This window comes from Kineococcus anabasis (assembly GCF_054590795.1).
In genome coordinates this window covers 57,672-171,239 of record NZ_BAAIHU010000009.1, presented here as the reverse complement: position 1 = coordinate 171,239, position 113,568 = coordinate 57,672, and the positions used below count along the sequence as shown (strand labels likewise).

The following is a 113,568-nucleotide window of genomic DNA, read 5'->3' as shown; positions in this document are numbered from 1 at the left end:
GTGTCCAGGAGTTCCGCGGTGGCCCGCACGCGCTCGATCTCGGTGACGGCGTGGCGCACCCGGGCGCGGGTGGTCTCCTCGGGCAGCTCCGCCAGGGCGCCGTCGAGGTCGGCGAACGCGATGGCGCGCATGTCGGGGACGCCGAGCAGCTCGCAGGCCCGGGCCAGGGAGGCGCGGCGGGCGCCGTACTCCCCGTCGGCGTGGGAGTGGGAGGCGCGGGTGTCGATGACGAGCAGCGCCAGGCCCGCCGCGGCCAGGTCCAGGGCGATGTGGCGCACGGAGCCGTCGCGGCAGTCCAGCAGGATCCCGGAGCCCTCGTGGCAGCGCAGGGAGGCGGCCTGGTCCATCCCGCCGGTGGGGGCACCGGCGACCTCGTTCTCCGCGCGCACGCACGCCTGCGCCAGCCGTGCCCGCAGCGGGTCGGAGGCCACCGGGTCGGAGGTGTCCAGCCCGGCCAGGTCGGCCAGGGCGACGGCCACCGCACACTCCAGCGCCGCCGAGGACGACAGGCCCGAGCCCAGCGGCACGTGCCCGTCGACGAAGGCGTCGAAACCCCCCGCGAGGACCTGCCCGGTACCCTCCGGCGGGTCCTGGGCCAGGGCCCAGGGGACCCCGGCGACGTAGGCGACCCAGCCGTCCGGGCTGCCCGGCCCGACCTCGCCCAGCGGCCCCTCCCAGACCTGGTCGGCCTGGGCGGAGGCGATGCGGACCACCCCGTCGGTGCGGGGGGTCAGGGCCACGTAGGTGCGGTGTGGCAGGGCCAGCGGCAGGGCCAGCCCACCGGTGTAGTCCACGTGCTCGCCGATCAGGTTCACCCGGCCCGGCGCCGACCACACCCCGGCCGGGTCGCCGCCGTACGCGGCGCGGAAACCCCCGGCGGCGGCCGCCGCGGCCTCGGCGCGCGCGGGCGCCTCCAGGAACGCCGGTCCCTGCGTCGCGCCCTCGCGCGCCGTCGGCCCGCCCACGTCAGCCCACCTCCCGCAGCCGGGCGGCGACGCGCTCCGGGGTCGTGTCGTTGATCCACGCGGCCATGGCCGACTCGGCCCCCGCGAGGTACTTCAGCTTCCCCGGCGCCCGCAGCACGGAGAACAGCTGCAGGTGCAGCCGGCCGAGGTCCCGGTCGGTGCGGCTGGGCGCCTGGTGCCAGCCCGCGATGTAGGGCAGCGGCTCGGGGCCGGGGAAGTACCGGTCCAGCCGGCCCAGCACGTCCAGGTAGATCCCGGCCAGGTCGTCGCGCTCGGCGCCGGTCAGGGCCGGCAGGTCCGGCACGTCGCGGTGCGGGGCGAGGTGGACCTCCACGGGCCAGCGGGAGGCGGCCGGCACGTACGCCGTCCAGTGCTCGCTGCTCACCACGACGCGGGTGCCGGCGCGGCGCTCGGCGTCCAGCACGTCGCGGAACAGGTTGCGCCCCGTGGCGTCGCGGTGCCTGCGGGCCATCTCCAGGGTCCGCGCCGCCCTGGGCGGCACGAACGGGAAACCGTAGATCTGCCCGTGCGGGTGGGGCAGGGTCACCCCGATCTCCTTGCCGCGGTTCTCGAAGACGAACACGTACTCCACCTCCTCCATCGCGCCCAGGGCCTGCGTGCGGTCCGCCCACGCCTCGATGACGGTGCGGGCGCGGTGCCGGGGGAGCGAGCCGAAGGAGCCGGTGTGCTCGGGGGAGAAGCAGATGACCTCGGTGCGCCCGGTCGCCGGGCGCACGGGCCACAGCTCCTCGCCGTCCACCAGGGAGGGCTCCCCGCCGATGCGGGTGGAGAAGGAGGGGAAGCGGTTCTCGAAGACCACCACGTCGTAGGAGGACTCGGCGATCTCGGTGGGGAAGCCGCCGGGCGCCGTGGGGGCCAGGGGGTCCTGGTCGGGCGGCGGCATGAAGGTGCGGTCGTTGCGGTGGGAGGCCATCGCGATCCACTCGCCGGTCAGCGGGTCGTAGCGGACCTGCGAGCCGCCGGCGACGACCTCCTCCGCCGGCGGCAGCGGGCGGGTGTCCACCGCCTCGCGGCGTGCGGCGCCGGACAGGTACGGCTCGGAGTCGTCGAAGTAGACGATCTCCCGCCCGTCCGCCATCCGCCGCGACGTCCGGCGCACCGGGTGGCTGCCGCCGAGCATCTCGCCCTCCGGCGGCCCACCGGCCGGGTGGGTGGTGTTCGTGCTCACGATCCGTCCTCCTCGTCGTGCGTGTCCTCGGGCGCCCCGGCCAGCAGCAGCCGGCCGGTGCGCTCCCTGGCGGCCTCGCGCGCGTCCCCCGGCAGCGCCGGGTCGCTCACGAGCACGTCCACCTCGTCCAGGGCGGCGATGGTGCTGAGGCCGACGACGCCCCACTTGGTGTGGTCGGCGACGACGACGACGGAGCCGGCCGACGCCATGAGCGCGCGGTCGGTCTCCCCCTCGACGAGGTTCGGGGTGGTCAGCCCGGCGTCGGCGTGCAGCCCGTGCACGCCGAGGAACAACCAGTCCACGTGCAGGGACTGCAGGCTGCGCACCGCCACCGGCCCGACGAGGGCGTCGGAGGGGGTGCGCATCCCGCCGGTGAGGATCACCGTGCGGTCGCGGCGCTCGGGGTCGTGCAGCACGTCCGCGACCCGCGGGGAGTTCGTCACGACCGTCAGGTCGCGGACCTCCAGCAGCGCGCGGGCGACCTCCACGGTGGTGGTGCCCGCGGACAGCGCCACGGAGGCCCCCGGGCTCACGAGGGAGGCGGCGGCCCGGCCGATGGCCTGTTTCTCCGCGGTCTGCAGGGCGGACTTCGCGGCGAAACCCGGTTCCTCGCTGCTGCGCCCCTCGGGGGTGGCGGCCCCGCCGTGGACGCGTGCGACGAGCCCGCGGCGGGAGAGCTGCCCGATGTCGCGCCGGATCGTCATGTCGGAGACGCCCAGGCGGTCGACGAGGTCGGAGACCCGCACGGCACCGTCGCGGCGCACGGCGTCGAGGATGAGGGCCTGGCGCTGGCGGGCGAGCACGGCGCTCACCGGCTGTTCGGCGGCGTGTCCTGCGCGCGGTCCTCGCGGACGACCGCGCAGCCGTACGGCCCGAGGGCGAGGCTGCCGCCGGTGTCCCGCCCGCCGACGAGGTCGTGCCCGGGGACCGCCACGACCTGCTCCTCGCCGGTGGGGTTCAGGACGAACAGCCACGAGCCGTCCGCCGAGCGGCGCCGCACCAGGTCGACGCCCGCGGGGGCGCCCTCCAGGACGGGGCGGACCCCGCCGGCGGCGAGGAGCCGCTCCAGCAGCGCGTCGGTGCCGGCGTCGTCCAGGTCGGTCGCGAGGTACCAGGCGGCACCGGGGCCGGTGGGGCGGCGGGTGAGCGCGGGGCTGCCGGCGGCCAGGCCCTCGGTGAACGAGGCCAGCACCTCCGTGCCGGGCTCGGCGCGGCCCAGCTCCGACCACACCGAGGCGGTGGAGCCGTCGTCGAGGACGGTGGTGGTGCCCGCGGGCAGCGGCGCGAACTCCTCCACGCGCACGCCGAGCAGGTCCCGGAAGGCGCCCGGGTACCCGCCGAGGCGGACCCTGCCGTCGGGGTCGAGCACGCCGGAGAACCAGGTGACGAGGACCTGCGCGCCGGCCCCGGCCGCGGCGGCGACGGCCCGCGCGGTGTCGTCGGAGACCAGGTGCAGGGTGGGGACCAGGACGACCCGGTAGCCGGCCAGCCGCTCGGCGAGGGTGCCGTCGTCGGCCCCGACGGTGAGGACGTCGGCCGTGACGTGGCGGGCGCGCAGGCGGCGGTGCAGGGACAGCGCCAGGTCGAGGTAGCGCACCTCCTCGCTGGGGGTGGGGCCGTCCAGGGGCTCCACGGCCCACCAGGACTCGTAACCCACCAGGATCGCGACGTCGGCCTCCACCCGGGAGCCGCGGACCTCCGCGATGCGCTGCAGGGCACCGCCGAGCTGCACGGTCTCCCGCCAGATCTTCGTGTCGGTCCCGGCGTGCGGCAGGAGCGCGGAGTGCCACTTCTCGGCCCCGCCGGCGGAGGCCCGCCACTGGAAGAAGCACGCCCCGTCCGAGCCGCGGGCGACGTGGGAGAGGGAGTCCAGCACGAGCTGGCCGGGCAGCTTGGGGATGTTCACGGGCTGCCAGTTGACCGCCGAGGTGGAGTGCTCCATCAGCAGCCACGGCTCCCCGCCGGCGAGGCCGCGCGTCCAGTCGGCGGAGAACGCCAGCTCCGCGCGCGGGTCGGTCGTGGGGTTCGGCGGCCGCTGCAGCAGGTAGTGGTCGGTGGAGACGACGTCCTGCTCGCGCGCCCAGCGGCCGTAGTCCATGTCCCGGGTGTGCGTGGCCACCATGAAGTTCGTGGTGACGGGGACGTCGGGGGTGGTGCGGCGCAGCACGTCCTTCTCCGCGACGTGCTGGGCGAGCAGCGCGTCGGAGGAGAACCGGTCGAAGTCCAGCAGCTGGGTGGGGTTGGGGAAGGTCGTGCTGGTGGCGGGCGCCTGCACCTGCTCGAAGGAGGTGTACCCCTGGGACCAGAAGCGGGTGGACCAGGCCTCGTTGAGCGCCTCGACGCTGCCGTAGCGGGCGTGCAGCCAGCGGCGGAAGGCGGCGGCGGAGACCGGGCAGTAGCAGCGGGAGTTGTGGCAGCCGATCTCGTTGTTGACGTGCCACAGGCGCAGCGCGGGGTGCTCGCCGTAGCGCTCGGCCATCCGCTCGACGAGCGCGACGGAGTGCTCCCGGTAGACGGGGGAGCTGGGGCAGTAGGACTGCCGGCTGCCGAACGTGGCGCGCCGGCCCTGGGAGTCGACGGGCAGGACCTCGGGCCAGCGCTCGCTCATCCACGGGGGCGGGGAGGCGGTGGCCGTGGCCAGGCACACGCCGATGCCCTCGGCGTGCAGGCCGTCGAGGACGCGGTCGAGCCAGCCGGCCTCGAAGCGGCCGGGCTCGGGCTCCAGCAGCGCCCAGGAGAAGATCCCGACGCTGACGAGGGTGACGCCGGCCTCGCGCATGAGGCGGCGGTCCTCCGCCCAGACCTCCTCGGGCCACTGCTCCGGGTTGTAGTCGCCCCCGAAGGCCAGGGCCGGGCCGTTCCAGTTCCGCACGGGGCGAGCATGACGGCAGCCCTGCTCAGAAGTCAACAACACCGAACACGAAGCGGCGACACGCACTGAGCGTTTGTGCGCGGTTGCTTGACAGTGCTGGTGATCCGGATGACGCTGCCACCCGTTCAGCGCAGTCCGCGGACGTTCCGCCGCAGCCGGTGGGCGGTCCGTGGCCGGAGCCCGACGAAGGAGTCGCGATGTCCCGCCCCAGCACCGAGGCCGAGCACCTGGCCCGGCTCCTGCCCGCCTCGGTCGCGGCCACCCGCCCGAGCACGTCCCTGCCGCGCCGCTCCCTGCTGCGCGGCGGCCTCCTCGCCGCCGGCGCCCTCGGTGTGCCCGGCCTGCTCGCCGCCTGCGGCGACGCCGGCAGCGGCTCGGGCTCCGCACCCGTCACCCTCGGCTCCAACGCCTCCGACGAGGTGCCGAAGAAGGTCATGGCCGCGCTGGTGGCCGACGCGAAGGCGAAGCAGGGCGTCGACGTCAGGATCAACACCATCGAGCACGAGACGTTCCAGAACAACATCAACAACTACCTGCAGGGCAGCCCCGACGACGTCTTCACCTGGTTCGCCGGCTTCCGCATGCGCTTCTTCGCCGAGAAGGGCCTCGCCGGCGACCTCAGCGACGTCTGGGCCGACCTCAGCGGCTACGGCGACGCCTTCGAGGAGGCCGCCACCGGCTCCGACGGCAAGCAGTACATCGTCCCCACCAGCTACGGCCCCTGGGCGGTGTTCTACCGGAAGTCCCTCTGGGCCGAGCGCGGCTACCAGCCGCCGGCGACGCTGGAGGAGCTGAAGACCCTCGGCGCGCAGATGCAGCGCGACGGGATCGTCCCGATCGCCTTCGCCGACAAGGACGGCTGGCCGGCGATGGGCACCTTCGACCAGCTGGACATGCGCATCAACGGCTACGACTTCCACATCGGCCTCATGGCCGGGGAGGAGGCGTGGAACTCCCCGCAGGTCAAGGCGGTGTTCGAGACCTGGCGCGAGCTGCTGCCCCTGCACCAGGAGGCCGCCAACGGCCGGGAGTGGCAGGAGGCGGCCACCGCCGTCGTCAACCGCGAGGCCGGGATGATGCTCATCGGCTCCTTCATCGGCGAGCAGTGGCCCGACGCCGAGCAGGACGACCTCGACTTCTTCAACTTCCCCGAGGTGGACCCCGCCGTCGGCGCCGACGCCGTCGAGGCCCCCATCGACGGGTTCATGCTCTCCAAGCGCCCGCGCAACGAGGAGGGCGCCCGGAAGCTGCTCGCCTACCTCGGCACCGGGGACGCCGGGACGGTCATGTCGAAGGCGAACCCCTCCCTGATCGCCGCGAACACGGGGACCGACACCGGCGGCTACACCGCCCTGCAGAAGAAGTGCGTGGAGTACGTCAGCAGCGCGGGCTCGATCTCGCAGTTCATGGACCGCGACACCCGGCCGGACTTCGCCTCCACCGTCATGATCCCCGCGATCCAGGACTTCATCGACGACCCGGCCGACATCGACGGGCTGCTGAACTCCATCGAGAGCCAGAAGAAGAGCATCTTCGGCTCCTGACCGGCCGAGCGAGGAGACGGGTGTGAGCGACAACCTCCCCGGGAGGGCCGCCGTCCGCGCGGACCCCGCCCCGCGGGCCGCCGGCCGGGCCGTCCCCGGCAGGCCGGTGCGGCGGCTCAGCGGCTCCGACCGCGTCGTGGTCGCCTTCATGGTGGGGGTGCCCGCGCTCGTCGTCGTCGGGCTGGTCTGGCTGCCGGCGATCGCGTCGGTGCTGCTGTCCTTCACCCGCTGGGACGGCATCGGCGGCCTGGGCAGCATCGAGTTCCACGGGCTGCAGAACTACGTGGACATCTTCACCAACTACCCGCCGTTCTGGCCGGCGGTGCGGCACAACGCCGCCTGGCTGGCCGCCCTCTTCCTCGTGGGCACCCCCCTCGGCATCCTCTTCGCCGTCCTCGTCGACCGGGAGCTGCGGGGCAGCCGCTTCTACCAGACCGCCCTCTACGTACCCGTCGTGCTCTCCCTGGCCCTCGTCGGGTTCGTCTGGCAGCTGCTGTACTCCCGCGACCAGGGCCTGATCAACGCCGTCCTGGGCACCCGCATCGACTTCTTCGGCGACCGGGACTGGAACCTGTGGGCCGCGATCGTCGCGACGGGGTGGACGCACGTCGGCTACATCATGGTGCTGTACCTGGCGGGCCTGAAGGGCGTCGACCCGTCCCTGAAGGAGGCGGCGCAGGTGGACGGCGCCGGTGCGGTGCAGACGTTCTTCCGCGTCGTCCTGCCCGTGATGCGCCCCGTCAACGTCATCGTCCTCGTCGTGACCGTCATCAACTCGCTGCGCGCCTTCGACATCGTCTGGGTCATCAACCGGGGCACGAACGGCCTGGAGCTGATCGCCGCGCTCGTCACGCAGAACATCCTCGGCGAGGCCAGCCGCATCGGCTTCGGCTCCGCCCTGGCGACGATCATGCTGGTCGTCTCGATGGTGTTCATCACCGTCTACCTGCGCATCGTCTTCCGGGAGGAGCGTTGACCCCGACCACCGCCGCGGCGCCCGCAGCCGTCACCCCCGCGCGCACCGCCCGGCCCGCCCGGGGCCGCGACCGCCTCGTCGTGGTCTTCCTGCTGCTGGCGTCCCTGGCCTGGCTCTTCCCGCTGGCGTGGGCCTTGTACAACTCCTTCCGCGACTACTCCTTCACCCAGGCCAACGGCTACGTGTCGTTCGGGGGCTTCACGCTCGCCAACTTCGCGGACGCCTGGCAGGGCAGCGGGCTGGGGCGCTACTTCCTCAACTCGGTGATCATCACCGTGCCGGCGGTGCTGCTCACCCTGCTGCTGTCCTCCGCCGTGGCGTTCGTCCTGGCGCGGTTCCGCTTCCGGTACGACGTCGCGCTGCTGGGCCTGTTCACCGCCGCCAACCTCCTGCCGCCGCAGGCGCTGCTCATCCCGCTCTACCGGTTCTTCCTCGCCGTCGAGGTGCCGTACTGGTTCAGCTACTCGGGGTCCCTGCTGGACACCTACTACGCGGTCATCGCCGTCAACGTCGCCTTCCAGACGGGCTTCTGCACCTTCGTGCTCAGCAACTACATGCGGACCCTGCCGTACGAGCTGTACGAGGCGGCGCAGGTCGACGGCGTGAGCATCTGGCGGCAGTACTGGCAGGTCACGATGCCCCTGTGCCGCCCAGCCCTCGCGGCGCTGGCGGTCCTGGAGGTCACGTGGATCTACAACGAGTTCTTCTGGGCGACCGTCCTGCTGCAGTCGGGGGACAAGTTCCCCATCACCAGCGCCCTGAACAACCTCCGCGGCCAGTACTTCACGGACTACAACCTGCTCTCGGCCGGGTCGGTCCTCATCGCGCTGCCGACGGTCCTGGTGTTCTTCGCCCTGCAGCGGCACTTCGTCTCCGGCCTGGCGCTGGGGGCGACGAAGGGATGAGCACCGGGCCCTGGTACGAGGAGCACTTCCCCGTGCGGGGTGTGCTGCCCGCGCGGGCGTGGCTGCGCTCGGACGCCCCGCGGCTGGACCTCTCGGGCCGCTGGCGCTTCCGCCTCTCGCCGCGCGCGGACGTCCCGCCCGACTTCACCGACCCGGCGTTCGACGACGGCTCGTGGGACACCCTCGCGGTGCCGGGGCACTGGCAACTGCAGGGGGAGGGCCGCTACGGCGCGCCCGCCTACACGAACGTGACCTACCCGTTCCCCGTCGACCCCCCGCACGTGCCCGACGAGAACCCCACCGGTGACCACCGCCGGACGTTCCGCGTCCCGGCGGGCTTCGCCGGTGCGGGCGGGCGCGCGGTGCTGCGCTTCGAGGGGGTGGACTCCGCGTTCGCCGTGTGGCTGAACGGTCTGGAGCTGGGCCGGTCCGTGGGCAGCCGCCTGCCCGTGGAGCTCGACGCCACCGGCGCGCTGCGCGAGGGGGACAACGTGCTGGCGGTGCGGGTGCACCAGTGGTCCTCCGGCAGCTACCTGGAGGACCAGGACATGTGGTGGCTGTCCGGGATCTTCCGCGAGGTCACCCTCCTGGCCCGGCCCGCGGGCGGCGTGGAGGACGTGTTCGTCCACGCCGGCTACGACGCGGCCTCGGGCGGTGGCCTGCTCCGGGTGGAGGCGCTCACCCGCGACGGGGCACGGGCGCGTCTGCTCGTGCCGGAGCTCGGGATCGACGCCGGGTGCGGTGGGGACGTGGCGCTCGAGGTGGTGGAGCCGTGGTCGGCGGAGGTGCCGCGCCTGTACGACGCCGAGGTCGTCACGACCACCGAGCGGGTCCGGCTGCGGATCGGCTTCCGCACGGTCGCCGTCGTGGACGGGGTGTTCACCGTCAACGGCGTCCCGGTGCGGCTGCGCGGGGTGAACCGGCACGAGTTCTCCCCCGACCGCGGGCGGGCGGTGACGGAGGAGGAGGTGCTCGCCGACGTGCTGCTGATGAAGCGGCACAACGTCAACGCCGTCCGCACCAGCCACTACCCGCCGCACCCGCGCTTCCCGGAGCTGTGCGACGAGCACGGCCTGTGGGTCGTCGACGAGTGCGACCTGGAGACCCACGGCTTCTGGCTGGTGGACTGGCGGGGCAACCCCTCGGACGACCCCCGCTGGGCGGAGGCGATGCTCGACCGGATGCGCCGCACCGTCGAGCGCGACAAGAACTCCCCGTCGGTTGTGATGTGGTCGCTGGGCAACGAGAGCGGCCGGGGCCGCAACCTGGAGGCGATGGCCGCCTGGACGCGCGGGCGGGACTCCTCGCGCCTCGTGCACTACGAGCACGACCGGGACAGCCCCTCCGTCGACGTCTACAGCCGCATGTACGCCTCGCACGCCGAGGTCGCGGCGATCGCCACCCGCACCGAGGAGCCGCTGGCGGACCCGGTGCTGGACGCGCGGCGGCGCGCCATGCCGTTCGTGCAGTGCGAGTACGCCCACGCCATGGGCAACGGACCCGGCGGCCTGGTGGAGTACCAGGAGCTGTTCGAGTCCTCCGACCGCTGCGCGGGCGGGTTCGTGTGGGAGTGGATCGACCACGGCCTGCGGCAGCGGGACGCGCAGGGCCGCGAGCGCTGGGCGTACGGCGGCGACTTCGGCGAGGAGGTCCACGACGGCAACTTCGTCGCCGACGGCCTGCTGTTCCCCGACCGCACCCCCTCACCCGGCCTGCTGGACCTCGCCGCCGTCATCGCCCCGGTCCGGTTCGTGCCCGACCCGGGCGACCCCGCGCGGCTGACCCTGCTCAACCGCCACGACGTGCGCGACCTGTCCCACCTGCGGCTGCTGTGGACGGTGGAGGACGAGGGGTCCGTCGTGGCGGAGGGCGAGCTGCCCGTGCCGCCGGTGGGCCCGCGCTCGGCCGCGGTGCTCGACGTGCCCGCCGAGGTCCGCCACGCGGCGCCGCCGGAGCCGTTCGTGGAGCGGTGGCTGACCGTGCGGGCGGTCCTGCGGGAGGACACCCCCTGGGCACCCGCCGGGCACGTCGTCGCCGCCGGGCAGCTGCGGCTGCCCGGCGGGGAGGGCACCGTCTCCCTCGCCGGCGGCCCGCCCCTCGTGCGGCGCGGCCCGGACCTGCTGCTCGGGCCGGGCACCTTCGACGCGCGCACCGGCGACCTGCTCGACCTCGGGGGCGTGGCCGTCGGCGCACCCCGGCTGGACGTGTGGCGGGCGCCGACCGACAACGACGCCGGCCACCACGGCGAGCCGGTGGCCGCCGCCTGGCGGGCGTTCGGGCTGCACCGGCTGCGACACCGCACCCTCGCCGTGGAGCAGCGCGACTCCCGTCTCCTCGTGCGCTCCCGGGTGGCCCCCGCCGGGACGGACGCCGGGTTCGACGTCACCTGGGGGTGGTCCTCCCTCGGCGCCCGCTCCCTGGCGCTGCACCTCGCGGTGGACCCGTACGGCGACGTGCCCGCGCTGCTGCCCCTCGTGGGGCTGCGCCTGAGCCTGCCGCGGGAGCTGTCGCACGTCCGCTGGTTCGGCCGGGGCCCGGGGGAGTGCTACCCCGACACCGGCGCCGCCACCCTCGTCGGCCGCTTCCGCTCCGACGTCGACGCGATGCAGACGCCCTACGTCCTGCCGCAGGAGAACGGCCGCCGCGCCGACGTGCGCTCCGCGGAGATCACCGACGCCACCGGCCGCGGCGTGCGCGTCGAGGCGCACCCGGGCGTGCGCGCGGCCGGCGGCGGCTTCGGTCTGACCGTGCGCCGCTGGACCTCCGAGGCCCTCGACGCCGCCCGGCACACCGCGGAGCTCGCCGACTCGGGGGCCGTCCGGGTGACGCTGGACGCCGGGCAGCACGGCATCGGCTCCGGCTCCTGCGGGCCGGCGACCCTGCCGCAGCACCACCTGCGGGCTGCACCGGTGCGCCTGTCGCTGGTCCTGCGGCCCGTGCACGGTGGTGGAGAGGTGCGGTGAGCACCCCCGGCACGGCTGGCAGGATGGGCGCCATGCCCGAGCACGCCCCCTCCGCAGCCTCCGCCGGTGCAGACCTCCGCCGGCCCCGCATCCTCTCGGGCATGCAGCCCACGTCGGACTCGCTGCACCTGGGCAACTACCTGGGGGCGCTGACCCAGTGGGTGGCGCTGCAGGACGAGCACGAGGCGCTGTACTGCGTGGTGGACCTGCACGCGCTGACCGTCTCGCCGGAGCCTGCGGCGCTGCGCGAGCGCATCCGGCGCACCGCCGCGCAGTACCTCGCCGCGGGCGTGGACCCGGAGCGCTCCACCCTCTTCGTGCAGAGCCACGTGCCCGAGCACGCGGAGCTGGCGTGGCTGCTGGGCTGCCTCACCGGCTACGGCGAGGCCAGCCGGATGACGCAGTTCAAGGACAAGTCCGCCAGGCAGGGCGCCGAGGGCACCACCGTGGGCCTGTTCACCTACCCGGTGCTCATGGCGGCCGACATCCTGCTCTACCAGGCGGCGCGCGTGCCCGTGGGGGAGGACCAGCGCCAGCACCTGGAGCTGACCCGCGACCTGGCGCAGCGGTTCAACTCCCGCTACGGCCGCACCTTCACGGTGCCCGAGCCGCACATCCTGAAGGAGACCGCGAAGATCTACGACCTGCAGGACCCGACGGCGAAGATGAGCAAGACGTCCTCCTCGCCGGCGGGCATCGTGGAGCTGCTCGAGGACCCGAAGGTCACCGCGAAGAAGATCCGCTCGGCCGTCACCGACACCGGCCGGGAGGTCCGCTACGACCCGGTGGACAAGCCGGGCGTGTCCAACCTCCTCGCGATCCACGCCGCCCTGTCCGGCTGCGGCGTGCCGGAGCTGGAGGCGGACTTCGCCGGCCGCGGCTACGGGGACCTGAAGAAGGAGCTCGCCGAGGTCGTCACGAACGCCCTGGGGCCCGTGCGCGAGCGCACCCTGGAGCTGCTGGCGGACCCGGCCACCCTCGACGAGCTGCTGGCCGAGGGGGCCCGCCGCGCCCGCGCCATCGCCTCCGAGACGCTGGCGCTCGCCTACGACCGCGTGGGCCTGCTGGCGGCCGGGAGGTGAGCGCGGCCGGTCCGTCCAGCGGCGCGGCCGCCGGCACCATCGGGATCGCCGTGCCCGTGCCGCCGCCCTACGACGCGGAGCTGACCCGCTGGCGCAGCGAGTTCGGCGACCCCCTCGCCGACCGCATCCCCCCGCACGTGACGCTGCTGCCGCCGACGCTGCTGCGGCACGAGGACCTCGCCGCGGTGCGCACGCACCTGCGGGCGGTGGCGGAGGCGGGCGCGCCCTTCCCGATGCACCTGCGCGGCACGGCGACGTTCCGGCCGGTGTCCCCGGTGGTGTTCGTGCAGCTCGCGCGGGGCATCTCGGAGTGCGAGCTGCTGGAGGCCGCCGTGCGCGGCGGCCCGCTGCAGCGGGAGCTGGTCTTCCCGTACCACCCGCACGTGACCGTCGCGCACGACGTGGACGACGGGGCGCTGGACCGGGCGGAGCAGACCCTGCGGAACTGGGAGGCCAGCTTCACCGTCACGGGCTTCTGCCTGTACGAGCACGGCGACGACGGCATCTGGCGGGTGCGCGAGGAGTTCAGGTTCCCCGTCGCGCTGCGCGGGTAGTCGTCCCACAGCCACAGCCACCGCGCACGCGGACGGCAGGGCACCCGGAGAGGTGGAGGCGATGACGTCCGCGAAGGAGCAGGCCGCGGCGGCCGTGGAGACGGTGAAGGCGTCGCACCCCGTGCGCGCCTACAACCGCTACTCCGAGGTCCGCGGCAACGTGCTCGCCGGGGGCATCGCGTACTTCGCGTTCTTCTCCCTCTTCCCCGCCCTCGCGGTGGGCCTGAGCTTCCTCGGCTCCACGCTGCGCGGGCAGCCGCAGCTGGTCGAGGGCATCGTCGAGGGGGTCAACTCCTACCTGCCGGGGCTGCTGCACCCGGGCACCTCCTCCGGCGTGGACCAACCCGGCATCTACGTCGACGACTGGCTGCGGCGCGACGTGCTGGGCGTCGTCGCCAGCGTCGGCCTGGTCACCCTGCTGATCACCGGCCTGGGCTGGATGGACGCCCTGCGGCAGAGCGTGCGCGCCGTCTTCGGCGACGACGCCGGCGGCGGCAACGTCGTGGTGCTCAAGCTCTACGACATCGCCGTGTTCCTGGTGATCGGGCTGGGCCTGCTGGTCTCCGTGCTCTCCGTCGTGGCCAGCACGGCCGCCGCCGACTTCGTCCTGGGCCTGCTCGGGGTGGAGGGCTCCCCGGTGGGCCGGGCGCTGCTGCGCGGGCTGGGGATCTTCGTGCCCCTCGTGGTGGACACCGCCCTGTTCCTGGCGGTGTTCCGGCTGATGCCCGGTGCGGACGTGCCGCTGCGGGACCTCTTCTCCGGGGCCGTCATCGGCGGGGTGGGCCTGGGGATCCTCAAGCAGATCGGCACCCAGGTCGCCTCCCGCAGCGCGGACAACCCGTTCCTGCAGGCGGCGGCCAGCCTGGTCGTGATCCTGGTCCTGATGAACCTCATCGGCCGGCTCACCCTCTTCGCCGCGGCGTGGGCGGCCACCAACGCCGAGGAGCACGGCACCCTCCACGCCCCCCAGGAGCAGCAGGCCCGCACCTTCCACGGGGCGCACCGCGCCCCGCCGCCCGCGCGCCCGCACGACCACACCACCCTGGCGGCGGGCCTGCTGCTCGGCGCGGTCGGCACCAGCGCGGTGCTCGGGGCGCGCCGGGCCGCGGGCCTGGCGGCGGGGGCGCTGGTCTCGGTGCTGCGCCGGCGGCGGTGAGGACGCTCCTCGCCGCCGCGCTGGGCGTGCTCGCGGCGGCGGCGGCCGCGGTGGTGCTCTTCGCCGGGGCCGACCTGGGTTTCGCGGACAACGGCGACGGGCAGCGCTTCACCTGCCGGCTCGGCATCGAGCCGACCCGCTCCCTCCAGCACGTCTCGGCGTGGTTCGAGCACCGGCCGGCGTCGGCGCAGGTCCGCGACTGGTGCGCGCTGCCCGGCACGCAGGCCCCGTCGTCGTGGGCGCTGCTGCTGCGCCCCGTCGTGGCGGCGGCCACGGCCCTGACCGGCGGGTACGACCTGCGCTGGACGGGGGTGCTGGTGTGCCTGCTCACCGGCGCCCTGTCCGCGACGGCCGTCCTGGCGTGGCGGGCGCGGGCGGTGACCGCGGTGCTGCTGACCGTGCCGCTGGTGCTGGTGGCGTGCGACACGACGTTCCTGGCGTACGCCTCCGCGCCCTACGCCGACGCGGGGGCCTTCCTGGCGCTGACGGCGTTCGTGGTGCTGCTGCTGCGGGCGGCGGGGCGCGGGGCCGCGCGCGGGCGGGACCTGCTGGCCCTGGGCGGTGCGGGGGTGGTGCTGGTGTCGGTGAAGGCGCAGGTGGTGACCCTGGTCGCGGTGGTGGTGGCGGTCCTGCTGGTGGAGGCGTGGCGGGCCCGGCGGGTGCCCGCGCGCGGGCGGGTCGCGGCCGGCTCCGCGGCGGCCGTGGCGGTGGTGGCGGCGGCGGGTGCGGTGCTGGCGGGGCAGGGCGGGGACTACTGGCGCACCAACCAGTACAACCTGCTGTTCGCGACGGTCCTGCACGACTCCCCGGACCCGGCGGGGACGCTGCGGGAGCTGGGGCTGGACCCGGCCCTGGCGCCCTTCGCGGGCACCCAGGTCTGGGACCCGGTCAACGCGCTCACCGCTGCCGGTTACCCCAGCGCGCACGCGGGGTTCGGCCGCGCGGACCTGCTGGCGCACTACGCGCGGCACCCGTCCCTGGCCCTGCCCCTGCTGGCGGAGGCCGCCGAGCAGCTCGCCGACCCACACGTGACGCGGCAGGCGGACACGGTGGTCCCCGAGGAGGAGCGGGCCGGGGCCCCGGCGCCGGGGCGGGGTCGCGCCGTGCACGGCGACGGTGCGGGGGCCGCGGTGCTGTCCGTGGTGGGCCCGGCGGGCTGGCCGGGGTTCGCCCTGCTGTGGGTGCTGGGCGCGGCGGCGGGGACGTGGCTGTGGCTGCGGGCGCGGGCGGCGCCGCTGCGGCAGTGGGGGGCGGCGCTCGCGGTGTGCGCGGCGTCCGGGGCGGTGCTCGCGGCGACCGCGGTGCTGGGCGACGGGTACGCCGACATCCGCAAGCACCTCGTGCACGCCGCGTACGCCACCGCGCTGGAGCTGGCGCTGCTGGCCGGCGGGGCGGTCGTGGCGGCGCTGCACCTGCGCGCGCGGAGGTCGCGGCCGCTCGCCGTCAGCGGAGCAGTTCCACCCGGCACGTGACACCGGGGGCCCCGGCGAGGCGGGCGTCGGCGGTGAGCAGCGGGACGTCCAGCGCCTCGGCGAGGGCGACGTAGGCCGCGTCGTACGCGGTGACGGTGTGGCGCAGTTCCCAGCAACGGGGCAGCAGCGCCCGGTGGCCGGCGCGGCGCAGGGGGATCTCCAGGAGGTCCAGCAGGGCGAGGTCGGCGCGCCGGGCGTCCAGCGCGCCGGAGGCGGTGCGCCGGCGCAGGACCGAGACGACCTCCAGGTCGATCAGTTCCGGCGCGGTGAGGACCTCACCGCGCAGGCGCGAGCGGGCCGTGTCCCCGTCGTCCCCGTCGTCGACCAGTGCGGGCGCCAGGACGCTGGCATCAACGACGATCACGGTCGTCGCGCACCGCCTCGGTCGACGCGGAGAAGGACAGCGTCCCACCGGCGCGGCCTCCGGCGCGGTCGAGCACCTCGTCCAGGGAGGGTGTGCTCGCCTCCTCGATGAGCTTGGCGAGCAGGTACTCCTGCAGCGAGCGGTGGGACATCGCCGCCCGCCGGCGCAGGACGGCGTGGACCTCGGCGGGTACGTCCTTGATCTGCACACTCGGCATGGCGCCATTCTGGCGCCAGTGGCGCCAGGCTGCAAGGAGCCGGCCACCGTGCCCGCCCACGCCCGGCCCCGCGCGGGGCCGGGCGTGGGCGGGCGCCGGCGCTGGGGGAGGATGGGCCCGTGGTGCTCACCCGCCGGACCAGTGGCTTCCTGATCGCCGTCGGCCTGTGGACGTGGTTCATCTGGCCGAACTTCCTGCGCAACATCTGGCGCGACGAGAGGTCCTTCGCGGACGGCGCCCCGCAGGCCTTCCTGCTCGTGCACCTCGTGCTCGTCGTCGTCAGCCTCGCCGTCGGCACCGCCATCGGGGTGCTCGGCGTACGCGGCTGGCGCCGGGCCCCGCGGACCTGAGGCGCCGGGCCCGGGCAGCCGAGGCACCGGGACGCGCGAGGGGCCCGGGGGCACGTGCCCCCGGGCCCCTCGTGGCGCCGGTGTCAGAGCTTGCGCGCGATGAGCGCCTGCTTGACCTCGCTGATCGCCTTGGTGATCTGGATGCCGCGCGGGCACGCCTCGGAGCAGTTGAAGATCGTGCGGCAGCGCCACACGCCCTCGCGGTCGTTGAGGATCTCCAGGCGCAGGTCCGAGCCCGCGTCCCGGCTGTCGAAGATGAACCGGTGCGCGTTGACGATCGCCGCCGGGCCGAAGTACTGCCCGTCCGTCCAGAACACCGGGCACGACGACGTGCACGCCGCGCACAGGATGCACTTGGTGGTGTCGTCGAAGCGCTCGCGGTCCGGCTGGGACTGCACCCGCTCGCGGGTCGGCTCGGCGCCGGAGGTGATGAGGAACGGCATGACCTCCCGGTAGGCCGCGAAGAACGGCTCCATGTCCACCACGAGGTCCTTCTCGATGGGCAGGCCCTTGATGGGCTCCACCACCACCGGCTTGGACACGTCGAGGTCCTTCAGGAGCGTCTTGCACGCCAGCCGGTTGCGGCCGTTGATGCGCACCGCGTCGGAGCCGCACACGCCGTGGGCGCAGGAGCGGCGGAACGTCAGCGAACCGTCGATCTCACCCTTGATCTTGTGCAGGGCGTCGAGCACGCGGTCCGTGCCGTACATGGTGACCGTGTAGTCCTCCCAGTGCGGCTCGGTGTCCTGCTCCGGGTTGTACCGGCGCAGCCGCATGGTGACGTCGAAGGACGGGATGCCGCCGTGCCCGTCGGTGCCGCGCTCCTCGCGCGGCTTCGCACCACCGGGGCCCGCGTGGGCGGCGTCGGCCGACTTCGCGGGGCCGGCCGCGGCGTTCGTCTCGAGCGGGCCCTCCTCCGTGGTGGAGCGGGCCTCGGGTTCGCGGTCGGGTGCCATCAGTACTTGCGCTCCATCGGCTGGTAACGGGTCTGCACGACCGGCTTGAAGTCCAGGCGGTTCACGAGCCCGCCGTCCGCGCCCTGCTCGCGGTAGATCATCGTGTGCCGCATGAAGTTCACGTCGTCGCGGTGCGGGTGGTCCTCGCGGAAGTGCCCGCCGCGGGACTCCTTGCGCTCCAGCGCGCCGAGGCAGATGACCTCCGCCAGGTCCAGCAGGAAGCCCAGCTCCACCGCCTCCAGCAGGTCGGTGTTGTACCGCTTCCCCTTGTCCTGCACGACCACGCGGGAGTAGCGCTCCTTGAGGCGGTCGATGTCGCTGAGGGCCTGCTTCAGGGTGGTCTCGGTGCGGAACACCTGGGCGTTGGCGTCCATCGTGTCCTGCAGCGCCTGCCGGATCGCCGCCGGGCGCTCGCCCGTCGCGCGGTTGCGCATCCCCTCCAGCAGCGCCACCGTCTCCGTCGCCGGCGCCTCGGGCAGCGCCACCCAGTCGGCGCGGACGGCGTACTCGGCGGCGGCGATGCCCGCCCGCTTGCCGAAGACGTTGATGTCCAGCAGGGAGTTCGTGCCCAGGCGGTTCGAGCCGTGCACGGAGACGCACGCCACCTCGCCGGCCGCGTACAGGCCCGGCACGACGGTCGTGTTGTCGCTGAGCACCTCGGCGTTGACGTTCGTCGGCACCCCGCCCATCGCGTAGTGCGCGGTGGGGTAGACGGGCACCGGCTCGGTGTACGGCTCCACCCCCAGGTAGGTGCGGGCGAACTCCGTGATGTCGGGGAGCTTGGCGTCGATGTGGGCCGGCTCCAGGTGCGTCAGGTCCAGCAGCACGTAGTCCTTGTTCGGGCCGGCGCCGCGCCCCTCCCGCACCTCGTTGGCCATCGAGCGGGCCACGATGTCGCGCGGCGCGAGGTCCTTGATGGTGGGGGCGTAGCGCTCCATGAACCGCTCGCCCTGGGCGTTGCGCAGGATGCCGCCCTCACCGCGCGCGGCCTCCGACAGCAGGATCCCCAGGCCCGCCAGGCCCGTCGGGTGGAACTGGAAGAACTCCATGTCCTCCAGCGGCAGCCCGCGGCGGTAGGCGATGGCCATGCCGTCGCCGGTGAGGGTGTGCGCGTTGGAGGTGGTCTTGTAGACCTTCCCGGCCCCGCCGGTGGCGAACACCACGGCCTTGGCCTGGAAGACGTGGATCTCCCCGGTGGCCAGCTCGTACGCCACGACCCCCGAGACCCGCTTGCCCGCGGGGACGCCCGCCACGGGGCCGCCGTCCACGCCGCTCTCCTGCGAGCCGCCCTCCGGGCGCTCCTCCATGCCCTCGATCTCCGCGCCGGTCCGCGCGTCGGCCGCGTCGACGAGCAGCAGGTCCAGGACGTAGAACTCGTTGAAGAACTCCACCTGGTGCTTCACGCACTGCTGGTAGAGGGTCTGCAGGATCATGTGGCCGGTGCGGTCCGCAGCGAAGCAGGAGCGGCGCACCGCGGCCTCGCCGTGGTTGCGGGTGTGCCCGCCGAAGCGTCGCTGGTCGATGCGGCCCTCGGGCGTGCGGTTGAACGGCAGGCCCATCTTCTCCAGGTCCAGGACCGCGTCGATGGCCTCCTTGCACATCACCTCCGCGGCGTCCTGGTCGACGAGGTAGTCGCCGCCCTTGACGGTGTCGAAGGTGTGCCACTCCCAGTTGTCCTCCTCCACGTTGGCCAGGGCGGCGCACATGCCGCCCTGTGCCGCACCGGTGTGGGAGCGCGTGGGGTACAGCTTCGTCAGGACGGCGGTGCGGGCGCGCTGGCCCGCCTCCAGGGCGGCCCGCATGCCCGCGCCGCCGGCGCCGACGATGACGACGTCGTACTTGTGCGTCTGCATGGGCTGGTGCCTCTCTCGGGACGGGTCAGCTACCGCTGCGGCAGACCGCCAGCGTGGACGCCGGGTCGGTGCAGGGGTCGAACGTGAAGATGACCAGGGTGCCGAGGACCAGCACGAGCGTCGTGGCCGTGTAGAGGCCCATCTTCAGCCAGAAGCGGGTGGCGTCCCGCTCGGCGTAGTCGTTGATGATGGTGCGCACGCCGTTGGTGCCGTGCAGCTGCGCCAGCCACAGCATGATGAGGTCCCAGGTCTGCCAGAACGGGCTGGACCACTTGCCGGCGACGAAGCCCCAGTCGATCTGGTTGATGCCCTGCCCGGCCACCATGTTGACCCACAGGTGGCCGAAGACCATGACGAGCAGCAGCACGCCGGACATGCGCATGAACAGCCAGCCGTACAGCTCCCAGTTCGTCCGGGTGGCCTTGCTGCGGCGGTAGGGGGAGCGCGGCGCCTCCAGGGCGGGGGCGTAGCCGCCGGTGCCCGAGGTGTCGGTCGGAGAGCTCATGGGGACCTCAGTGGCCGAAGACGAAGGTGAGGTGGCGGATCGAGAAGGGGACCATCAGCACGGTGAAGAGCACCATGACGCCCCAGAAGAGCTGGCGCTGGTAGCGGGTGCCCTTGGACCAGAAGTCGACGAGCACCAGGCGGATCCCGTTGAGCGCGTGGAACACCACGGCACCCACGAGGCCGAGCTCGCCGACGCCCATCACGGGGTTCTTGTACTGCCCGATGACCGCGTCGTACGCCTCCGGGGAGATGCGCACCGTGGCGGTGTCCAGGACGTGCACGAAAAGGAAGAAGAAGATCGCCACGCCGCTGATGCGGTGCGCGACCCAGGACCACATCCCCTCCCGCCCCCGGTACAGGGTACCGACGGGCTTCTTCGGGCCGCCCTGCTTCTTCGGGCCACCCTGCGCGGTGGGTGTGAGACTGGTGGCCACCGGTGTCCTCCCTCGAGGTTCGTGGGCGCCTGACCGCGGTGGGGAACCCGCACGGGAACGGCAGCGTCCTGTGAATATCGTAGGCACCGGGGTGCCCGCGGTCCCCCCGAGAGGGGCCGTCGCCGCGGACTGTGACGAAGGACTCACCCGTTACCACGGATCCGGCCGTCCCGCCCAGGAAAGGCTTTCCTGCCCGGACGGGCGTGCCGCGGGGCCGTGCCGCGGGAGGCCCGCGAGCCGGTAGGTTCCGCCCATGGCGAGCGACGCACCGTCCTCCGGCCCCTCCGCGGCCGACCCCTCCGCGCCCGGCCTGCCCGTCCCCGACGACTCCGCCCCGGTGGTGCCCCAGTGGGGGGACTCGGAGCTGGAGGACGCCACCATCGACCTGAGCGACTTCTACGCCGTGGTCCCCGCGGGCGGGGCGGGCACGCGCCTGTGGCCGCTGTCGCGGCGGGACCGCCCGAAGTTCCTCCTCGACCTCACCGGCCGCGGCCGCACGCTGCTGCAGGCCACGTGGGACCGCCTGCAGCCGCTGGCCGGCGCCGAGCGCACCCTCGTCGTCACCGGCCGCACCCACGCCGGGCCCGTCGCCGAGCAGCTCCCGGAGCTGCCGGAGCGCAACATCCTGCGCGAGCCCAGCCCCCGCGACTCCGCCGCGGCCATCGGCCTGGCCGCCGCCGTGCTGGTGCGCCGCGACCCCGACGCCGTCCTGGGCTCCTTCGCCGCCGACCACGTCATCTCCGGGCGCGACGACTTCGAGTCCTCCGTGGAGCAGGCCGTCGTCACCGCCCGCCGCGGCTTCGTCGTCACCATCGGCATCGCCCCCTCCCACCCCGCCACCGGCTTCGGCTACATCCGCCTGGGCAAGCGGCTGCGCCTGCAGGGGGCGCCCAACGCCCGCCGGGTCGTGCAGTTCAAGGAGAAGCCCGACGCCCGCACCGCCGCGGCCTACCTGTCCACCGGCGACTACCGCTGGAACGGCGGCATGTTCGTGGCGCGGGCCGACGTCCTGCTGGAGCTGCTCGCCGAGCACACCCCCCAGCTGCACGCCGGGCTGCAGGAGATCGCCGAGGCGTGGGACACCCCGCAGCGCGACGCCGTCCTCGCCGAGCGCTGGGGCGCCCTGCCGGCCCTCGCCATCGACCACGCCGTCGCCGAGCCGGCGGCCGCCGCGGGCCGCGTGGCCGTGGTGCCCGCGACGTTCGGCTGGGACGACGTCGGGGACTACGCCTCCCTGGCCGACCTGCTGCCCGCCGACGTGGACCGCCCCCGCGTCCTGGGCGATGCCGACCTCGTCCTCACCGAGGGCGTCACCGGCGGCCTCGTGGTGCCGGCGTCCGGGCGCGTCGTGGCCATCCTCGGCCTCGACGACGTCGTCGTGGTGGACACCCCCGACGCCCTCATGGTGACCACCAGGGCCCGTTCGCAGGAGGTGAAACGCCTGGTGGAGCGCGCTCGCGAGGCCGAGCGCGGGGACGTGCTCTAGCGTCGACGTACTGTGAGTGACCTGGCAGCGCTGCTGGCGCCCCATCTCGACGGGCCGGGCGGGATCGTCGCCCTGCGCCGGAGCCTGCACGCGCACCCCGAGCGCAGCCGCGACGAGCACCGCACGACCACGCTGCTGGCCGACGCGATGGCCTCGGCGGGGCTGCGGGTGCGGCGGCTGCCCGGGACCGGCCTGCTCGCCGACGTCGGCGAGGGCGAGCCGCGGGTGGGCCTGCGCGCCGACCTCGACGCCCTGCCGCTGCAGGAGACGACCGGCCTGCCGTACGCCTCGGCGCTGCCGGGGGTGGCGCACGCCTGCGGCCACGACATCCACACCGCGTGCGTCGCCGGCGCCGGGCTGGTCCTGGCGGACCTGGCGCGCGCCGGGCGGCTGCCGCACCCGGTGCGGCTGGTCTTCCAGCCGGCCGAGGAGGTCATGCCGGGCGGCGCGATCGACGTCCTGGAGACCGGGGCGGTGGACGGGCTCAGCGCCCTGTACGGCCTGCACTGCGACCCGGGCGTCGACGTGGGCAGGGTGGGGCTGAAGGCCGGGCCGATCACCTCCGCGTCGGACACCGTGCGGGTCCGCCTCAGCGGCACCGGCGGGCACACCTCCCGCCCGCACCTGGCCGGCGACCTCGTCTTCGCCCTCGGCCAGGTCGTCACCCAGCTGCCCGCCGTGCTCTCCCGCCGGGTGGACCCCCGCTCCGGGCTGAACCTCACCTGGGGTGCGGTGCGGGCCGGGGAGGCGCCCAACGCGGTGCCCAGCGAGGGGTGGGCGACGGGGACGCTGCGCTGCATGGAGTCCGACGCGTGGCGGCACGCCGGCGAGCTCGTGGAGGGCGTCGTGGACGACCTCGTGCGGCCCTACGCGGTGCAGGCGGAGGTGACGCTCGTGCGGGGTGTGCCGCCCGTCGACAACGACCCCGCGGCCGCGGCGGTCCTGGACGCCGCCGCGCGCGGGGAGCTGGGTCCCGCCGCCGTGGAGACGACCCGGCAGTCCCTCGGCGGGGAGGACTTCGCCTGGTACCTGCAGCGGATGCGCGGGGCGATGGCCCGGCTCGGCACCCGCACCCCCGGCGGCCCGACGTACGACCTGCACCGCGGCGACTACGCGCCGGACGAGGCGTGCATCCCGGTCGGGGTGCGGCTGCTGGTGGCGACGGCCCTGCACCCCGACGCCGAACTGGGGGGCCGTCCACTGGTCGATCTGCCCACCGGCGGCGCGTGAAGCGCATTGCGGGGAGGTAACGACTGCCCGGTGGCCGGGCAGTCTGCGCCGCAACGCCCGGGGCGCCTCCTACAGTGAGGAGCCCGGGCGCCGGCCCGGAGGTCTGGAGGTTCCCACCGTGTCCACGAAGATCGCGCGCGCCGCCGCCCTGGGTGCGGCCGCCCTGCTGCTGGCCTCCTGCGGGGAGCGTCCCACCGAGGGGGGCTCGGCGCCCTCCGCGAGCGGGAGCGCGTCCGGCGGGACCGAGGCGTTCAAGGCCTGCATGGTCCTCGACACCGGGGGCGTCGACGACCGCTCGTTCAACCAGTCCTCGTGGGCGGGCATGGAGGCGGCGAAGGCGCAGAACCCCGCCGTGGAGATCTCCTACGTGCCCTCCGCCGACGACACGCAGTACACCCCGAACCTGCAGGCGCAGGTGCAGCAGGGCTGCGACACCATCATCGGCGTCGGCGGCCTGATGGCCGACAGCGTCAAGGAGGTCGCCACGGCCAACCCCGAGCAGTCGTTCGCCGAGATCGACTCCTCCTCGGAGCTGGAGAACGTCTACGGCATCCAGTACAACACCGCCGAGGCGGCGTTCCTCGGCGGCTACCTCGCCGCGGGGATGACCACGACGGGCGTCGTCGGCACCTGGGGCGGCCTGCCCATCCCGCCGGTCACCATCTTCATGGACGGCTTCTGGGAGGGCGTGCAGCACCACAACGCCCAGAAGGGCACGAACGTGAAGGTCCTGGGCTGGGACGAGAAGAACCCCAAGGGCGGCACGTTCGCCAACAGCTTCACCGACCAGGCCGCGGGCCGCTCCATCACCGAGACGCTCGTGGGCCAGGGCGCCGACATCGTCATGCCGGTGGCCGGGCAGGCGGGCCTGGGCGCCGGTGCCGCCGCCGAGGCCTCCGGCGGGAAGCTGAACCTCCTCTGGGTGGACACCGACGGCTGCGTCAGCGCCGAGCAGTACTGCCAGTTCTTCCTCTCCTCGGTCACGAAGAACCTCACCGGCTCGGTGGAGGAGTACGTCCTGGCCGCCGCCGACGGCGAGGCCCCCACCGGGTCCTACGTGGGCACCCTGGAGAACGAGGGCGTCGGGCTGGCACCCTTCAACCAGTTCGAGTCCAAGGTCCCCGACGCCCTGAAGCAGGAGCTGGAGACGGTGCGCAAGGGCATCGTCGACGGGACCATCGAGATCACCTCCCCGAGCGCGGTCGAGGGCTGACGCCCGGCGCGGGACGGGGCGACAGCGAGGGGACGGGCCGCACGTGGAGCTGGAGCTCAGGGGCATCACCAGGCGCTTCGGGCCCCTCGTCGCCAACGACGGGATCGACCTGACCGTGCGGGAGGGGGAGATCCACGCCCTCCTCGGGGAGAACGGTGCCGGCAAGAGCACGCTGATGAACGTGCTCTACGGCCTGCTGCAGCCGGACGAGGGCGAGATCCTCGTCGACGGCCGGGCGGTGCGGTTCTCCTCCCCGGCCGACGCGATGGCCGCGGGCATCGGCATGGTGCACCAGCACTTCATGCTGGTGCCGACGTTCACCGCGACGGAGAACATCGTGCTCGGCGCGGAGCTGACGCGCGGCGGCGGCCTGCTGGACCGCCGCCGCGCCCGGCAGCGCGTGGTGGAGACGTCGGAGCGGTTCGGCCTGTCGGTCCCGCCCGACGCCCTCGTCGCCGACCTCGCCGTCGGCGTGCAGCAGCGCGTGGAGATCGTCAAGGCGCTGCTGCGGGAGGCGAGGGTCCTCGTCCTGGACGAGCCCACCGCGGTGCTCACCCCCGCCGAGACCGACGACCTCATGCGCGTCATGCGCTCCCTGGCCGAGGCGGGCACCTCCATCGTGTTCATCACCCACAAGCTGCGCGAGGTGCGCGCGGTCGCCGACCGCATCACCGTCATCCGCCGCGGCCGCGTCGTGGGCCAGGCCGAGCCCAGCGCCTCCCCGGAGGAGCTGGCCGCGCTCATGGTGGGCCGCGACGTGCGCCTCGTCGTCGACAAGGCCCCCGCCGCACCGGGGCGGCCGGTGCTGGAGCTGTCGGGCGTGCGGGTCACCGACCCGGCCGGCGCGGTGCTCCTCGATGACGTGAGCCTGCAGGTGCGGGCGGGGGAGGTCCTCGCCGTGGCCGGGGTCGACGGCAACGGGCAGACGGAGCTGACCCGCTGCATCGTGGGCCTGCAGCCCGTGGCCGCCGGGTCGGTGCGCGTGGGCGGGCAGGACGTCACGGGCCTGTCGGTGCGCGAGGTGCTCGACCGCGGCGTCGGGTACGTGCCGGAGGACCGCCTGCACGACGGCCTGGTGGGTTCCTTCACCGTCGCCGAGAACCTCGTGCTGGACCTCGTGGACACCCCGGCCTTCGTCGCCGGGCCCGCGGTGGACCGGGCAGCCGTGGACCGCAACGCCGCCGAGCGCATCGCGGAGTTCGACATCCGCACCCCCGGCCCCGGCGCGGCCGTCGCCACGCTCTCCGGCGGCAACCAGCAGAAGGTCGTGCTGGCCCGGGAGATGTCCCGGCCCCTGGAGCTGCTCGTCGTCGCCCAGCCCACCCGCGGGGTCGACGTCGGCAGCCAGGAGTTCGTGCACCAGCGCATCGTCGCCGAGCGCGACCGCGGCGCCGCGGTCCTGCTCGTGTCCACCGAGCTCGACGAGGTGCGGGCCCTGGCGGACCGCATCGTCGTCATGTACCGCGGCCGCATCGCCGGGGAGGTCGGCCCCGACGCCGGCCCGGAGCAGCTCGGGCTGCTCATGGCCGGTGCGCAGCCGCAGGGAGGAACCGCGTGAGCACCGCCGCCCCACCGAGCCCGGCCCCCGCGCCGGGCACCGCCGCTGACGCCCGGCCGCGCCGGGCGCGCGGCGGGGAGCTGCTGGTCACCGCCTGCGCCGTCGTCGGCGCGCTCGTGGTGGGGGCGGTGCTGATCGCCGTCGGTGACGCGCGCACCCGCGCCGCGGCCGGCTACTTCCTCGCCTACCCGTGGGACACCTTCACCGAGGCCGGCTGGGCGGTGGGCGAGGCCTACGCCGCGCTGCTGGAGGGGGCGGTGTACAGCCCCGACCTGTCCGGCGGGGCGGCGCTGGGGCCGGTCTCGGAGACCCTCGTCAACGCCACCCCGCTGATCCTGGCCGGGCTCGGCGTCGCGCTGGCCTTCCGCGTCGGGCTGTTCAACATCGGCGCGCAGGGGCAGGTGGTCCTCGGGGCCATCGCCGCCGCGTGGGTGGGGTTCGCCCTCGACCTGCCCGTCGTGCTGCACCTGCTGGTGGCCCTGGCCGGCGGTGTGCTGGGCGGCACCGCCTGGGGTGCGCTCGTCGGCTGGCTCAAGGCGCGCACCGGCGCCCACGAGGTCATCACGACGATCATGCTGAACTACGTCGCGCTGAACCTGCTGAACTTCCTGCTCACCGTCCGCGGGTTCCAGCGCCCGCCCTACGGGCAGGCCATCTCCGAGGTCGTCGCACCCGCCGCCCGGCTGCCGCTGCTGCTGGGCAGCCCCCTGCGCGTGCACCTGGGGCTGCTGCTGGCGCTGCTGGCCGCGGTGGCCGTGCACTGGCTGTTCCGCAGCTCCCGGCTGGGTTTCCGCATGCGGGCCGTGGGGGCCAACCCCGACGCCGCGCGCACCGCGGGGATGTCGGTGGGGCGGCTGCAGATCACCGCGATGGCCCTGTCGGGCGGGCTGGCCGGGCTGGCCGGCGCCTCGCAGGTGCTGGGCGTGACCGGCAGCGTGACCGGCAGCATCGCCGGCAGCATCGGTTTCGACGCCATCACCGTGGCGCTGCTGGGCCGCAACAACCCCTACGGCGTCGTCGCCGCCGGGCTGCTGTTCGGGGGCCTGCGGGCGGGGGGCGTGCAGATGCAGTCCGCCACCGGTGTCCCCGTCGACCTCGTCGGGGTCCTGCAGGCGCTCATCGTGCTGTTCATCGCCGCCCCCGCCCTCGTGCGGGCGGTGTTCCGGCTGCGCACCGGGGCCGGCGGCGTCGGCGGCGAGCTGGCCGGGGGGTGGACGCGGTGAGCGCCCCCACCACCCCGGCGCGCCCGGAGGCCGTCGTCGTCCACGAGCGCGTCGAGCGCGTCACGAGCCCCCGCCGGCGCGCGGTGACCGGCGCCCTGCTCGTCCTGGTCGGTGCGGTCTGCGTCCTGGGCTGGGGTCTGGGCTCGGGGACCGGCGACGCCACCTTCCGCTTCGGCGGCGGCTCGGCGCTGCAGCTGCCCGACCTGACGCTGCCCGGCACGCTCACGCCCGTCGTGCTCGGCGCCGTGGTCGTCCTGCTGGGCCTGTACCAGATCGCCCGCGGGTTCCGGCCGCGGCGCAGCCCGCTGCTCGTGGCCCTCGCCGTGTCCTGCTTCGTGGTGTCGTTCCTGTGCTGGGCGATGAGCGGTGCGGACGCCGCCTCCATCGACGTGGTGCGGCTGCTGCGGCAGTCGGTGTTCCTGGCCACCCCGCTGGTCCTGGGCGCGCTCGCGGGCGTGCTGGGGGAGCGCAGCGGCGTGGTGAACGTGGCCATCGAGGGGCAGCTGCTCACCGGTGCGTTCACCGCGGCGCTCGTCGGCACCCTGGCGGGCAGCCTCGGCGCCGGCACGGTGGGCGCGGTCCTGGCGGGGGCGCTGGTGGGCTGGCTGCTCGCGGTGTTCGCCCTGCGCTACCGCGTCAACCAGGTGATCCTCGGCGTCGTCCTCAACGCCGCCGCCCTGGGGTTCACGGGCTGGGCGTACAAGGCGCTCATGCAGTCCGACACGCAGCGGTTCAACTCCCCGGGCGTGCTCTCCACGGTGCCGGTGCCGCTGCTGTCCGAGATCCCCGTCCTCGGGCCCCTGCTGTTCGACGCCAACGTCCTCGTCTACGTGATGTACGCCCTCATCGTCGCGCTGCAGCTGGTGCTGTTCCGCACCCGCTGGGGCCTGCGCACCCGCGCGGTGGGGGAGCACCCGAAGGCCGCCGCCACCGTCGGGGTGCCGGTGCTGCGGGTGCGCTACGTCAACGTCGTGGTCGCCGGGGGCGTGGCCGGGCTCGGCGGGGCGTTCCTGTCCATCGGGACCATCGGCCCGTTCACCGAGAACATGTCCGCCGGCAAGGGGTTCATCGCGCTGGCCGCGGTCATCTTCGGCCGCTGGAGCCCGCGCGGCGCCGTCGCGGCGTCGCTGCTGTTCGGGTTCTTCGCCGCGCTGCAGACCCTCGTCGGCGTCCTGCCGTACGGCTCGGCGGTGCCCGCCAGCTTCCTGTCGATGCTTCCGTACCTGGCCACGGTCCTGGCCGTCGCCGGGTTCGTCGGCCGCGTCCGCCCACCCGCCGCCAGCGGGGAGCCGTACCCGTGACGGCCCCCGACCTCGACGTCCTGCGCGCCGCCGCCCGCGCGGCCCTGGAGCACGCGTACGTGCCCTACTCGAACTTCCCCGTGGGCGCCGCGGCGCTCGTGGACGACGGCCGCGTCGTCTCCGGCTGCAACGTGGAGAACGCCTCCTACGGCGTGACGCTGTGCGCGGAGTGCACCCTCGTCGGCGCGCTGCGGATGAGCGGCGGCGGGCGGCTGGTCGCGTTCGCGTGCGTCGACGGCGCGGGCAACGTCCTCATGCCGTGCGGGCGCTGCCGGCAGCTGCTGTACGAGTTCGGCGGGCCGGAGCTGCTGGTGGACACCCCGCGCGGCGTCCTGCCCATGAGCGAGGTGCTGCCGGACGCGTTCGGCCCCCACGACCTGACCGACCCCACGAGGAGGACCCCCTGATGAGCACCCCGGTGAGCGGGCGGTTCGCCGCGGTCGACGTCATCCGCACCAAGCGGGACGGCGGGGAGCTCACGGACGCCCAGATCGACTGGGTGCTCGACGCCTACACCCGCGGGGAGGTCGCCGAGGAGCAGATGTCCGCCCTCGCCATGGCGGTCCTGCTGCGGGGCATGGGCCGGCGCGAGGTGTCCCGCTGGACGGCCGCGATGATCGCCTCCGGCTCCCGCCTGGACTTCTCCGACCTGCCGCGCCCCGCGGTGGACAAGCACTCCACCGGCGGGGTGGGGGACAAGACCACCCTGCCGCTGGCCCCGCTGGTCGCCGCGTGCGGGGCCGCTGTCCCGCAGCTGTCCGGCCGCGGCCTCGGGCACACCGGCGGAACCCTGGACAAGATGGAGGCGATCCCGGGCTGGCGCGCGGACCTGTCCCTGGAGGAGGTGCGGGCGCAGCTGCGGGACGTGGGCGCCGTGATCTGCGCGGCGACCGCCGACCTGGCCCCCGCCGACCGCAAGCTCTACGCGCTGCGCGACGTGACCGGGACGGTGGAGTCGGTCCCCCTCATCGCCAGCTCCATCATGAGCAAGAAGATCGCCGAGGGGACCCGGGCCCTCGTGCTGGACGTCAAGACCGGCTCGGGCGCGTTCATGAGCGACCCGGCCCTGGCGCGGGAGCTGGCCGGGACGATGGTGGCGCTCGGCACCGACGCGGGCGTGGAGACGCGGGCGCTGGTGACCGACATGTCCACGCCGCTGGGGCGCACCGCGGGCAACGCCCTGGAGGTCCGCGAGTCCGTCGAGGTGCTCGCCGGTGGCGGCCCCGCCGACCTGGTGGAGCTGACGGTGCTGCTGGCCCGGGAGATGCTCGACGCGGTCGGGCTAGACGCCGTGGACCCCGCCGACGCGCTGCGCGACGGGCGGGCGATGGACGTGTGGCGGCGCATGGTCGCCGCCCAGGGCGGGGACCCCGGCGCGCCCCTGCCCACCGCCCGGCACACCTCCACCGTGACCGCGGAGGCGGACGGGGTGCTGGAGGTGGTGGACGCCCTCGCCGTGGGGCACGCCGCGTGGCGCCTCGGTGCGGGCCGGGCGCGGCGCGGGGAGGCCGTGCAGGCGGGGGCGGGGGTGGAGCTGCACGCGGTGCGCGGCGAGCGGGTGCGCGCCGGGCAGCCGCTGCTCACCCTGCACACCGACACCCCCGACCGCTTCGCCTGGGCGCTGGAGGCGCTGGACGGCGGGCTGCGCATCGGGAGCTCTGCGGATGCGGTTCCGCTGGTCCGGGAGAGAATCACCGCTTGAGCGTGCTGTAATCGGTTCCTCACCCAGCGCTGTAGGCCGTGGAGGTGAAGACGCCACCGGGCGCTCCTCCACCGACCCCGGGCTGCCGAGGAGACCTGCATGCGACGAGGAGCGAGGACGGCCGGGTGGCCGGCGCTCGGCTTCGCCACGCGCATGATGCTGACGCTCGGCCTCGTGCTGGCCGGGGTCGGGAGCCTGCAGTACGCCCTCGTCGCCCACACCCTCACCGACCACGCCGCCGAGCAGCTCGTCGCCACCCACTCCGCCGACGCCAAGGTGCTGCGCGGCGTCCACGACGCCCCCGGCAACGGGATGCTGGAGGTGGAGGCACCGCTGGACCACCTCGCCACCCGTCCCGGGGTGCAGCGCGTCGCCCTCCTCGACGGCGACGCCACCGTGCTGGCCGTCGGGCGCGGGGACTTCGGCACCGACCCCGCCGAGGCCGGAGCCCACCCCTCCCTCGGCTCCCTCGACGAGCGCCGCGTCGTGGGCCGCGCCGTCGCCGGGGCCGACGCCACGCACCTGCGCCGCGTCGCCGCCAGCGGCCTGGCCGACGTCACCGAGGACGGCGAGGTGACCGTCGTGCGGGTCCCCATCGCCCTCGACGGGCGGGTGGGGGTCCTGGAGGTCCTGCGCACCGGGGAGGAGCTGCGCAGCGAGGTGCTCGCCCTGCGCCGGGTGCTGCTGCTGACGCTCGCCGCCGGGATGCTCCTGGCCCTGCCCGCGTTCTACCTCCTGGGCGGCCGCCGCCTCAGCACCCGTCACGGCGAGGCGCTCCAGACGGCCACGACCGACGCGCTGACGGGCCTGCACAACCACCGCGCCTTCCACGAGGACCTGCGCCGCAGGCTGCCCGCCGCGCAGCAGCGCGGGTTCCCGCTCACCCTCGCCCTCGTCGACCTCGACGGGTTCAAGCAGGTCAACGACACCCACGGGCACCGGCGCGGCGACCGCGTCCTGCAGGCCGTCGGGGCCGTCCTGGCCGAGGTGGTGCGCGAGGCGCCACGCGGTGCGCGGGCCTACCGGGTCGGCGGCGACGAGTTCGCGCTGCTGCTGCCCGGGGCGGACGCGGACACCGCTGCCGCGCTCGCCGAGCGGGTCCGCGCCGGCGTGGAGCGGGACGTGGCGGAGGTGACCACCAGCATCGGGCTCGCTGCACCCACCGGTGCCGCCACCGGTCCCGAGGCGCTCCTCGAGCAGGCCGACGCGGCCCTGTACGCCTCCAAGCGCGGCGGCCGCAACCGCGTGAGCGACGCCGCCGACGTGCCCGGCCGGACGCCGCCCCCCGCGGGGCGGTTGCCCCAGCAGGCGGGGGAGCAGGTACCCGGGGAACCCGCCGGGCCGCAGCGGGCCGAGCGCCGCGGCACCCCGCGCCAGCCCGTGCGCTCCTCGCGTCCCTGAGCCCGCCCCGGCCGCGTCGGCAGGCCGGACGGGTACCGCGTCCGGCCACTCGCAGGCCTCCTCCGGCTACGGGCCGTCGCCGGAGGCGCTCTAGGCTCAGGGCATGGCTCTTCCCCTCCCCGACGCAGGGACCTCCCCGACCGCCCCGGACGCGGGGGTCTCCACCCTCGAGGCCGTCCGGGCGCTGCCCAAGGTCTCCCTCCACGACCACCTCGACGGCGGACTGCGGCCGGCGACGATCGTGGAGATCGCCTCGGCCGTCGGGCACACGCTGCCCACGACGGACCCGGAGGAGCTGCGCGAGTGGTTCCGCACGGCCGCCGACTCCGGCTCCCTGGAGCTGTACCTGGAGACGTTCGCGCACACCACCGCCGTCATGCAGGACGCGGAGTCGCTGGCGCGGGTGGCGGAGGAGACCGTGCTGGACCTCGCCGCGGACGGCGTGGTGTACGGCGAGCTGCGCTACGCGCCCGAGCAGCACCTGAACCGGGGCCTGGGCCTCGACGAGGTCGTGCTGGCGGTGGAGGAGGGTTTCCGCCGCGGGGAGCGCCTCGCCGCCGAGCAGGGGCACCGCATCCGCGTCGGCACCCTCGTCACGGCCATGCGGCACGCCGAGCGCGGCCTGGAGATCGCCGAGCTCGCGCTGCGCCACCGCGACGCCGGGGTGGTGGGTTTCGACATCGCCGGGGCCGAGGCGGGTTTCCCCCCCACGCGCCAGCGCGACGCGTTCGACCTGCTGCACGCCGCGCACCTCCCCGTCACCATCCACGCCGGGGAGGCCGCCGGGGTGGAGAGCATCCGCGAGGCCGTGCACCCCTGTGGGGCGCAGCGCATCGGGCACGGCGTGCGCATCGTGGAGGACATCGAGGTGGAGCCCGGTGCGGGGGCCGCCGGGGCGCGGCTGGGCCGCACCGCCGCGTGGGTCCGGGACCGGCGCATCCCGCTGGAGCTGTGCCCCACGAGCAACGTGCAGACCGGCGCCGCGACGTCCGTCGCCGAGCACCCCGTGACGCTGCTCAAGGACCTGCGCTTCCGCGTCACCGTGAACCCCGACAACCGGCTGGTGTCCGGCACGACGCTCAGCCGGGAGTTCGCGCTGCTGGTGGACGAGGCCGGCTGGACCCTCGACGACGTGCAGTGGGCGACGGTGAACGCGGCGCGGGCGGCGTTCCTGCCCTACGACGAGCGCGCGGCGCTGCTCCGCGACGTCGTCGACCCGGGGTTCGCCGCCGCCCGGGGCCGCTCGCCCCGCCACGCGGTGGGCTGAGCCGCTCCCTCGCCCGCCCTTCTCCGGGTTCGGGCGGGTTCCCGCTCACCCTCGCCCGCCCTTCTCCGGGTTCGGGTGGGTGTGGGGCCGTCCTCGCTCGCCCTTCTCCGGGTTCGGGTGGGTGTGGGGCCGTCCTCGCTCGCCCTTCTCCGGGTTCGGGCGGGGGAGAGCGCTCCTCGTGCGCCCGAACCCGGAGATGGGCGGGGGGAGCGCGGGCGCAGGGCGCCGTTCAGGTGTGGGCGTCGCGGAACGCGCCGGCCGCGGCGAGCAGGTCCGCGACGACCCCGGGCGGGTCCAGGACCCGCACCGCGCCGCCGAAGGCGAGGAGCGCCCTCGCCGCCCCCGCCGCCCGGAACGGCGCCGAGAACTGCCGCCACCCCTCCTGCCCGCAGGTCTCCTCCTGCGCGCTCCCGGACAGCTGGGAGGCCACCACCCGCAGCACGGCCTCGGCGTGCTCGGCAGTGACCCGGAACCGCACGGGGACCACCGGCCCCCAGAGGCGCTCCACCCCGGCCTGCAGCTGCGCCCACACCGACTCCAGGTCCAGCTCCGGCGGGCACCGGGCGGGTTCGGCCGTGGCGGTGACGTCCCGCACCCGGGAGACGCGGAACATCCGCGGCTCGCCGTCGCAGGCGCCGACGAGGTACCAGGTCCCGTTCTTGGACACCAGGCCGTAGGGGTCGACGAGCCTGCGCCGGGCGGGTGGGCCGCTGCCGTGCTCGTAGCGCAGCACGAGGCGCCGCTGCTCCCACAGGGCGTCCTGCAGCGCCCCGAGGAACGGGGTGGGCTCGGGCGGGCGGTTCCAGGCGGCGGCGTCGACGAGGACGCGCTCGCGGTGCCGGGCGAGGTCGTCGCGGGCGGCGGCGGGTGCGGCGGCGAGCAGTTTGCGCAGGGCCGACTCGAACGGTGCCGCGGCGGGGTCCCCGGCGCCGCGGCCGGTCACGGAGAACAGCGCCCGCGCCTCGGCCTCCGTCAGGCCCGTCACGTCGGTGCGCCAGCCGGGCAGCAGGACGATCCCGCCGTAGCGGCCGCGCTCGGCGTAGACGGGCACACCCGAGGCCGACAGCGCCTCCACGTCGCGCAGCACCGTGCGGACGGAGACCTCCAGGCGGCGCGCCAGGTCCGGCGCGGGCAGTTTCCCGTGGGTCTGCAGCAGCAGGAGCAGCGACATCAGCCGGTCGGCGCGCACGCGGTGAGCATCCCAGTCATACCTGACAGGAGGTGACGTGGTGGGGCGGTTGGATCGTCCCACCCGACCGAGGAGGAACCATGACCGTCCCCACCGTCCCCACCACCGCGTCCGTGCCCGCGCGGTCCTCCCTGCCCGACCCCCGGCCCCTGCTGGCGCGGGCCTCGGACGAGGTCGAGCGGTTCCTGGCGGCGGTGCGCGCCGAGGACCTGGACCTGCCCACCCCGTGCGCCGGGTACGACGTGCGCGGACTGCTCGCCCACCTCGTCGCCGTGCAGGGGCGCCTGGCGCACGTGGCGCGCGGCGGGCACTTCGCCGACACCCCGCTGCAGGTCGGGGGCGTCGCCGACGACGGCTGGGCGGGTGCCTGGACCGCGGCCCGGGCCGGGGCCGAGGACGCCTGGGCCGACGACGCGGTGCTGACCCGCGTGCTGCGGCTGCCGTGGGGTGCGCACCCGGGTGCGGCCGCCGGGCTGGCCTACGTGCAGGAGCTCACCACCCACGCCGGGGACCTCGCCGCCGCCCTCGGCCGCACCGGTGAGCTGGACGACCACCTCGCCGCCGGCGTGCTGGAGGGGGCGCGGCGCTTCCTGCCCGCCGAGCCGCGCGGGGGGCAGGTCCCCTTCGGTCCCGTCGTCGACGTGCCGGACACCGCGCCGGCGTGGGCGCGCCTGGCCGGCTGGACCGGGCGCACCCCCGCCGTGTGAACCCCGCCGTGCGCAACCCGCCGGGTGGACCCCGCCGGGTGGACCCCGCCGGGTGGACCCCGCCGTGCGGACCCCGCGCAGGGGCGGGCCGCCGGCTCAGCCGCGCACCGGGGCCGGCGCCACCCCGGTGCCGGTGAGCCGGGCGGACAGCTCCCACAGGAGCGCCGCGCTCCCGGGGTCGCTGGCGGCGGCGCTGCGCCCGACGAGGGCGGGGTGGCCGCGGCCCTCCTGGAAACCGTCGGGACCGACGTAGCTCGCGCCGGGCAGGTCCTGCACCGCGGCGAACAGGGTGGGGCGCGCCCCCGCCTCGGCGCTCTGCGCCAGGAGCCGGTTGCCGATCGCGCCCACCAGCGTCACCAGGCGCCGGCCGGACCCCTGCTGCAGGTTGGTGGCGGCCCAGCCGGGGTGCGCGGCGAGCGCGCGCACGGGTGAGCCCGCCGCGGCCAGGCGCCGCTGCAGCTCCAGCACGAAGAGCAGGTTGGCCAGCTTGGACTGCCCGTAGGCCCGCCACGGGTTGTAGGGCCGCCGCTCCCAGTTCGGGTCGTCGAGGTCGATGCTCCCGATGCGGTGCGCCCCGGAGGAGACCACGACGACGCGGTCGGTGACGTGCGGCAGCAGCAGGTTCACCAGCGCGAAGTGCCCGAGGTGGTTGGTGCCGAACTGCAGCTCGAAGCCGTCCGCGGTCCGGCCCTGCGGCACCGCCATGATCCCGGCGTTGGCGACGAGGAGGTCGAGGGGGCCGTTCCACGCGGCGGCGAACTCCCGGACGGAGGTCAGGTCGGCGAGGTCGAGGCGGCGCACCTCCACGTCCCCCCGCATGCCGCGGGCGGCCTCGGCGCCCCGTGCGGGGTCGCGCACGGCGAGGACGACGCGGGCGCCGGCGCGGGCGAGCTCGGCGGCGGTGACGCGGCCGAGGCCGCTGTTGGCGCCGGTGACGACGGCGGTGCGCCCGTCGAGGCGGGGGAGGTCGGCTGCGGTCCAGCGGGGAGGGGTCATGCCCCGAATGTAGACAGCGCCAACAACGTAGTCAACGCCAACATCGGCGTAGTCTCGGCCCGTGCCCACCCCCGCCCGCCGCAGCTACCACCACGGCGACCTGCGCTCCGCCCTCCTGGTGCGCGCCGAGGAGGTGGTGCGGGCCCGCGGCAGCGCCGCCCTGTCGCTGCGCGAGCTGGCCCGCGACCTCGGCGTCAGCCACGCCGCGCCGAGCCGGCACTTCCCCGACCGCGACGCCCTCCTCGACGCCCTGGCCGTCCACGGGTTCCAGCGGCTCGGCGCCACGATGGCCGCGGCCGCGGCCCCACCCGCCCCCTTCACCGAGCGCCTCGTCGCCGTCGGGCAGGCCTACCTCGACTTCTCCGTGCACGACGCGGAGCTGCTCGGCCTCATGTTCACCGCCAAGCACGCCCGCGGCGCCACCCCCGCGCTGTGGGAGGCCGCCGGGCGGGCGCTGCGGGTCGTCGAGGACGTCGTCGCGGACGGGCGCACCGCCGGCGTCGTCGCACCCGGGGAGGAGGAGCTCGCCACCGCGGCCGTCCTGTCCACCGTGCACGGCATCGCCTCCCTGGCGGCCAGCGGCATGCTGCCCGGGGCGCGGGCCCACGACGTGCTCGCCAGCAGCCTCGGGCTGCTCGCGGGAGGGCTCGGCGCGCGTGTGCCGGCTCCGCCCCCCGCCCGCTGACGCACCGCGCAGGGCCCGGCGGTCCGCGCGGCGGGCGCCGTCAGAGGTGCACGATCCCGCTGCGGCGCAAGGGGAACAGCCAGGCCGGGTCGGGTGGCGGGCCCTCCGCGGGCCCGGGCGGCGGTTCCGCCGCGGGAGGCAGCAGCGGCCGCTCGGCGCGCGCCGCGGCGGTGCGCAGCGCACGCAGCTCCTCCTCGTCGAGCCCACCACCGCCCCGGGCGTCCACCAGGTCCACGCCGCCGCCGAGCTCGGCCAGCACCGTCCGCCGCTCACCGGCCGGGACCAGCGTCAGCACGTCCCCGGGCAGGCCGCCGGCCGCCGCGGCCTCCACGAGCCGGGCCGCGACCCCGGCCGCCCCCGCCGCGGGCAGCAGCACGCACGCGCCGCCCAGCACGAGGACCGGGGCCGCCACGGACACCGCCCCCAGCAGCACGTGACCGGCGGGCGCCAGCGCGAGGACCACGCCGGGGCCGCGCTCGACCCGCAGGCCGGGCGGCGCTCCCGCGGGCAGCAGGTCGAGCTTGTCCACCCAGCCCGCCCACCACACCAGGCGGTCCACGGCCGCCTCCACCTCCGCGAGGGCCCCCGACAGCGACAGCCCGCCGCGCCGCAGCTCCGAGACGAGCAGGCCGCGGTGGGTTTCCAGGTCCGCGGCCGCCCGCGCCAGGCGGCGCCCGCGGGTCGTGGGCGGCACCTGCGACCACTCCGCGGCGGCCTCCGCGGCGGCCACGAGCAGCTCCGCGGTGCCGCTGCCGGCGTCCCCGCCCGGCGCCGGGCCGGACGGCACCGCCCGCAGCACCCGGCTGCGTTCGCGTCCCCGCTCCGCCGCCCGGTCAGGCACGGAAGACCCCCAGCCGCGCCAGGACGTCCCCGAGGGCGGCACCGGCCGCTCCCGGGGCGCCGTCCACGCCGCCCGCCCCGTCCACGCCGCCCGTGCCGCCCGTGCCGCCCGTGCCGTCCACGCACGTCACCGACCGCACCCCGTCGATCCGGGCCAGCAGCGCCGCCGCCGCCGCCCCGCCGCCCCACAGCCGGACCTCGACCGCGGCGTCGGCCGCATAGCGGGCCAGGTCGGCCGCCACGGCCTCGACCGTAGCGGCCGGGCGCAGCCCCACCACCGGGCCGGGCGGAGGTGCCACGGGCCGCCGGCTCAGGAGGCGCTGCACCCCCGGCGGGCACCACCAGCCTCCCGCGGGCAGGGACGCCGGGGGCGGCACGCCGACCGCGGCGACGGCCGCCGCGGCCAGCTCGGGGCCGGGCAGCGGCCCGACGTCCGTCGCCTCCTCGAGGGGGTCGCCCATGCGCAGCCCGTCCGCGGCGGTCTCCAGCCGGGCCACGAGGTCCTCCACGACGGCGGGCGGTGCGAGCACGAGCGAGCCGGCGCGGCGGTGCAGGGCACCGAAGCCGTTGCGCGCCACGGCCGCGGCCAGCACGTCCACGTCCACCGCCCCGCCGCCCACCGCCCCACCCAGGACCACGTCCACGCCGAGGACGTCCGGCTCCGCGCTGAGCGCGACGCCCGCCTCCGCCAGTTCCACGCGCAGCGCGTGCAGCGCGGCCCGGGTGCCCCACGCGGCGACCGCGCCGGAGCCGGCCCACAGGGCGCGGTCGGTGGCCGGGCGGGCCCCCGGCAGCACCGTGAGCAGCCCCGCCGGCAGACCCGCGCGCCCGGTCGTCTCCGCGAGCAGGTGCGCCAGGGGGGCCGCGGCGGGACGGGGCCGCACGACCACCGCGTTGCCGCAGGCGAGGGCGGTGACGACCGCCACGGCCAGGGCGGAGGGGGTGGCCCGCCAGTCCGCGACGACGGTGACGACCCCGACGGGGGAGCGCCCGGCCGGTGCCCACGCCAGCTTGTCCGCCCACCCCGCCGCCCCGAACGCCAGGTCCGGCACCGCTCCCGCGTCGGCCTGCGCCGCGCGCAGCGGGCGCCCGCTCGTCACCGAGCAGGCCAGCGCCATCGGGTGGACCGCCTCCTCCAGCGCGTCCGCCAGCGGCAGCAGGTGCCTGACCCGGTCGGCGCCACCCGCCCACGCCCAGCCGTCCGTGCGGGCCCGCGCCGCGGCGGCCAGCGCCCGGCGGGCGTCCTCGGGGGAGCTCTCGGCCACCTCGCTCAGCGCCGCACCGGTGGCGGGGGCCAGCAGCGGTGTGGCGGGGACGCCGGTGTCGGCGGCGCCCCCGGGCAGGACGGGGGAGTAGCGGGGCAGCAGCCCGGCGCTCGCGGCGGAGGAGGCGGGGGACACCTCCCCGCCCGCTGCCGAGCGTGCCGACGCCCTCACGGGGCGCAGTCTACGGTCGGCCCCTCCCGGGAACGGCCCCGAGCGGGGGAACTGACAGGGTGGGCCCGTGCCAGCGCACCACCACCCAGACGGGTCCGCGACCCCCCACGCCCACGTGCCCGCTCCCGTGCAGAGCCCCGCTGTGGACGGCGACGACCGGGCGTTCGCCTGGTACGCCGGGGACCACCACATCCACACGACGTTCTCCCGCGACGCGATGTACACCATCGACGACCAGGTGCGCCGGGGCACGGCGTGCGGGCTGGACTGGATGGTCATCACCGACCACGGCGGCCCCGACCACCAGAAGCTGTCCGTCGTGCGGCAGGCCCCGGAGATCGCCGCCGCCCGCGAGCGCTACCCCACGCTCGTGTTCCACGGGCTGGAGTGGAACATCCCCGGCGCCGAGCACGCCACCGTCATCGTCCCCCCGCACGAGCGCACCGTGCAGTTCCTCCAGGAGTTCGAGGGCCGCTGGGACGGGGACGTCCTGGCCGCCGCGTCGAACCCCGCGGGCCCGCGCCTGATCCAGCACTCCGTGGAGGGCACCGACCTCGCACGCCGGCTCGGGCTGGACGCGCTGGCGTGGATGGTGGCGGAACTGGGGCGCGGCACGGTCGACGAGGCCCTCGTGCTGGGCAACCACCCCATGCGCACCGGCCGCGTGGACCCCTCCCGGGTGCGGGAGTGGCGCGACGCCGCGCCCGGGGTCTTCGTCGGCTGGGAGGGCGCCCCGGGGCACCAGGCCGCCGCGCTGCCCGAGCCGTGGAGCCGGGCGCGCGGGCGCGGGCAGTACGACGAGTTCCCCGGCCGGCTGTCCTTCCCCGGCTACGACGAGGCCCAGTACCGCACCTGGGGCGGTTTCGACGCGGCCACCGCGCGGGTCGGCGGGCTGTGGGACAGCCTGCTCGCCGAGGGCCTGCCGTGGTGGGTGACGGCGAACTCCGACAACCACTTCGACCACATGGACACCCTCGCCGTCGGGGAGCCCTCCCGTGCGCACTACGCCGAGCACGGTCACCGCGGGGCGCCCGTCGACACCGGCCGGCCGCAGCACGGCTACGTGGACTTCGCGCCGGGCTTCTACAGCCGCACCTACGTCGGCGCCGACACCCGCGACTACCGGGCGGTGATGGCGGGGCTGCGCGCCGGCCGCGCGTTCGTCGTCCACGGCGGCCTGCTGCGCGCGGTGGAGGCGCGGCTGCGGCCCGGTTCCGGCCCGGGCGCCGCGGGCCCGGGGGTGACGTTCGGCGGGCGGCTGCGCGTCGCGCGCGGCGACGACGTGACCGTGGAGGTCCTGCTGGACCCGGCCACCGAACCCAACGGCTCGGGGGAGGTGCCGTCCGTGGCGCGCCTGGACGTCATCGTGGGGACCGTCACCGGCCGCGTCGCCGACGCCGACCGCGACCTGTTCGAGGCGCCCGGGACCCGCGTCGTGGAGAGCTTCGAGGTGCCCGCCCGGGCCCGCGGCAGGCAGCGGTTCGAGCTCACCCTGCGCTCCGTGAGCGACCCGCTGTACGTGCGGTTCCGCGCGAGCGACGGCAACCGCTGCCGCGACGACGGGCACCCCCTCGTCGACCGGGTGGGCGAGGGCGACCCGTGGCAGGACCTGTGGTGCTACACGAATCCCGTCTTCGTCGACGTGGGGTGAGTCGGATCGCCGCCGGGTGACACGGACCGGCCGCCATGGGGCCGGGCGGGGCCCGGTGTGGTGGTGTCCCGGAGGCTCCGGGCCGACGTCACCTGACCTTGACGAACTTCGAGTCCGCACCGAACGGCGTGCCCCGACGGGTGGTCGGGGTCCCGAGCTCCACGACCCCCCGGTAGTGGCGGACGTGGTGGCTCGGGAAGTTCCAGCTCGCGAGCCGGAAGGAGTTCTGCAGGATCGGTGTGCCATCCCGGTCCTGCCCCAGTCCTGCGGACAGGAACGTCGCGTCCGCCCGGAACAGGAGGTCCTCGAAGCGTCGGTTGAACGGGGCTGCGTCGAACTGCTGGAGGAGAACAGCGCCGTTGGAGTGCCGCAGGTAGTACCCGGGGTAGAAGAGCGATTCCAGGCTGACGCCGGTGCCGGCCAGGCCTGGCACCACGCGGAAGCTGGCCGTGTAGGCGCCAGGACTCCGCCCGATCCGGGCCTGCTCCTTCCGGTAGGCGTACAGGCGGTACCCCGAGAAGTTGGACGCCTTGACCTGGATCGACTCCGCGGCCGTGTCCCAGTTGCAGTCAGCCGGGAGGCGGCCCCACACGGGCTTGTTGGTCCTCCAGGACTCGGCACCCCAGTCCGGCCCCGTGATGCGTCCCGTGTGGTCCACGGCATGACACACCAACTGCTTGCGGATCGACTCCAGCTGCGGTTGGCCGAGGCCGTGATCACCGGCGCAAGCGGTGATCTGGGGCCATCCGCTCCGGTCGTCGTAGAACCACCTCCCGCGTCTCGTGGGGGTGACCATGTAGTCCAGCCTCTGGCCGAACCCGCGGACGCGCACCTTGTCGATCCAGTTGCTGTCTCCGCAGTCGAAGGTCCTGTCGTACCAGGTCGCGGTCCAGGAGGCGGAGGGTGCGAGGGTGGCCGACGACGGCCCCACGTCCTGTGCCGAGGCCGTGCTGCCGCCGAGGTGCGACGCGGCGAGCGCGACGACGAGCACGCTGCCGAGATCGGTGAGACGCCGACGTACGTTCATGTGCATGCCTGCTCTCCGGGTGTGCCGCGCACTCCGTCGCGGTTGCGGTCCGTCGCCGGGTTCGTCCCCGCAGCCGGCGGGCTGCCGGCGGCGTTCAGCCGACGCGGGTCCCGAGGGACGGATGTCGTGGTCGCGGCTGTGCGGGGCTCCTGCCCACCTGTTCTACGTGTCACCGCGTGCTGTTCCCAAGGGGGCTGCGTACTACTACGTAGTTCTGGTGGAACGCCGCCTCGGCGTGCCCGTGTGTGCTAAGAGGTAGTCGTGTTGTCCGAGGCGCGATGGCAACTGGTGCACCGGTTGGGCATGGAGCTCCTCGAGGACGTCGACCGGGGAGAACAGGACGTGGTGGGGCTCGCCGCGCTGCGCCGGCTGGTACCCGGAGAGCTGGTCGCCGCGGTGGAGGTCGACCTGCGGGCGCGGGACTTCCGCGTGCTCGAGGTGCCGGACATGCTCGTGCCGTTCGCCCGGCGCACCGGGCAGGAGTCCCTGTTCATGACCAGTCCAGCACTTCCCCACCTGCTGGAGCACCGTGTGCTGGGAGCCAGCCGGGTGGAAGACCTCTGCGCTCCGGACACGTGGGCGGAGAACCCGATGCGCCGTCACCTGCTCCAGCCCCACGGGGTGCCGCACGCACTGCTGACCGCCCGTCTGGAGGCGGACGGGATCGTGCGCGGCTGGGGGGTCAACCGCAGCCGCCCGTTCAGCGACGAGGAGCGTGCCGCCCTGGACGCCTTCGAGCCGTTCCTGCGCCGCGCCGCGGTGGGGCGCGCCCGGGCGCAGCTCATCGCCGACCTCGACCACGCGGTCGCCGCGGGAGCGGGTCTGGTGGTCTTCCGCGGCGACCAGGCAGCACACGTCAATGCGACCGCCCGCGGTCTGCTGGAGCAGCACGGCGTCCGGCTGGAGGCCGTGCTGCGCTCCTGCCGCGCGCACCTGCACGGGGGGGATCGCACCATCGCCCTCCGCACCGGTCGCGGGGTCCTCCGCCTGCGGTGGTGCCCCGCGCGGCCCGGCGCCCGTGCCGTCGTGGTCAGCGAGGCTCCAGCCGCTCCCGAGGGAGCCCTCTCCCGTCGTCAGCACGCCGTGCTCTGCTACCTCGCCCACGGCATGACCGCTGCGGCCATCGCGCACCAGCTGGGTCTGAGCGCGCGGACCGTCGAGAAGCACCTGGAGAACCTGTACCGCCGGCTCGGTGCGACCGACCGGCTGGACGCCGTGCTCAAGGGGCACGCCCGGGGGTTGCTACCGGTCGCCCACGACTGTGCGCGGCTCGTCGGGGACACCTGACGTCCGTGCGCGGCCGGCCGTGCGCCGGTGTGTCCAGCGCCACGCGCGGAGGTGGAGGCCTCCGCCCGCGCCCGGTGTTGAACAGAAGGTGACGCTCGCCGCGCCGTCCACCCCGCCCGCCCCCGCCGCCCGCCCCGTCCTGTGGACCCCGAAGCGGGTCCTCGTCACCGCCTCCGCCGCCGCCGAGCCCCACGGCCGCGTGATCCTCGACCGCCTCGCCGCCGCCGGGGTGCAGGACGTCACGCTGCTGCCCTCGGACCGGCTGCCCTCCTCGCGCGGGGCCGACGAGCGCGCCACCTACGCCCTGGCGAAGTCCACCCTGGCCGTGGTCACCAGCCCGGCCTCCAAGCGGGCGCCGTCCCCGATCCCGCCGAGCGCGGACTTCTCCTTCCCCCTCGCGGAGGGCTGCCCGGGGCACTGCCAGTACTGCTACCTGGCCGGTTCCCTGTCCGGCCCGCCGATCACCCGGGTGTACGCGGACCTGCCGCGCATCCTCGCCGGGCTCGACGCGGTCGTCGGCACGGGCACCGTCACCACCGGCACCGCGGCGCGCGGCCACGAGGGCACCACGTTCGAGGCGTCCTGCTACACCGACCCCCTCGCCGTGGAGCACCTCACCGGCTCCCTCGCCGCGACCGTCACCCACTTCGGCACCCACGACTTCGGGGGTCCGGTGCAGCTGCGGCTGACGACGAAGTACGACGACGTCGCCCCGCTGCTCGACCTGCCGCACGGCGGGCGCACCCGCATCCGCGCCTCCGTCAACGTGCCCGCCGTCGAGCGCTTCGAGGGCGGCACGGCGCGGGTGCCGGCGCGGCTGGCGGCGCTGGGCAGGCTGGCCCGCGCCGGGTACCCGGTGGGGCTGACCATCGCGCCGATCATGCCGGTGGAGGACTGGCGCGGGCAGTACGCGGCGCTGCTGGAGAACGCGGCCGCGGAGCTGGCCGGGGCGCCGGGCCTGGACCTGACGGTGGAGTGCATCACCCACCGCTTCACGCCGAGGTCCAAGGACGTGCAGCTCGGCTGGTACCCGCGCACCAAGCTGGACCTGGACGAGGAGACCCGCGCCCGCAAGCGCGGGAAGTTCGGCGCCGTGAAGTACGTCTACGACGCCGGGACGATGCGCGAGCTGCGCACCTGGTTCGCCGGTGCCCTGGAGCGGCTGCTGCCTGCCGCCCGCCCGCTGTACTGGACGTGACGGGGCGCCCAGGTCCTCAGCCCAGGCCCGTGGCCGCCGCGATGTCGTGGCGCAGCGCCGCCAGGGCCTCCGCCGCCGCGGCCCGCGCCCCCGGCAGGTCCCCGGCCACCGGCACGACGACCTCGCAGTAGCACTTCAGCTTCGGCTCGGTCCCGCTGGGCCGCACCACGACCCGCGCCCCCGCCGCCGTGCGGAAGCGCAGCCCGTCCGTGGGCGGCAGCCCGTCCACGCCACCGGCGAGGTCCTCCACCGCGGTCACGGCCGCGCCGGCCAGCTGCGCGGGCGGTGCGGCCCGCAGCCGGTGCATCGCCTCCGGGATGAGCGAGAGGTCCCCGACCCGCTGGGAGACGGCGCCGGTGGCGTGCACCCCGTGGCGGACCGCGAGCTCGTCGAGCACGTCGGGCAGCGTGCGGCCCCCGCGGCGCAGCGCCTCCACCGCGCGGGCCACCAGCACGGCGGTGGAGATGCCGTCCTTGTCGCGCACCACGTGCGGCGCGACGCAGTACCCGAGCGCCTCCTCGTAGCCGAACTCCAGCCCCGGCACGCGGGCGATCCACTTGAACCCCGTGAGGGCGGGGGAGAACGCCAGGCCGTGGTGCGCGGCGATCCGCTCCAGCAGCTGGGAGGAGACGATCGAGCAGGCCAGCACCGCGCCCGCGGGCAGGCCCTCGTCCGACAGCAGCCCCGGCTGCGCCAGGCACTCCGCCAGCACCCAGCCCAGCTCGTCGCCGGTGAGGACGCGCCAGCCACCGGCCGCGGGCACCGCGACGCAGCAGCGGTCGGCGTCGGGGTCCACGGCGACGACGAGGTCCGCGCCGCGCTCCGCCGCCAGGGCCAGCGCCCGGTCCAGCGCGCCGGGCTCCTCGGGGTTGGGAAAGGCGACGGTCGGGAAGTCGGGGTCCGGCTCGGCCTGCTCGGCGACGACGTCCACGGCAGGGAAGCCGTTGCGGTGCAGCGCCTCCAGCAGCACCCGGCCGCCGACGCCGTGCAGCGGGGTCACCACCAGCCGCAGCGGGGAGGCCTGCGCGCCGGGGGAGCCCACCGCGGCGGCGACCTGGTCGAGGTAGCGCTCCACGACGTCGCCGCCGAGCACCGTCCAGCCCGACGCGGCCCGCGGCAGCCGCGCCAGCGGACCGACCGCCGCGATGGCGGCCGCGATCTGCGCGTCGGCGGGCGGCACGATCTGCACGCCCCGGCCCTCCTCGGGGGCGGCGCGCCCACCCAGGTACACCTTGTAGCCGTTGTCCTGCGGGGGGTTGTGGCTGGCCGTCACCATCACCCCGGCGTCGGCGCCCAGGTCGCGCACGCAGAACGCCAGCACCGGCGTCGGCAGCGGCCCCGGCAGCAGCAGCACCTCGCACCCGGCGGCCGTCAGCACCGCCGCGGAGTCCGCGGCGAAGTCGGCCGAGCCGTGCCGGGCGTCGTACCCGACGACGACGCGGGGGGTGTCCCCGCCGAGCGCGCCGCGCAGCCACGCGCCGAGCCCGGCCGCTGCGCGCTGGACGACGGCGCGGTTCATCCGGTGCGGGCCCGCGCCCAGCGCGCCGCGCAGGCCGGCGGTGCCGAACTCCAGCGGGCCGGAGAAGCGCCCGGCCAGGTCGGCCAGCGCGCCCGCGTCACCCGCCTCCACCCGGTCCAGCAGAGCGTCCAGCTCGGCGCGGGTGACCGGGTCGGGGTCGTCGTCCCGCCAGGCGCGCACCTCCGCCAGGAGGGCCCCCTCCGGGGGTGCGCCGTCGTCGCCGCCTGCTGCACCGCTCACCCGGCCGACCCTAGTGCTCCGGTCCGCGGGTCGGGTCCGGACCGGCCGGTGGGCGGTGCTCAGGCGGCCGCGACCGCGGACGGCGTCGTCCCCGCCGAGTGCTGGGCGTCCGGGGTCTCGCGCCGGAAGCGTCCTGCCCGCCGCGCCAGCAGGAGCGCGGCCACCCCCACCCCGCCGCACACGAGGAGCGCCACCAGGGAGGCCTCGGGACCGAACGCCCCGCCCGTCAGCACCACGGGGGCGGCCGGGTCGGCGGTGGCGCTCAGGAGGGACGCACCCGTGTCCCCGCCGGAGACGGCGGCGCCGAAGACGTAGCCCTGCGCGAAGTTCCAGCCGGTGTGGACGCCGATCGGCACCCAGAGGCGCCCCGTCAGCGCGTAGAGGGCGCCCAGCATGATCCCCGCCTCCAGGGCGATGCACAGCGCGGCGAACAGCGTGGCCTCCGGGTTCACGAGGTGCCCGGCCCCGAACACCACCGAGGAGACGGCGAGGGCCACCCAGGGGCCGAACGCCCGCCACAGCAGACGCAGCAGGATGGCGCGGGCGAGCAGTTCCTCGATCACCCCCGCCTGCACCGCGGACCCCAGCGCGTCCCACGCCGGCGCCCACCCGGTCGTGCGGAGCTCGTACAGGCCGGTTCCCGCCAGCACGGCCATGACGACGGCCATCATCCCCACGCCCAGCACCAGACCGGACAGGATCCCGGGCAGCGCGGGGCGCGGGGCCAGTTCGCGGGGCCAGCGGGCCTCCACCAGCCGTGCGAGGACGGCGTAGGCACCGAGCGCCAGCGCCGCACCGGCGCACCGCACCAGGAACACGGAGGCGTCGTCGTCCGGCAGGGCGTTCCCCAGGGCGTCCATCGCGGGGCCGAACGCCAGGGGGAGCGCGAAGAAGAACGCCACCAGCCACGCGACGGTGCGCAGCCGGCGGAAGCGGCCCGGGCGCAGGATGCGGCGGTCGCCCAGTTCGAGGGGCACGCCCCAGCGGTCGGTCACGGTGGTTCCTCCGGTCGACGGTCCCGATCTGCCGGCCACCACCCCGCGGAGCGGAGACCACGCGGCGGGGGTCCCGCCGCGGCGCTCGCACCCTAGTGCTCCGGTGCGGCGGCTCGTGATCTTTTCAGGCCGGGCCGGCGCCGCTCAGCCCAGGACCCGGACCATCCGCAGCTCGCGGGCGGTGGGGTCCAGCGGGTACGGCGTGCTGTCGCCGGTCTCCACGAACCCGCGCCGCCGGTAGTACGCCCGCGCGCGCCCGTTGTGCTCGTGCACCTGCAGGAACAGCTCCGGCGCGCCGCGCCCGCGGGCCCACGCCTCGATGCCGTCGAGGAGGAGGTCGGCGACCCCGCCGCCGCGGCAGCGGGGGGAGACGTACACGCCCACCAGCAGCGGGCTCTCCCCGGGCGCGGCGAGGGCCGCCATCGTGCCGGCCCAGCGGCCCGTGGCGGTCTCGACGGCGGCCAGGCCGACGCTGTCGGGGTCGCTGCCCCGGCGGGCCCGCGCCCGCCACGCCCCGTCCGGCAGCGCCAGGGCCTCGGCCAGCGTCTCCAGGTACGCCAGGGGCGTGTCGGCGAGCATCTCCAGCCGGATGCCGCGCACCTGCTCCCAGTGCTCCTCGCCGATCCGCACGAGGTGGTGGGCGGGGTGCTGGGCGCGGTGGTGCTCAGGGCGGTCGCCGAGGGGGGCCACGCACCGGATCGTAGGCGCCCGGGTGACCGCGCGGTGTCCGGCGGGGGATGCCCCGGTGTCCGGCGGCGCGTCCACCGAAAAGACGAGGCGCTGTGTCGGAGGTCACCCCTAGCGTTGATCGCATGGCGGCGACGGATGCGGTGGTTGCACGGGGGTTGGCGAAACGGTACGGGGAGGTCGAGGCCCTGGCCGGTGTGGACCTGGCGGTGCCCGAGGGCACCGTGCTCTCCCTGCTCGGTCCCAACGGGGCGGGCAAGACGACGACGGTCCGGATCCTGACGACGCTGCTGGTCCCCGACGCGGGCAGCGCGACGGTCGCGGGTGTGGACGTGCTCGGGGACCCGCGGGAGGTGCGCCGCCGCATCGGGCTGTCGGGCCAGTACGCGGCGGTCGACGAGAACCTCACCGGGTTCGAGAACCTGGACATGGTGGGGCGGCTCTACCACCTGGGCCGCCGGCGCAGCCGCGAGCGGGCGCGGGAGCTGCTGGAGCTGTTCCGGCTCACGGACGCCGCGGACCGCCCGGCCAAGACGTACTCCGGCGGCATGCGCCGCCGGCTGGACCTGGCGGGTGCGCTGGTGGCCGACCCGCAGGTGCTGTTCCTGGACGAGCCGACGACGGGCCTGGACCCGCGCAGCCGCCTGGACATGTGGGACCTGCTCTCGGAGATGGTGCGCGGCGGGGCGACCCTCCTGCTCACCACGCAGTACCTGGAGGAGGCCGAGCGCCTCGCGGACTCCATCGTCGTCATCGACCACGGCCGGGTCATCGCGCGCGGCACCGCCGACGAGCTGAAGCAGCAGGTCGGCGGGGAGCGCATCGAGGTCGTCGTGCAGGACGACGCCGAGATCGAGACGGCGCGGGCGACCCTGCAGGCGCTCGCGGTGGGGGAGGTCGCTCTGGAGCGGCAGGCGCGGCGGCTGACCTCACCCGTGACGGGTGGCGCGGCGGTGCTCATCGAGTCGCTGCGCCGGCTCGACGCCGCCGGGGTGCACGTCCTCGACGCGGGCCTGCGCCGCCCGACGATGGACGACGTGTTCCTCACCCTCACCGGCCGCCCGGCCGAGGACGACCCCGGCGAGGAGGTGGGGGGCCCGCCCTCCCCGCGGCGCGGGCGCAAGGACGAGACCCGCACCGGCAACGTGGAGGTGACCAGGTGAACGCCGTCCTCGGCGCGCTGGCGGACGGCTCGGTCGTCGCCAAGCGCAACGTCATCCACATCAAGCGGGTCCCGGACCTGCTGATCGGCACGCTCATCTCGCCGATCATGTTCATCCTGCTGTTCGCCTACGTGTTCGGCAGCGCGATCCCCTCGCCCGAGGGCGTGAACTACCGCGAGTGGCTGGTGCCGGGCATCTTCGCCCAGACCGTCATCTTCGGCGGCACCATCACCGGCATGGGGCTGGCCACGGACATGCAGAAGGGCATCATCGACCGGTTCCGGTCCCTGCCCATGGCGCAGTCGGCGGTCCTCACCGGCCGGACGAGCAGCGACGTCATCATCAACATCCTCACCGTCGCGATCATGGCGGCCACCGGCCTCGCCGTGGGCTGGCGCATCCGCAGCGGCTTCCTGGAGGCGGTGGGGGGTTTCGCCCTCCTGCTGCTCGCCGCCTACGCGGTCTCCTGGGTCATGGCGTACGTGGGGCTGCTGGTCCGCACGCCGGAGGCGTTCCAGTCGCTGACGTTCCTCACGGTCTTCCCCGTGACGTTCATCGCGAACACGTTCGTCCCGACGGACAACTTCCCCCCGGTGCTCAAGGTGATCGCCGACTGGAACCCCGTCTCCTCGCTGGTGCTGGCGGCGCGCGAGCTGTTCGGCAACGTCGCCCCGCCCGGGCTGGCGAAGCCGCCGGAGGTGTGGGCCCTGCAGAACCCGGTGCTGTACACGCTGATCTGGATCGCGGCGATCCTCGTGGTGTTCGTGCCGGTCGCCACCTGGCAGTACAAGCGGGCCACGTCCCGCTGAACCCGCACGAAGGACGTGGGACGGCCCGGCACGCGCTGCGCGTGCCGGGCCGTCCCGCGCCGCGCGCGGTGGGTCTACCGTGGGACGGAGCCCTCCCGAGGAGGTCCCCGTGCGCCGTTCCAGGGCACCTGCCGCAGCGGCGGCCATGCCCCTGGCCCTGCTCCTGGCCCACTTCGGCGGTCCCCCCGCGACGGCCGCCGCGGGCGGCCCGGTGGTGACCTGCGGGGCGAGGGTCACCACCGACGTCCGCCTCGCCGCCGACCTGGTCTGCCCGGTGCGGGGGATCGTGCTGGCCGCGGACGGCATCGACGTCAACCTCAACGGCCACGCGATCCTCGGTCCGTCCACCGGCCGCAGCGCGTGGCCGGGTGTGCAGGTGGAGGCCGAGGACGTGACCGTCCGCAACGGGCGCATCTCGGGCTTCCGGTACGGGGTGCTCGCCGGGTACGACCCGTACGACGACGTCGGCGCGCCGGGCAGCGCGACCGTGCGCGGGGTGCGGCTCGACGGGCACGGCGAGGCCGGTCTGGCCGCCTGGGGTGGTGGGGCGCTCACCGTGCGGGACGCGTTGGTCGAGCGCAACGGCGTCGGTGCGCGCGTGCACGACGGCGGGGTCCTCTCGGTGCACCGCTCCACGGTGCTGCGCAACGAGTTCGTGGGCGTCCTCGCCAACGGGGCGGGGGCGGGCGAGCTGGTCGTGACCGACACGACGGTCCACGGGCCCCGCGGCGGCGAGGGCATCTCCTGCGCGCAGATCCCGGCCAGGCTCGAGGGGGTGCGGGTCCTGCGGCACCGGGTCGGGGTGCGCCTGTGGCACGGCTGCGACGGCTCGGTGCTGCGGAACTCCTCCCTCGTCTGGAACGCCGTCCACCTGGAGCTGGCCGATCCCGGCGCCGTGACGCTGGAGTGCCTGCGGTTCAGCCGCTCCGGTCAGGTCCCGGACGTGCCGATCGCCCCCTGCGGACCGTGACGCCGCTGCTCCGGCCCCGCCCGGGCGGGGCGTGCGCGACCCGTGTGACCGGCCCCTGCGACCGGCCCCGCCGACCGACACCCGGGGCGGTCGGTCAGAGCAGCGGGACCAGCCCCGCCAGCAGGGCCGCGCAGCGCGGCGCGGCCTCCCGGCCGGCGGCCAGCACCTCCGCGTGCGACAGCGGTTCGGTCTGCACCCCGGCGGCGAGGTTGGTCACCAGCGACAGGCCCAGCACCTCCATCCCCGCGTGCCGGGCGGCGATCGCCTCCAGCGCGGTGGACATCCCCACCAGCGTCCCGCCGATCACCCCGGCCATCCGCACCTCGGCGGGCGTCTCGTAGTGCGGGCCGGGGAACTGCACGTACACGCCCTCGGGGAGGGACGGCTCCACCGTGCGCGCCAGCTCCCGCAGCCGCGCCGAGTACAGGTCGGTGAGGTCCACGAACGTCGGCCCCTCCAGCGGCGAGCGGCCCGTGAGGTTGACGTGGTCGCGGATGACGACCGCCGAACCGGGGGGCACCGCCGGGTCCAGGCCCCCGCAGCCGTTGGTGAGGACGACGGTGCGGCACCCGGCCGCGGCGGCCGTGCGCACGCCGTGCGCCACCGCCCGCACCCCGTGCCCCTCGTACAGGTGGGTGCGCGCGCCCACCACCAGCGCGCGCAGCGGTTCCGCGCCCGGGCGGTGCACCGCCAGCGAGCGCAGCGTCCCGACGTGGCCGCTGACCACCGGGCGGGAGAACCCCGGCACCTGCTCGGCGGGGACCTCCGCGACGACCTCGCCGATCGCGTCGGCCGCCGCCGCCCAGCCGGAACCCAGCACCAGGGCCACGTCGTGGGCCGCCACACCGGTCAGCTCCGCCAGGCGGGCCGCGGCCCGCGCCGCGAGCTCCTGCGGGCCGGCGGGGTCCTGCCCGGCGGGGTCCTGCCCGGCGGGGTCCTGCCCGGCGGGGGCCGGGGCCTCGGGTGTGCGGGCGGCGTCGTCTCTCACCCCGCGGAGCCTAGTGAGGTGCGGTGGGGGTGCACGTCCCCTCCCGCCGCCGGCCGGAGGGTGCGGACCGGTGCCGGTGGTCGGGCAGCCGCTCCGGTGTCGGACGTGGTCGAGGACAGCGCCCCCGCGTGCTGCACCGGCTACCGGGGCGGTGCGGCAGGAGCCCGGGGACCCGGTCGTCGCCGGGGGCCCGGATACGCTCCGCCGCGTGCACCGCAGCCGGGTCTCCACGCTCCTCATCGACGCCCCCGCGGCCGAGGCACCCGCCGCCGCCGCGTTCTGGTCGGCCGCCGTGGGGGTGCCGGCGCGGCCGGTCCCGCAGGAGGAGCAGTTCACCTCGCTGCCCGGCGCGGTGCCCGGCCTCGTCGTGGCCGTGCAGGCCGTGGACGACGCGCCGCGCTACCACCTGGACGTGGAGACCGACGACGTGGACGCCGAGACGGAGCGGCTCCTCGGCCTCGGCGCGGTGGAGGTCGGCCGCTGGCTGGAGTGCCGCACCCTGCGCGCCCCCGGCGGTCACCTGCTGTGCGTGATCCCCGTGCACAGCGACCCCGGGGAGTTCGCCCGGCACGCCCGGGTGTGGGACTGAGCCGGCCGGTGCAGGGCCGGCCGGTGCAGGGCGTCGGGGGAGCGCGCCGGGGGAGGGCGGGACCTCAGGCGTCGTTGGAGCGGCACGCCCGCCGGCGCAGGCCCTCCACGTAGTCGCTCGGCGCGCCCCCGGCCTCGGCGGCGTCGGCGATCATCCCGAGGTAGCGGGCCGTGGGCAGGCCGCCCTCGTAGTCGTCGAGGACGTAGAGGAACGCCAGCACCTCGCCGTCCAGGGTGTGCACCCGCACCCGCACCTTGCGGAACAGCCCGATGCCCACGCCCTCCCACTCGTCCAGGCGGTCCTCGTCGCCGTCGGTGATGTCGTACAGGGCGACGTACACCTGCTCGGCGGGGTCCTCCACCACCGTCGCCAGGGGGCCCTCCCAGCCGCGGTCCTCGCCGGCGAAGGTCAGCCGCCACCCGGTCAGCCAGCCGCTGCCGCGCCGCGGGGAGTGCGGGGCCCGCAGCGCCATCTGGTCCGGGTGGAGGTTGCTTCCGTAGGCGGCGTAGACGGGCACGAGCCGCAAGCGTAGTGACCGCGGGGCCGGCCGGTGCCCGCGCGCCCCCCGTCCGGCCCTGCGCGTGTCCGGCCCCGCGCACGGCGGCACCCGCGGGCCTGCCACCGTCGGACCGGCCTGCGACGATGGGCGCCGTGACGAGCACCGTGCAGACCAAGCGCCCCCGCGTCGGCATCCTCGGTGGCGGCCCCGGCGGCTACGAGTCCGCCCTGGTCGCCGCCCAGCTCGGCGCCGACGTGACCATCGTGGAGGACGAGGGCATGGGCGGCTCCGCCGTCCTCACCGACGTCGTCCCCAGCAAGACCCTCATCGCCACCGCCGAGGCGATGACCGCCGTGGACGGCGCCACCGAGCTCGGCGTCCGCTTCCCCGGCGGCCCCGGCCCCGACACCGAGGCCGCCGGCAGCGTCAGCGTGGACCTCGGCCGGGTCAACGAGCGGGTCAAGGCCCTCGCGCTCGCCCAGTCCGCCGACATCCGCACCCGCCTGGAGAAGGAGGGCGTGCGGATCCTCTCCGGCCGCGGCCGCCTCGACGGTCCCGAGGCGCTGCAGGTGACCTCCGGGGACGACGCCGGGGCGCGCGTGGAGGCCGACACGATCCTCCTGGCCGTCGGCTCCAGCCCCCGCACGCTGCCCGCCGCGCGGCCCGACGGCGAGCGCATCCTCACCTGGAAGCAGCTCTACGACATCGACACCCTGCCCGAGCGGATGATCGTCGTCGGCTCCGGTGTCACCGGCGCGGAGTTCGCGAACGCCTACAACGCCCTGGGCGCGGACGTCGTCCTCGTCTCCAGCCGCGACCGCGTCCTGCCGGGGGAGGACGCCGACGCCGCGGAGGTCCTCGAGGACGTCTTCCGCCGCCGCGGGATGACGGTGATGTCCCGCTCCCGCGCGGAGTCCGCCGTGCGCAACGGCGACACCGTCACCGTCACCCTCTCCGACGGGCGCACCGTGGAGGGCTCGCACTGCCTCATCGCGGTGGGCGCCATCCCCAACACCGCCGACATCGGCCTGGCCGAGGCGGGCGTGGACGTCACCGACTCCGGGCACATCCCCGTCGACCGCGTCTCGCGCACCTCCAAGCGCGGGGTGTACGCCGCGGGGGACTGCACGGGCGTCTTCCCGCTGGCCTCCGTCGCGGCGATGCAGGGCCGGATCGCGATGTGGCACTCCCTGGGCGACGCGGTGAGCCCGCTGGCGCTGCGCTCGGTGTCCTCGAACATCTTCACCTCCCCGGAGATCGCCACCGTCGGCTGGACGCAGGGGCAGATCGACTCCGGCGAGGCGCAGGGGGACATCGTGAAGCTGCCGCTGTCCACCAACGCGCGCGCCAAGATGCTGGGCATCCGCGACGGCTTCGTGAAGCTGTTCTGCCGCACCGGTTCCGGCACCGTCATCGGCGGGGTGATCGTCGCCCCCCGCGCCAGCGAGCTGATCTTCCCGCTGACCATCGCGGTGGAGAAGCGGCTCAACGTCGACGACGTCGCCCACGCCTTCACCGTGTACCCGTCGCTGTCCGGCTCCCTGGCCGAGGCGGCGCGCCAGCTGCACGTCTCCCGCTGAGCGGGCCGGGTTGACCACCGGGCAGCTGCTGCTGGTCCTCGACCTGGCCGGGGTGTTCGCGTTCGCCCTCGACGGTGCCCTGACCGCCATGCGCGCCGCGCACCTGGACCTGCTGGGCGTGGTGGCCCTCGGGATGGTGACGGCGCTGGGCGGGGGCGTGCTGCGCGACGTCCTGCTCGGGGAGCTGCCGCCCGGCAGCTTCGAGGACTGGCGGTACCTGTTCACCGCCACCTGCGGTGCGCTGGCCGCGTTCTACGGGCACCGCCTCTGGACGCGGCTGCACCGCCCGATCCTGCTGTCCGACACGGCCGGGCTGTCGCTGTTCTGCGTCACCGGGGCCGGTGTCGCGCTGGAGGCGGGCGCCGGCCCGGGGGTGGCGGTCCTGCTCGGCGCGGTCACCGGGGTGGGCGGCGGCACCTTCCGCGACGTGCTCGTCGGGCGCGTCCCCGCCGTCCTCACCGGTGGCCTGTACGCGATCCCGGCGCTGCTCGGCGCCGGGATCGTCGTGGCCGGGGCGCAGCTCGGCCACCCCGGCGGGGTCGTCGCCCTCGCCGGGGCGCTGGCCTGCGCGGCGCTGCGCCTGGCCGGGGTCCGCTACGGCTGGCACGCACCGCGCGCCGGCCTGGAGCCGGGGAGCCTGGACGCCCACCCGGAGGACTGAGCCCGGGGGCCAGCTGTGGAGAACCGTGCCCGAGGACCGGGCCGCGGACCGGGCCACCCGCAGGTGGCCCGGCCCCGTCGGCGGCGTCCTCAGTCGACGATGTCGCAGACCACCGCGTTGTTCGTGACGGTCGCCCCCACCGTCGCGGTGAGGTTCTGCACCGTCCCCGCCCGGTGCGCCAGCAGCGGCTGCTCCATCTTCATCGCCTCCAGCACGACCACCAGGTCCCCGGCGGCCACGGTGTCCCCGTCCGCCACCGCGACCTTCACGATCGTGCCCTGCATCGGCGCCGTGAGGGAGTTCCCGCTGACCGCGGCGGCACCGGTCTTCTTGCGGGGCCGGCGCACCGCGCGGGCCACCGCCGCGCCCGCCTCGCGGATCTGGTCCCCGGCGCCGGTGAGGCTGGCCGGCAGCGACACCTCCAGCCGCTTGCCGCCGACCTCCACCACGACCGTCTCCCACGCCGCGGTGGCGTGCGCGCCACCGGTGTCGGAACCACCCCGCCACGGGGTCAGGCCGTTCTCGAAGTCGTTCTCGATCCAGCGGGTGTGCACCGAGAACGGCACCTCCGCGGCCTGCGCGGGGTCCACCTCCGGGTCGTACGCGGGGTTGAACGCCGGGTGCACCACGACCGCCCGGTGGAAGGGCAGGGCCGTCGGCATGCCGTCCACCCGGAACTCCGCCAGCGCCCGCCGCGCCCGCTGCAGGGCCTGCTGGCGGTCCGCGCCCGTCACGACGAGCTTGGCCAGCAGGGAGTCGAACGCGCCGCTGACCACGGAGCCGCGGCGCACCCCCGCGTCCACCCGGACACCCGGGCCCGCCGGCAGCGTCCACTTGGAGATGCGCCCCGGGGCGGGCAGGAAACCGTTGCCCGGGTCCTCGCCGTTGATGCGGAACTCGATGGAGTGCCCGCGCGTGGGCGGGTCGTCGTAGCCCAGCGGTTCACCGGTGGCGATGCGGAACTGCTCCCGCACCAGGTCGACCCCCGTGACCTCCTCGGTGACGGGGTGCTCCACCTGCAGGCGGGTGTTGACCTCCAGGAAGTTCACGGAGCCGTCCGCCGCGACGAGGAACTCGCACGTGCCCGCCCCGACGTAGCCGGCCTCGCGCAGGATCGCCTTGGACGCGGAGTACAGCTGCTCCACCTGCGCGTCGCTGAGGAACGGCGCCGGTGCCTCCTCCACGAGCTTCTGGTGGCGGCGCTGCAGGGTGCAGTCGCGGGTGGAGAGCACCACCACGCCGCCGTGCGCGTCGGCCAGGCACTGCGTCTCCACGTGCCGGGGGGTGTCGAGGTAGCGCTCCACGAAGCACTCGCCCCGGCCGAAGGCGGCGATCGCCTCCCGCACCGCCGACTCGTACTGCTCGCGGATCTCCTCGCGCTCGCGGACCACCTTCAGGCCGCGGCCGCCGCCGCCGAACGCCGCCTTGACCGCGATGGGCAGGCCGTGGGCGTCGGCGAACGCCTCCACCTCCTCCGGGCCCGTCACCGGGTCCGGGGTGCCCGCCACGAGCGGCGCACCCGCCCGCTGCGCCAGGTGGCGGGCGGACACCTTGTCGCCGAGGGCGTCGATCGCCGCGGGCGGCGGGCCGATCCACGTCAGCCCCGCGGCGATCACCGCGCGGGCGAAGGCGGAGTTCTCCGCGAGGAACCCGTAGCCGGGGTGCACCGCGTCCGCGCCGGCGCGGGCGGCCACGTCCAGCACCTTGGCGATGTCGAGGTACGACTCCGCCGCCGTCGCACCGCCGAGGGCGTACGCCTCGTCCGCCGCGAGCACGTGCACCGCGTCCCGGTCCGGGTCGGCGTACACGGCCACCGAGGCGATGCCGGCGTCGGTGCAGGCGCGGGCGATGCGGACCGCGATCTCACCCCGGTTGGCGATGAGGACCTTGGAGACGGGACCGGTCACGGCCCGCGTCTCGGCGCTGGGGGCGGTCATGCGGTCTCCACTGTGCTGGTCACTCCGGGAAGGGTGCGGGCGGGACGTCCGGCGGGGCCGCGACGTCGCAGCGGTCGGCGGGGTCCGGGTGAGGATACTGCCGGGGGTGGCGGGGCGCTCACGACGCGGAGCCGGGCGCGGCGCCCGCGCCGGTCGCGGGGCCCGGCGCGGCCTCGTCGTCCCACTCCACCGACCACAGGCTCGGCCACGCCACCGACGCCTCCGCCAGCAGCTCCCGCAGCAGCGGCAGGGAAACCCCCACCACGGCGTGCGGGTCGCCCTCGACCCCCCGCACGAACGGGCCGCCGAGGCCGTCCAGGGTGAAGGCCCCCGCCACCCCCAGCGGCTCGCCCGTCGCGACGTAGGCGTCGATCTCCGCGTCCGTGACGTCCGCGAAGTGCACCGTCACCGACGCCACCGCGCCCAGCGTCGCGCCCGTGGAGCCCTCCTCGCGGGCGTCCACCAGCCAGTGGCCCGTGTGCAGGACGCCGCTGCGCCCGCGCATGGCCCGCCAGCGCCGGCGTGCCTCCGCCGCGTCCGCGGGCTTGCCGTGGACCTCCCCGTCCAGCTCCAGCACCGAGTCGCAGCCCAGCACCAGCCCGTCCAGCGGCACCTCCTCGCGCCCCGCGACGTCCTCCGCCTTCGCCTTGGCCAGCACCAGCGCCACGTCCTCGGCCTCGCTGATGCCGTAGCGCGCCAGCACCGCCGGCTCGTCGACACCGGAGACGATCACGGTGGGCTCGACGCCCGCGGCGCGCAGGGTGGCGAGACGGGCGGGGGACGCTGAGGCGAGGACCAGGGTCGGCACGCCCGCCAGTCTCGCAGGGTCGGCGGTGCGGCCCGTCCGCCCGCTCAGGGCAGCAGGGCCGAGCGCAGCACGTCCAGGCCCACCGAGCCCACGTCCAGCGCCCGGCGGTGGAACGCCACCGGGTCGAACGCGGCGCCCTCGCGGGCGCGGACCTCCTCCCGCAGCGACGTCCACAGCCGCTCCCCGATCTTGTACGAGGGGGCCTGCCCCGGCCAGCCCAGGTAGCGGTGCAGCTCGAAGCGCAGCGTCGCCTCGTCGATCGCCGCGACCGAGCGCAGGTACCGCCACGCCCCGGCGTAGTCCCACGCGCCGCCGCCGGCCTCCGCCGGGGCGGGCAGGCCGCAGTGCACACCGATGTCCAGGACGACCCGGCCCGCCCGCAGGAGCTGCGCGTCGAGCATGCCGAGCACCTCGCCGGGCCCGTGCAGGTGGCCGAGGTCGTGCATGAGCCGCTCCGCGTACAGCGCCCAGCCCTCGCCGTGGCCCGACACCCAGCAGCCGTGCCGCCGCCACCGGTTCAGCAGGTCGCCGCGCACCGCGACCTGCCCGATCTGCAGGTGGTGCCCCGGCACGCCCTCGTGGTGGATGGTCGTGGCCTCCCGCCACGTCGTGAACGACGTCACCCCCTGCGGCACCGCCCACCACATGCGGCCCGGGCGGGTGAGGTCCTCGCTGGGCCCGGTGTAGTAGATGCCGCCGCTGGAGGTGGGCGCGATGCGGCACTCCAGGCGGCGCACCGGCTCGGGGATGTCGAAGTGGCTGCCGGCCAGCGCTGCGACGGTGGCGTCGGAGCGCTCCTGCATCCAGTCGCGGAACGCCTCCGTGCCCTCGATGCGCAGCGACGGGTCCGCGTCCAGCGCCGCCACGGCCTCCGCCACGTCCGGCGAGCCGGTGATCTCCACCGCGGTGCGGCGCATCTCCTCCCGCAGCCGCGCGACCTCCTCCTGCCCCCACGCGTACGTCTCCGCGAGGTCCACCTCGGCGCCCAGGAACCACCGCGACCACAGCGCGTAGCGCTCCGGCCCGACGGCGTCCGCGGCGGGCGCCACGGGCAGCAGGTCCTCGCGCAGCACGCGGGCCAGCTCCCCGTACGCCCCGGCGGCCGCCGCGGCGGCCGAGCGCACCCGCCCGGCGAGGGTCTCCGGCACCGCCGGTGCGGCCGAGGCGGCGAACACGTCGAAGAACCCGCCCGGGGCGGCGTACGAGGCGGCCTCGGCCGCGCAGTCCACCACCTGCCGGCGGGCCGCGACCCTCCCGGTCGCCGCGGCCGAGCGCAGGCCCGCCACGTAGCCCTCCAGCGCGGCGGGCACCTCGGCCAGGCGCCCCGCGACCTGCTCCCAGTCCTGCGGCGTCGCCGTGGGCAGCAGGTCGAAGACCATCCGCAGCGACTGCACCGGGCTGGCGATGACGTCGAGGCGGCCGGTGAGCTCCCCGGCCGCGTACAGCTCCAGCTCCAGGCCCAGGCGCTCCGAGAGCGCCGCGGCCGTGACCCGGTCCACGTCGTCGGCGGGCGCGGTGCGCGCCAGCCGGGCCAGGGTGGCGCGCGCCAGGTCCGCCGCGGCCGCCGCCCCGGCGGGGGAGTGGTCCCCCAGGCCGGGCCCGGCGTCCGGGACGCCCAGCGACAGCGCGGTGAGCGGGTCCAGCCGCAGGGCCGCCTCGAGGTGGGCGTCGGCGACCTCGTCGACCGCGGTGCGGGGGCGGTGCTGCTCGCTCATCCCGGTCAGCGTATGCCGCGCGTCAGATCCACCCGAGGTCGCGGGCGCGCGCCGCGGCCTCGTGGCGGTTGGCGGCCTGCAGCTTCTGCGTCGCGGACGAGAGGTAGTTGCGCACCGTCCCCGGGGACAGGGCCGCGCGGGCGGCGATGTCCTCCACGCTCGTGCCGTCCGCCGCCAGCTCCAGCACGTCCGCCTCCCGGGGCGTCAGCGGCGAGTCGCCCGCACCGATGGCCTCCGCCGCCAGCTGCGGGTCCACGTACCGCCCGCCGGAGTGGACCGTGCGGACCACGTCGGCGAGGACGTGCGCGGACACCGTCTTGGGCAGGAACCCCCGCACCCCCGTGGACAGGGCGCGCTTGAGGTGCCCGGGGCGGCCGTGCCCGGTCACCACGAGGCAGGCGCACGAGGGCAGCTCCGCGCGCAGCCGCGCCGCGACCTCGATGCCGTCCAGGCCCGGCATCTGCAGGTCCAGCACCGCCACGTCGGGGGTGTGCGCCCGCGCCATCGCCAGGGCCTCGTGCCCGCTCGCGGCCTGCGCGACGACCTCCAGGTCGTCCTCCAGGCCCAGCAGCGTCGCCAGGGCCCCGCGGATGAGGTTCTCGTCGTCGGCGAGCAGCAGGCGGATCACGGGTGCGCATCCTGCCGTGCCGCCCCGGCGCCGCCCTCCGCCGGTGCCCGCTCCGGTCCCGGCCCGGTCCCCGGCAGCGGCACGGTGGCCGTCAGCGCGAAGCCGTCCGGGCGGCGCCCGGCGTGCAGGGACCCGCCGGCCTGCGCGAGGCGCTCGCGCAGGCCCGCCAGCCCCGAGCCGGCCGCCCGCCCCGCCGCGCCGCCCGCGCGGGGGACGCCGTCGTCCTCCACCCGCAGCACCGCGGCCCGCCCGCCGCCCGGGTCCCGGTGGACCTGCACGCCGATGCGGCAGGTGCGCGCCTCGCTGTGGCGCACCACGTTCGTGACGCCCTCGCGCACCGCCCACGCCAGCGCCTCCTGCACCCCGGGCGGCAGGTCCGGGCCGGGCACGACCTCGCAGCGCACCCCCGCCGAGGCCAGCAGGGACCGCGCCCCGGCCAGCTCCGCGGCCAGGTCCGTGCGACGGGAGCCGCGCACCACCGCCCGCACCTCCGCCAGGGTGGCGTGGGCCTGCTGCTGCAGCCGCTCGGCGTGCTCGGCCACCTCCGGCCTGCCCCGCCGGGCCAGCTGCGCCACCAGCTCCCCCTGCACCGCGATCGCCGACAGGTCCCGGCCCACCACGTCGTGCAGGTCGCGGGCGAAGCGCAACCGCTCCTCCGCCACCGCCAGGCGCGCCCGGTCGCGCTGCGCGGCGTCGAGGTCCCGCACGACGTCCAGCAGCCACAGCGAGAGCACCACCGCCAGGGCGAGGAAGCCGAACCAGCCCGCCCCGCCGACGGCCACCCGCACCAGGGCCGCGCCCTGGGCGCCGTGCGCGGCGGCCACCGCCACCCCGCCGCCCGAGGCCACGAGCAGCCCCGCCAGCAGCGGGACCCGGGCGCGCAGCCCCCGCACGCCCCGCCCGCCCGGCCGCAGCGCCGCCAGCGCCGCCAGCGGGAACGCGCACAGCAGGTGGGCCAGGACCGTCACCGGCTCCCACCCCGCCGCCCCCCCGGGCACCGCCGCGGCCAGCACCACCAGGGCCACGAGCACCCCCGCCACCAGCACCAGCGGGGCGCGCCCGGCGGCGCCCGCGACGGCGGTGCCGGCGCGCAGCACCAGCACCCCGGCGACCGCCGCCGCCGTCAGCGCCGACAGCAGCACCGTCAGCGCCGCCGGTCCCACCCCGGTGGCGGGCGCCAGCAGCACCGCGGTGAGGGGGGCGTGCGCCGCGAACGGGTACAGGCCGTAGCGGGTGTAGAGGTCCACCCGCTCGACCTGGCTGCGCTGCGCCCACCACGCCCGCGGGGAGCGCCACCACGACGGTGCCCTCCCGTCAGCCGCCGGGGCGGGTGCGGTCGCGGGGCCGGGGTCGGGTGCCACGGCGTCAGCCTGCCAGCGCCTCAGTCCCGCGGGCCCCACCGCCACCGGCGGCGCGCCACCGCGGCGAACAGGAGCGTCCACGCCGCGAGCAGCAGGACGTCGGCCACCTCGGGGGGCAGCGGCAGCGCCGTGGCGGGCAGGTCCAGCGGGGCGCTGCTGGTGCGGGCCAGCAGGTCCGCCAGGGACGCGAACGGCAGCAGCAGCGCCACCGTGCGCAGCCCCTCCCCGGCACCGGGGGCGAGGAGCACCTGCCCGGCGACGGAGGCCACCAGCACCAGCGGCAGCGCCGTCCAGTTCGCGGCCTCGGTGCTCGGGGTGGCGGTGGCCACGGCGAGGGCCGCGGCGAGCAGCCCGGCGGTGGCCAGCACGACGCCCAGGACGGGCAGCACCCCGGTGGGGGCGACGCCGCCGAGCACCCCGTACAGCAGGCACACCAGGGCCGCGCCCAGCAGGCCGGCGACCACGAGCGGGGCGAGCACCCCGGCGAGCACCCCGGCGCCGGTCAGCTCCGAGGTGCGCAGCCGCGCGAAGACGCGGGACTCCCGGCGCCCGACGGCCACGGTCAGCGCCGGGTAGTGCACGGTGAGCGCGAGCAGCATGAGCATCGCGGTGCCCAGCAGCTGGGTCCACACCTGCGGTCCCGCGCCGCGCTGGGCCAGCGCCAGGCCCACCGCGACGGCGGGGCCGAGCAGCAGCGTGAGCAGGGTGGTGCGCTGGCGCAGCAGCACAGCGGCCTCGAAGCGGGCCAGGGCGGCGGTGCGGGCCAGCGGGGAGCGGGTGCGGCGCAGCCGCGCGGGCGCGGGGGACGTGGTGGTGGGGGACGTGGTGGTGGGGGACGTGGTGGTCGGGCTCGGGGTGGTCGGGCTCGGGGTGGTCACCAGGACTCCTCGGGGTGCTCGGCGGGGCGGGTGCTCGGCCCGCCGGCGCGGACGGCGTGGAAGACCTCCTCCAGGGAGGCCGGGGTGGCGCGCAGGTCCTCCAGCCGGACCCCGGCCGCCCGCGCCGCGGTGAGCAGGCGCAGCAGGTCCTCCGGCAGGTCGCGGCTGGTCACGTGCAGGGCGGTGCGCGCCCCGGCGGCCCGGCGCACCGCGGTGGCGGTGGCACCGGGCAGCCCGTCGAGCAGCGCCGCGACCGGTGCGTCCGGCGGCACGTCCGCGCGGATGCTCGCGGGGCGCGCCGCGAGCACCTCCGGCAGGGTCCCGGCGACGGCGACCCGCCCCTCGTGCATGATCGCCACCCGGTCGGCGAGGGCCTCGGCCTCCTCCAGGTGGTGGGTGGTCAGCACCACCGTGGTGCCTGCCTCGTGCAGGCCGCGCACCAGGTCCCACAGGGTGCGCCGCGACTCCGGGTCCAGGCCGGTGGTGGGCTCGTCCAGCACCACGAGCTCCGGGGCGCCCCACAGGGCCAGCGCCAGGTCGAGGCGGCGGCGCTCACCGCCGGAGAGGCGCTGCACGGCCACGTCGGCGCGGTGGGCCAGGCCCACCCGCTCCAGCGCCGCGTCCACGTCGTCGACGCGGCTGGACAGCGCAGCCCACAGCGCCACGGTCGAGCGGGGGGTGGACTCGGGCAGGAACCCCGGGTCCTGGAGCATCGTGCCGCAGGAGCGGCGCAGCAGGGCGGTCCCGCGCCCGGGGTCCTCCCCGAGGACGGACAGGGTGCCGCCGGTGCGCCGCCGCAGGCCGAGCAGCACCTCCAGCGTGGTGGTCTTGCCCGCGCCGTTGGTGCCGAGCAGCGCGAACACCTCGCCGGGGCGGATGTCGAGGTCGACGGAGTCGACGGCCCGGAACGTGCCGTGCGCGACGGTCAGCCCGCGCGCCGAGACGACGGGGCCGGGAGCCGGGAGGACCGCCGGGGCCGGCGGGCCGGGGTGCGTCGTGGTCATGCCCCCACGCTCCCGCCCGTCCGGGGCGCCGGGCAGTGCCCCGCGTCACCGCTTCCGGTGGGAAGCGCACGGCCGGGCACATGACGGATGTCACGTGCCCGGCCGCGGTGCGGGTCGCCGCCGGGGTGGCCCGGGTCAGGGCTGCTCGGCGGGGGCGTCCTGGGTGCCGGAGCCGCGCAGGGTGCCGGCGTGCGCGCGCGCGTCCGGGTCGCGCCGCGACTTCGCCAGGCTCGCCACGGTGGTGATGGTGAGGATGACCGCGATGACCCCCAGGGACAGCGGGGTGGGGATCTCCGGCACGGCGTCCGAGAGCGTGTGCCCCCAGTGCAGGACGAGCTTGACGCCGATGAACGCCAGCACCACCGCCAGGCCCGTGGAGAGGTAGACGAGCCGGTCGAGCAGGCCCTGCACGAGGAAGTACAGCGCCCGCAGGCCCAGCAGGGCGAAGGCGTTGGCGGTGAAGACGATGAACGCCTCCTGGGTGACGCCGAACACCGCGGGGATGGAGTCCAGCGCGAACAGCAGGTCCGTGCCGCCGATGGCGATGAGCACCACGAACAGCGGGGTGACGACCCTGCGGCCGTCGATGCGGGTGGTCAGGCGCCCGCCGTGGTACTCGGTGGTGGTGGGGAAGACGCGGCGGGTGGCGCGCACCAGCACGTTGTCCCCGATGTCGGGGTCCTCGTCGCGGTGCCGGTAGAGCTGCACCGCGGTCCAGATCAGCAGCAGCCCGAACAGCAGGAACATGACGGAGAACATGTTCAGCAGGGCCGCGCCGACGGCGATGAAGATCGCCCGCATGACGAGGGCGAGCACGATGCCGAACGTGAGCACCTTCTGCTGGTGCTCGGCCGGCACGGCGAACGTCGTCATGATGATGACGAAGACGAACAGGTTGTCGACGGACAGGCTCTTCTCGACCAGGTACCCGGCGAAGTACTCGGTGCCGTAGTCCCAGCCCGCGATCGAGCCGAGCACGACGCCGAAGGCGATCGCCACGCCGATGTAGAAGACCGACCAGGCGGTGGCCTCCTTGAAACCCACCGCGTGCGGGCGCAGCGCACCCACCGCCAGGTCCAGCGCCAGCAGCGCCAGGATCAGGCCGATCGTCGCGGCCCATGCCGCGGTGGTGACCTCCACGCAACTCCTCCTCGGTCGACGTCCTCGTGCGCCGGTGGGCGGCCGGGACCCCTCCAGGCTCCCGGCCGCCNGGTGGACGGTTCCTGCCGTCCTCCCGCCCCGCTCCCCGGTGCGCCCGCGCGGTGCGCGTCGGGTCAGGCGGGGACCTTCGCCGCCGCCTCGGCCAGCTGCGGCACGAACCGGTCGAGGAACCACGGCACGTTGAGCACGCTGGGGGAGGAGGTGGCCGTGATGAACGTCTTGTCCTCCAGCCAGACCACCGCGCCGGACCTCACCGCGGGGATGGTGGAGTACACCGGGTCGGCCGTGAACTGCTCCAGCGGCAGGACGTCCGCGTAGCCGACGAGGACGTCGGAGTCGACGTCGTGGACGCGCTCCTTGCTGACCTCGGCGTAGAAGGTCGTGGCGCCCTCGGCGAGCTTCGCGACGCCCGGCGCGACCTCCATGCCGAGGTCGACGAGCAGGTCGACGCGGGAGTCGCCGGGCAGGTAGGTGCCCAGGTTGCCGGGGGTGGCGTACGTGTACGTGAACGTCTTGCCCTTCAGGGCGGGGTGCGCCGCGCCCGCGTCGGCGAGGGCCTTCTCGGTGTCGGCGACGAGCTCGGCGGCCTCCGCCTCCTTGCCGACCGCCTTGCCGACGATCGTGGCCTGGTCCTGCCACGTCGTCTTCCACGCCGCCTCGGGGTAGGCGACGGTGGGCGCGATGGCCGCCAGCTTCGTGTAGTCGTCGGCGGTGATGCCGGACTGCACCGCCACGATGAGGTCGGGCCGGGAGGCGGCGATCGTCTCGAAGGGCACCTCGCCGGAGTCGGCGCTGGGGTGCAGCTGGGTCCTGGCGGGGTCGTAGTGGCCCTTCCACCAGGGGTAGGTGCCGTCGGCCTCGGCGCCGTAGTCGCCCTTGGGCACGGCGACGGGGTCCACGCCCAGCGCCCACAGCACGTCCGCCGAGCCCCAGCCGATGACGACGACCCGCTCGGGCTGCTCGGGGATCTCGGTGGTGCCCAGGGCGTGCTCGATGCTGACCGGGAAAGCGCCCGCGGAGGACGTGGGGCTCCCGGTACCGGGCGCACCGGCGGGGGAGGTGCTGGAGGTGTCCCCGCCGCAGGCGGCCAGGGCGAGGGACAGGGTGCCGGCGGCGGCGAGCGCGAGGGCGCGGCGGCGGTCGAGCAGGGGCACTGTTGCTCCGGAGGTCGCGGACTTCCGTCCATGGGTCAGGTACGGCTCACCTAACCACATCGTGGATAGGACTGCCTAACCTCACCCGCACGGACGTCACCCGCGCGGCCCCACCGGGCGGACCGGCTCAGCGGGGCAGGCTGCTGCGCCGCCACCCGTCGATGCCCGGGTACGGCGAGCGCAGCAGCTGGTGCGCCCGGTCCGTCCACGCCGACGTCACCAGCGGCAGCGGCCGCGGCCCCGAGCGCGCGCGGGTCCGCACGATCGCCCCCACCACCGCCGTCAGCGCCGCCAGCTCCTCCTCGTCCAGGTGCCCGCGCACCACCCGCAGCGCGCTCTCGGCGACCGCCCCGTCGCGGACCGTCCCGCTCTCCAGCGGTGCCCGGCGCCGGTCCGGCCCCGGGAACGGCACCTGCCGCACCCGCCGCTCCACCGACCCCGCGCGGGTCGCCCGCGCGCTCACAGCGGGATGTTCCCGTGCTTCTTCGCCGGCAGGCTCGCGCGCTTGGTGGACAGCGCACGCAGCGCCCGCACCACGTGCCCGCGGGTCGCGCTCGGCTCCACGACCGCGTCCACGTACCCGCGCTCGGCCGCCACGTAGGGGTTCGCCAGGGTCTCCTCGTACTCGTCGACGAGGTCCGCGCGCACCTCCTCGGAGTCCTCCCCGGCCTCGGCGAGGGTCTTGCGGTGCAGGATGTTCACCGCGCCCTGCGCCCCCATCACCGCGATCTGCGCGGTCGGCCACGCCAGGCACACGTCGGCGCCCATCTCCTTGGAGCCCATGACGATGTACGCGCCGCCGTACGCCTTGCGCGTGATCACCGTCACCAGCGGCACCGTCGCCTCGGCGTAGGCGTACAGCAGCTTCGCCCCGCGGCGGATGATGCCGTTCCACTCCTGCTCCGTGCCCGGCAGGAACCCCGGCACGTCCACGAACGTCAGGACCGGCACGTTGAACGCGTCGCACATCCGCACGAAGCGCGCCGCCTTCTCGCTGGCGTCGATGTCCAGGGTCCCGGCGAGCTGCTGCGGCTGGTTGGCCACCACCCCGACGCTGCGCCCCTCGACCCGCCCGAAGCCCACGATCACATTGGGCGCGAACAGCTCCCCGAGCTCGAGGAACTCCCCGTCGTCGAGGACGTGCGCGAGGACCCGGTGCATGTCGTACGGCTGGTTCGCGGAGTCGGGCACCAGGGTGTCCAGCTCCAGGTCCTCCGGCAGGGGCTCCAGGGACACCTCCACGCCCGGCAGGACCGGCGGGTCGGTGAGGTTGTTGCTCGGCAGGTAGGACAGCAGCTCCCGCACGTAGGCGATGGCGTCCTCCTCGTCCACCGCGAGGTGCTGCGCCGCGCCGCTGCGGGAGTTGTGGGTCCGCCCGCCGCCCAGCTCCTCGAAGCCGACGTCCTCGCCCGTCACCGTCTTGATGACATCGGGGCCGGTGACGAACATGTGCGAGGTGCCGTCCACCATGACGGTCACGTCGGTGAGGGCGGGGGAGTACACCGCGCCGCCCGCGCAGGGGCCCATCACCAGGGAGATCTGCGGCACCACGCCCGAGGCCGCGACGTTGCGGCGGAAGATCGAGGCGTACTGCACCAGGGACACCACGCCCTCCTGGATGCGCGCGCCGCCGGAGTCGTTGATGCCGACCACGGGGCAGCCCACCCGCAGGGCGAAGTCCTGCACCTTGATGATCTTCTGGCCGTGGACCTCGCCGAGGGAGCCGCCCAGCACCGTGAAGTCCTGCGCGTACACCGCGACCGTGCGCCCGTCGACCGTGCCGTAGCCGGTCACCACGCCGTCGCCGTAGGGGCGGGAGCGGTCCATGCCGAACGCCGTGGAGCGGTGCCGGGTGAGGGCGTCCAGCTCCACGAACGAGCCCTCGTCCAGGAGCAGGTCGATGCGCTCGCGGGCGGTCAGCTTGCCCTTGGCGTGCTGGCGCTCCACGGCCCGCTCGCTGCCCGCGTGCACCGCCTCGTCGGTGCGCCGGCGCAGCTCGGCCAGCTTGCCCGCGGTCGTGCGCAGGTCCGCGGCCCGGCCGCCGCCACCCGGGCCGCGGCCGCCCCCGCCACGGGGTCCGGGGCCGTCGTCGCTGCCGGCCGCGGCGAGGCTGCTGGTCACGGGGGTGCTCGTCACAGGGGCGAACTGTAGTCCGGCACCCGGCGGGGGCGACCCGTCCCGCGCGCCGCGCTGGGCCGCACGGGGCGGGCGGGGCGCGGCGCGTAGCGTGGGGGAGGTGATGCAGAGCGACGCCACCGGGGACCCGGCCCACGACGGCGCGGCGGCCCCCTCCGCCTGGAGCGACCTGTCCCGGCCCCCGCTGAGCGAGCGGGCGCTGCGCCGGGTCCTGTGCGGTGAGGGCGGCTGGCGCACCGTGGACGTCGTGGCGCAGACCGGCTCCACCAACGCCGACCTGCTCGCGCGCGCCCGCGACGGCGAGGCCGCCGGTGCGGTGCTGGTCGCCGAGCACCAGAGCGCCGGGCGCGGCCGGCTCGGGCGCGGCTGGCTCGCCCCGCCCCGCTCCGCCCTCACGGTGTCCGTGCTGCTGCGCCCGCGGGTGCCCGCGGAGCGCTGGTCGTGGCTGCCGCTGCTGGCGGGCCGCGCGCTCGTCGACGCCCTCGTGGAGGTGGCGGGCCTGCAGGCGACGCTGAAGTGGCCCAACGACGTGCTCGTGCCCGTGCGGGGCCGCGGGCAGGGCGCGGCCACGGTGGAGTCGAAGGTGTGCGGGGTGCTCGCGGAGGCCGCCGGGCCGGAGGCCGTGGTGCTGGGTGTGGGCCTCAACGTCTCGCAGGCGCAGGACGAGCTGCCCCCGCCGCCGTCGCCGCAGTCCCCGCCGCCGACGTCGCTGCTGCTGGCCGGGGCGGCCACCCCGGACCGGGACACCGTGCTGCGCGCCTACCTGCGCGCGCTGCGCCGCCGGCTGGACGCCTGGGAGGAGGCCGGGGGCGACCCGGTGGCCTGCGGCCTGGCCGCCGCGTACCGCGAGGCGTGCGTCACGATCGGCGCGCAGGTGCGCGTGGAGCTGCCGGACGGGCGCGTCCTCGCGGGACGCGCCGAGGAGGTCGACGAGGCCGGGCGCCTGGTCGTGGCGCACGACGGGCCGGCGCAGGACGGGCCGGTGGGGGGCTCAGCCGGTGGAAGGGCTGCCCGCACCGCGCTGTCCGCGGGCGACGTCGTGCACGTCCGCGCCGCCGGCTGAGGGCACCCTCCCCGCGGCCCGTGCCTCGGCCCCCGCGGGGACCCCGGCAGGGGTTCCCGCGGCGGTCCGGGCAGGGGGCTCCGTCGCGTCCGCGTCGGGGCGGACGAAGACGAACGTGCGGTACGCGTAGAAGCGGAACGCCGTCCCGAGCACCAGGCCCACCACGTTGGCCGAGACGTTCTGCGCCAGGGGCGAGCGCAGCCCGAGCACGTACACGGTGAAACCGAGGCAGGCCAGGGCGATCAGCAGGCCGCAGACGTTCATGACGCCGAACAGCACCAGCTCGCGCAGCTTGCCGGGCTGGTTGCGGTGGCGGAAGGTCCAGTACCGGTTGCCCACCCAGGAGAACAGCGTGGCCACCGCCACCGACAGGACCTTCGCGGTGAGCGGCTTGTGGGCCAGGACGCCCTCGCCGCCGGGCCCGGCGAGGATCAGCAGGTTGAACACGCCCGTGTCGACGACGAATGCCAGCGCCCCGACGACGCCGAACTTGGCGACCTCGCGCGCGAGGACGTCCACGGTGCCGCGGATCCTGGCGACGAGACCGCTCGGGCCGGGAGAGCTGTCGATCGCCTGCATCACGGGGGAGGTGCTCCTGCTCGTCGGCGTCCGCGGGTTCCCGCAGTGTGCCTCACGAACCCGGCCGGACGGGGGAGGTGCCCCCGTCCGCACCCCGCTCAGCTCTTGCCGGAGCGCTCCGCGTCCGTCCCGGCGCCGAGTCGCGTCTCCATGTGCATGGCACCGAGGATGCCCGCGACGACGAGCGTGACGCAGGCGATGAGCGTGAACATGGTTCTCCTCTTGGCCGGCCGGCTCCGGCCCTCGACGTCCGCCGGGGCCCCGCCCGGCGGGCCAAGCTTGCCCCCGGGAATCGGTATCGGCACCCCGGGACACGCCGCCTGCACCAGGGGTTCCACGTTCCGTTACCGAACCGGGACCGGAGGGGCCGCCCCCGTCGAGGCCCTAGGCTCGTCCCCCGTGACGAGGAAGGTGCCGGACCCCGCCCCCTACGACGCCCCCGGGGGTTTCCCCGTCGTCGGGGTCGTCGGCGGCGGCCAGCTCGCCCGCATGATGCAGCCCCCGGCCGTGGCGCTCGGCGTGCGCCTGCGGGTCCTGACCGAGTCCCCCGGCGCCAGCGCCGCGCAGGTCGTGGCCTCCGCGCCCGTCGGGGCGGCCGACGACCTCGACGCCCTGCGCGCCTTCGCCGCCGGCTGCGACGTCGTCACGTTCGACCACGAGCACGTCCCCACCGGGCACCTGCGCGCCCTGCTGGAGGCCGGCGCCCGCGTCGAGCCCGGCCCGGACGCCCTCGTGCACGCCCAGGACAAGACCGTCATGCGCGAGCGGCTCACCGCCCTGGGGGTTCCCTGCCCGCGCTGGCGCCGGGTCGCCGACGTGGCGGAGCTGACCCGCTTCGGGGAGGAGACCGGCTGGCCGGTGGTCCTGAAGACCCCCCGCGGCGGCTACGACGGCAAGGGCGTCCTCGTCCTCGACGGCCCCGGCGACGCGCGGCTGGCGGACGCGGAGCGCTGGTGGGAGCGCGGCCCGCTGCTGGCCGAGGAGCACGTGGCCTTCACCCGCGAGCTGGCCGTGCTCGTGGCGCGCAGCCCCTCCGGGCAGGCGGCGGCGTGGCCGGTGGTGCAGACCGTGCAGGTGGGCGGCGTCTGCCGCGAGGTGATCGCCCCGGCGCCCGGCCTGGACCCCCAGCTCGCCGCCGAGGCCACCCGCACCGCGCTCGCCGTCGCCGAGGGGCTCGGCGTCACCGGCGTCCTGGCGGTGGAGGTGTTCGAGGTGGAGCGCGACGGGCGGCCGGCGTTCCTGGTCAACGAGCTGGCCATGCGCCCGCACAACTCCGGGCACTGGACCATCGACGGGTCGGTCACCAGCCAGTTCGAGCAGCACCTGCGGGCCGTGCTGGACCTGCCGCTGGGCGAGACGCGCCCGCGTGCGCCGTGGACGGTCATGGTGAACGTGCTGGGCCGCCCGGACCCCGAGCCGCGGCACCTGGACCTGTTCCGCTCCTACCTGCACGTCATGGCCCACGACCCCGGGGTGAAGGTCCACCTGTACGGCAAGGAGCAGCGCCCGGGGCGCAAGCTCGGCCACGTCAACGTCAGCGGCGACGACCTCGACGCCGTGCTCGAGCGCGCGCGGCACGCCGCCGCCTTCATCGCAGGGGAGATCGACGAATGAGCGCAGCACCCGTCGTCGGCGTCGTCATGGGCTCCGACTCCGACTGGCCCGTGATGGAGGAGGCGGCGAAGGCGCTGGCCGAGTTCGGCGTGCCGCACGAGGTGGACGTGGTCTCCGCCCACCGCATGCCGCACGAGATGGTGGCCTGGGGGACGGGTGCGGCGGAGCGGGGCCTGCGCGTGGTCGTCGCGGGGGCCGGCGGTGCCGCGCACCTGCCCGGGATGCTCGCCAGCGTCACGCCGCTGCCGGTCATCGGGGTGCCGGTGCCGCTGCGGCACCTGGACGGGATGGACTCGCTGCTGTCGATCGTGCAGATGCCCGCCGGGGTCCCGGTGGCCACGGTGTCGGTGGGCGGCGCGCGCAACGCCGGGCTGCTCGCGGTGCGCATCCTCGCCGCCGGCGAGGGCGAGGAGGCCGCGCGGCTGCGCGAGCGGATGGCGGGTTTCCAGGAGGAGCTGCGCGACGGGGCCCGGGCCAAGGGCGAGCGGCTGCGCGCCCGCCTGCGCGGGGGCGTCGGCTTCGGCGGCTGAGCACCACCTGCGGCCCGCTCCCCGGCGTGTGCCGGGGAGCGGGCGGGATCAGCCCGCGAGGCCGCGCAGCGCCGCGGTGTCGTCGCGCTCGAGGGCGTCGAACATGCTGATCGCCTTCGCGCTGTCCCACTTCACGGCGGTGCCCGCGGGGGTCCGCAGGGCGGGGTTCTCGATCGGCACGGTCATGGAGACGCCGTCGGTGCCGGAGGCGCTGCGCATGCCGCGCGCGAACGTGAGCAGCGTCAACGGCGAGGCGCCCTCGTCGAGCGTGAGGGCGGAGCCGCCGGCCGAGGCGAGGGGCAGGGAGCGCGCGGGGTTGGCCAGCGTCACGGGGCTGGACCCCTTCGACATGATCGCCGCGAGCAGCTCCCGCTGCCGCTGGACCCGGCCGAGGTCGCCGAGCGGGTCGGAGTAGCGGTACCGCGCGAAGCCCAGGGCGGTGGGGCCGTCCATCGTCTGGCAGCCCGGCGCGAGGTCCAGGCCGGCGCGCTCGTCCTTGAGGGGCGCGGGCACGCACATGTCCACCCCGCCGACGGCGTCCACGACGGCGGAGAAACCCCCGAAGCCGGTCTCGACGTAGTGGTCGACGTGCAGCCCGGACACCGACTCCACGGTCTGCACGAGCAGCTGCGGGCCGCCGATGGAGAACGCCGCGTTGATCTTGTTGCGGCCGTGGCCGGGGATGGGCACGTAGCTGTCGCGGGGGATGCTGACGATCGCCGCGGGGCCGGACGCCGGCACGTGCAGCAGCATGATCGTGTCGGTGCGCTGGCCCTCGTCGTTCCCGGTGGACAGCTCGGCGCGCTCCGCCTCGTCCAGCCCGGCGCGGGAGTCGCTGCCGACGACGAGGAACGTGGTGCCGGGGGTGTCCGCGGGCGAGGTGGCCGGCAGCGCCTCGATCTTCTGCACCCTCGACCAGGCGGTGAAGCCGAGCACTGCCGGGTAGCCCACGAGCACGGCGACGAGCAGCAGCGCGACCAGGCCCCACGGCGGCCGGCGCCGGCGGCGGACGGTGGTGTGCGGCCGGCCCGGCGGGCCCGCGGGACGGGACTGCACGGGGCGCGGGCCCTGCTGCGGGCGGCCCTGGGCGGGCTGCGGGCCGGCGGTCCGCGGCGGCTGCGGCGCGGCGGGGCGCTGCCGCCCCGCGGGCTGCGGTGCGGCGCCCGGCCCGGTGCGCGGCAGGCGCTGCGTGCGCTCGGGACCACCGGGGGTGCGGGGCAGGCGGCGCGTGGAGCCGTCGTCCGGGAGGCCGACCCCCGGCGCCGCCTCCGGCGGGCGCGGGGCGGCCGGGCGGGCGGCGGGCGGCGTCCTGGGGATCAGGCGCGTCGGCTGCTCGTCGCGGTAGGGGGGTTCCGCTGGCACCCGTCCACAGTAGGCGTGCCGGGCTCCGCGGGCGTGCAACCGCGGCGCACGTGGCGCGCACGGTGCGTGGACACCTCGTGGAGAGGCGCCCGCCTCAGCCGCGGGGGCGGCCCAGCGCGCGGTACGTCCACCCGGCGGCGCGCCAGCGGACCGGGTCCAGGGCGTTGCGGCCGTCGAGGATCCGGCGGTTGCGCACGATCCGGGACAGGGCCTGCGGGTCCAGGTCGCGGTACTGCTGCCACTCCGTCAGCAGCAGCACCACGTCGGCGCCGGTGGCGGCCTCCTCGGCGGTCTCGGCGTACGTGATGTCGGGGTAGGCCTTGCGGGCGTTGTCCAGCGCCTTGGGGTCGGTCAGCACGACCTCCCCGCCCTGCAGGCGGATCTGGGCGGCGACGTTGAGGGCGGGGGAGTCGCGGATGTCGTCGGAGTCGGGCTTGAACGCCGCACCCAGCACCGCCACCCGCTTGCCGATGAGGGAGCCGTCGCACACCTCCCGCGCCAGGTCGACCATCCGGATGCGCCGGCGCATGTTGATGGAGTCGACCTCGCGCAGGAAGGTCAGCGTCTGGTCGGCGCCCAGCTCCCCCGCGCGGGCCATGAAGGCGCGGATGTCCTTGGGCAGGCAGCCACCGCCGAAGCCGAGGCCGGCGTTGAGGAACTTGCGCCCGATGCGGTCGTCGTGGCCGATGGCGTCGGCCAGGGCGGTGACGTCGGCGTTGACGGTCTCGCACAGCTCCGCCATGGCGTTGATGAAGGAGATCTTGGTGGCCAGGAACGAGTTCGCGGCCACCTTGACCAGCTCAGCGGTGGCGTAGTCGGTGACCACCAGGGGCGTGCCGCGGCCCAGGGGCACGGCGTACACCTCGTCCAGCAGCGCCTTGGCCGCCTCCCCGGCCCCGCCCTCGGGCAAGCCGTAGACGAACCTGTCGGGGGTCAGGGTGTCGGCCACCGCGTGCCCCTCGCGCAGGAACTCCGGGTTCCACGCCAGGAAGGCGCCGGGCTGCTTCTCGTGCAGCGCAGCGGCCAGCCGCGCGGCCGTGCCGACCGGCACCGTGGACTTGCCGACGACCAGCTCGCCCGGGCCCACGTGCGGCAGCAGGGCCGTCAGCGCGGCGTCGACGAAGCGCAGGTCGGCGGCGAACTCGCCCTTGCGCTGGGGGGTGCCCACGCAGACGAAGTGCACCTGCGAGCCCGCGGCCTCGGCGATGTCGGTGGTGAAGCGCAGCCGCCCGGAGGCCGTCGCGTGCTCCAGGACCTCCGGCAGCCCGGGCTCGAAGAACGGCGCCCGCGCGGCCTGCAGGGCCGCGACCTTCTCGACGTCGACGTCGACGCCGACCACGTCGTGGCCGAGTTCGGCCATGCACGCGGCGTGCACCGCGCCGAGGTACCCGCAGCCGATCACCGTCATACGCATGGGCGCACAGTAGTGGGCCTGTCGCGCTGTGCGTCATCCCCTGGTCCGGGAGAGTGGCCCGGAGGGGTCCGGCGGCCGGGTCGGCCCCCGGTCGGCGCATCGGCGACACTGAGGGCGCAAGAACCGTCACAGGCTCCCGCCGGTCGTGGGAGAAGACGCCCAGGAGAGGTCCCCATGCGCGCCCAGCCCCGTCTCGCCGCCCTCGCCGCCCTCACGACGACGGCCTGCCTCGCCGCGACGGTCGCCGGTGCGGCACCGGCCTCCGCCGCACCGCAGGTGCAGCGCGTCTTCGGCGAGAACCGCATCCAGACCGCCGTCAACGCCTCCGTCACCACCTTCGCCGACGGTGCCGCGGCCAACGTCGTCCTCGCCCGCTCCGAGGACTTCGCCGACTCCCTCGCGGCCGGCCCGCTGGCCTCGGACCGCGGCGGCCCCCTCCTGCTCACCCCGCGCGCCTCCCTCGCGCCCGCGGTCGCCACCGAGATCCGCCGCGCCCTCACCCCCGGCGGGACGGTGTACCTGGTCGGCGGCGCCGGCGCGCTGTCGCCGGAGACCGAGACGGCGGTGCGCAACCTCGGCGTGAAGGTCCAGCGGGTGCAGGGCGCCAACCGGTACGCCACGGCCGTCGAGGTGGCCCGCCTGATGCCCGGAGCGGACAACGTCGCCGTCGTGACGGGCCTGAACTACCCCGACGGGCTGTCCGCCGGTGCCCTCATGGGGGTGCAGGACAACTCCTCCGGCGAGACGGTCGGCGTCGTCCTGCTCAGCCAGGGCGCCACGATGCCGGCGGTGACGCGCGACTACATCGTCCAGCGCAACTTCGTCGAGACCGGCTACGTCGTCGCCGTCGGCGGTGACGCCGTGCGCGCCTCCCGCGAGTTCGAGCGCTCGTTCCTGCCGGTCGCCGGCACCGACCGCTACGACACCTCGGCGCGGGTGGCGCGCCAGTTCCTCTCCGGCGGCGCGTTCTTCGAGGACGCCGGCACCTCCGTCGGCATCGCCACCGGCGAGAACTGGCCCGACGCCCTCGCCGGGTCGGCCGTCATGGGCTTCACCGCCGGGCCCCTGCTGCTGACCCGCCGCGCCGCGCTGCCCGCCGTCACCGTCGAGGCCCTGCGCGCCCTGCGGGAGGACGCCGCCCGCAACAGCTCCGCCGTCGAGACGGCCCTCGTCTTCGGCGGCACCGGTGCCGTCTCCGCCGACCAGGACGGGGCCATCGCCGCCGCCCTCGGCTGAGCGGCCCCGCGCGCGGGGCTCCTCAGGCCGCGGGGCCCCCGCCGTCCGGCGGTCCCTGCGGGGCCCGGCCCCCCGGGGCGAGCGGGGGCTGCGCCGGGGCGTCCCCCGGGCGCGGCACCCCCGCCTCGTCGAGGGCGATCTGCCGGGTCAGCTGCGCCAGGCGGGCCTCCAGCGCCCGCGAGCGCCGGTAGGAGGAGGCCATGAACCCCAGCAGCGCCACCACCGTGCCGTACAGGACGAGGTCGGTGCCGCGGCCCACGCCCAGCCAGGAGGCGACCCGCGTGACCAGGCCGGGCACCAGGACGCTGGTGACCGCCAGCAGCACCAGCCCCAGCAGCAGCAGGCGCCGCACGGCCTGGTGGCGGGCGTCGGCGGTGCTGCGCACCAGCACCGCCCCGACGGCGACGAGGGCGGCGATCAGCAGGACCTGGATGAGCAGCACGGTGTCTCCCGCCCTTCAGCCGAGGATCGTCTCGACGAGGATGTTCACGCTGTTGAGCAGGGACTGCCCCTTCGCGCGGGAGTAGTCGGTGTAGACGATCTCCACGGGGTGCTCCACCCAGCGCAGCCGGGAGCGCCCCACCTGCGCGACGATCTCGGAGGCGTGCGCCATCCGGTGGTGGGTGATGCGCAGCGACGCCGCGGCGGTGCGCGACAGCGCCCGCAGCCCGTTGTGCGCGTCGGTCAGCCGCACCCCCGTCGTGGCGTTGGTGTAGAGCACCGCGCCGCGCAGCACGACGCGGCGCAGGCCGTCCAGCCGGGTGCGGTCGTCGAGGAAGCGGGAGCCGAAGACGACGTCGGCCTCGCCGCGGCGCAGGCGCTCCACCATCGCCGCGGCGTCGTCGACCCGGTGCTGCCCGTCGGCGTCGAACGTGACGACGTGGCGGGTGGTGGGGAAGCTCAGCGCGTAGTCGATGCCCGTCTGCAGCGCCGCGCCCTGCCCGAGGTTGACGCAGTGGCGCACCACGGCCGCCCCGGCCGCCCGCGCCGCCGCGGCCGAGCCGTCGGTGCTGCCGTCGTCGACGCACACGACGTGGGGGAAGACGGTGCGCAGCTCCCGCACCACGTCCCCCACCGCGGTGGCCTCCTGGTACAGGGGAACCACGACCCACGTCTCGCCCGCGGGGTCGCCGCGCCGGCCCCCGGGCCGGGCGGGTGCCTCCGGTGCGCTGCTGAGCTGGTCCATGCCGCCGTTCCGTCCGTGCCGGCCCCGGCCCGACCGGCGGGGGCGTCCCCATCATGGCGCCAGCCCGGGGCCCGGTCGCGCACCCCGGCGCCGCGCGTGCCGACGGGGGGACCCGGTGCGGGCCGCTCCTAGACTCCACCGCATGACGACACCTCCAGGGCCCGCCGCGGCGGTGGTGGCCGGACCCCGGGTCGAGCCCACCGCGGACGTCGACGCGAGCAGCACCCTGGGGGAGGGCACCCGCGTGTGGCACCTGGCCCAGGTGCGCGAGCGGGCCGTGGTCGGTGCGCAGTGCACCGTCGGGCGCGGCGCGTACATCGGTGCCGGTGTCGTCGTCGGGGACCGCTGCAAGATCCAGAACTACGCGCTCGTGTACGAGCCCGCGCGGCTGGAGGCCGGTGTCTTCGTCGGCCCGGCCGCGGTCCTGACGAACGACCGGCTGCCGCGGGCGGTGACCCCCGACTCGCAGCTCAAGTCCGCCGACGACTGGGACCCCGTGGGGGTGGTCCTGCGGTACGGCGCCTCCGTCGGTGCCCGTGCGGTGTGCGTGGCGCCCGTGGAGGTCGGCGCGTGGGCCGTGGTGGCGGCGGGGGCCGTCGTGACGCGCGACGTGCCCGCCCACGCCCTCGTCGCGGGCGTGCCCGCCCGGTGGGTGGCGTGGGTCGGGCGCACCGGCGCGCGGCTGCTGCCCGAGGGCACCGGACCCGGCGGCGCGGGCCGCTGGCGCTGCCCCGACACGGGGCTGCGCTACGCCGAGCGCGACGGCGCCCTGGCGGAGGTGGGCGCGTGAGCACCGCCGGGCAGGGCCACGGGGGCCACCTGCGCCCCGCGCACCGGGCCATCCCCGTCGCCGCGCCGCAGATCGGCGCGGAGGAGCAGGCCGCCGTCGTGGAGGTCCTCGCCTCCGGGCACCTCGTGCAGGGCCCGCAGGTCGCGGCCTTCGAGGAGGAGTTCTGCGCCGAGGCCGTCCCCGGCCGGCGGGGCGTGGCCGTCAACTCCGGCACCTCCGCGCTGCACGTGGCGCTGCTGGCCCTCGGCGTCGGCGCGGGGGACGAGGTCGTCGTGCCCTCCTTCACGTTCGCCGCCACCGCCAACGCCGTCCGCCTCGTGGGGGCGGTGCCCGTCTTCGCCGACATCGACCCCGTCACGTTCTGCCTGGACCCCGCGGCCGTGGAGGCCGTCGTCGGCCCCCGCACCCGGGCCGTGGTGCCGGTGCACCTGTTCGGCCACCCCGCGGACATGACGCGGCTGCGGGAGACCGCCCGCCGGCACGGGCTGCTGGTGCTGGAGGACGCCGCGCAGGCGCACCTGGCCACCTGGCACGGGGAGGCGGCCGGCGCGATGGGCGACGCCGCGGCGTTCTCCTTCTACCCGACGAAGAACATGACCTCCGGCGAGGGCGGCATGGTGACCACCGCCGACGCGGGCGTGGAGCGGATGGCGCGGCTGCTGCGCAACCAGGGCATGGAGCAGCGCTACCGCAACGAGGTCGTGGGCCTGAACGTGCGGATGAGCGACCTGCACGCCGCGATCGGGCGCGTGCAGCTGCGGCACCTGCGCGAGCGCACCGCCACCCGCCGGGCCAACGCCGCCGCCCTGACCGCAGCCCTGGCCGGTGCGCGGGAGCGCGGCGTGGTGCTGCCGGCCACCGCCCCCGGCGCCGGGCACGTGTGGCACCAGTACACGGTGCGGGTGCCCGGCCACGACCGGGACGCCTTCGTGGAGGCGCTGGCCCGCCGCGGGGTGGGCGCCGCCGCGTACTACCCCGTGCCCGTGCACCGCCTGCCCGCGTTCGCCGACGGCGGTGGCCGCGTGCCCGAGCCCCTGCCGCACACGGAGGCCGCCGTGGCCGAGGTCCTCTCGCTGCCCGTGCACCCGGCGCTGCTGGAGGGCGACGTGGAGACCGTCGCGGAGGCCGTGACGGCCGTGGCGGGGCGCTCGTGAGCGGGCGCGTGCTGCGCGCGGGCCTGGTGGGCCTGGGCGCGATGGGCCGCCACCACGCGCGGGTGCTGCGCTCCCTGGAGGGCGTGGAGCTCGTCGTGGTCGCGGACGTGGGCGGCGACCCGCACCGCGCCGCGCCGGGCGTGCGCCTCGTGCGGGACGTCGCGGAGCTGCTGGCGGCCGGGGTGGACCTCGCGGTCGTGGCGGTGCCCACGGCCCTGCACGAGCCGGTGGCCGTGCCGCTGGTGGAGGCCGGGGTGCACGTGCTGGTGGAGAAACCCCTCGCCCAGGACCCGGACACCGCGCGCCGCATCGCCTCGGCGGTGGAGGCCGCGGGCGTGGTGGGCGCGGTCGGGCACATCGAGCGCTGCAACCCGGCCCTGCAGCAGCTGCGCCGGCGCACCGCCGCGGGGGAGCTGGGCCGCATCCACCAGGTGCAGACCCGGCGGCAGGGGCCGTTCCCGGCGCGCATCGGGGACGTGGGGGTCGTGAAGGACCTCGGCACCCACGACATCGACTCCACCGCCTGGATCACCGGCAGCCCGTTCGCGGCGGTCTCGGCGCGCACCGCGCACCGCACGGGCCGCCCGCACGAGGACCTCGCGGTCGTGGTGGGGTCGCTGGCGGACGGCACCATCACCAACCACGTCGTGAACTGGCTCTCGCCGGTGAAGGAGCGCGTGACGGTCGTGACGGGGGAGGCGGGGGCGTTCGTGGCGGACACGCTGACGGCGGACCTGACGCTGTACGCCAACGGGTCGGTGCCGGTCTCGTGGGAGGCGCTGGCGGGTTTCCGGGGCGTCTCGGAGGGCGACGTGACGCGGTTCGCGTTCCCGAAACCGGAGCCGCTGCGCACGGAGCTGGAGGGTTTCCGCGACGCGGTGCTGGCCGCGACCGGCGCCGCGGGGGCCGTCGAGGCGCCCGCGTGCCTGGTGACGATGGCGGAGGGGCTGCGCGTGGTGGAGGTCGCCGACGCGGTGCTGCGCTCGGCGGCCGGCGGGCGCACCGTGGACCTGCCCGCCGCGCCGTGACCGCAGCCGTGCCCGCAGCCGTGCCCGGTGCCGCTGCCGGACCGGAGCCGCGGGTCCTGCACGTCAACGACTGCGCCTCCACCACGGTGCAGCTCGTCGCGGAGGCCCACCGCCGCGACCTGCCGTGGGAGTACCTGCCGCTGGCCGGGCGGGGCCGCCGGTGGACGGGGCTGCGCGGGCGCGCCGCGCAGGTGGGGGCCGGTGCGCGCTGGGCGGCGCGGCTCGGGGCGGGCGCGGCCCGGGCGGACCTGCTGCACGTGCACTACGCGAGCGTGGTGCGGCACACGGCGTGGACGCGGCGGCGGTACGTGCTGCACGTGCACGGCACGGACGTGCGCAGCCAGCAGTACGAGCCGCGCTGGACGGCGCCGGTGCGCGCGGCGCTGCGCGGGGCGGTGGCCGTGTACTTCTCCACCCCGGACCTCGCCGGGCACGTGCTGCCGCACCGGCCCGGGGCCCGCTACCTGCCCGTGCCGCTGGACCTGACGGCGATCCCCCCCTGGCGGCCGCAGGCGCGCGAGCGGCCCCGGGTGCTCTTCACCTCCCGGTGGGAGCCGGTGAAGGGCGGCGCGGAGCAGCTGGCGCTGGCGCGGGCTCTGCGCGCGGCGCTGCCGGCGGAGGTGGAGCTCGCGGGGCTCGACTGGGGGCCGGGCGCGGGGGAGGCCGCGGCGGCGGGTGTGCGGTTGCTGCCGCGCACGGACCGGGCGGGTTTCCTGCGGCTGCTGGCGTCGGCGACGCTCGCGGTGGGGCAGAGCAGCGGGATGCTCGCGGCGAGCGAGCTGGAGGCCGTGGGCACGGGGGTCCCGCTCGCCGCCGCGCTGCGCCCCGACTGGTACCCGGCGTCCGCGCCGGACGGGAACCCCGCGGTGCTGGCGGGGACGGCGGGGTGGGAGCCGTCCCCGGCGGCGCGGGTGGAGGCGGTCGTGGAGGCGGTGCGCGACGCCCTGGCGGACCCGCCGGCGGCCTCCGCCCGGCTGGCGGGCCCGGGGTGGCTGGCGCGCAGCCACGACGTGCGCGCGGCGGTGGAGCGGCTGCGGGCGGACTACCGGGAACTGCGCGCCTGAACTCCCGCGCGCCGGGTTGCCTCCCGGTGCCGCCTCCTCCACGATCGCCCCACCACCGCGGCGGACACCGGGCAGCGATGCCCGGGGAGGAGGCACCGTGCTCGCACAGGCACCAGGCCAGGGCGGAGCGGTCCTGCGGCTGGACACGGCGTTCGTGGACTACCTGATCATCGCCGTCTTCTTCGCGTTCGTGCTGGGCATCGGCTACCTGGCCAAGCGCCAGGTGTCCACGAGCCTGGACTTCTTCCTGTCGGGGCGCTCGCTGCCGGCGTGGGTGACGGGCCTGGCGTTCATCTCCGCCAACCTCGGCGCCATCGAGATCGTCGGCATGTCCGCCAACGGCGCCCAGTACGGCATGCCGACCATGCACTACTTCTGGGTCGGCGCCGTCCCGGCGATGCTGTTCCTCGGCGTCGTGATGATGCCGTTCTACTACGGCTCGGGCGTGCGCAGCGTCCCGGAGTTCATGCTCCGGCGGTTCGGGCCGGCCGCCCACCTCGTCAACGCCGTCAGCTTCGCCCTGGCGCAGGTCCTCATCGCCGGGGTGAACCTGTTCCTCCTGGGCAGCGTGGTGGAGGTCCTGCTGGGCTGGCCCCTGTGGGTGGCGGTCATCGCGGCCGCGGTGGTCGTCCTGACGTACACGTTCGCGGGGGGCCTGTCGGCGGCCATCTACAACGAGGTGCTGCAGTTCTTCGTCATCGTCGCCGCGCTGCTGCCGCTGACGCTCATCGGGCTGCACCGCGTCGGGGGCTGGGACGGCCTCGCCGCGCGGGTGGCGGCCTCCCCCGGGGGCGCGGAGCAGCTGTCGGCGTGGCCGGGCAACGCCCTGTCCGGGTTCACCTCCGACTTCCTCTCCGTGCTGGGCATCGTCCTCGGCCTGGGGTTCGTGCTGTCCTTCGGGTACTGGACGACGAACTTCGTCGAGGTGCAGCGGGCGATGGCCACCAAGGACATGTCCGCCGCCCGGCGCACCCCGATCATCGGCTCGTTCCCGAAGCTGTTCGTCCCGTTCATCGTGGTCATCCCGGGCATGGTCGCGGCCGTGGAGGTCCGGGAGCTGGTGGACTTCAAGGCCGGTCAGGGCGGCGGCGTGGACTACAACGACGCGCTGCTGCTGCTCATGCGGGACATGCTGCCCAACGGGCTGCTGGGCCTGGCGCTGACCGGGCTGCTGGCGGCGTTCATGGCGGGCATGGCCGCCAACGTCAGCTCCCTGAACACCGTCGTCAGCTACGACCTGTGGCAGCAGTATGTCCGCAGGGGCCGCCCCGACGGGTACTACCTGCGCGTCGGGCGGGTCGTGACGGTCCTCGGCACCATCGGGGCCATCGGCACGGCGTTCTTCGCCGCGAGCTACGAGAACCTCATGACGTACCTGCAGCAGCTGTTCTCGTTCTTCAACGCGCCGCTGTTCGCGACGTTCATCCTGGGGATGTTCTGGAAGCGCATGACCCCCACGGCCGGCTGGGTGGGCCTGGTCGCGGGGACCCTGACGGCGTTCACGGTGTTCCTGCTGCAGGAGACGGGGGTGCTCTCGCTGCCCGGCCAGGGCGCGGCGTTCCTCGGGGCGTTCCTGGCCTTCGTGGTGGACATCGTCCTGAGCGTGCTGGTCAGCCTGGTCACCCGGCCGAAACCGGAGTCGGAGCTGCGCGGGCTGGTCTGGTCCCTCACCCCGAAGGCCGAGCGCAGCGAGGAGGCCACCGGGGAGAACGCCGTGTGGTACCGCCGCCCCGGCCTGCTGGCGGGCATCTCGCTGGCCATCGTCGTCGCCCTGAACGTCGCCTACGGCTGAGGTGGGAGAACCCGTGAGCCCCGAGACGAACCCCGGCACCGGTGCGGGGGGCCGCGCCCACAAGGCCGGCGCCCTCGACATCCGCTCCGTCATCGCCGCCCTGCTCGGCGTCTACGGCGTCATCCTCACCGTGATGGGCCTGGTGGCCACGGAACCCGCGGACCTGGCCAAGGCCGACGGGGTGAACGCGAACCTGTGGACGGGCCTGGGGCTGCTGGTGGCGTCGGCGGTGTTCGCGCTGTGGGTGAAGCTGCGCCCGATCGTCGTGGAGGAGCCGCCCGCGGGCGGGCGGCCCGCGGGCGGCCCCGGGCACTGAGGGGCGGGTGTCAGCGCGCGCCGGGCACCGGCTGCGCGGGCCTGGTGCGGGGCAGCAGGTCCAGCACCTCGTCCCAGGAGGCCACCACGGCCCCGGCCCCGGCGCCCAGGAGCGCCTCGTGGCGGGCGGCGCGCTCGTCGGGCCGCAGGAACTGCAGGTTCCCCACGACCGGGACGCCGGCGGCGACGGCGGAGGTCACCCCGGCGACGGAGTCCTCCACGGCCAGCGACTCCTCCGCCTCCACGCCCAGCGCGGCCAGGGCGTGCCGGTAGACGGCCGGGTCGGGTTTGCCGCGGGGGACGGGCAGGGAGTCCTCGGCGCTGAAGCGCCGCGCGGCGGGGAAGAACCCCGCCATGCCGGTCACCTCGAAGCAGGCGGCGAGGCGGGCGTCGGCGCTGGAGCTGACGGCGGCGACCTCGTAGGCGGCCGCCACGGCCGTCAGCGGGCCCAGGACGGCCGGGTCGGGGCGCAGGACCTCGCGCAGGTGCGCGGTGACGGCGCGGCGCTCCTCACGCACCCAGTGCTCCAGGGCCGCGGCGTCCAGGGCGGGCGCGCCGGGCGCCCGGCCCGTCGTCGCCGCGGAGCCCGCCCCCGGCACGTCGGGGGCGACGGGGACGCCGTGTGCGCTGGCCAGGGCCACGGCGGTGGCACGGAAGTTCATGCCCGTCGCGGCCCGCCGCAGCTCCCCGGGCGTGTAGCGGTGCGCCACCCCGTGCGCGGCGAGGAACCGGTTGGTGACCTCGGTGGCCGCCTCGAACGCGGGGATCTCGGAGCCGAAGAGGTTGTCGTCGGCGTCGCAGAGGACCACGCGGAGCCGCTCGAGGCCGACGGGGGCGGGCCGCTCGCCGCGCCGGGTACCGGGAACGCTCATGCGGTGGATCCTCGCAGGGCGCCGGGGCCCTGCACCGAGCCGGTCGCCGTGCAGGCGCGGGCCGCGGCCGAGGGCCCCGTGTCGAGGGCGTGCAGGGCGCTGCGCACCGCCTCGACCAGGCGGGGGTCGTCCACCGCGTCGCCGAAGAGGTCCCGCACGGCGAGCAGGGGCCGCGGGTCGTGGCCGCAGGTGCGGGCCAGCGGCTGCAGCAGCGGCGCCACCGGGTCGTCCACCGCCACGGGCCGCCCGCACAGGTCCTGCCCGCGCAGGGTCCGCACCCACGCCGCCACGGCCAGGGCGAGGTGCCCGCACGCCGAGCCCTCCTGCACGGCCAGGCGCAGGGACGGCAGCACGAACGCGGCGATCTTCTCCGAGCCGCGCCGGCGCAGCCGGGCCAGCCTGTCGGCGAGGGCCGCGCTGGAGAGGCGCTGCACCAGGACACCGCGGTAGGCGGCCAGGTCGATCCCGGGCACCGGCCCCAGCACGGCCGCGGCCTCCGCCAGGTAGCCCTCGGTGTACCGCCGCAGCACCGGATCGGCCAGCACCTCCGCACCCGTCGTCAGCCCCGCGAGCCCGCCGAGGTGCCCCAGCGCGCTGTGGGCGCCGTTGAGCAGGCGCGTCTTCATCAGCTCGTAGGGCCGCACGTCGCGCACGAAGCGGACCCCGACGTCCTCCAGCGGGGGGCGCTCGCCGCCGAAGCGGTCCTCCACGAACCACTGGCTGAAGGGCTCGGTGACCACGGGACAGCGGTCGTCGACCCCGTGCTCGCGGGCCAGCAGCTCCCGGTGCTCCGGGGCGGCCTGCGGGGTGATGCGGTCGACCATGCCCGCGGGGAAGGCGACGTGCCCGGCGATCCAGTCCGCCAGGGAGGCGTCGCGCAGCCGGGCCGCGGCCAGCACCGCCTCGCGGGTGACCGCGCCGTTGCCGGGCAGGTTGTCGCAGGACAGCACGGTGAAGGGCCTGGTGCCGGCGTCGCGGCGCCGGGCCAGGGCCGCGACGAGGTAGTCCATCGCGGTGCGCGGCGGGCCGGGGCTGCCCCGGAAGGTGCCGTCGCGGGCGGTGCCGTCCCCGGCGGTGTCGGCGGTGGCGTAGGCGGCGCCCGTGATGGTGAGGGTGACCAGCCGGGTGCCGGGGTCGGCGAGCGCGTCCAGCACGCCGGCGGGGTCGTCGGGGGCGAAGAGCCGCCGCACGAGGGAGCCGACGACGCGGACGCGGTCGCCGCGCTGCCCCCGGGTGAGCACCGAGTACAGGCCGTCCTGCGAGTCCAGGGCGTCCAGCACGGCCCGCGAGTGCAGGCCGACCCCGACGACGCCCCAGCCGGTCTCGCCGCGCCGGGCCAGGTCGTCGAGGTAGACGGCCTGGTGGGCGCGGTGGAAGCCGCCGACCCCGATGTGCACGACGGAGGGGCGCAGGGCCGCCCGGTCGTAGCGGGGGACGTCGATGCCGTGCGCCAGGGACGGGAGGGTCGCCTCGCGCAGCGGCAGGGGTGTGCTGGACGGGCTCACGGGCGGCTCCTCCGCGCGGGTGCGCGCTCGGCTGCTGGGTGGGCTGCGTGCTCCGCCGTCCACCCAGGGCCGTGGTCCCGACCCGATCTGGACCACCACTCTCGCACGGCCCGCGCAGGACGGCGCTGCGTGGGGCGCCCCCCCCGTCAGCCCCGGCCCGCCCGCCCCCGCCCGCGCCCGGCGGTCAGGGCGGTGAGCAGCGGCGCCACCCGGTAGTGCACGGGGGTGGTCAGGGCGATCTCCGTGGTGGTCCGCACGACACCGGGCACCGCGAGCACCTCCTGCACCAGGGCCTGCAGCTCGGAGTTGCCGGGGCAGGCCACCCGCACCACCAGGTCGCTGGGGCCCGTGGTGATGCAGACCTCCAGCACCTCGGGGAAGCGGGCCAGGGCGTCGATGATCCCCTGCAGCCCGCCCTGGGCGAGCTGCAGGTGCAGGAAGGCGGTGACGGGCAGCCCGAGGGCGGGCAGGTCCACCCGCACGTCGTAGCCCTTGAGGACGCCGTCCTGCGCCAGCCGGGCCAGCCGGGCGCTGACGGTGTTGCGCGCCACGCCGACGCGGGCCGCGAGGTCGCTGATGCCGCGGCGCGGGTCCTCCGACAGTGCCGCGAGCAGTTCCGCGTCGAGCCGGTCGATGCTGCTCACGGTGGTCACCTCGTGTCGGTCGGACGGGGTCCGGCTGGGCAGAGTGCGCAGTTCTCGCGCTCCATGTTGACGCCTCCGAGCACCCGGTCGCACGCTGACGGCTCCGGGTGGCGATGGCGGACCCGGAGGAGGAGGTCCGGCGTGACCGAGCACCTGATCGAGCGGACGGCGCCTCAGGGGATCGAGGCGCCGCCGGGAGGCGTGCGCGCCCCCGGCCCCGCACCCCTGCTGGACCCGCGCGAGCGCTACCGCCCCGGCGCCCGCCCCGTGCTGCTGACCGGTGTGCAGGCCGTCGCGCGCCTGCTCGCCGAGCAGCACGTCCGCGACACCCGCGCCGGCCTGCGCACCGCGACCCTCGTCTCCGGCTACCAGGGCAGCCCGCTGGCCGGGCTGGACCGCACCCTGGCGGCCGTGCCCGCCCTGCGCACCGAGCACGGCGTCCACCTCGTCCCCGCCGTCAACGAGGAGCTGGGCGCCACGGCGGTGTGGGGCAGCCAGACGGAGCTGCCGGGCGGCTTCCGCGACCACGACGGGGTGGTGGGCCTCTGGTACGGCAAGGGCCCCGGTGTCGACCGCTCCGGCGACGTGCTGCGCCACGCCAACCTCTACGGGGCGCACCCGCGCGGCGGGGTGCTGGCCCTGGCCGGGGACGACCCGGCGTCGAAGTCCTCGACGGTGCCGTGCGTCAGCGAGCGCACCCTCGCCGCCTACGGCCTGCCGGTGCTGTACCCGCGCGACGCCGAGGAGCTCGTCGTGCTCGGCCTGCACGGCATCGCCCTGTCCCGGGCCTCGGGCTGCTGGGTCGGGCTGAAGATCGTCTCCGACGTCGCCGACGGGCTGTTCACCGTGGACCGCGACTTCGCCGCCGTGCGCACGCACGTGCCGGAGCTGGAGTGGGAGGGCCGCCCGTGGACCTACGCGCAGCGGCGCATGGGGGTGCCCACGGACAGCCTGCTGGCGGAGGCCGACCTGCTCGGGCCGCGCTGGGCCGCGGTGGAGGCGTACGCGGCGGCGAACCCGCTGGACGAGGTGACCCTCGACCCGCCCGCCGCGGTGCTGGGCCTCGTCGCGCCCGGCGCGCAGTACGACGTGCTGCGGCAGGCGCTGGCCTCCCTCGGCCTCGACGACGCCGCCCTGTCCCGCGCGGGCGTGCGGCTGATGCGGGTGGGGATGCCGTACCCGCTGGGCCGCTCCGTGCTCACCCGCCTGGCGCGCGGGGTGGAGCGGGTGGTGGTGGTGGAGGAGAAGACCGCCTTCGTCGAGACGCAGGTGCGGGACCTGCTCTACGGCACCCCGGGCGCGCCCGCGGTCCTCGGCAAGCGCGACGCGGCCGGGCGCCCGCTGGTGCCGGCCGGGGGGACCCTGACCGCCGACCTCCTCACCGCGCCGCTGCGCCGGGTCCTGGCGGGGCTGGTGGAGCTGCCCCGGGAGCGGGTGGCGCTGGCGCTGACGCCCGTGGGGGCCCCGCGCACCCCGTACTTCTGCTCCGGCTGCCCGCACAACCGCTCCACGGTCCTGCCCGAGGGCTCCCTCGGCGCCGGGGGCATCGGCTGCCACACGATGGTGACGATCTCCCCGCGGGAGACCTCGCGGGTGACGGGCCTGACGCAGATGGGCGGCGAGGGCGCGCAGTGGATCGGGCAGGCACCGTTCACGGACGTGCCGCACGTCTTCCAGAACATGGGCGACGGCACGTTCTTCCACTCCGGGCAGCTCGCGGTGCAGGCGTGCGTGGCGGCCGGGGTGGACGTCACCTTCAAGATCCTGCACAACCAGGTCGTCGCCATGACCGGCGCGCAGGACGCGCAGGGCGCCCTGGACGTGCCGGCGCTGACCCGCAAGCTCGCCGCGGAAGGCGTGGTGCGCACCGTGGTGTGCGCGGACGACCCGTCCCGCTACGGCCGCCGCGCCCGGTTCGCGCCGGGCACCCTCGTCTGGCCGCGCGAGCGCCTCGACGAGGCGCAGCGGCTGCTGCGCGAGGTGCCGGGCGTGACGGTCCTCGTCTACGACCAGATGTGCGCGGCGGAGGCGCGGCGGCTGCGCAAGCGCGGGCAGCTGCCCGAGCGCACGACGCGCGTCGTCATCGACGAGGCGGTGTGCGAGGGCTGCGGGGACTGCGGCCGCAAGAGCAACTGCCTGTCGGTGCAGCCGGTGGAGACGCCGCTCGGCCGCAAGACGCGCATCGACCAGTCCTCGTGCAACACGGACTACTCCTGCCTGGAGGGGGACTGCCCCTCGTTCGTGACGGTCCGGCTGGAACCCGGGCGGGCGGCGGAGCGCTCCCCGGCCGCCGGCCGGGCGCCCGCGGTCCCCGACCCGGAACCCGTCGCGCTGCAGGGGGAGCACGACGTGTTCCTCGCGGGGGTGGGTGGCACGGGCATCGTGACGGTGAACGCGCTGCTGGCCACGGCAGCCCTGCGCGACGGGCTGCGCAGCGCCGGGCTGGACCAGACGGGGCTCTCGCAGAAGGCCGGCCCCGTCACCTCCCACCTGCGCTTCACCCCGCAGGGCTCCGGCGCGGGCGGCAACCGCGTCACCGCCGGCTCCGCGCACGCGGTCCTGGCCTTCGACCTGCTCGTCGCGGCGGACCCGCGCAACCTCGCCGTCGCCGGGCCGGGCACCGTCGTGGTGGCCTCCACGAGCCGCACCCCTACCGGCGGGATGGTCTACGACCCCTCGGTGCGCCACCCCGGGGAGGAGGAGCTGCTCGGCCGGCTGCGCGGGGTCACGGCCGGGGTGGTCGAGCTGGACGCCCAGGCGGCGGCGCAGGCGCTGTTCGGGAGCACCGTCGCGGCGAACCTGCTCGTGGTGGGCGCCGCGTTCCAGGCGGGGGCGCTGCCGCTGCGGGCGGGGAGCATCGAGGAGGCGGTGCGCGCCAACGGGGTCGCCGTCAAGGACAACCTCGCGGCGTTCCGCTGGGGCCGGGTGGCCGTGGCCGACCCGGCGGCGTTCGCGGCGGCGACCCGTCCCGCGGGCGCGCGCCGCCCGGCGCCCGACGGCAGCCGGTTCCTGGCCGGTTCGCCGCTGGCGGGGCGGACCCGGGAGCTGGTGGGCGTGCGGGCCGGTGCGATGGCGGCGTGGGGCGGCGAGGCGCGGGCACGGCGCTACGTGGAGCTGGTGGAGCTGGCCTGGGCGGCGCAGCGCCGGGCGGTGCCGGGCGGCGAGGCGGGGACCCGGTCCGGTGAGGCGGAGACCCGGTCCGGTGAGGCGGAGACCCGGTTCAGCGAGGCGGTGGCGGGGGCCGTGCACCGGCTGTGGGCCTACAAGGACGAGTACGAGGTGGCGCGGCTGCTCACCGACCCGGCCGGGCGGGCGGCGGTGCTGGCGCAGGTGCCGGGGGCGGCGCGTCCCACGTACAACCTGCACCCGCCGCTGCTGCGGGCGCTGGGGATGCGGCGCAAGCTGGCCCTCGGCCCGTCGTGGCGCCCCGCGCTGCGGGTGCTGGCGGCGGCGCGGCCGCTGCGGGGTACGGCGCTGGACCCCTTCGGGTACGCGCGGGTGCGGCGGCTGGAGCGTGCGCTGGCGGCGGAGGTGGAGGACGTGGTGCGCCGGCTGGCCGCGGAGCTGGAGGCGGAGCTGGAGGGCGGGGCGGGCACGGAGGTGCTGGAGCGGGCGGTGGCGGTGCTGGAGGCCGCCGACCTGGTGCGCGGCTACGAGGACGTGAAGCTGGCGGGGGTGCGGCGCTACCGGGACCGGCGCGCCGAGCTGGGGGCGCCGCTGCCCCCGGAGGTCACCGCGCTGCTGGGCTGACGGCGGGTCCGCGCGGCCCGCACGGGGCCCGGCTGGTCCCCGTGGAGGACACCGCGGCGGTGGGTACGTTCACACGTGGGAGCGCTCTCAGGAGCTGTCGTACGGTGATCCGCCCGGGCCCGAGCCCGGACCGGCCCAGCCCAGGAGGAACGATGACCACCGCCCGACGTCCCCACCCCGCACGCCGGGGCCGACCGTGAGCGCCGACCTGGCCGGCCGCCGGGTCCTGCTCACCGGCGCCTCCCGCGGTGTCGGGCGCGCGGTCCTGGGCGACCTGCTCGACGCGGGTGCCGAGGTCCTCGCCACCGCCCGCGACGCCGGGCGCCTGCGCGCCCTGCAGGAGGAGCTGGGCGGCGACGGCCGGCTCACCACCGTCGCGGCCGACCTCGCCGACCCCTCGGCACCGGCCGTCCTCGCCGACGCCGTCGCCGTGCGCTGGGGAGCCCTCGACGTCCTGCTCAGCAACGCCGGGGTCATGCTCTCCGGCGCGCCGGTGCTGGAGGAGGAGCCGCCCGGGACGCTGGAGGCGACGCTCGCCGTGAACCTCCTCGCCCCGCACGCCCTCGTCCTGGCGCTGCTGCCGGCGCTGCGCAAGGGGGCGGAGCCGCGCATCGTCCACGTCAGCTCCGGCGCGGGCACCCTGGCCGCGCTGGCCGAGCCCGGCATCGGCAGCTACCGGGTGAGCAAGTGGGCCCTCAACGGCCTCGTGATGGTGCAGGCCGCGCAGCTGCGCGGCGAGGTCGCCGTCAACGCCTTCGACCCCGGCTGGGTGCGCACCGACCTCGGCGGCCCGCAGGCGCCCGGCACCCCGCAGGAGTCGGCGCGCGGGGCGCTGGCGCTGCTGCGCGAGCCGTTCGAGGTGACGGGGCGGTTCTTCAAGGACGGGCAGGAGATCCCGTTCTGAGCCCGGTGCCGCCCGTTCCTCAGCGCGCGTAGCGGACGGCGGCGCGCTCGCGGGCCCTGGCCGCCTCCACCTCGCGGTCCTTCGGCGGGGCGGTGGTGACGAGGTCCGCGAGCAGCCGCCGGGTGACCTCGGCGACCTCCTCCACGGCACGCTCGAACGCCTCGGCGTTGCGCTGGGAGGGCCGGGCGGCACCGGACACCTTGCGGACGTACTGCAGGGCCGCGGCGCGCACCTCCTCCTCCGTCGCGGGCGGGGCGAAGTTGTGCAGGGGGCGGATGTTCCGGCACATGCGGGAAGCCTAGGCGCCGGCCCCGACGCCGCCGGGGTGCCGCCCCGCGCCCGCACCGCTCGTGGCCCCCGGGAGCGGGGGCCACGAGCGGTGCGGCGGCTCAGAAGCGGAAGCGGCCGACCAGGGTCTTCAGGTCCCCCGCCATCGCGGCCAGCTCGGCCGTGGCGCGCTCGGCCTCCGTCACGGACTCCTGCGTGCGCCGCGCCACGTCGGCGACGGAGCCGATGCTGGCGGCGATGCTGCCGGAGCCGTCGGCGGCCTCGGCGATGCCGCGGCTCATCTCCGTGGTGGTCGCGGTCTGCTCCTCCACCGCCGCGGCGATGGTGGTCTGGTACTGGTTGATCTGCTCGATCACCCCGGTGACGGCCGTGATGGCCTCGGCGGCACCCGCGGTGTCGGCCTGGATGGCCTGCACGCGGGCGGAGATGCTCTCCGTGGCGCGGGCCGTCTCCTGGGCGAGGTCCTTGACCTCGGAGGCGACGACGGCGAAGCCCTTGCCGGCCTCACCGGCGCGGGCGGCCTCGATGGTGGCGTTGAGGGCCAGCAGGTTCGTCTGCTCCGCGATCGCCGTGATGACCTTGACGACCTCGCCGATCTCCCGGCTGGAGTCGGCCAGGTGGGCGACGGTGGCCGTCGTGGAGCTCATGGCCTCCACCGCCTGCCCCGCCACGGCGGCCGCCTCGCTGGTGTTGCGGGCGATCTCCTGGATGGCGGTGCCCATCTCGTCCGAGCCGGCGGCCACGCCCTGCACGTTGCGCGACACCTCGGCGGCCGCGCCGGAGACCACACCGGCCTGCGAGGCGGACTCGACGGCGCCGGAGGCGATGCGGCCGGACAGCTCACCCAGGCGGGCGCTGGTGCCGTCGAGGTCCTCGGCGCTGCTGCGGACGGCGGTCAGGGCTCCGCCGATGCCGTCGAGGGCGGAGTTGAGCGAGCGGCCCATGCGGCACAGCTCGTCGTCGGTCGTGGGGCTGAGGCGGCGGGTCAGGTCGCCGTCGGCCACGGAGGCGAGCACCGACTCCGCCTGGCCGATGCGCCGGGTGAGGTTGGTGGTGGTGCGCCAGGCGACGACGACCGCCACGAGCACCGCGAGCCCGCAGACGAGGAGCATGGTCGTGAGGAACCCCGCGCTGATGTCGCGTGCGGCGGCGCTCTCCGACGTGTTCTTCGCCTCCTCCATGTCGATGAGGACGTTGATCGCGGCGAGCCAGTCGATGAACAGCGGCTTGGCCTCGGTCATGAGCACCCGGTGCGCGTTCCCGGCGTCCCCGGCCTCGGTGAGGGCGACGACCCGCTCGATCAGCGGGAGGGTCTCCGCCTCGATGCGCTGGATCTCCGCGAGGGCGTCGCGCTCGGCGGCGTCCACCATGCCCTCGGTGGCGTAGATGGCGTCGAGCTTCTCCGCCGACGCGGCGTACGCCGACGCCAGCTCGGCGATGATCGCCTTCTCCGCGTCCACCTCGGCGGCGGATTCCGCCAGCACGACGTCGCGCAGGCTGATGGCGCGGTCGTGGACGCTGCCGCGGAAGTTGATGGCGTAGCGCTGCTTGACGCTGTTGACGTCGTTGATGGTGGTGAGGCGCTCGTCGATGTCCTGGACCCGCACGACGCCCATGGTCGTCAGGCCGATCATCAGCAGCACGAGCACGGCGAAGCCGGCGCCGATGCGGCGACCGATCGTGATCCTGGGCATGGTGGTTCCTCCGGGAGCGGCGTGGTCCAGCTCCTCCCATCGGTCGCCGGGAGCGGCACCTGGAGCCATCCGGGCAGGCCCGCGCCGATCCCCGTCCGGGGAGGGTGCACGAGCTGTTTGACCTGCGGGCCCGGCGCGTTCCACGATGGGTGGCTGCAACGTTGTAACCAGCGGTCCGGCCCGGGCCCGCCGGAGCGACGACGACCGCCGAGGACCGCCCATGACCCGCCCGCGTCCCCACCGCCGGACCGTCGCCGCGCCCGGCCTGCCGCGGGGGTCCCGGTGAACGCCGCGGCCACGCTGCGCGACGTCGCGAAGCTGGCCGGGGTCTCGGTCAAGACCGTCTCGAACGTGGTCAACGACTTCCCCCACGTCCGCGCCACCACGCGCGAGCGCGTCGAGGAGGCGATCCGCGCCCTCGACTACCAGCCGAACCTCTCGGCCCGCACGCTGCGCTCGGGGCGCACCGGCGCCCTGGCGCTGGCGGTCCCGGAGCTGCGCCTGCCCTACTTCGCGGAGCTGGCGGACGAGGTCATCCGCGCGGCGGAGCGCCGCGGCATGGTGGTGCTCATCGAGCAGACCAACCGCGACCGGCAGCGGGAGGTCGACCTGCTGGGCAGCGCGCGGCTGCGGATGGTCGACGGGCTGCTCTTCAGCCCCCTCGCCCTGGGCGGCGAGGACGCCGACCTGGTGCGGATCGACACCCCCCTGGTGCTGCTCGGGGAGCGGATCTTCGCCCCGGGCGTGGACCACGTGACGATGCGCAACGTCGACGCGGCCCGGGCCGCCACCGAGTACCTGCTGGCCTCCGGCCGCCGCCGCATCGCCGTGGTCGGCGTCCACCCGGGTGAGGTCGTCGGCTCGGCGGGGCTGCGCCTGCGCGGCTACCGCGAGGCGCTGGAGGCGGCCGGCGTCCCGCTGGACGAGCGGCTGCTCGCCCCCGCGGAGCTGTGGCACCTGCGGGAGGGCGACGAGGCCACCCGGGCGCTGCTGGGGTCCGGTGTGGGGTTCGACGCCGTCTTCGCCTTCAACGACACCCTGGCCATCGGGGTGATCCACGCCCTGCAGGCGGCCGGGCGGCGGGTGCCCGACGACGTCGCGGTCATGGGCTTCGACAACACCGACGAGGGCATGTACTCCGTGCCGGCCCTGACGACGGTGGACCCGGGGCGCCGGGACATCGCCGAGTCGGCCGTGGACGTGCTCATGGGCCGCATCGAGGACCGGGAGCGTCCCGCCCGCCGCGTCGAGGTCGACTTCGGCATCGTGCGGCGGGAGTCGGCGTGAGCGTCCGGCCACACCGGGCGCGGGCCACGTCGGCGCGCCCGTTTCTCGTTGCCCCGCAACGGGATCACGCTCCCTGGTAACGGAAACATCACGCGTTCGCGGTCGGCTTGACAGCCGCCTCGGCACGACCGCATGATAACGCTCACAACGTTCCAACGTTGTAAAGACGAGAGGCCGAGCGGCACCGCGCAGCGGGTACCCACCCGCTGACGTGCGGCTCCCAGGTCGAGGAGGACCCGGGGCGGCGGTGCGCCCGAGAACCCACCGACAGGTCGCGCGACCGCCCCGGCGGTGCGCCCTGGACCACCCGGGACGTCCCCGGACCCGGACCGCCGCCCCGCGGCGCGGCCCGATCCCCGCCTCCAGCCAGGCGGCCACCCCGGCCGGCGTGGCGTGATCCGTCACGCCCCTCCACCGGGACCCAGCGCCACGCACGACGACGCCGTCAGTGCGGTCACACCGAGAGGGAGCACAGTGAACCGGAAGTTCGTAGCCGCCGTCCTCAGCACCGGAGCGCTCGTCGCCTCGCTCAGCGCCTGCGGCGGCGGGGGCGGTGGGGGTGGCGGTGCCGCCGGCTCCGGCGCCAAGGTGTCCTGCAGCGTGCCCGTCACGCACGAGGACGCCCCCCAGGTCACCGTCTGGGCCTGGTACCCGAACATGGAGCAGGTCGTCAAGAACTTCAACGAGGCGCGCACCGACGTCCAGGTCTGCTGGACCAACGCCGGCCAGGGCGCCGACGAGTACAACAAGTTCCAGACCGCGGTCTCCGCCGGCTCCGGCGCGCCCGACGTCATCATGCTCGAGGCCGACACCGTGCCGGTGTTCGCCATCCAGGAGGCGCTCGTCGACCTCACCGAGTTCGGCGCCGACGAGGTGAAGGGCAACTTCAGCGAGGGCGCCTGGAAGGACGTCTCCAGCGGCGACGCCGTCTACGCCATCCCGGTCGACGGCGGCCCCATGGCGATGATGTACCGCAAGGACATCTTCGAGAAGTTCGGCATCACCCCGCCCGCCACCTGGGACGAGTACCGCGCGGCGGCCGAGAAGATGAAGGCGGCCGGCGGCCCCCTCTTCGGCGACTTCCCGAGCAACGTCCCCGCCCCGACCGTCGCCCTCATGGAGCAGGCCGGCGCGAAGCCGTGGGACTACAACGCCTCGGACAAGACCAAGCTGAAGATCGACCTGGACTCCGAGCCCGCCAAGAAGGTGCTCGACTACTGGGGCGGCCTGGTGGAGGACGGCCTGGTCGGCAAGCAGGACCAGTTCACCACCGAGTACATCTCCGGTGTCGTGAACGGCGACTACGCCACCTACATCTCCGCCGCCTGGGCGCCCGGCTACCTCACCGGCGCCGGCGCCGGTGCCGGCGCCGACAAGGGCAACTGGGCCGTGGCCCCGCTGCCGCAGTGGGACCCCGCCAACCCCGTGTCCGTGAACTGGGGCGGCTCCACCTTCGCCGTCACCAGCCAGGCCAAGGACAAGAAGCTCGCCGCCGAGGTCGCCAAGGGCCTCTACGCCGACGACAAGTCGCTGGAGCAGGGCGCGAAGGACCAGGTCATCTTCCCGCTCAACCAGAGCATCCTGAAGGCGGACTGGTTCGTGAACAACCAGGCCGAGTTCTTCGGCGGCCAGACCTCGAACAAGGACGTCTACATCCCGGCGGCCAACGCGTACAAGGGCTCGACCTACAGCCCGTACTCGACCAGCTTCTACGCCGAGTTCACCAAGCAGATCACCGCGATGAACAACGGCGAGAAGACCGGCTCGCAGGCCGCCGACGACCTGCAGAAGGCCATGGTCGCCTACGGCAAGCAGCAGGGTTTCACGGTCCAGGAGTGAGCCCCCGGTCCGGGGNGGCGACCCGCCGCCCCGGACCCCGTCGCCCCGGCGACGAGCACGCCGGCCCGGGGAGGGTGCCCCGCACCCTCCCCGGACCGGCCACGGACACCCCACGGCGCACGAAGGCGAGACGGTGATGGCAGCACGGACGGACGGGCGGGTGGCCCTGGCCCCACCCGGGCAGGGCGCTGGCCGGGCGGAGCCCGCGGGCTCCGGGAGCGCGGGCTGGCGCAGGCGCGAGGACGCGAAGGGCTGGCTCTTCATCGCCCCCTTCGCCGCGGTGTTCCTCGTGTTCCTGGTGGCGCCGCTGGTGTACGCGTTCTACCTCAGCCTCTACACCAAGGGCCTGGCCACGGGCACGAAGTTCGTCGGCCTGGCGAACTACTCCCGCGCCTTCACCGACCCGGCCTTCCTCAAGGGCCTGTGGTTCGTCCTGAAGTTCTCCCTCGTCCTCATCCCGGTGCAGATGCTCGTCTCCCTCGCCGCGGCGCTGGTGCTGGACGAGATGACCAGCCGCTTCAGCCGGTTCTCCCGGCTCATGATGTTCGTGCCGTACGCGATCCCCGCCGTCATCGGCGCCCTGATGTGGGGCTTCCTCTACAGCCCCAACTTCGGGCCGCTGGACCAGCTCTTCGGGCTGTTCGGCGCGGACGCCCCGTCGCTGCTGAGCCGCGACCACGTCTTCGGCGCCCTGATGAACGTCGTGACCTGGCAGTGGGCCGGCTACTACATGATCGTGATCTACGCGGCCCTGCAGGGCATCGACCCGGCGATCTACGAGGCGGCCAAGATCGACGGCGCCAGCCCCTGGCAGGTCGCCCTGCGCATCAAGGTCCCCATGGTGGCCTCCGCGCTCGTGCTCATCCTGGTGTTCGCCGTGATCGGCACCCTGCAGTTCTTCACCGAGCCGCAGATCCTCGGCCGGATCTCCAACGGGGCCATCCCGCCGGACTTCACGCCGAACATGTACGCCTTCACCACCGCGTTCTCCTTCGCGCAGTTCAACTACGCCTCCGCGCTGTCCTTCGCCCTCGGGGCCGTGGTGTTCGTCGGCGTCTACGTCTTCCTGTTCGCCACCCGCAAGCGGGGGAGCTTCCTGTGACCGTCCTGACCCCGTCCCGCCGCGCCGCCCGCCCCGACCCGGCGGACAGGACCCCCGGCAGGGGGCGCGCCGCCCGCCCGAAGCTGCTGGGCAACCTGTTCCTGCTCGCCCTGGTGCTGTACTTCGCGCTGCCGCTGTGGTGGCTGCTGGTGGCCAGCACCAAGGACACCACCGGGCTGTTCGCCAGCCCGAACGGTGCGCTGTGGTTCGCCGACGGCTTCCACCTGGTGGACAACCTGCGGGCGCTGTTCGCCTACGACAACGGCATCTACCTGCGCTGGATGGGCAACTCCTTCCTCTACGCCCTCGCCGGGGGCATCGGCTCGACCGTGCTGGCGGTCCTGGCCGGCTACGGCTTCGCGAAGTTCGACTTCCGCGGCCGCAACCTCGCCTTCTCCGTCCTGCTGGGCGCCGTCATGGTGCCGGCCACCGCGCTGGTCATCCCGACCTTCGTCCTGCTGTCGCGCATGGAGCTGACGAACACCGTGTGGGCGGTCATCCTGCCCTCGCTGCTCAACCCGTTCGGGGTCTACCTCATGCGGGTCTACGCCGCCGAGGGCGTGCCGGACGAGATCCTGGAGGCCGCCCGCATCGACGGTGCCGGCACCTTCCGCACCTTCTTCCAGGTCGCGCTGCCGCTGCTGCGCCCCGCGATCGTCACGGTGCTGCTGCTGTCCGTCGTGGCCACCTGGAACAACTACTTCCTGCCCCTGGCGATGCTGTCCGACTCCACGCTGTTCCCGGTGACCGTGGGCATCGGCCTGCTCCAGGGCCTCGCCGGCGCGAACAACGGCGGCGGGGAGTCCCTGTGGATGCTCATCGTTGTGGGCTCCCTCGTGTCGATCATCCCGCTGATCATCGCCTTCCTGTCCCTGCAGAAGTACTGGCAGGGCGGGCTGGCCATCGGCAGCCTCAAGTGAGCCCCCGATGAGCCCCCACGCCGCTCCGCCACAGACCGATCCCACCCCTGCGAGGACCTCCATGGCCACCGCCCGCCTGATCGTCGACCCCCGCTTCGCGGTCGGCCCCGTGCACCGCCGCGTGTTCGGCTCCTTCGTCGAGCACCTCGGCCGCTGCGTCTACGACGGCATCCACGAGCCGGGGCACCCCACGGCCGACGCCGACGGCTTCCGCGGCGACGTGCTGGAGCTCGTGCGCGAGCTCGGCGTGTCCACGATCCGCTACCCGGGCGGCAACTTCGTCTCCGGCTACCGCTGGGAGGACGGCGTCGGGCCGAAGGAGCAGCGCCCCCGCCGCCTCGACCTCGCCTGGCACTCCGTGGAGACCAACCAGGTCGGCCTGCACGAGTTCGCCCGCTGGAACGCGCAGGCCGGGGCGGAGCTGATGCTCGCGGTGAACCTCGGCACCCGCGGCGTCCAGGAGGCGCTGGACCTGCTGGAGTACTCCAACGTCCGCAGCGGCACCGCCCTGTCCGACCGGCGCACCGCCGACGGCACCGCCGAGCCGTTCGACGTGCGCATGTGGTGCCTGGGCAACGAGATGGACGGGCCCTGGCAGCTCGGCCACCGCAGCGCCGAGGACTACGGCAAGGTCGCCGCGCAGACGGCCGCCGCCATGCGCCAGCTCGACCCGCGCGTGGAGCTCGTGGTGTGCGGCAGCTCCAACCGCCAGATGCCCACCTTCGGGGCGTGGGAGCGCACGGTGCTCCAGCACACCTACCAGCACGTGGACTACATCTCCTGCCACGCCTACTACTTCGAGAAGAACGGCGACCTGGCCAGCTTCCTGGCCTCGGCGGTGGACATGGACCGCTTCATCGAGGACGTCGTCGCCACCGCGGACTCCGTCGGCGCGGAGCTGGGCAGCGACAAGCGCATCGCCGTCTCCTTCGACGAGTGGAACGTCTGGTACCAGGACCGCTTCGAGAACGAGGAGCGGATCACCGACATCGAGCAGTGGCCGCTGGCGCCGCGGCTGCTGGAGGACGTCTACACCGTCGCCGACGCCGTCGTGGTCGGCGGCCTGCTGGTCTCCCTGCTCAAGCACGCCGACCGCGTCACCTCCGCCAGCCTGGCGCAGCTCGTCAACGTCATCGCCCCGATCATGACCGAGCCGGGCGGGCCGGCGTGGCGGCAGACGACGTTCTTCCCGTTCGCCCTCACCTCCCGCCTCGCGCGGGGCAGGGCGCTGCGGGTGGAGCTGGAGACGCCCACCACGCCGACGGCCGCCTACGGCGACGTGCCGCTCGTGGACGCCGTCGCCACCCACGACCCGGAGACCGGCGCCGCGGCGCTGTTCCTGGTCAACCGCGGCACCACCGACGTCACCACCGTCACCGTGGACCTCTCCGGGTTCGGGGACGTGTCGGTCACCGAGTCGCACACCCTGACCGACGACGACCCGTACGCGCGCAACACCCTGGAGGAGCCGGCGCGCGTGGCGCCGGTGGAGAACAAGAGCGTCGCCCTGGACGGCGGTGTCCTCACCGTGGAGCTGCCGCCGGTGTCCTGGACGGTCGTCGCCCTGGGCTGAGCGGCCCGGTCTCAGCGCAGGGAGGCCGCGTCGCCGAGCGCGACGTGGCCTCCCCGCACGACCTCGGCCTGCAGGCCGAACTCCACGTCGTGGACCTGCCCGAGCGTCCGCAGCACGCGCGGGTCGCGGGGCAGGTCCCCGTGGGCGGCGCTCACCATGACGCAGCGCGGCATCGGCTCGGTCAGGCGCAGCACGACGTCGCCGCCGAGCCGCAGCTCCCGGCCCGGCCAGGAGTCCTCCGGGAAACCCTCGCCGGGCACGTCCACGACGACGTTCGCGCGGAATCGCACCGGGTCCACCGGGGCGCCCAGCAGGGCCGAGAGCCGCCGCAGCGCCGCCGTCGTGACGACGTGGACGGGGGAGTCGTCGTGGTGGGGCACCGTCGTCTCCGGGCGCAGCTCCAGCGGGCGGCCGAGCAGCCCGCCGAGCACCGCGGGCGCCTGCGGGTCGTCGGCGCGCAGCCGCCTCCCGTCGGGCAGCTCGACCACGGGCACCGCGTCCGGCCCGCCGGCCCCGCTCCCACTGCCACGACCCCCGTCGCCGCCGGTCCCGCCGAGGCGGGCGCGCAGCGAGAGCAGCCCGTCCACCCGGCGGAACCGCGTGGAGTTCTTCCCGCTGCCGATGCCGCCGTCCTCGGTGTAGACGGCCCAGCAGCGGTCCCCGCGCACGCGGGTGGTGAACTCCGCCCGGCTCAGCGCCTCCCCGAGCATCGACTTCACCGGATACCTGGCCAGCGCCGCGACGTCCCCGATCCTCACCCGGGGACGGTAGCGGGCGCCTCCTGCTCCGCGGGCACGCCCGCCAGCGCGGCGCGCACGTCCTCCGCCACGAGGTCGGCGTTGATCGCCGCGCCGGCGCGCGCACCGCCCGCGGCCGCCGCGCCCACCTGCGCCTGCAGCTCGGTGACGTTGCCCGCGACCCACACCCCCGGCGCCGAGGTCAGGCCGGTGGGGTCGGCGGGCACCGCCTCCCCGAGCGTCCGGCCCGCCACGACCAGCGGGGCCGCCTCCACCCCCAGGGAGGCCAGCACCGCGCTGCGGGCGGTGAAGCGCGGCCCGACGACCAGCGCCCGGCGCGGCACGACCTCCCCGGAGGCCAGCCGCACCCCGGTCAGGGCGTCGTCCTCCACCACCAGGGCCGCCACCGGCCCCGCCAGCACCCGCACCCCGCGCGCCGCGAGCTGCGCCGCCTCCGGCCCCGGCAGCGTCCCGCCCGCGTGCAGGAACACCACCACGTCGTCCGTGAGCTGCCGGAACAGCAGCGCCTGGTGCACCGCCATCGGCCCGGTGGCCAGCACGCCGACGGGGGAGTCGCGCACCTCCCAGCCGTGGCAGTACGGGCAGTGCAGCACGTCGCGCCCCCAGCGCTCCCGCACCCCGGGCACGTCCGGCAGCTCGTCCACCAGGCCCGTGGTGACCAGCAGGCGCCTCGCCCGCACCGTGCCGCCGCCCGCGAGGTGCACGAGGAACCCCGCCCCGGCGCGCTCGGCACCGGTGACGGAACCCGCCACGACCTCACCGCCGTAGCCGCGCACCTCCGCCCGGCCGCGCGCCAGCAGCTCCGCCGGCGGCGTGCCCTCCAGCCCCAGCAGCCCGTGCACGCCGTCGGCCGGCGCGTTGCGCGGCTCGCCGGCGTCCACCACCAGCACCGACCGGCGCGAGCGGGCGAGCTGCAGCGCACCGCTCAGCCCGGCCGCGCCACCACCCACCACCACCACGTCGTACTCCGCCCGCTCCTGCTCCGTGCGGGCCGTCTCCGTCCTCGGGGTCATCGACCTCACCTCCACCGGAACCGTCGCCCGCACCGCACGCTCTTGACAAGCGAGGTTGCGGAACCGGCAAATGGCTCCGTGACGGCGGAGAAGCAGGACGGCAGTGCCGGGGACGGCGACCTCGACGGCGTGCTGGCGGCGGTGGGCCCGCGGCTGCGGCGGGCGCGCACCCGGCGGGGCCTGACCCTGGCCGCGGTCTCCGCGGCCACCGGCACCTCCGTGAGCACCCTGTCGCGGCTGGAGTCCGGAGCGCGCCGCCCCGCGCTGGAGCTGCTGCTGCCGCTGGCCCGCACCTACGGGGTGAGCCTCGACGAGCTCGTCGGGGCACCGGCGGTGGACGACCCGCGCGTCCCGCAGCGGCCCGTCACCCGCCACGGGCGCACCTACCTGCCCCTGACCCGCTCCCTCGGCGGCCTGCAGGCGTACAAGATCGTCCTGCCGCCGCGGACCACGACCGCCGACCCCGAGCCCCGCGTCCACGAGGGCTACGAGTGGCTCTACGTCCTCACCGGGCGCCTGCGCGTCGTCCTCGGCCCGCACGACCTGCTGCTCGGGCCGGGGGAGGCCGCCGAGTTCGACACCCGCACCCCGCACTGGTTCGGCAACGCCGGGGAGCGGCCGGTGGAGGTGCTCTCGCTGTTCGGGCCGCAGGGGGAGCGGGTGCACGTGCGGGCCCGCGCCCGGCGCGGGGGCGGCGGGGCGCAGGGCTGACCGGGCCGGTGGGGGGGCTCAGCCCTCGCCGTCGGACGCGGCGTCGCCCGGGTGGGGTGTGACGTCCGGCTCGGCGCGCGCCACGTCGGCCACCTCCTCCTCGGGACGGGGGGTCGCCGTCTCGTCCTCCAGCACGGGGACGCTGTCGTGGTCGATCTCGCTCATGGCGCCACGCTAGCGACGCCGGCGCCTCCCGCACGCCGGGCGGCCGGGCCGGCGGCCCCGCCCGTGCGGCTACTCCTCGCCCGCGGCGCGCAGCACCTGCCGGGCGTGCCGCAGCACCGGCGCGTCCACCATGCGGCCCTCGAAGGCGAACACGGCGTGCCGCCCGACGGCCGCGGCCAGCACCCGCCGCGCCCACGCGACCTCCTCCGCCGGGGGCCGGAACGCGGCGCGCACCACCTCCACCTGGCTGGGGTGGATGCACGCCTTCGCCGAGAAACCCGTCGCCGCCGCCTCCTGCGCCTCCGCCTCCAGGCCCCGCAGGTCGGGGATGTCGAGGTAGACGGCGTCCACGGCCGGGATGCCCGCCGCGCCCGCCGCCAGCAGGACGGTGGAGCGGGCGTGGACGGCGACCTCGCGGTAGCGGCCCAGCCGGTCGCGGCTGGAGCGCCCGCCGAGGGAGGCCAGCAGGTCCTCCGCCCCCCACATGAGGGCCGAGGCGAGGCCCGAGGCGGCGATCTCCGGTGCCGCCAGCACCCCGCGCGCCGTCTCGCACAGCGCCACCACCCGCCGCGGCGACAGGGCGCGCAGCTGCCCCGCCGACTCCGTCTTGGCGAGCATGACCGTCGTGTACGTGGTGCCCGCCAGGGCCGCCAGGTCGCGGCCGTGGTCCTCCGTGCCGGCCGGGTTCAGCCGCACCACCGTACGCGCCGGGTCCAGGTCGGCCGAGCGCACCGCCCGGCGCGCCGCCTCCTTGGCGTCCGGCGCCACGCCGTCCTCCAGGTCGAGCACCACGACGTCCGCCGTCCGCGCGGCCCGGGCGAACCGGTCGGGGCGGTCGGCGGGGCAGAACAGCCAGGCGGCCCCGGTGGCGGGCGGTGTCACGTCGTCCCCCCGGCCGGCGTCGGCCCCGCCGGCACGTCGCCCGCGCCGCCGGGGCGCATCCGGACGAGCGCGCTGCGCACGGCGACGGCGACCACCGTGCCGTGCTCGTTGCGGGCGGTGTGCTCGAACGTGACGACCCCCTCACCGGGACGGCTCGCGGAGGGGCGCGCGGACAGCACGACGGTCTCGGCGTACAGGGTGTCCCCGTGGAACACCGGGGCGGGGAAGCGGACCTGCGAGAACCCCAGGTTCGCCACGGTGGTGCCCTGCGTCAGGTGCCCCACGGACAGCCCCACCAGCGTCGACAGCGTGAAGAGGCTGTTGACCAGGCGCTGCCCGAACGGCTGCGTCGCGCTCCACGCCGCGTCCAGGTGCAGCGCCTGCGGGTTCATCGTCAGGGTGCTGAAGAGGACCTCGTCGGCCTCCGTCACCGTGCGGCCCGGCCGGTGCCGGTACAGCACGCCCGTGCGCAGCTCCTCGAACCAGAGCCCGCGCTGTTCCACGACGGGCAGCGGTGCGGTTCCCCCGGGTTCCCCGCCGGGTGTCGCGTGCGGCACGTCCACCCCCCTCACGCCGACCGGGGGAGGCCCAGGTGCCGGGCGATGAGCATGCGCTGCACCTCGCTGGTCCCCTCCCCGATCTCCAGGACCTTCGCGTCCCGGTAGAAGCGTCCCACGAGGGTGTCGTTGCAGAAGCCCAGCGCGCCGAACACCTGCGCGGCCTCCCGCGCGGCGGTCACGGCGGCCTCGGTGGCGGCCAGCTTCGCCACGTACGCCTCCCGGGAGAAGGGCCGGCCGGCGTCCGCCAGCCACGCCGCGCGCCACGTCGCGTCCCGGGTGAGCTGGGCCGCCACCGCCAGGTCCGCGACCTTGAAGGAGACGCCCTGGTTCACCCCGATGGGACGGCCGAAGGCGCGCCGCTCGCCGGCGTGGCGCACGCACTCGTCGAGGCAGCCCTGCACCATCCCCACGGCGAGCGCGGCGATCGCCACCCGCCCGGCGTCCAGCGCGCCCAGGAACAGCCGCAGCCCCGCCCCGCGCGGGCCGAGGAGGTTCCCCTCCGGGACCCGGCACCCGGTGAAGCGCAGGTGCCGGTTGTCGATGGTGCGCCAGCCGACGAGGTCGTTGCGCGGCTGCGGCTCGAAACCCGGTGTCCCGGCGGGCACGACGACGGTGCTGACCTCGGGCCTGCCGTCCGGGCCCCGCCCGGTGGCCGCCGTCACCGTCACGTGGGAGGTGATGGGGCTGCCCGCGTTGCCGATCCACGCCTTGGCCCCGTCCAGGACCCACTCGCCGGAGTCGAGGACCGCCCGGGTGGTCAGGCCCTGGGTGTCGCTGCCGCCACCGGGCTCCGTCAGCCCGAAACCCGCCACCTTCTCCCCGCGCAGCAAGGGCCCGAGCCAGCGCTCCTTCTGCTCCGCGGTGCCGTGCCGGGCCAGCGGCGCGGTGCCCAGGCCGGTCGCGGACTCCAGGGTGATGCCGAGGGACTGGTCGACCCGGCCGATCTCCTCCAGCACCAGGCACAGCTCCAGCAGGCCCCCGCCGGTGCCGCCGTCGGCCTCGGGCACGCCGAGGCCGAAGAAACCCTCCCGGCCCATCGCGTGCAGCACGTCCACCGGGTACTCCCCGGCGCGGTACAGCTCCGCCGCGCGCGGGGCGATGACGGCGGTGGCGAACTCCCGCGCCCGCTGCCGCAGCGCCTCCTGCCCCGCGGTCAGCTCGAACGACAGGCCGCTGCTCATGCGTGCTCCCCTCCGGTCCCCGGTCCGTCCACCTGCGCCTCGTCCATCTGCGCTGCGTCGTCCGGCGCGGGGTCCACCCGTGCGACGGCGTCGTGCCGGGCGACGCGCCCGCCCACCTCCACGGCCAGCCGCGTCACGACCCCGTCGGCCGGTGCGCGCAGCGGCAGTTCCATCTTCATCGCCTCCAGCACGACCAGGACGTCCCCGGCCGAGACGTGCCGCCCCACCGCGACGGGCACGGACACGACGGTCCCCGGCATCGGCGCGCGCACCGTGCCGTCCGCCGCGGCACCCGACCCGGCGGTGGGGGAGCGGGAGGGCAGGGCGAACCGCAGCACCTCGCCGCGGTGCGCCACCACGACCTCACCGGGAGCCTCCTCGACGCTCACGTCGTGCACCTCGCCGTCCACCTCCAGCCGCAGCCGCCCCGGGCCCTGCGCCGCGAGCGGGCGGACCGACCACACCCGGCCGGCGCGCTCGTCCCGGGTGCCGTCGTCCTGCCCGGTGCCGTCCTGCCCTGCGTCCTCCTCGACGCGCCCGTCGGCCGGCCGCACCCGCAGCACCCGCGTCCGCCGCCGCTCGTGCAGGCGGACCGCGAAGGCCGCCGCCGGCCCGCCCGCGCGCCAGCCGTCGCGGGAGCCGAACGGCCCGCCGTCCTGCGGCGCGGCGGACGCCAGGGCCCACGCCGCCGCGCACAGCGCGACGTCCGTGCCGGGGCGGGGCGGGACCGAGCGGTCCAGCCACGCCGTGTCCGGCGGCCCGGCGCGGAACCGCGCCGAGGAGGCGATCCGGCGCAGCAGGCCCGTGTTCGTCACCAGCCCCGTGACGACCGTGTCGTCCAGCGCCGCGACCAGCGCCAGGCGCGCCGCCTCCCGGTCGGGGCCGTGCACCACGACCTTGCCGAGCATCGGGTCGTAGTGGGGTGTCACCTCCTGCCCCGGGCGCAGCGCCTCGTCGACCCGGGCGCCGCGCGGCCAGCGCACCGTGCGGGCGGTGCCCGCCTGCGGCAGGAAACCGGCGTCGGGGTCCTCCGCGTACACGCGCGCCTGGATCGCGTGGCCGGTGCAGCGCACGCCGTCCTGGCCGAAGGGCAGCGGCTCGCCCTGCGCCACGGCCAGCTGGAGCCGGACGAGGTCGAGGCCGGTGACCAGCTCGGTCACGGGGTGCTCCACCTGCAGGCGCGTGTTCATCTCCAGGAAGAACGCCTCCGCGCCGCCGGGCCCGACGAGGAACTCCACCGTGCCCACCCCGGTGTAGCCGACGGTGCGGGCCAGCTCGACCGCGGAGCTGCGCAGCCGCGCGCGCAGCGCGTCCGGCAGGGCGGGGGCCGGGCACTCCTCCAGCACCTTCTGGTGCCGGCGCTGCGCCGAGCAGTCCCGGTCCAGCAGGTGCACGACGTGGCCGTGCGCGTCCGCCAGGACCTGCACCTCGACGTGCCGGCCGCGCTCCACGTAGCGCTCCAGCAGCAGCGCCCCGTTCCCGAAGGCGGACACCGCCTCCCGCCGGGCCGCCGCCACCGCCGCGGGCAGTTCCGCCTCCGCGCGGACCACGCGCATGCCCTTGCCGCCACCGCCCGCGGCGGCCTTCACCAGCAGCGGCAGGCCCACCTCCGAGGGCGCGCGCGCCAGCACGCGCTCCTCCTCCCCGGCGGCGGCGTCGGCCGGCAGCGCCAGGGCCGGCGCCACGGGGACCCCGGCGGCCTCCGCGACCCGCCGGGCCTCGTCCTTGCGGCCCATGAGGTCCACCACGTCCGGGGGCGGTCCCACCCACACCAGTCCGGCGCCGGTGCAGGCGCGGGCGAAACCCCCGTCCTCGGAGAGGAACCCGTACCCGGGGTGGACGGCCTCGGCGCCGGTGGCGGCGGCCGCGGCCAGCAGCGCGGGCACGGACAGGTAGGACTCCGCGGCGGGTGCGGGGCCGAGCCGCACCGCGGTGTCGGCCAGCGCGACGTGCGGGGCGCCGCGGTCGGCGTCGGAGTACACCGCGACGGTGCGCAGCCCCGCCCGGCGCGCGGCGCGCAGCACCCGCACGGCGATCTCGCCGCGGTTGGCCACGAGCAGGCTGCGGAAGGGGCGGTGGGTCGCGTGCGCGGTCATGGCGCTCACATCCGGAACGTTCCGTAGGAGGGGGTCCCCCACGGGGAGGGGGCGGTGGGTCCGCGCGCGGCGAGGGCCAGGCCCATGCCGAGGGCGCGGCGGGTGTCGAGGGGGTCGAGGATCCCGTCGTCCCACAGCCGGGCGGTGGAGTGGTACGGCGAGCCCTGCGTCTCGTACTGCTCGCGCACGGACCGCCGGAACTCCTCCTCGTCCTGCGCGGCCCACGTGCCCCCGCGGGCCTCGACGCCCTCCCGGCGCACCGTCGCCAGGACGGAGGCGGCCTGCTCCCCGCCCATCACGGAGATCCGGGCACCGGGCCACATCCACAGGAACCGCGGGTCGAACGCGCGCCCGCACATGCCGTAGTTGCCGGCGCCGAACGAGCCGCCGAGGACGACGGTGAACTTCGGCACCACCGAGCACGCCACCGCCGTCACGAGCTTCGCCCCGTCCTTGGCGATGCCGCGGTTCTCGTACTCCCTGCCCACCATGAACCCGGAGATGTTCTGCAGGAACAGGATCGGGACGCCGCGGGAGTTGCACAGCTGCACGAAGTGGGCGCCCTTGAGGGCGGACTCGGAGAACAGCACCCCGTTGTTCGCGACGACGCCCACCCGGTGGCCCCAGATCCGCGCGAACCCGCAGACCAGGGTCTCGCCGTACAGGGCCTTGAACTCCGTCAGCTCGGAGCGGTCGACGAGGCGCCGGATCACCTCGCGCACGTCGTAGGGGGTGCGCAGGTCCGCGGGGACCACGTCGTACAGCTCCTCCGGGTCCAGCAGGGGTTCCTCCGGCGCCTCCGGCGGCTCGTGCGGCGCGGGCGCGGGCCCGAGCGCGGCCACGGCGGAGCGCAGGACGTCCAGAGCGTCGGCGTCGTCGGCGGCGAGGTGGTCGACGACACCGGAGACGCGGGCGTGCACGTCCCCGCCGCCGAGCTCCTCCGCGCTCACCGTCTCCCCGGTGGCGGCCCGGACCAGGGGCGGGCCGCCGAGGAACACCGTGCCCTGCCCGCGCACGATGACGGACTCGTCGGACATGGCCGGCACGTAGGCCCCGCCGGCGGTGCAGGAGCCGAGGACGGCGGCGAGCTGGGGGATTCCCGCGGCGGACATCCGGGCCTGGTTGGCGAAGATGCGCCCGAAGTGGTCGCGGTCGGGGAACACCTCGTCCTGCAGGGGCAGGTAGGCGCCGCCGGAGTCCACGAGGTACAGGCAGGGCAGGGAGTTCGCGGCGGCGACCTCCTGCGCCCGCAGGTGCTTGCGCACGGTCACGGGGTAGTAGGTGCCGCCCTTGACGGTGGCGTCGTTGGCCACGACGACGCACTCGCGGCCGGCGACGCGGCCGATGCCGGTGACGATGCCGGCCGCGGGGACCTCGTCGCCGTACATGCCGGTGGCCGCGAGGGGGGAGAGCTCCAGGAACGGGGAGCCGGGGTCGAGCAGGCGGTCGACGCGCTCGCGCACGAGGAGCTTGCCGCGGGCGGTGTGCCGGGCGCGGGCCGCCTCGGAGCCGCCGCGGCGGACCTCGGCGAGGCGGGCGCGGAGCTCGGCGGTCAGCTCGCGCAGCGTGGCGCCGCCCGCGCGGGTGGTGGGTGCTGCCGTCACGGAACGCCTCCTCCCGGCAGGCCCGGCTGCTGCCGGGCCCCGCAGCGGCTACGCTGCCGCTTACGTCAACGTAAGCACGGGTGCGGCGCCGCCGCAAGACCGGTGGGGGAGGGATCGCCGTGGACGAGGAACCCTGGTCCATCACGCGCGTCGCGCAGGACCTCGGCGTCACCCTGCGCACCATCCGCTGGTACGAGGACCGCGGCCTCGTCGCCCCCGAGCGGCGCGGGCAGCAGCGCCTCTTCTCCGCCCGCGACCGCGTCCGCCTCGCCCTCGTCCTGCGCGGCAGGCGCCTCGGGTTCTCCCTGGAGGAGATCCGCACCATCCTCGACATGTACGACGCCGAGCCCGGCGAGGCCGGGCAGCTGCGCTACCTCCTGGGGGAGATCCGGCGCCGTCGCGCCGAGCTGGAGCAGCGCCGCGCCGACCTGGAGCAGACCCTGGCGGAGTTCGCCGAGCTGGAGGGCCGCTGCGCCGACGACCTGGCCCGGCTGGAGGGGCCCGCGGCGTGACGGGCGCCCGGCGGGGTCGCGCGGACCCGGTGCCCGGCGGGCGGCTGTACAGTGTTCTGGAACCCATCCAGAGTGGCCGAGAGACCTGGCTCGACGACGCCACAGCAACCACCCGCGGGACCACCCCGCGGGCAGGTGCTCATGCCAGGGCCGATGGAGGAGTCCGTGCACCCGACCGCGCCCGCCGCGCCTCCGGCCGACGACTTCGCGCACCGCTACCACATCGACCTCTGCCGCACCTGCGGAGCGCGATGCCGGCCGTGCCGGCCGTTCCCCGCCCGCTGACCTCCGCCGCCACGGCACCTCCCGCGCAGAGCGCACGACGGGACCCCGCCCCGGGGTGGTCCCCGCACGCGCGCCGCCTCCCGCCGCACCACCCCTCCCGGCACCTCCGCACCCCGGAGGCCGGGTGATCCACCACCACTCCAGGAGAACCACCCGTGCTGACCCGACGCGCCGCCACCCGACTGCTGCTCGCAGCCGCCTCGTCCACCGCGATCGCCCTGACGGCCGCGTGCGGCGGCGAGCCCGCCGCCCCGCCCGCCGAGAACCCCTACGGCCTCCTCACCCCCGGCGTCATCCGCGCCGGCACCCTCACCGACGCCCCGCCGAACGTCTACCTGGAGAACGGGGTGTTCACCGGCTTCGACAACGAGCTGCTGCGCGCCGTCGCCGCGAAGCTCGACCTGGAGGTCGAGTTCGTCGGCACCGACTTCTCCGCGCTGCTCTCGCAGGTGGCCAACAAGCAGTTCGACGTCGGGAGCTCCTCGATCACGATCACGGAGAAGCGCAAGCAGACGGTGGCCTTCACCCACGGCTACGACTTCGGCTACCAGGGCCTCGACGTCCCGGCCGGCTCGACGATCACGGACTTCGGCCAGCTGGCGGGCAGGCGCGTCGTCGTCGTCCAGGGCACCGTGCAGGACGACTACGCGACGAAGAACGACCTCGACCCGGTGCGCGTGCCGGACTACAACACCGCCGCCAACCAGCTCAAGGCCGGAACCGCCGACGCGTGGGTCTCCCCGGCCGAGATCGGCGAGAAGATCGCCGTGGACTCCGGTGGCGGGATCCTGTTCGCCGCCAAGGAGATCACCGACCAGCCCACGGCCTTCGCCGTCGCCAAGGGCAACACCGCCCTGCTGGAGGCCCTGAACGGGGCGCTGGACGAGGTCGTCGCCGACGGCACCTGGTACGAGCTGGAGCAGCGCTTCTACCCCGGCCGCGAGATCCCCGCGGAGTTCCGGCCCGGCAGCGGCTCGGTCGCGGTGAACACCGCGGCGCCCTCCGCGTCCCCGTCGGCCTCCTGACGGCCGGCCGCGGAGGACCGCCGTGGACGTCCTGCTGACGCTGCGCAGCACCTTCCTCGACACGGGGGCGATGCGCGAGGCCCTGCCGGAGCTGATCGGCACCGGCCTGTACAACACGCTGGTGCTGGCGCTGGCCTCCGGCGTGCTGGGCACCCTGCTCGGCATGGTGCTGGCCCTGCTCGGGCTCTCCTCGCGGCGCTGGCTGCGCTGGCCGGCGCGGATCTACACGGACGTCTTCCGCGGCCTACCCGCGGTGGTGACCATCCTGCTCATCGGGCTGGGCCTGTCCCCGCTCTACGTGCGGTTCTTCCCGCCCAACCCGTTCCCGCTGGGGATCCTCGCGCTCTCGCTCATCGCCTCGGCCTACATCGGGGAGATCTTCCGCTCCGGCATCCAGAGCGTGGAGGCGGGGCAGATGGAGGCCAGCCGCGCCCTGGGCTTCTCCCACGCGCAGGCCATGCGCCTCGTGGTGGTGCCGCAGGGCGTGCGCCGGGTGCTGCCCGCGCTCGTCAACCAGTTCATCGCCCTCATCAAGGACTCCAGCCTCGTGTACTTCCTCGGGCTGCTCGCCAGCCAGCGGGACCTGTTCCGCATCGGCCAGGACTACAGCTCCAACACCGGCAACCAGTCCCCGCTGCTGCTGGCGGGCCTGCTCTACCTGGTCCTCACGGTGCCCCTCACCCACGTGGTGAACGTGGTGGACCGGCGGATGCGCACCGGCGGTGGCGCCGACGCCGGGACCGCGGACCCCGGCGCCCCCGCGGCCGGCTCCACCCCGCTGCCCGCGCCACCGCAGGCCGGTCTGCGGGCGGGGGGTGGCTGAGGTGAGCGGAGCGGACGCGGTGGGCGCGCCGGCGGGGGCCGTGGTGGCACCGTCGGCGACGAGCGTGGAGCTGCGCGGGGTCCAGGCGCGGTTCGGCCGCAACCACGTGCTGCGCGGGATCGACCTGACCGTCCCGCGGGGCACCGCGGTCAGCGTCATCGGCCCGTCGGGGTCGGGGAAGTCGACGCTGCTGCGCACGGTGAACCGGCTGGTGGAGCCCAGCGCCGGCACGGTGCTGCTGGGCGGGGAGGACGCGGCGGCCGTGCCCGTCGACCGCCTGCGCCAGCGCGTCGGCATGGTGTTCCAGCACTTCAACCTCTTCCCGCACCGCAGCGTGCTGGACAACGTCGCCATGGCCCTGCGGACCCTGCGCGGGTTCTCGCGCGAGGAGGCGGAGCAGCGGGCGCGGCGCCACCTGGAGGAGGTGGGGCTGGCCGAGAAGGCCGGCGTGCGGCCCTCCAGGCTCTCGGGCGGCCAGCAGCAGCGCGTCGCGATCGCCCGGGCGCTGGCGATGGAACCGGAGGTCATGCTCTTCGACGAGGCGACCTCCGCGCTGGACCCCGAGCTGGTCAAGGGCGTGCTCTCCCTCATCTCCGACCTCGCCTCGGGCGGGATGACGATGATCGTGGTGACCCACGAGATGGGTTTCGCGCGCAACGTCTCCGACGCGGTCGCGTTCGTGGACGCCGGTGTCGTCGTGGAGGCGGGCACCCCGCAGCAGGTCTTCGAGGCGCCGCGGGAGCCCCGGCTGCGGCAGTTCCTCTCCCAGGTGCTGTGAACCCCCGCGGCGCCGCCCGGCCCGGGTGGCGCCGCGGTGCTCAGGGCGGGTCGGCGGGTCGCGCCCGCTGCGGGTGGAACGTCTCGCCCCGCGCGAGCATCGCGACGAACTCCGCGATCCTGCGCTCGCGGGTCTCCGCCCGCTTCACCGACGCCAGGCGGTGGACCAGCGCGTAGCGGTTGGTGCGGGTGAGCACGTCGAACAGGGCCTGCGCCCGCGGGTCGGCGGCGATCGCGGCCACCAGGTCGGCGGGCACCTCCGCCTCCGACGACGGCGGGTACGCGGCCTGCCACCGCCCGTCCTCCTGCGCGGCCCGCACCGCGGCGCGCCCGGCCGGGAGCATCCGGCCCTGCTCCTCCAGCCGCGCCACGTGGGCGACGTTGCGCCGGGACCAGATGCTGCGCGCCCGGCGCGGGGTGTACCGGACGAGGGACGTCTGCTCGTCGCGCCTGCGGCCCTGCCCGTCGATCCAGCCCACGCACAGCGCCTCGTCGACCGCCTGCTGCCACGTCAGCGAGGTCAGGGTTCCGCCCTTGCGCGTCAGCACCAGCCACACCCCGGGCGAGGACGCGTGGTGGACCAGCAACCAGGCGCGCAGTTCCTCCGCGTCGGCGACGAGCAGTTCGTCCAGCTCCGCTCCGGGCACGGCCCGACGCTAGCCCCCGCGTGCGACACGGCACCGCGGGCCGCGGCGGAACCGTTTGCCGGCGACGGGCCCGGGGTACCGACCAGCCATGACCAACCCGCGCCACAACGGGCTGACGTCGGTCGCGGACCAGTCCGAGGACCAGCGCGGAGGCCCGGGCAGCATCCTGAGCCGGCAGAGCGCCGACCACCGCCACCTCGACGAGCTGATGCAGGCGTACGACGCCGAGCCCGACGCCGGTGAACGCGGTCGCATCGTCGCCGAGCTCAGCGAACGCGCCCTGCGCCACGCCTTCGCCGAGGAGACCGTGCTCTTCCCGGCCTACCGGCGGTTCCTGCCCGGTGCCGGCGGGGACGACGAGCTGACGCGCCACATCGAGGGCGACCACCAGCGGATCAACGAGCTGCTCGAGGACCTGCAGCACGCCGACCCCCGCTCGCAGGGCTACGACGCCGAGGTCCGCCGCGTCTTCGCGCTGATCCGCCACGACGCCCACGACGAGGAGGACGACCTGCTGCCCCGGCTGCAGCAGGTGGCCGGCGTGGAGGACCTGCGGACCATCGGCGCCGCCTGGGAGGCCGCCCGCACCGCCTCGCCCACCCGGCCGCACCCGCGGGTGTCCCGGCGCCCGCCGGGCAACGTCGTCGCCGGAGCCGGCCTGGCCGTCACGGACCGCCTCGAGGACGCCCTGGACTCCCTCGCCCCGGACGGCGGCGCCCGCCGCGCCGTGCGCGAGGGCGCCCTCGCCGCCCTCGCCGGGGCGGCGCTGCTGCTGCTCGTGCGGGGACTGCGCCGGCGCTGACGGCCGGGTTCGGGCCGGGTCCGGCTAGCGGTCCTCCCCGCGCCAGCGGCGCCGCAGCGCGTGCGCGGCCGCCTTGGGCAGGCGGTCGCGCGTGAAGACGCCCTTGCGGTTCCCGCCGACGCGCATGACCCCCGAGGTGGTGGTGAAGTCGGCGAACACCCACGCCTGCTCGCCCACGACGGCCTCGATGCGGTCGAACACGCGGTGGCACATGTCGTAGAACTCGACCTGGTACTCCTCCGTCCACGGCGTGGGGAGCGCGGCGTGCAGCCCGGGGTAGGTGTCGGCGCCGTACTCGGTCACGACGACGGGCTTGCCCTCGCCCGCCCAGGCGCGCAGCTCCTCCTCCAGGTGCGCCTCCGCGGCCGCCAGGTCACCGGTGTCCAGGTACCAGCCGTAGTAGCGGTTGAGCAGGAGGACGTCGCCGAACTGCGAGACGCGGCACTGCCCGTGCGGGGCGAGGACGACGTTGGCGAAGGCGACCGGCCGGGTGGGGTCGGCCGCGCGGGCGACGTCGAACAGCGGGCGGAAGTACTCCTCGCCGGCCGCTGTCTGCGACTCCGGCTCGTTGGCGATGCTCCACAGCACGACGCTCGGGTGGTTCCGGTCGCGGGCGATCAGCTCCCGGATCGCCTGGGCGTGCACCGCCTGCGTGACCTCGTTGACCGTCTCGGGGGTGTAGGTGGTGTAGCCCTGCGCGCCGAACACCCCGCCGCCGATGCCCATGTTCAGGCCGACCGCCGCGGTCTCGTCGATCACGAGCACGCCCTGCCGGTCGGCGTGGTCGAGGAAGTCCTCCGAGTACGGGTAGTGCGTGGTGCGCACAGAGTTCGCCCCGCTCCAGCGCAGCAGCTCGAAGTCGTGCACGAGGTAGGCCGCGTTGTGCCCCTTGCCGAGGACGGGGACGTCCTCGTGCATGGCGAAACCCTTGAAGGAGAAGGGCTCGCCGTTGACGAGGAAGCGGGTGCCGTCCACCCGCACGGT

The 113,568-nt window shown here is 75.7% G+C and carries 104 protein-coding genes and 1 riboswitch (2 of these 105 running past the window's edge); of the genes, 53 read left to right on the top strand and 51 right to left on the bottom strand.

Annotation, left to right across the window (positions count from 1 at the left end; genetic code table 11):
- The 4 genes in view from ACYQBY_RS15325 to ACYQBY_RS15310 are tightly spaced (at most 44 nt apart) and all read right to left on the bottom strand, a layout consistent with a single transcriptional unit that may run on beyond the window.
- Positions 1 to 965: the 5' portion of a galactokinase gene (locus tag ACYQBY_RS15325; RefSeq protein ID WP_459644743.1), read on the bottom strand. The gene continues 295 nt to the left of window position 1, outside the view; the window shows 965 of its 1,260 coding nt (coding positions 1-965); it begins with the start codon at positions 963 to 965; the stop codon falls past the left edge of the window.
- A gap of 1 nt (position 966) precedes the next feature.
- A complete protein-coding gene (gene galT / locus ACYQBY_RS15320; protein WP_459645100.1) occupies positions 967 to 2,106 on the bottom strand; it encodes a galactose-1-phosphate uridylyltransferase in 1,140 nt (379 codons plus the stop codon).
- A 44-nt stretch (positions 2,107 to 2,150) separates the two neighbouring features.
- Complete coding sequence (locus tag ACYQBY_RS15315) at positions 2,151 to 2,957, bottom strand: DeoR/GlpR family DNA-binding transcription regulator (RefSeq protein WP_459645099.1); 807 nt, start codon at positions 2,955 to 2,957, stop codon at positions 2,151 to 2,153.
- 5 nt (positions 2,958 to 2,962) lie between these two features.
- Entirely contained in the window at positions 2,963 to 5,026 is a 2,064-nt protein-coding gene (locus ACYQBY_RS15310; RefSeq protein WP_459644742.1) for a beta-galactosidase, read from the bottom strand.
- A gap of 197 nt (positions 5,027 to 5,223) precedes the next feature.
- Here ACYQBY_RS15310 and ACYQBY_RS15305 point away from each other — a divergent pair, with 197 nt between their 5' ends.
- From ACYQBY_RS15305 to wsfD, 8 genes are all read left to right on the top strand, one after another.
- Positions 5,224 to 6,570 (top strand): ABC transporter substrate-binding protein, encoded by a 1,347-nt coding sequence (locus ACYQBY_RS15305; RefSeq protein WP_459644741.1) that lies wholly within the window; start codon positions 5,224 to 5,226, stop codon positions 6,568 to 6,570.
- 22 nt (positions 6,571 to 6,592) lie between these two features.
- Positions 6,593 to 7,546: a carbohydrate ABC transporter permease gene (locus ACYQBY_RS15300; RefSeq protein WP_459644740.1), complete on the top strand. Its 954-nt coding sequence runs from the start codon at positions 6,593 to 6,595 to the stop codon at positions 7,544 to 7,546.
- Positions 7,543 to 8,451, top strand: a complete 909-nt coding sequence (locus tag ACYQBY_RS15295) for a carbohydrate ABC transporter permease (RefSeq protein WP_459644739.1) — start codon at positions 7,543 to 7,545, stop codon at positions 8,449 to 8,451. Before ACYQBY_RS15300 ends, ACYQBY_RS15295 begins: the two co-directional genes overlap by 4 nt.
- Positions 8,448 to 11,414, top strand: coding sequence for a glycoside hydrolase family 2 TIM barrel-domain containing protein (locus ACYQBY_RS15290; RefSeq protein WP_459644738.1), 2,967 nt, complete (start codon positions 8,448 to 8,450; stop codon positions 11,412 to 11,414). The genes ACYQBY_RS15295 and ACYQBY_RS15290 overlap by 4 nt, the downstream gene beginning before the upstream one ends.
- Before the next feature lie 32 nt (positions 11,415 to 11,446).
- Positions 11,447 to 12,496: a tryptophan--tRNA ligase gene (gene trpS / locus ACYQBY_RS15285; RefSeq protein ID WP_459644737.1), complete on the top strand. Its 1,050-nt coding sequence runs from the start codon at positions 11,447 to 11,449 to the stop codon at positions 12,494 to 12,496.
- Complete coding sequence (locus tag ACYQBY_RS15280) at positions 12,493 to 13,050, top strand: 2'-5' RNA ligase family protein (RefSeq protein WP_459644736.1); 558 nt, start codon at positions 12,493 to 12,495, stop codon at positions 13,048 to 13,050. The genes trpS and ACYQBY_RS15280 overlap by 4 nt, the downstream gene beginning before the upstream one ends.
- Before the next feature lie 61 nt (positions 13,051 to 13,111).
- On the top strand, positions 13,112 to 14,206 hold the full coding sequence (locus tag ACYQBY_RS15275) for a YihY/virulence factor BrkB family protein (protein WP_459644735.1): 1,095 nt from the start codon (positions 13,112 to 13,114) through the stop codon (positions 14,204 to 14,206).
- Complete coding sequence (gene wsfD / locus ACYQBY_RS15270; protein ID WP_459644734.1) at positions 14,203 to 15,678, top strand: glycan biosynthesis hexose transferase WsfD; 1,476 nt, start codon at positions 14,203 to 14,205, stop codon at positions 15,676 to 15,678. Before ACYQBY_RS15275 ends, wsfD begins: the two co-directional genes overlap by 4 nt.
- On the opposite strand, the gene ACYQBY_RS15265 is transcribed toward wsfD, so the two are convergent.
- On the bottom strand, positions 15,650 to 16,042 hold the full coding sequence (locus tag ACYQBY_RS15265) for a type II toxin-antitoxin system VapC family toxin (protein ID WP_459644733.1): 393 nt from the start codon (positions 16,040 to 16,042) through the stop codon (positions 15,650 to 15,652). The two genes, wsfD and ACYQBY_RS15265, sit on opposite strands and share 29 nt — an antisense overlap.
- The gene (locus ACYQBY_RS15260; protein WP_459644732.1) at positions 16,029 to 16,259 is read right to left on the bottom strand and encodes a FitA-like ribbon-helix-helix domain-containing protein; all 231 of its coding nucleotides are present in this window, start codon (positions 16,257 to 16,259) and stop codon (positions 16,029 to 16,031) included. The genes ACYQBY_RS15265 and ACYQBY_RS15260 overlap by 14 nt, the downstream gene beginning before the upstream one ends.
- Before the next feature lie 119 nt (positions 16,260 to 16,378).
- Here ACYQBY_RS15260 and ACYQBY_RS15255 point away from each other — a divergent pair, with 119 nt between their 5' ends.
- Entirely contained in the window at positions 16,379 to 16,609 is a 231-nt protein-coding gene (locus ACYQBY_RS15255; RefSeq protein ID WP_459644731.1) for an SCO4848 family membrane protein, read from the top strand.
- An 83-nt stretch (positions 16,610 to 16,692) separates the two neighbouring features.
- Here the strand turns inward: ACYQBY_RS15255 and ACYQBY_RS15250 are convergent, their stop codons facing one another.
- Genes ACYQBY_RS15250 through sdhC form a run of 4 tightly spaced genes read right to left on the bottom strand, consistent with a single transcriptional unit; the run spans position 16,693 to position 20,359 of the window.
- On the bottom strand, positions 16,693 to 17,565 hold the full coding sequence (locus tag ACYQBY_RS15250) for a succinate dehydrogenase iron-sulfur subunit (protein ID WP_459644730.1): 873 nt from the start codon (positions 17,563 to 17,565) through the stop codon (positions 16,693 to 16,695).
- Positions 17,565 to 19,418, bottom strand: coding sequence for an FAD-binding protein (locus tag ACYQBY_RS15245; RefSeq protein WP_459644729.1), 1,854 nt, complete (start codon positions 19,416 to 19,418; stop codon positions 17,565 to 17,567). The genes ACYQBY_RS15250 and ACYQBY_RS15245 overlap by 1 nt, the downstream gene beginning before the upstream one ends.
- 25 nt (positions 19,419 to 19,443) lie before the next feature.
- Complete coding sequence (locus tag ACYQBY_RS15240) at positions 19,444 to 19,923, bottom strand: succinate dehydrogenase hydrophobic membrane anchor subunit (protein WP_459644728.1); 480 nt, start codon at positions 19,921 to 19,923, stop codon at positions 19,444 to 19,446.
- A 7-nt stretch (positions 19,924 to 19,930) separates the two neighbouring features.
- Positions 19,931 to 20,359, bottom strand: coding sequence for a succinate dehydrogenase, cytochrome b556 subunit (gene sdhC, locus ACYQBY_RS15235; RefSeq protein ID WP_459644727.1), 429 nt, complete (start codon positions 20,357 to 20,359; stop codon positions 19,931 to 19,933).
- Between the two features lie 253 nt (positions 20,360 to 20,612).
- Between sdhC and ACYQBY_RS15230 the strand changes: the two genes are divergently transcribed.
- The 10 genes from ACYQBY_RS15230 to ACYQBY_RS15185 all read left to right on the top strand — a co-directional run bounded on the left by ACYQBY_RS15230 (position 20,613) and on the right by ACYQBY_RS15185 (position 32,740).
- Positions 20,613 to 21,845 (top strand): mannose-1-phosphate guanylyltransferase, encoded by a 1,233-nt coding sequence (locus tag ACYQBY_RS15230; RefSeq protein WP_459644726.1) that lies wholly within the window; start codon positions 20,613 to 20,615, stop codon positions 21,843 to 21,845.
- 12 nt (positions 21,846 to 21,857) lie between these two features.
- Positions 21,858 to 23,075: an amidohydrolase gene (locus ACYQBY_RS15225; RefSeq protein WP_459644725.1), complete on the top strand. Its 1,218-nt coding sequence runs from the start codon at positions 21,858 to 21,860 to the stop codon at positions 23,073 to 23,075.
- 118 nt (positions 23,076 to 23,193) lie between these two features.
- On the top strand, positions 23,194 to 24,288 hold the full coding sequence (locus ACYQBY_RS15220; protein WP_459644724.1) for a BMP family lipoprotein: 1,095 nt from the start codon (positions 23,194 to 23,196) through the stop codon (positions 24,286 to 24,288).
- 43 nt (positions 24,289 to 24,331) lie between these two features.
- Complete coding sequence (locus ACYQBY_RS15215) at positions 24,332 to 25,846, top strand: ABC transporter ATP-binding protein (protein WP_459644723.1); 1,515 nt, start codon at positions 24,332 to 24,334, stop codon at positions 25,844 to 25,846.
- Complete coding sequence (locus ACYQBY_RS15210) at positions 25,843 to 27,069, top strand: ABC transporter permease (RefSeq protein ID WP_459644722.1); 1,227 nt, start codon at positions 25,843 to 25,845, stop codon at positions 27,067 to 27,069. Before ACYQBY_RS15215 ends, ACYQBY_RS15210 begins: the two co-directional genes overlap by 4 nt.
- Positions 27,066 to 28,370: an ABC transporter permease gene (locus tag ACYQBY_RS15205; RefSeq protein ID WP_459644721.1), complete on the top strand. Its 1,305-nt coding sequence runs from the start codon at positions 27,066 to 27,068 to the stop codon at positions 28,368 to 28,370. The genes ACYQBY_RS15210 and ACYQBY_RS15205 overlap by 4 nt, the downstream gene beginning before the upstream one ends.
- A complete protein-coding gene (locus ACYQBY_RS15200) occupies positions 28,367 to 28,777 on the top strand; it encodes a cytidine deaminase (RefSeq protein WP_459644720.1) in 411 nt (136 codons plus the stop codon). Before ACYQBY_RS15205 ends, ACYQBY_RS15200 begins: the two co-directional genes overlap by 4 nt.
- Positions 28,777 to 30,072: a thymidine phosphorylase gene (locus ACYQBY_RS15195; RefSeq protein WP_459644719.1), complete on the top strand. Its 1,296-nt coding sequence runs from the start codon at positions 28,777 to 28,779 to the stop codon at positions 30,070 to 30,072. The genes ACYQBY_RS15200 and ACYQBY_RS15195 overlap by 1 nt, the downstream gene beginning before the upstream one ends.
- Positions 30,073 to 30,171: 99 nt before the next feature.
- Entirely contained in the window at positions 30,172 to 31,473 is a 1,302-nt protein-coding gene (locus tag ACYQBY_RS15190; RefSeq protein ID WP_459644718.1) for a GGDEF domain-containing protein, read from the top strand.
- Between the two features lie 103 nt (positions 31,474 to 31,576).
- Positions 31,577 to 32,740 carry an adenosine deaminase gene (locus ACYQBY_RS15185; protein WP_459644717.1) on the top strand — a complete coding sequence of 388 codons (1,164 nt, stop codon included), beginning with the start codon at positions 31,577 to 31,579 and terminating at the stop codon, positions 32,738 to 32,740.
- 229 nt (positions 32,741 to 32,969) lie between these two features.
- Here ACYQBY_RS15185 and ACYQBY_RS15180 read toward each other — a convergent pair whose 3' ends face one another.
- Positions 32,970 to 33,929, bottom strand: a complete 960-nt coding sequence (locus ACYQBY_RS15180) for a helix-turn-helix transcriptional regulator (RefSeq protein ID WP_459644716.1) — start codon at positions 33,927 to 33,929, stop codon at positions 32,970 to 32,972.
- 80 nt (positions 33,930 to 34,009) lie between these two features.
- Between ACYQBY_RS15180 and ACYQBY_RS15175 the strand changes: the two genes are divergently transcribed.
- Entirely contained in the window at positions 34,010 to 34,636 is a 627-nt protein-coding gene (locus ACYQBY_RS15175) for a TIGR03086 family metal-binding protein (protein WP_459644715.1), read from the top strand.
- 96 nt (positions 34,637 to 34,732) lie between these two features.
- Here ACYQBY_RS15175 and ACYQBY_RS15170 read toward each other — a convergent pair whose 3' ends face one another.
- Positions 34,733 to 35,632 carry an oxidoreductase gene (locus ACYQBY_RS15170; protein WP_459644714.1) on the bottom strand — a complete coding sequence of 300 codons (900 nt, stop codon included), beginning with the start codon at positions 35,630 to 35,632 and terminating at the stop codon, positions 34,733 to 34,735.
- A gap of 61 nt (positions 35,633 to 35,693) precedes the next feature.
- Here ACYQBY_RS15170 and ACYQBY_RS15165 point away from each other — a divergent pair, with 61 nt between their 5' ends.
- Positions 35,694 to 36,317, top strand: a complete 624-nt coding sequence (locus tag ACYQBY_RS15165) for a TetR/AcrR family transcriptional regulator (protein WP_459644713.1) — start codon at positions 35,694 to 35,696, stop codon at positions 36,315 to 36,317.
- Between the two features lie 40 nt (positions 36,318 to 36,357).
- Here ACYQBY_RS15165 and ACYQBY_RS15160 read toward each other — a convergent pair whose 3' ends face one another.
- Positions 36,358 to 37,158, bottom strand: a complete 801-nt coding sequence (locus tag ACYQBY_RS15160; protein ID WP_459644712.1) for an aldehyde dehydrogenase family protein — start codon at positions 37,156 to 37,158, stop codon at positions 36,358 to 36,360.
- Entirely contained in the window at positions 37,151 to 38,593 is a 1,443-nt protein-coding gene (locus tag ACYQBY_RS15155; RefSeq protein WP_459644711.1) for an aldehyde dehydrogenase family protein, read from the bottom strand. The genes ACYQBY_RS15160 and ACYQBY_RS15155 overlap by 8 nt, the downstream gene beginning before the upstream one ends.
- A gap of 127 nt (positions 38,594 to 38,720) precedes the next feature.
- Between ACYQBY_RS15155 and ACYQBY_RS15150 the strand changes: the two genes are divergently transcribed.
- Positions 38,721 to 40,244: a histidinol-phosphatase gene (locus ACYQBY_RS15150; RefSeq protein WP_459644710.1), complete on the top strand. Its 1,524-nt coding sequence runs from the start codon at positions 38,721 to 38,723 to the stop codon at positions 40,242 to 40,244.
- A gap of 88 nt (positions 40,245 to 40,332) precedes the next feature.
- Here ACYQBY_RS15150 and ACYQBY_RS15145 read toward each other — a convergent pair whose 3' ends face one another.
- Positions 40,333 to 41,271, bottom strand: coding sequence for an AbfB domain-containing protein (locus ACYQBY_RS15145; RefSeq protein ID WP_459644709.1), 939 nt, complete (start codon positions 41,269 to 41,271; stop codon positions 40,333 to 40,335).
- Positions 41,272 to 41,574: 303 nt separating this feature from the next.
- On the opposite strand from ACYQBY_RS15145, the gene ACYQBY_RS15140 reads away from it, so the two are divergent.
- Complete coding sequence (locus ACYQBY_RS15140) at positions 41,575 to 42,558, top strand: LuxR C-terminal-related transcriptional regulator (protein WP_459644708.1); 984 nt, start codon at positions 41,575 to 41,577, stop codon at positions 42,556 to 42,558.
- Positions 42,559 to 42,646: 88 nt separating this feature from the next.
- Positions 42,647 to 43,756, top strand: coding sequence for a spore photoproduct lyase family protein (locus ACYQBY_RS15135; RefSeq protein WP_459644707.1), 1,110 nt, complete (start codon positions 42,647 to 42,649; stop codon positions 43,754 to 43,756).
- A 16-nt stretch (positions 43,757 to 43,772) separates the two neighbouring features.
- Here ACYQBY_RS15135 and ACYQBY_RS15130 read toward each other — a convergent pair whose 3' ends face one another.
- The 3 genes from ACYQBY_RS15130 to ACYQBY_RS15120 all read right to left on the bottom strand — a co-directional run bounded on the left by ACYQBY_RS15130 (position 43,773) and on the right by ACYQBY_RS15120 (position 47,200).
- Positions 43,773 to 45,515, bottom strand: a complete 1,743-nt coding sequence (locus tag ACYQBY_RS15130; RefSeq protein ID WP_459644706.1) for a phospho-sugar mutase — start codon at positions 45,513 to 45,515, stop codon at positions 43,773 to 43,775.
- A 59-nt stretch (positions 45,516 to 45,574) separates the two neighbouring features.
- Positions 45,575 to 46,510, bottom strand: a complete 936-nt coding sequence (locus ACYQBY_RS15125) for a CPBP family intramembrane glutamic endopeptidase (RefSeq protein ID WP_459644705.1) — start codon at positions 46,508 to 46,510, stop codon at positions 45,575 to 45,577.
- Positions 46,511 to 46,654: 144 nt separating this feature from the next.
- Positions 46,655 to 47,200 (bottom strand): GNAT family N-acetyltransferase, encoded by a 546-nt coding sequence (locus tag ACYQBY_RS15120; protein ID WP_459644704.1) that lies wholly within the window; start codon positions 47,198 to 47,200, stop codon positions 46,655 to 46,657.
- A 122-nt stretch (positions 47,201 to 47,322) separates the two neighbouring features.
- Between ACYQBY_RS15120 and ACYQBY_RS15115 the strand changes: the two genes are divergently transcribed.
- From ACYQBY_RS15115 to ACYQBY_RS15105, 3 genes are all read left to right on the top strand, one after another.
- A complete protein-coding gene (locus ACYQBY_RS15115; protein WP_459644703.1) occupies positions 47,323 to 48,360 on the top strand; it encodes an ATP-binding cassette domain-containing protein in 1,038 nt (345 codons plus the stop codon).
- Entirely contained in the window at positions 48,357 to 49,169 is an 813-nt protein-coding gene (locus ACYQBY_RS15110) for an ABC transporter permease (protein WP_459644702.1), read from the top strand. Before ACYQBY_RS15115 ends, ACYQBY_RS15110 begins: the two co-directional genes overlap by 4 nt.
- A 109-nt stretch (positions 49,170 to 49,278) precedes the next feature.
- The gene (locus tag ACYQBY_RS15105; RefSeq protein WP_459644701.1) at positions 49,279 to 50,139 is read left to right on the top strand and encodes a right-handed parallel beta-helix repeat-containing protein; all 861 of its coding nucleotides are present in this window, start codon (positions 49,279 to 49,281) and stop codon (positions 50,137 to 50,139) included.
- A 94-nt stretch (positions 50,140 to 50,233) separates the two neighbouring features.
- Here the strand turns inward: ACYQBY_RS15105 and ACYQBY_RS15100 are convergent, their stop codons facing one another.
- Positions 50,234 to 51,127, bottom strand: coding sequence for a purine-nucleoside phosphorylase (locus ACYQBY_RS15100; protein WP_459644700.1), 894 nt, complete (start codon positions 51,125 to 51,127; stop codon positions 50,234 to 50,236).
- A gap of 208 nt (positions 51,128 to 51,335) precedes the next feature.
- Between ACYQBY_RS15100 and ACYQBY_RS15095 the strand changes: the two genes are divergently transcribed.
- Complete coding sequence (locus ACYQBY_RS15095; protein WP_459644699.1) at positions 51,336 to 51,716, top strand: VOC family protein; 381 nt, start codon at positions 51,336 to 51,338, stop codon at positions 51,714 to 51,716.
- A 64-nt stretch (positions 51,717 to 51,780) separates the two neighbouring features.
- On the opposite strand, the gene ACYQBY_RS15090 is transcribed toward ACYQBY_RS15095, so the two are convergent.
- Positions 51,781 to 52,233, bottom strand: coding sequence for a gamma-glutamylcyclotransferase (locus ACYQBY_RS15090; RefSeq protein WP_459644698.1), 453 nt, complete (start codon positions 52,231 to 52,233; stop codon positions 51,781 to 51,783).
- Positions 52,234 to 52,358: 125 nt separating this feature from the next.
- On the opposite strand from ACYQBY_RS15090, the gene ACYQBY_RS15085 reads away from it, so the two are divergent.
- Together ACYQBY_RS15085 and ACYQBY_RS15080 are read left to right on the top strand one after the other, a co-directional pair.
- The gene (locus ACYQBY_RS15085) at positions 52,359 to 53,795 is read left to right on the top strand and encodes an NAD(P)H-quinone dehydrogenase (protein ID WP_459644697.1); all 1,437 of its coding nucleotides are present in this window, start codon (positions 52,359 to 52,361) and stop codon (positions 53,793 to 53,795) included.
- 10 nt (positions 53,796 to 53,805) lie between these two features.
- Positions 53,806 to 54,456 (top strand): trimeric intracellular cation channel family protein, encoded by a 651-nt coding sequence (locus ACYQBY_RS15080; RefSeq protein ID WP_459644696.1) that lies wholly within the window; start codon positions 53,806 to 53,808, stop codon positions 54,454 to 54,456.
- Between the two features lie 89 nt (positions 54,457 to 54,545).
- Here the strand turns inward: ACYQBY_RS15080 and ACYQBY_RS15075 are convergent, their stop codons facing one another.
- The 11 genes from ACYQBY_RS15075 to ACYQBY_RS15025 all read right to left on the bottom strand — a co-directional run bounded on the left by ACYQBY_RS15075 (position 54,546) and on the right by ACYQBY_RS15025 (position 67,127).
- Positions 54,546 to 56,393 carry an acetyl/propionyl/methylcrotonyl-CoA carboxylase subunit alpha gene (locus ACYQBY_RS15075; protein WP_459644695.1) on the bottom strand — a complete coding sequence of 616 codons (1,848 nt, stop codon included), beginning with the start codon at positions 56,391 to 56,393 and terminating at the stop codon, positions 54,546 to 54,548.
- 118 nt (positions 56,394 to 56,511) lie between these two features.
- Positions 56,512 to 57,201, bottom strand: coding sequence for a Maf family protein (locus tag ACYQBY_RS15070; RefSeq protein ID WP_459644694.1), 690 nt, complete (start codon positions 57,199 to 57,201; stop codon positions 56,512 to 56,514).
- Between the two features lie 44 nt (positions 57,202 to 57,245).
- Entirely contained in the window at positions 57,246 to 58,916 is a 1,671-nt protein-coding gene (locus tag ACYQBY_RS15065) for a DUF885 domain-containing protein (protein ID WP_459644693.1), read from the bottom strand.
- A 22-nt stretch (positions 58,917 to 58,938) separates the two neighbouring features.
- Positions 58,939 to 59,544: a response regulator gene (locus ACYQBY_RS15060; protein ID WP_459644692.1), complete on the bottom strand. Its 606-nt coding sequence runs from the start codon at positions 59,542 to 59,544 to the stop codon at positions 58,939 to 58,941.
- Positions 59,541 to 60,905, bottom strand: coding sequence for a sensor histidine kinase (locus tag ACYQBY_RS15055; RefSeq protein ID WP_459644691.1), 1,365 nt, complete (start codon positions 60,903 to 60,905; stop codon positions 59,541 to 59,543). The genes ACYQBY_RS15060 and ACYQBY_RS15055 overlap by 4 nt, the downstream gene beginning before the upstream one ends.
- 20 nt (positions 60,906 to 60,925) lie before the next feature.
- A complete protein-coding gene (locus ACYQBY_RS15050) occupies positions 60,926 to 61,783 on the bottom strand; it encodes a hypothetical protein (RefSeq protein ID WP_459644690.1) in 858 nt (285 codons plus the stop codon).
- Entirely contained in the window at positions 61,780 to 62,787 is a 1,008-nt protein-coding gene (locus ACYQBY_RS15045) for an ABC transporter ATP-binding protein (RefSeq protein ID WP_459644689.1), read from the bottom strand. The genes ACYQBY_RS15050 and ACYQBY_RS15045 overlap by 4 nt, the downstream gene beginning before the upstream one ends.
- Before the next feature lie 135 nt (positions 62,788 to 62,922).
- Positions 62,923 to 63,927: a TerC family protein gene (locus tag ACYQBY_RS15040; protein WP_459644688.1), complete on the bottom strand. Its 1,005-nt coding sequence runs from the start codon at positions 63,925 to 63,927 to the stop codon at positions 62,923 to 62,925.
- A gap of 134 nt (positions 63,928 to 64,061) precedes the next feature.
- On the bottom strand, positions 64,062 to 65,102 hold the full coding sequence (locus ACYQBY_RS15035; protein ID WP_459644687.1) for an iron-siderophore ABC transporter substrate-binding protein: 1,041 nt from the start codon (positions 65,100 to 65,102) through the stop codon (positions 64,062 to 64,064).
- A gap of 127 nt (positions 65,103 to 65,229) precedes the next feature.
- Positions 65,230 to 65,565 (bottom strand): acyl-CoA carboxylase subunit epsilon, encoded by a 336-nt coding sequence (locus ACYQBY_RS15030; RefSeq protein WP_459644686.1) that lies wholly within the window; start codon positions 65,563 to 65,565, stop codon positions 65,230 to 65,232.
- The gene (locus tag ACYQBY_RS15025) at positions 65,562 to 67,127 is read right to left on the bottom strand and encodes an acyl-CoA carboxylase subunit beta (protein WP_459645098.1); all 1,566 of its coding nucleotides are present in this window, start codon (positions 67,125 to 67,127) and stop codon (positions 65,562 to 65,564) included. The genes ACYQBY_RS15030 and ACYQBY_RS15025 overlap by 4 nt, the downstream gene beginning before the upstream one ends.
- Before the next feature lie 214 nt (positions 67,128 to 67,341).
- On the opposite strand from ACYQBY_RS15025, the gene ACYQBY_RS15020 reads away from it, so the two are divergent.
- Positions 67,342 to 68,301 carry a biotin--[acetyl-CoA-carboxylase] ligase gene (locus ACYQBY_RS15020; RefSeq protein ID WP_459645097.1) on the top strand — a complete coding sequence of 320 codons (960 nt, stop codon included), beginning with the start codon at positions 67,342 to 67,344 and terminating at the stop codon, positions 68,299 to 68,301.
- Here the strand turns inward: ACYQBY_RS15020 and ACYQBY_RS15015 are convergent.
- On the bottom strand, positions 68,230 to 68,880 hold the full coding sequence (locus tag ACYQBY_RS15015) for a GtrA family protein (RefSeq protein ID WP_459645096.1): 651 nt from the start codon (positions 68,878 to 68,880) through the stop codon (positions 68,230 to 68,232). The two genes, ACYQBY_RS15020 and ACYQBY_RS15015, sit on opposite strands and share 72 nt — an antisense overlap.
- A 399-nt stretch (positions 68,881 to 69,279) precedes the next feature.
- Here ACYQBY_RS15015 and ACYQBY_RS15010 point away from each other — a divergent pair, with 399 nt between their 5' ends.
- Both ACYQBY_RS15010 and purE read left to right on the top strand, forming a co-directional pair.
- On the top strand, positions 69,280 to 70,494 hold the full coding sequence (locus ACYQBY_RS15010) for a 5-(carboxyamino)imidazole ribonucleotide synthase (protein ID WP_459644685.1): 1,215 nt from the start codon (positions 69,280 to 69,282) through the stop codon (positions 70,492 to 70,494).
- Entirely contained in the window at positions 70,491 to 71,024 is a 534-nt protein-coding gene (gene purE / locus ACYQBY_RS15005) for a 5-(carboxyamino)imidazole ribonucleotide mutase (protein WP_459644684.1), read from the top strand. Before ACYQBY_RS15010 ends, purE begins: the two co-directional genes overlap by 4 nt.
- 48 nt (positions 71,025 to 71,072) lie before the next feature.
- Here purE and ACYQBY_RS15000 read toward each other — a convergent pair whose 3' ends face one another.
- Together ACYQBY_RS15000 and ACYQBY_RS14995 are read right to left on the bottom strand one after the other, a co-directional pair.
- Entirely contained in the window at positions 71,073 to 72,386 is a 1,314-nt protein-coding gene (locus ACYQBY_RS15000; RefSeq protein ID WP_459644683.1) for an LCP family protein, read from the bottom strand.
- Between the two features lie 94 nt (positions 72,387 to 72,480).
- Positions 72,481 to 73,800, bottom strand: coding sequence for a UDP-glucose dehydrogenase family protein (locus ACYQBY_RS14995; RefSeq protein WP_459644682.1), 1,320 nt, complete (start codon positions 73,798 to 73,800; stop codon positions 72,481 to 72,483).
- A gap of 174 nt (positions 73,801 to 73,974) precedes the next feature.
- On the opposite strand from ACYQBY_RS14995, the gene ACYQBY_RS14990 reads away from it, so the two are divergent.
- A complete protein-coding gene (locus ACYQBY_RS14990) occupies positions 73,975 to 75,036 on the top strand; it encodes a cell wall-binding repeat-containing protein (RefSeq protein ID WP_459644681.1) in 1,062 nt (353 codons plus the stop codon).
- Positions 75,037 to 75,058: 22 nt separating this feature from the next.
- On the opposite strand, the gene ACYQBY_RS14985 is transcribed toward ACYQBY_RS14990, so the two are convergent.
- The gene (locus ACYQBY_RS14985; RefSeq protein WP_459644680.1) at positions 75,059 to 75,478 is read right to left on the bottom strand and encodes a DUF2304 family protein; all 420 of its coding nucleotides are present in this window, start codon (positions 75,476 to 75,478) and stop codon (positions 75,059 to 75,061) included.
- Between the two features lie 15 nt (positions 75,479 to 75,493).
- Positions 75,494 to 76,222, bottom strand: coding sequence for a glycosyltransferase family 2 protein (locus ACYQBY_RS14980; RefSeq protein WP_459644679.1), 729 nt, complete (start codon positions 76,220 to 76,222; stop codon positions 75,494 to 75,496).
- A 142-nt stretch (positions 76,223 to 76,364) separates the two neighbouring features.
- Here ACYQBY_RS14980 and ACYQBY_RS14975 point away from each other — a divergent pair, with 142 nt between their 5' ends.
- The 6 genes from ACYQBY_RS14975 (at position 76,365) to ACYQBY_RS14950 (ending at position 82,366) form a co-directional block, all read left to right on the top strand.
- A complete protein-coding gene (locus ACYQBY_RS14975; protein WP_459644678.1) occupies positions 76,365 to 77,012 on the top strand; it encodes an acyltransferase in 648 nt (215 codons plus the stop codon).
- Positions 77,009 to 78,166: a DegT/DnrJ/EryC1/StrS family aminotransferase gene (locus tag ACYQBY_RS14970; RefSeq protein ID WP_459644677.1), complete on the top strand. Its 1,158-nt coding sequence runs from the start codon at positions 77,009 to 77,011 to the stop codon at positions 78,164 to 78,166. Before ACYQBY_RS14975 ends, ACYQBY_RS14970 begins: the two co-directional genes overlap by 4 nt.
- A complete protein-coding gene (locus tag ACYQBY_RS14965) occupies positions 78,163 to 79,194 on the top strand; it encodes a Gfo/Idh/MocA family protein (RefSeq protein ID WP_459644676.1) in 1,032 nt (343 codons plus the stop codon). Before ACYQBY_RS14970 ends, ACYQBY_RS14965 begins: the two co-directional genes overlap by 4 nt.
- Positions 79,191 to 80,258, top strand: coding sequence for a glycosyltransferase family protein (locus ACYQBY_RS14960; RefSeq protein ID WP_459644675.1), 1,068 nt, complete (start codon positions 79,191 to 79,193; stop codon positions 80,256 to 80,258). The genes ACYQBY_RS14965 and ACYQBY_RS14960 overlap by 4 nt, the downstream gene beginning before the upstream one ends.
- 97 nt (positions 80,259 to 80,355) lie before the next feature.
- Positions 80,356 to 82,050, top strand: coding sequence for a sodium:solute symporter family protein (locus ACYQBY_RS14955; RefSeq protein WP_459644674.1), 1,695 nt, complete (start codon positions 80,356 to 80,358; stop codon positions 82,048 to 82,050).
- A gap of 13 nt (positions 82,051 to 82,063) precedes the next feature.
- A complete protein-coding gene (locus ACYQBY_RS14950) occupies positions 82,064 to 82,366 on the top strand; it encodes a hypothetical protein (protein WP_459644673.1) in 303 nt (100 codons plus the stop codon).
- Between the two features lie 10 nt (positions 82,367 to 82,376).
- Here ACYQBY_RS14950 and ACYQBY_RS14945 read toward each other — a convergent pair whose 3' ends face one another.
- The 3 genes from ACYQBY_RS14945 to ACYQBY_RS14935 all read right to left on the bottom strand — a co-directional run bounded on the left by ACYQBY_RS14945 (position 82,377) and on the right by ACYQBY_RS14935 (position 85,386).
- A complete protein-coding gene (locus ACYQBY_RS14945) occupies positions 82,377 to 83,237 on the bottom strand; it encodes an HAD family hydrolase (protein WP_459644672.1) in 861 nt (286 codons plus the stop codon).
- Entirely contained in the window at positions 83,234 to 84,742 is a 1,509-nt protein-coding gene (locus tag ACYQBY_RS14940) for a mannitol dehydrogenase family protein (protein ID WP_459644671.1), read from the bottom strand. The genes ACYQBY_RS14945 and ACYQBY_RS14940 overlap by 4 nt, the downstream gene beginning before the upstream one ends.
- Before the next feature lie 146 nt (positions 84,743 to 84,888).
- A complete protein-coding gene (locus ACYQBY_RS14935; RefSeq protein ID WP_459644670.1) occupies positions 84,889 to 85,386 on the bottom strand; it encodes an Lrp/AsnC family transcriptional regulator in 498 nt (165 codons plus the stop codon).
- A 201-nt stretch (positions 85,387 to 85,587) separates the two neighbouring features.
- Here ACYQBY_RS14935 and ACYQBY_RS14930 point away from each other — a divergent pair, with 201 nt between their 5' ends.
- Together ACYQBY_RS14930 and ACYQBY_RS14925 are read left to right on the top strand one after the other, a co-directional pair.
- The gene (locus ACYQBY_RS14930) at positions 85,588 to 89,136 is read left to right on the top strand and encodes an indolepyruvate ferredoxin oxidoreductase family protein (RefSeq protein ID WP_459645095.1); all 3,549 of its coding nucleotides are present in this window, start codon (positions 85,588 to 85,590) and stop codon (positions 89,134 to 89,136) included.
- Between the two features lie 196 nt (positions 89,137 to 89,332).
- Positions 89,333 to 90,040, top strand: a complete 708-nt coding sequence (locus ACYQBY_RS14925) for an SDR family NAD(P)-dependent oxidoreductase (RefSeq protein WP_459644669.1) — start codon at positions 89,333 to 89,335, stop codon at positions 90,038 to 90,040.
- Positions 90,041 to 90,059: 19 nt separating this feature from the next.
- Here the strand turns inward: ACYQBY_RS14925 and ACYQBY_RS14920 are convergent, their stop codons facing one another.
- The gene (locus ACYQBY_RS14920; protein ID WP_459644668.1) at positions 90,060 to 90,329 is read right to left on the bottom strand and encodes a DUF2277 domain-containing protein; all 270 of its coding nucleotides are present in this window, start codon (positions 90,327 to 90,329) and stop codon (positions 90,060 to 90,062) included.
- A 100-nt stretch (positions 90,330 to 90,429) separates the two neighbouring features.
- The gene (locus ACYQBY_RS14915; protein ID WP_459644667.1) at positions 90,430 to 92,022 is read right to left on the bottom strand and encodes a methyl-accepting chemotaxis protein; all 1,593 of its coding nucleotides are present in this window, start codon (positions 92,020 to 92,022) and stop codon (positions 90,430 to 90,432) included.
- A gap of 282 nt (positions 92,023 to 92,304) precedes the next feature.
- Here ACYQBY_RS14915 and ACYQBY_RS14910 point away from each other — a divergent pair, with 282 nt between their 5' ends.
- From ACYQBY_RS14910 to arfA, 5 genes are all read left to right on the top strand, one after another.
- A complete protein-coding gene (locus ACYQBY_RS14910) occupies positions 92,305 to 93,309 on the top strand; it encodes a LacI family DNA-binding transcriptional regulator (RefSeq protein WP_459644666.1) in 1,005 nt (334 codons plus the stop codon).
- 474 nt (positions 93,310 to 93,783) lie between these two features.
- Complete coding sequence (locus tag ACYQBY_RS14905) at positions 93,784 to 95,148, top strand: ABC transporter substrate-binding protein (RefSeq protein WP_459644665.1); 1,365 nt, start codon at positions 93,784 to 93,786, stop codon at positions 95,146 to 95,148.
- Between the two features lie 136 nt (positions 95,149 to 95,284).
- Positions 95,285 to 96,250, top strand: coding sequence for a carbohydrate ABC transporter permease (locus tag ACYQBY_RS14900; RefSeq protein WP_459644664.1), 966 nt, complete (start codon positions 95,285 to 95,287; stop codon positions 96,248 to 96,250).
- A complete protein-coding gene (locus ACYQBY_RS14895; protein ID WP_459644663.1) occupies positions 96,247 to 97,170 on the top strand; it encodes a carbohydrate ABC transporter permease in 924 nt (307 codons plus the stop codon). The genes ACYQBY_RS14900 and ACYQBY_RS14895 overlap by 4 nt, the downstream gene beginning before the upstream one ends.
- Positions 97,171 to 97,231: 61 nt before the next feature.
- Positions 97,232 to 98,743 carry an arabinosylfuranosidase ArfA gene (arfA, locus tag ACYQBY_RS14890; RefSeq protein ID WP_459644662.1) on the top strand — a complete coding sequence of 504 codons (1,512 nt, stop codon included), beginning with the start codon at positions 97,232 to 97,234 and terminating at the stop codon, positions 98,741 to 98,743.
- Positions 98,744 to 98,754: 11 nt separating this feature from the next.
- On the opposite strand, the gene ACYQBY_RS14885 is transcribed toward arfA, so the two are convergent.
- Both ACYQBY_RS14885 and ACYQBY_RS14880 read right to left on the bottom strand, forming a co-directional pair.
- The gene (locus tag ACYQBY_RS14885) at positions 98,755 to 99,501 is read right to left on the bottom strand and encodes an MOSC domain-containing protein (RefSeq protein WP_459644661.1); all 747 of its coding nucleotides are present in this window, start codon (positions 99,499 to 99,501) and stop codon (positions 98,755 to 98,757) included.
- On the bottom strand, positions 99,498 to 100,514 hold the full coding sequence (locus tag ACYQBY_RS14880; RefSeq protein WP_459644660.1) for an NAD(P)/FAD-dependent oxidoreductase: 1,017 nt from the start codon (positions 100,512 to 100,514) through the stop codon (positions 99,498 to 99,500). The genes ACYQBY_RS14885 and ACYQBY_RS14880 overlap by 4 nt, the downstream gene beginning before the upstream one ends.
- Positions 100,515 to 100,592: 78 nt before the next feature.
- Here ACYQBY_RS14880 and ACYQBY_RS14875 point away from each other — a divergent pair, with 78 nt between their 5' ends.
- A complete protein-coding gene (locus ACYQBY_RS14875; RefSeq protein ID WP_459644659.1) occupies positions 100,593 to 101,225 on the top strand; it encodes a cupin domain-containing protein in 633 nt (210 codons plus the stop codon).
- 18 nt (positions 101,226 to 101,243) lie between these two features.
- Here ACYQBY_RS14875 and ACYQBY_RS14870 read toward each other — a convergent pair whose 3' ends face one another.
- From ACYQBY_RS14870 to ACYQBY_RS14845, 6 genes are all read right to left on the bottom strand, one after another.
- Positions 101,244 to 101,390, bottom strand: coding sequence for a hypothetical protein (locus ACYQBY_RS14870; protein WP_459644658.1), 147 nt, complete (start codon positions 101,388 to 101,390; stop codon positions 101,244 to 101,246).
- 69 nt (positions 101,391 to 101,459) lie between these two features.
- Positions 101,460 to 102,272 carry an HpcH/HpaI aldolase/citrate lyase family protein gene (locus ACYQBY_RS14865; RefSeq protein WP_459644657.1) on the bottom strand — a complete coding sequence of 271 codons (813 nt, stop codon included), beginning with the start codon at positions 102,270 to 102,272 and terminating at the stop codon, positions 101,460 to 101,462.
- Positions 102,269 to 102,829 carry a MaoC family dehydratase gene (locus ACYQBY_RS14860; protein WP_459644656.1) on the bottom strand — a complete coding sequence of 187 codons (561 nt, stop codon included), beginning with the start codon at positions 102,827 to 102,829 and terminating at the stop codon, positions 102,269 to 102,271. The genes ACYQBY_RS14865 and ACYQBY_RS14860 overlap by 4 nt, the downstream gene beginning before the upstream one ends.
- Positions 102,830 to 102,840: 11 nt before the next feature.
- Positions 102,841 to 104,013, bottom strand: coding sequence for an acyl-CoA dehydrogenase family protein (locus tag ACYQBY_RS14855; protein WP_459644655.1), 1,173 nt, complete (start codon positions 104,011 to 104,013; stop codon positions 102,841 to 102,843).
- Positions 104,010 to 106,109 (bottom strand): acetyl/propionyl/methylcrotonyl-CoA carboxylase subunit alpha, encoded by a 2,100-nt coding sequence (locus ACYQBY_RS14850; RefSeq protein ID WP_459644654.1) that lies wholly within the window; start codon positions 106,107 to 106,109, stop codon positions 104,010 to 104,012. Before ACYQBY_RS14850 ends, ACYQBY_RS14855 begins: the two co-directional genes overlap by 4 nt.
- A 5-nt stretch (positions 106,110 to 106,114) precedes the next feature.
- Positions 106,115 to 107,713, bottom strand: a complete 1,599-nt coding sequence (locus tag ACYQBY_RS14845) for a carboxyl transferase domain-containing protein (protein WP_459644653.1) — start codon at positions 107,711 to 107,713, stop codon at positions 106,115 to 106,117.
- 119 nt (positions 107,714 to 107,832) lie between these two features.
- Here ACYQBY_RS14845 and ACYQBY_RS14840 point away from each other — a divergent pair, with 119 nt between their 5' ends.
- The 4 genes from ACYQBY_RS14840 (at position 107,833) to ACYQBY_RS14825 (ending at position 111,136) form a co-directional block, all read left to right on the top strand.
- Entirely contained in the window at positions 107,833 to 108,225 is a 393-nt protein-coding gene (locus ACYQBY_RS14840) for a MerR family transcriptional regulator (RefSeq protein WP_459644652.1), read from the top strand.
- A 60-nt stretch (positions 108,226 to 108,285) separates the two neighbouring features.
- A riboswitch (SAM riboswitch) is annotated at positions 108,286 to 108,385 on the top strand.
- Positions 108,386 to 108,665: 280 nt separating this feature from the next.
- Positions 108,666 to 109,535, top strand: a complete 870-nt coding sequence (locus tag ACYQBY_RS14835; RefSeq protein WP_459644651.1) for an ABC transporter substrate-binding protein — start codon at positions 108,666 to 108,668, stop codon at positions 109,533 to 109,535.
- Positions 109,536 to 109,557: 22 nt separating this feature from the next.
- On the top strand, positions 109,558 to 110,358 hold the full coding sequence (locus ACYQBY_RS14830) for an amino acid ABC transporter permease (RefSeq protein ID WP_459644650.1): 801 nt from the start codon (positions 109,558 to 109,560) through the stop codon (positions 110,356 to 110,358).
- A 40-nt stretch (positions 110,359 to 110,398) separates the two neighbouring features.
- Positions 110,399 to 111,136, top strand: a complete 738-nt coding sequence (locus ACYQBY_RS14825; RefSeq protein ID WP_459645094.1) for an amino acid ABC transporter ATP-binding protein — start codon at positions 110,399 to 110,401, stop codon at positions 111,134 to 111,136.
- Between the two features lie 40 nt (positions 111,137 to 111,176).
- Here the strand turns inward: ACYQBY_RS14825 and ACYQBY_RS14820 are convergent, their stop codons facing one another.
- On the bottom strand, positions 111,177 to 111,782 hold the full coding sequence (locus ACYQBY_RS14820; protein WP_459644649.1) for a YdeI/OmpD-associated family protein: 606 nt from the start codon (positions 111,780 to 111,782) through the stop codon (positions 111,177 to 111,179).
- Between the two features lie 88 nt (positions 111,783 to 111,870).
- Here ACYQBY_RS14820 and ACYQBY_RS14815 point away from each other — a divergent pair, with 88 nt between their 5' ends.
- Positions 111,871 to 112,584 carry a hemerythrin domain-containing protein gene (locus tag ACYQBY_RS14815; protein WP_459644648.1) on the top strand — a complete coding sequence of 238 codons (714 nt, stop codon included), beginning with the start codon at positions 111,871 to 111,873 and terminating at the stop codon, positions 112,582 to 112,584.
- Positions 112,585 to 112,608: 24 nt separating this feature from the next.
- Here the strand turns inward: ACYQBY_RS14815 and uidA are convergent, their stop codons facing one another.
- Positions 112,609 to 113,568, bottom strand: the 3' portion of a protein-coding gene (gene uidA, locus ACYQBY_RS14810) for a beta-glucuronidase (protein ID WP_459644647.1). It continues 822 nt past the right edge of the window; only the last 960 of its 1,782 coding nucleotides appear in the window; its start codon lies beyond the right edge, outside the window; its stop codon occupies positions 112,609 to 112,611.

Excerpts from the sequence above, each read along its gene's own strand:
- galT (WP_459645100.1), bottom strand. The coding sequence starts at position 2,106 with ATGCTCGGCGGCAGCCACCCGGTGCGCCGGACGTCGCGGCGGATGGCG.
- ACYQBY_RS15305 (WP_459644741.1), top strand. The coding sequence starts at position 5,224 with ATGTCCCGCCCCAGCACCGAGGCCGAGCACCTGGCCCGGCTCCTGCCC.
- ACYQBY_RS15290 (WP_459644738.1), top strand. The coding sequence starts at position 8,448 with ATGAGCACCGGGCCCTGGTACGAGGAGCACTTCCCCGTGCGGGGTGTG.
- trpS (WP_459644737.1), top strand. The coding sequence starts at position 11,447 with ATGCCCGAGCACGCCCCCTCCGCAGCCTCCGCCGGTGCAGACCTCCGC.
- ACYQBY_RS15275 (WP_459644735.1), top strand. The coding sequence starts at position 13,112 with ATGACGTCCGCGAAGGAGCAGGCCGCGGCGGCCGTGGAGACGGTGAAG.
- ACYQBY_RS15260 (WP_459644732.1), bottom strand. The coding sequence starts at position 16,259 with ATGCCGAGTGTGCAGATCAAGGACGTACCCGCCGAGGTCCACGCCGTC.
- ACYQBY_RS15250 (WP_459644730.1), bottom strand. The coding sequence starts at position 17,565 with ATGGCACCCGACCGCGAACCCGAGGCCCGCTCCACCACGGAGGAGGGC.
- ACYQBY_RS15245 (WP_459644729.1), bottom strand. The coding sequence starts at position 19,418 with ATGCAGACGCACAAGTACGACGTCGTCATCGTCGGCGCCGGCGGCGCG.
- ACYQBY_RS15240 (WP_459644728.1), bottom strand. The coding sequence starts at position 19,923 with ATGAGCTCTCCGACCGACACCTCGGGCACCGGCGGCTACGCCCCCGCC.
- ACYQBY_RS15230 (WP_459644726.1), top strand. The coding sequence starts at position 20,613 with ATGGCGAGCGACGCACCGTCCTCCGGCCCCTCCGCGGCCGACCCCTCC.
- ACYQBY_RS15195 (WP_459644719.1), top strand. The coding sequence starts at position 28,777 with ATGAGCACCCCGGTGAGCGGGCGGTTCGCCGCGGTCGACGTCATCCGC.
- ACYQBY_RS15190 (WP_459644718.1), top strand. The coding sequence starts at position 30,172 with ATGCGACGAGGAGCGAGGACGGCCGGGTGGCCGGCGCTCGGCTTCGCC.
- ACYQBY_RS15185 (WP_459644717.1), top strand. The coding sequence starts at position 31,577 with ATGGCTCTTCCCCTCCCCGACGCAGGGACCTCCCCGACCGCCCCGGAC.
- ACYQBY_RS15175 (WP_459644715.1), top strand. The coding sequence starts at position 34,010 with ATGACCGTCCCCACCGTCCCCACCACCGCGTCCGTGCCCGCGCGGTCC.
- ACYQBY_RS15170 (WP_459644714.1), bottom strand. The coding sequence starts at position 35,632 with ATGACCCCTCCCCGCTGGACCGCAGCCGACCTCCCCCGCCTCGACGGG.
- ACYQBY_RS15145 (WP_459644709.1), bottom strand. The coding sequence starts at position 41,271 with ATGAACGTACGTCGGCGTCTCACCGATCTCGGCAGCGTGCTCGTCGTC.
- ACYQBY_RS15140 (WP_459644708.1), top strand. The coding sequence starts at position 41,575 with ATGGAGCTCCTCGAGGACGTCGACCGGGGAGAACAGGACGTGGTGGGG.
- ACYQBY_RS15115 (WP_459644703.1), top strand. The coding sequence starts at position 47,323 with ATGGCGGCGACGGATGCGGTGGTTGCACGGGGGTTGGCGAAACGGTAC.
- ACYQBY_RS15085 (WP_459644697.1), top strand. The coding sequence starts at position 52,359 with ATGGGCGCCGTGACGAGCACCGTGCAGACCAAGCGCCCCCGCGTCGGC.
- ACYQBY_RS15075 (WP_459644695.1), bottom strand. The coding sequence starts at position 56,393 with ATGACCGCCCCCAGCGCCGAGACGCGGGCCGTGACCGGTCCCGTCTCC.
- ACYQBY_RS15065 (WP_459644693.1), bottom strand. The coding sequence starts at position 58,916 with ATGAGCGAGCAGCACCGCCCCCGCACCGCGGTCGACGAGGTCGCCGAC.
- ACYQBY_RS15045 (WP_459644689.1), bottom strand. The coding sequence starts at position 62,787 with ATGACCACGACGCACCCCGGCCCGCCGGCCCCGGCGGTCCTCCCGGCT.
- ACYQBY_RS15020 (WP_459645097.1), top strand. The coding sequence starts at position 67,342 with ATGCAGAGCGACGCCACCGGGGACCCGGCCCACGACGGCGCGGCGGCC.
- ACYQBY_RS15015 (WP_459645096.1), bottom strand. The coding sequence starts at position 68,880 with ATGCAGGCGATCGACAGCTCTCCCGGCCCGAGCGGTCTCGTCGCCAGG.
- purE (WP_459644684.1), top strand. The coding sequence starts at position 70,491 with ATGAGCGCAGCACCCGTCGTCGGCGTCGTCATGGGCTCCGACTCCGAC.
- ACYQBY_RS14995 (WP_459644682.1), bottom strand. The coding sequence starts at position 73,800 with ATGCGTATGACGGTGATCGGCTGCGGGTACCTCGGCGCGGTGCACGCC.
- ACYQBY_RS14990 (WP_459644681.1), top strand. The coding sequence starts at position 73,975 with ATGCGCGCCCAGCCCCGTCTCGCCGCCCTCGCCGCCCTCACGACGACG.
- ACYQBY_RS14980 (WP_459644679.1), bottom strand. The coding sequence starts at position 76,222 with ATGGACCAGCTCAGCAGCGCACCGGAGGCACCCGCCCGGCCCGGGGGC.
- ACYQBY_RS14975 (WP_459644678.1), top strand. The coding sequence starts at position 76,365 with ATGACGACACCTCCAGGGCCCGCCGCGGCGGTGGTGGCCGGACCCCGG.
- ACYQBY_RS14945 (WP_459644672.1), bottom strand. The coding sequence starts at position 83,237 with ATGAGCGTTCCCGGTACCCGGCGCGGCGAGCGGCCCGCCCCCGTCGGC.
- ACYQBY_RS14920 (WP_459644668.1), bottom strand. The coding sequence starts at position 90,329 with ATGTGCCGGAACATCCGCCCCCTGCACAACTTCGCCCCGCCCGCGACG.
- ACYQBY_RS14915 (WP_459644667.1), bottom strand. The coding sequence starts at position 92,022 with ATGCCCAGGATCACGATCGGTCGCCGCATCGGCGCCGGCTTCGCCGTG.
- ACYQBY_RS14900 (WP_459644664.1), top strand. The coding sequence starts at position 95,285 with ATGGCAGCACGGACGGACGGGCGGGTGGCCCTGGCCCCACCCGGGCAG.
- arfA (WP_459644662.1), top strand. The coding sequence starts at position 97,232 with ATGGCCACCGCCCGCCTGATCGTCGACCCCCGCTTCGCGGTCGGCCCC.
- ACYQBY_RS14880 (WP_459644660.1), bottom strand. The coding sequence starts at position 100,514 with ATGACCCCGAGGACGGAGACGGCCCGCACGGAGCAGGAGCGGGCGGAG.
- ACYQBY_RS14870 (WP_459644658.1), bottom strand. The coding sequence starts at position 101,390 with ATGAGCGAGATCGACCACGACAGCGTCCCCGTGCTGGAGGACGAGACG.
- ACYQBY_RS14855 (WP_459644655.1), bottom strand. The coding sequence starts at position 104,013 with ATGAGCAGCGGCCTGTCGTTCGAGCTGACCGCGGGGCAGGAGGCGCTG.
- ACYQBY_RS14850 (WP_459644654.1), bottom strand. The coding sequence starts at position 106,109 with ATGACCGCGCACGCGACCCACCGCCCCTTCCGCAGCCTGCTCGTGGCC.
- ACYQBY_RS14815 (WP_459644648.1), top strand. The coding sequence starts at position 111,871 with ATGACCAACCCGCGCCACAACGGGCTGACGTCGGTCGCGGACCAGTCC.